Origin of the sequence: Streptomyces sp. NPDC005202 (genome assembly GCF_040608235.1) — a bacterium.
In the GTDB taxonomy this organism is placed as follows: Bacteria; Actinomycetota; Actinomycetes; order Streptomycetales; family Streptomycetaceae; genus Streptomyces.
Window position 1 is genome coordinate 1 of the sequence record NZ_JBEXHW010000018.1, and the last position, 83908, is coordinate 83908.

At 71.6% G+C, this 83908-nt stretch carries 56 protein-coding genes, 2 rRNA genes, 1 other RNA gene and 6 pseudogenes; 33 read left to right on the forward strand and 32 right to left on the reverse strand.

Translation table 11 applies throughout. The features are described 5' to 3' along the window. A 23S ribosomal RNA gene (locus ABZV31_RS23705) occupies positions 1–88 on the forward strand; the annotation flags it as partial. Positions 89–174: 86 nt separating this feature from the next. Next, positions 175–291, forward strand: a 5S ribosomal RNA gene (gene rrf / locus ABZV31_RS23710). 92 nt (positions 292–383) lie between these two features. Here rrf and ABZV31_RS23715 read toward each other — a convergent pair. The 5 genes and pseudogenes from ABZV31_RS23715 to ABZV31_RS23735 all read right to left on the reverse strand — a co-directional run. After that, positions 384–1562: pseudogene (locus tag ABZV31_RS23715) on the reverse strand (DUF58 domain-containing protein); the annotation flags it as partial. A gap of 320 nt (positions 1563–1882) precedes the next feature. Continuing rightward, complete coding sequence (locus ABZV31_RS23720) at positions 1883–2872, reverse strand: MoxR family ATPase (RefSeq protein ID WP_355897215.1); 990 nt, start codon at positions 2870–2872, stop codon at positions 1883–1885. After that, positions 2872–4065, reverse strand: coding sequence for a DUF4350 domain-containing protein (locus ABZV31_RS23725; RefSeq protein ID WP_355897216.1), 1194 nt, complete (start codon positions 4063–4065; stop codon positions 2872–2874). Before ABZV31_RS23725 ends, ABZV31_RS23720 begins: the two co-directional genes overlap by 1 nt. Beyond that, positions 4062–4847, reverse strand: a complete 786-nt coding sequence (locus ABZV31_RS23730) for a DUF4129 domain-containing protein (RefSeq protein ID WP_355897219.1) — start codon at positions 4845–4847, stop codon at positions 4062–4064. The genes ABZV31_RS23725 and ABZV31_RS23730 overlap by 4 nt, the downstream gene beginning before the upstream one ends. A gap of 4 nt (positions 4848–4851) precedes the next feature. Then, positions 4852–6198, reverse strand: a complete 1347-nt coding sequence (locus tag ABZV31_RS23735) for a glycerophosphoryl diester phosphodiesterase membrane domain-containing protein (RefSeq protein WP_355897222.1) — start codon at positions 6196–6198, stop codon at positions 4852–4854. Positions 6199–6338: 140 nt separating this feature from the next. Here ABZV31_RS23735 and mtnA point away from each other — a divergent pair, with 140 nt between their 5' ends. From mtnA to ABZV31_RS23770, 7 genes are all read left to right on the forward strand, one after another. Beyond that, on the forward strand, positions 6339–7481 hold the full coding sequence (mtnA, locus tag ABZV31_RS23740; protein WP_355897225.1) for an S-methyl-5-thioribose-1-phosphate isomerase: 1143 nt from the start codon (positions 6339–6341) through the stop codon (positions 7479–7481). Between the two features lie 156 nt (positions 7482–7637). Then, positions 7638–8327 carry a two-component system response regulator MtrA gene (gene mtrA / locus ABZV31_RS23745; RefSeq protein ID WP_355897228.1) on the forward strand — a complete coding sequence of 230 codons (690 nt, stop codon included), beginning with the start codon at positions 7638–7640 and terminating at the stop codon, positions 8325–8327. 1 nt (position 8328) lies between these two features. After that, positions 8329–10413, forward strand: coding sequence for an MtrAB system histidine kinase MtrB (gene mtrB, locus ABZV31_RS23750; RefSeq protein WP_355897231.1), 2085 nt, complete (start codon positions 8329–8331; stop codon positions 10411–10413). Continuing rightward, positions 10403–12241 (forward strand): LpqB family beta-propeller domain-containing protein, encoded by a 1839-nt coding sequence (locus tag ABZV31_RS23755; protein WP_355897234.1) that lies wholly within the window; start codon positions 10403–10405, stop codon positions 12239–12241. Before mtrB ends, ABZV31_RS23755 begins: the two co-directional genes overlap by 11 nt. Positions 12242–12424: 183 nt before the next feature. Beyond that, entirely contained in the window at positions 12425–13279 is an 855-nt protein-coding gene (locus tag ABZV31_RS23760) for a ComF family protein (RefSeq protein ID WP_355897237.1), read from the forward strand. 315 nt (positions 13280–13594) lie between these two features. After that, positions 13595–14287 carry a ribosome-associated translation inhibitor RaiA gene (gene raiA, locus ABZV31_RS23765; protein WP_355897240.1) on the forward strand — a complete coding sequence of 231 codons (693 nt, stop codon included), beginning with the start codon at positions 13595–13597 and terminating at the stop codon, positions 14285–14287. Positions 14288–14491: 204 nt separating this feature from the next. Continuing rightward, positions 14492–15238, forward strand: coding sequence for a response regulator transcription factor (locus tag ABZV31_RS23770; RefSeq protein WP_355897242.1), 747 nt, complete (start codon positions 14492–14494; stop codon positions 15236–15238). A gap of 27 nt (positions 15239–15265) precedes the next feature. Here ABZV31_RS23770 and ABZV31_RS23775 read toward each other — a convergent pair whose 3' ends face one another. Both ABZV31_RS23775 and ABZV31_RS23780 read right to left on the reverse strand, forming a co-directional pair. Next, complete coding sequence (locus ABZV31_RS23775; protein ID WP_355897244.1) at positions 15266–16441, reverse strand: crosslink repair DNA glycosylase YcaQ family protein; 1176 nt, start codon at positions 16439–16441, stop codon at positions 15266–15268. Positions 16442–16736: 295 nt separating this feature from the next. Further along, on the reverse strand, positions 16737–17306 hold the full coding sequence (locus tag ABZV31_RS23780; RefSeq protein ID WP_355897246.1) for a GNAT family N-acetyltransferase: 570 nt from the start codon (positions 17304–17306) through the stop codon (positions 16737–16739). A 271-nt stretch (positions 17307–17577) separates the two neighbouring features. On the opposite strand from ABZV31_RS23780, the gene secA reads away from it, so the two are divergent. Then, positions 17578–20391, forward strand: a complete 2814-nt coding sequence (gene secA / locus ABZV31_RS23785) for a preprotein translocase subunit SecA (protein WP_355897249.1) — start codon at positions 17578–17580, stop codon at positions 20389–20391. A 92-nt stretch (positions 20392–20483) separates the two neighbouring features. Here the strand turns inward: secA and ABZV31_RS23790 are convergent. Next, positions 20484–22132, reverse strand: a pseudogene (locus ABZV31_RS23790) (IS1182 family transposase). 162 nt (positions 22133–22294) lie between these two features. Further along, positions 22295–22981 (reverse strand): Rv3235 family protein, encoded by a 687-nt coding sequence (locus ABZV31_RS23795; RefSeq protein WP_355897252.1) that lies wholly within the window; start codon positions 22979–22981, stop codon positions 22295–22297. Between the two features lie 331 nt (positions 22982–23312). On the opposite strand from ABZV31_RS23795, the gene ABZV31_RS23800 reads away from it, so the two are divergent. Both ABZV31_RS23800 and ABZV31_RS23805 read left to right on the forward strand, forming a co-directional pair. Then, positions 23313–23831, forward strand: coding sequence for a hypothetical protein (locus tag ABZV31_RS23800; RefSeq protein ID WP_355897254.1), 519 nt, complete (start codon positions 23313–23315; stop codon positions 23829–23831). A 76-nt stretch (positions 23832–23907) separates the two neighbouring features. Continuing rightward, on the forward strand, positions 23908–24576 hold the full coding sequence (locus tag ABZV31_RS23805; RefSeq protein ID WP_355897257.1) for an HAD family hydrolase: 669 nt from the start codon (positions 23908–23910) through the stop codon (positions 24574–24576). Positions 24577–24721: 145 nt separating this feature from the next. Here ABZV31_RS23805 and ABZV31_RS23810 read toward each other — a convergent pair whose 3' ends face one another. Continuing rightward, positions 24722–25288, reverse strand: coding sequence for a DJ-1/PfpI family protein (locus ABZV31_RS23810; protein ID WP_355897258.1), 567 nt, complete (start codon positions 25286–25288; stop codon positions 24722–24724). A 551-nt stretch (positions 25289–25839) separates the two neighbouring features. On the opposite strand from ABZV31_RS23810, the gene ABZV31_RS23815 reads away from it, so the two are divergent. From ABZV31_RS23815 to ABZV31_RS23825, 3 genes are all read left to right on the forward strand, one after another. Continuing rightward, the gene (locus tag ABZV31_RS23815) at positions 25840–30777 is read left to right on the forward strand and encodes an NAD-glutamate dehydrogenase (RefSeq protein ID WP_355897261.1); all 4938 of its coding nucleotides are present in this window, start codon (positions 25840–25842) and stop codon (positions 30775–30777) included. A gap of 208 nt (positions 30778–30985) precedes the next feature. Then, the gene (locus tag ABZV31_RS23820; protein ID WP_355897262.1) at positions 30986–31483 is read left to right on the forward strand and encodes a GtrA family protein; all 498 of its coding nucleotides are present in this window, start codon (positions 30986–30988) and stop codon (positions 31481–31483) included. Continuing rightward, positions 31464–32978, forward strand: a complete 1515-nt coding sequence (locus tag ABZV31_RS23825) for a hypothetical protein (protein ID WP_355897265.1) — start codon at positions 31464–31466, stop codon at positions 32976–32978. The genes ABZV31_RS23820 and ABZV31_RS23825 overlap by 20 nt, the downstream gene beginning before the upstream one ends. Positions 32979–33086: 108 nt before the next feature. Here ABZV31_RS23825 and ABZV31_RS23830 read toward each other — a convergent pair whose 3' ends face one another. The 3 genes from ABZV31_RS23830 to ABZV31_RS23840 form a co-directional block, all read right to left on the reverse strand. Beyond that, on the reverse strand, positions 33087–35285 hold the full coding sequence (locus ABZV31_RS23830; protein WP_355897268.1) for a CDP-glycerol glycerophosphotransferase family protein: 2199 nt from the start codon (positions 35283–35285) through the stop codon (positions 33087–33089). A gap of 382 nt (positions 35286–35667) precedes the next feature. After that, the gene (locus ABZV31_RS23835; protein ID WP_355897271.1) at positions 35668–36477 is read right to left on the reverse strand and encodes an ABC transporter ATP-binding protein; all 810 of its coding nucleotides are present in this window, start codon (positions 36475–36477) and stop codon (positions 35668–35670) included. Then, complete coding sequence (locus tag ABZV31_RS23840; RefSeq protein ID WP_355897274.1) at positions 36470–37384, reverse strand: ABC transporter permease; 915 nt, start codon at positions 37382–37384, stop codon at positions 36470–36472. Before ABZV31_RS23840 ends, ABZV31_RS23835 begins: the two co-directional genes overlap by 8 nt. Positions 37385–37555: 171 nt before the next feature. Between ABZV31_RS23840 and ABZV31_RS23845 the strand changes: the two genes are divergently transcribed. Beyond that, entirely contained in the window at positions 37556–38194 is a 639-nt protein-coding gene (locus tag ABZV31_RS23845) for a TetR/AcrR family transcriptional regulator (RefSeq protein ID WP_355897277.1), read from the forward strand. Here the strand turns inward: ABZV31_RS23845 and ABZV31_RS23850 are convergent. The 5 genes and pseudogenes from ABZV31_RS23850 to ABZV31_RS23870 all read right to left on the reverse strand — a co-directional run bounded on the left by ABZV31_RS23850 (position 38181) and on the right by ABZV31_RS23870 (position 43900). Next, positions 38181–39130 (reverse strand): annotated as a pseudogene (locus ABZV31_RS23850) (ADP-ribosylglycohydrolase family protein). The gene ABZV31_RS23845 and the pseudogene ABZV31_RS23850 sit on opposite strands and share 14 nt — an antisense overlap. A gap of 46 nt (positions 39131–39176) precedes the next feature. Continuing rightward, complete coding sequence (gene galE, locus ABZV31_RS23855; RefSeq protein WP_355897280.1) at positions 39177–40157, reverse strand: UDP-glucose 4-epimerase GalE; 981 nt, start codon at positions 40155–40157, stop codon at positions 39177–39179. Between the two features lie 188 nt (positions 40158–40345). After that, positions 40346–41947: a glycosyltransferase family 2 protein gene (locus ABZV31_RS23860; protein ID WP_355897475.1), complete on the reverse strand. Its 1602-nt coding sequence runs from the start codon at positions 41945–41947 to the stop codon at positions 40346–40348. 45 nt (positions 41948–41992) lie between these two features. Further along, positions 41993–43279, reverse strand: a complete 1287-nt coding sequence (locus ABZV31_RS23865; RefSeq protein ID WP_355897283.1) for a glycosyltransferase 87 family protein — start codon at positions 43277–43279, stop codon at positions 41993–41995. Between the two features lie 132 nt (positions 43280–43411). Beyond that, positions 43412–43900, reverse strand: coding sequence for a MarR family transcriptional regulator (locus tag ABZV31_RS23870; RefSeq protein WP_355897284.1), 489 nt, complete (start codon positions 43898–43900; stop codon positions 43412–43414). Between the two features lie 134 nt (positions 43901–44034). Between ABZV31_RS23870 and ABZV31_RS23875 the strand changes: the two genes are divergently transcribed. After that, entirely contained in the window at positions 44035–44448 is a 414-nt protein-coding gene (locus ABZV31_RS23875) for an organic hydroperoxide resistance protein (protein WP_355897287.1), read from the forward strand. Positions 44449–44531: 83 nt separating this feature from the next. Here ABZV31_RS23875 and ABZV31_RS23880 read toward each other — a convergent pair. The 9 genes and pseudogenes from ABZV31_RS23880 to ABZV31_RS23920 all read right to left on the reverse strand — a co-directional run bounded on the left by ABZV31_RS23880 (position 44532) and on the right by ABZV31_RS23920 (position 62503). Beyond that, positions 44532–46053 (reverse strand): annotated as a pseudogene (locus tag ABZV31_RS23880) (hypothetical protein). A 78-nt stretch (positions 46054–46131) separates the two neighbouring features. After that, on the reverse strand, positions 46132–47412 hold the full coding sequence (locus ABZV31_RS23885) for a hypothetical protein (protein ID WP_355897289.1): 1281 nt from the start codon (positions 47410–47412) through the stop codon (positions 46132–46134). Next, a complete protein-coding gene (locus ABZV31_RS23890; protein ID WP_355897292.1) occupies positions 47409–49661 on the reverse strand; it encodes a CDP-glycerol glycerophosphotransferase family protein in 2253 nt (750 codons plus the stop codon). The genes ABZV31_RS23885 and ABZV31_RS23890 overlap by 4 nt, the downstream gene beginning before the upstream one ends. A gap of 7 nt (positions 49662–49668) precedes the next feature. Then, positions 49669–51873: a bifunctional glycosyltransferase family 2 protein/CDP-glycerol:glycerophosphate glycerophosphotransferase gene (locus ABZV31_RS23895; RefSeq protein WP_355897295.1), complete on the reverse strand. Its 2205-nt coding sequence runs from the start codon at positions 51871–51873 to the stop codon at positions 49669–49671. Between the two features lie 152 nt (positions 51874–52025). Then, positions 52026–54299, reverse strand: coding sequence for a bifunctional glycosyltransferase family 2 protein/CDP-glycerol:glycerophosphate glycerophosphotransferase (locus ABZV31_RS23900; protein ID WP_355897297.1), 2274 nt, complete (start codon positions 54297–54299; stop codon positions 52026–52028). Positions 54300–54518: 219 nt separating this feature from the next. Further along, positions 54519–55427 (reverse strand): carbohydrate ABC transporter permease, encoded by a 909-nt coding sequence (locus ABZV31_RS23905; RefSeq protein WP_355897300.1) that lies wholly within the window; start codon positions 55425–55427, stop codon positions 54519–54521. After that, positions 55424–56776 (reverse strand): sugar ABC transporter permease, encoded by a 1353-nt coding sequence (locus ABZV31_RS23910; RefSeq protein WP_355897303.1) that lies wholly within the window; start codon positions 56774–56776, stop codon positions 55424–55426. The genes ABZV31_RS23905 and ABZV31_RS23910 overlap by 4 nt, the downstream gene beginning before the upstream one ends. A 42-nt stretch (positions 56777–56818) precedes the next feature. Next, positions 56819–58201, reverse strand: a complete 1383-nt coding sequence (locus ABZV31_RS23915) for an extracellular solute-binding protein (protein WP_355897305.1) — start codon at positions 58199–58201, stop codon at positions 56819–56821. 252 nt (positions 58202–58453) lie between these two features. Then, entirely contained in the window at positions 58454–62503 is a 4050-nt protein-coding gene (locus tag ABZV31_RS23920; RefSeq protein ID WP_355897308.1) for an FHA domain-containing protein, read from the reverse strand. Positions 62504–62974: 471 nt separating this feature from the next. Between ABZV31_RS23920 and ABZV31_RS23925 the strand changes: the two genes are divergently transcribed. From ABZV31_RS23925 to ABZV31_RS23940, 4 genes are all read left to right on the forward strand, one after another. Next, the gene (locus ABZV31_RS23925) at positions 62975–64636 is read left to right on the forward strand and encodes a protein kinase (protein WP_355897311.1); all 1662 of its coding nucleotides are present in this window, start codon (positions 62975–62977) and stop codon (positions 64634–64636) included. A 136-nt stretch (positions 64637–64772) separates the two neighbouring features. Further along, positions 64773–66017, forward strand: a complete 1245-nt coding sequence (locus ABZV31_RS23930) for a serine/threonine-protein kinase (protein ID WP_355897314.1) — start codon at positions 64773–64775, stop codon at positions 66015–66017. 175 nt (positions 66018–66192) lie between these two features. After that, the gene (gene prfB, locus ABZV31_RS23935) at positions 66193–67308 is read left to right on the forward strand and encodes a peptide chain release factor 2 (RefSeq protein WP_355897316.1); all 1116 of its coding nucleotides are present in this window, start codon (positions 66193–66195) and stop codon (positions 67306–67308) included. Between the two features lie 323 nt (positions 67309–67631). Beyond that, entirely contained in the window at positions 67632–68258 is a 627-nt protein-coding gene (locus ABZV31_RS23940; protein WP_355897319.1) for a hypothetical protein, read from the forward strand. Between the two features lie 170 nt (positions 68259–68428). Here ABZV31_RS23940 and ABZV31_RS23945 read toward each other — a convergent pair whose 3' ends face one another. Next, on the reverse strand, positions 68429–68620 hold the full coding sequence (locus tag ABZV31_RS23945; protein ID WP_016438128.1) for a hypothetical protein: 192 nt from the start codon (positions 68618–68620) through the stop codon (positions 68429–68431). A gap of 313 nt (positions 68621–68933) precedes the next feature. Between ABZV31_RS23945 and ftsE the strand changes: the two genes are divergently transcribed. The 7 genes from ftsE (at position 68934) to ABZV31_RS23980 (ending at position 74916) form a co-directional block, all read left to right on the forward strand. Next, positions 68934–69623, forward strand: a complete 690-nt coding sequence (ftsE, locus tag ABZV31_RS23950; protein ID WP_355897322.1) for a cell division ATP-binding protein FtsE — start codon at positions 68934–68936, stop codon at positions 69621–69623. A gap of 29 nt (positions 69624–69652) precedes the next feature. Then, positions 69653–70570: a permease-like cell division protein FtsX gene (ftsX, locus tag ABZV31_RS23955; RefSeq protein ID WP_355897325.1), complete on the forward strand. Its 918-nt coding sequence runs from the start codon at positions 69653–69655 to the stop codon at positions 70568–70570. 68 nt (positions 70571–70638) lie between these two features. Then, positions 70639–71817, forward strand: coding sequence for a S41 family peptidase (locus ABZV31_RS23960; RefSeq protein WP_355897327.1), 1179 nt, complete (start codon positions 70639–70641; stop codon positions 71815–71817). A 65-nt stretch (positions 71818–71882) separates the two neighbouring features. Continuing rightward, positions 71883–72362 carry an SsrA-binding protein SmpB gene (gene smpB, locus ABZV31_RS23965; protein ID WP_355897330.1) on the forward strand — a complete coding sequence of 160 codons (480 nt, stop codon included), beginning with the start codon at positions 71883–71885 and terminating at the stop codon, positions 72360–72362. A 206-nt stretch (positions 72363–72568) separates the two neighbouring features. Continuing rightward, positions 72569–72967: a transfer-messenger RNA gene (gene ssrA / locus ABZV31_RS23970) on the forward strand. 87 nt (positions 72968–73054) lie between these two features. Beyond that, the gene (locus ABZV31_RS23975; RefSeq protein ID WP_355897332.1) at positions 73055–73804 is read left to right on the forward strand and encodes a hypothetical protein; all 750 of its coding nucleotides are present in this window, start codon (positions 73055–73057) and stop codon (positions 73802–73804) included. Between the two features lie 278 nt (positions 73805–74082). Beyond that, entirely contained in the window at positions 74083–74916 is an 834-nt protein-coding gene (locus ABZV31_RS23980) for a PHB depolymerase family esterase (protein WP_355897335.1), read from the forward strand. A 17-nt stretch (positions 74917–74933) separates the two neighbouring features. Here ABZV31_RS23980 and ABZV31_RS23985 read toward each other — a convergent pair whose 3' ends face one another. After that, positions 74934–75383 carry an ATP-binding protein gene (locus ABZV31_RS23985; protein WP_355897338.1) on the reverse strand — a complete coding sequence of 150 codons (450 nt, stop codon included), beginning with the start codon at positions 75381–75383 and terminating at the stop codon, positions 74934–74936. 330 nt (positions 75384–75713) lie between these two features. Next, positions 75714–76988, reverse strand: coding sequence for an MFS transporter (locus ABZV31_RS23990; protein ID WP_355897340.1), 1275 nt, complete (start codon positions 76986–76988; stop codon positions 75714–75716). A gap of 100 nt (positions 76989–77088) precedes the next feature. Here ABZV31_RS23990 and ABZV31_RS23995 point away from each other — a divergent pair, with 100 nt between their 5' ends. After that, positions 77089–78054, forward strand: coding sequence for a LysR family transcriptional regulator (locus tag ABZV31_RS23995; RefSeq protein WP_355897343.1), 966 nt, complete (start codon positions 77089–77091; stop codon positions 78052–78054). Positions 78055–78307: 253 nt separating this feature from the next. Beyond that, positions 78308–79594: pseudogene (locus ABZV31_RS24000) on the forward strand (acyltransferase). Here ABZV31_RS24000 and ABZV31_RS24005 read toward each other — a convergent pair. Continuing rightward, positions 79561–79806, reverse strand: a pseudogene (locus tag ABZV31_RS24005) (contact-dependent growth inhibition system immunity protein); the annotation flags it as partial. The pseudogenes ABZV31_RS24000 and ABZV31_RS24005 sit on opposite strands and share 34 nt — an antisense overlap. 195 nt (positions 79807–80001) lie before the next feature. Between ABZV31_RS24005 and ABZV31_RS24010 the strand changes: the two are divergent. Together ABZV31_RS24010 and ABZV31_RS24015 are read left to right on the forward strand one after the other, a co-directional pair. Continuing rightward, positions 80002–81384 (forward strand): nitrate/nitrite transporter, encoded by a 1383-nt coding sequence (locus tag ABZV31_RS24010; protein ID WP_355897346.1) that lies wholly within the window; start codon positions 80002–80004, stop codon positions 81382–81384. A 128-nt stretch (positions 81385–81512) separates the two neighbouring features. Further along, positions 81513–82664 (forward strand): uroporphyrinogen-III synthase, encoded by a 1152-nt coding sequence (locus ABZV31_RS24015; RefSeq protein WP_355897349.1) that lies wholly within the window; start codon positions 81513–81515, stop codon positions 82662–82664. A 6-nt stretch (positions 82665–82670) separates the two neighbouring features. Here ABZV31_RS24015 and ABZV31_RS24020 read toward each other — a convergent pair whose 3' ends face one another. Beyond that, the gene (locus tag ABZV31_RS24020) at positions 82671–83183 is read right to left on the reverse strand and encodes a DUF1772 domain-containing protein (protein WP_355897352.1); all 513 of its coding nucleotides are present in this window, start codon (positions 83181–83183) and stop codon (positions 82671–82673) included. A gap of 198 nt (positions 83184–83381) precedes the next feature. On the opposite strand from ABZV31_RS24020, the gene ABZV31_RS24025 reads away from it, so the two are divergent. Then, the coding region (locus ABZV31_RS24025; protein ID WP_355897354.1) for an ABATE domain-containing protein at positions 83382–83908 on the forward strand (527 nt) is incomplete at its 3' end.

Consider the following 83908-nt stretch of genomic DNA (forward strand, 5'->3'; position numbering starts at 1 on the left):
CCAGTAGACGACTGGGTTGATAGGCCGGATCTGGAAGCACGGTAACGTGTGGAGGTGACCGGTACTAATAGGCCGAGGGCTTGTCCATAGATGCTCGCGTCCACTGTGTTGGTTCTGAAACCACGAACAACCCCATGCAGGTCACGCATGGTCCGGTTGAGAGTTTCATAGTGTTTCGGTGGTCATAGCGTGAGGGAAACGCCCGGTTACATTCCGAACCCGGAAGCTAAGCCTTACAGCGCCGATGGTACTGCAGGGGGGACTCTGTGGGAGAGTAGGACGCCGCCGAACAAATCTTGAGAAAACCCCCGTGCCATTGGGCACGGGGGTTTTCTGCGTTTACAGGGGCTCACGCCGTCCCTCATCGGCGCAAGCCCGCAGATTCAGAGCCGCCCCGCCGCCTTCAGCGCCAAATACGCGTCCGCCAGCGCCGGCGCCAGATCGTCCGGCGTCGCGTCGACGACCGTGACGCCGTGCCGGCGGAGTTGCCCCGCAGTGCGATGGCGTTCGGCCTGCGACTGGGCTGCTGCGGCAGCCTCGTACACGGCCTCGACGTTTCCGCGGGCGGTGGCCATCTGTGCGATGTGCGGATCCGCCACCGAGGCCACAAGAACCGTGTGGCGCTGGGTGAGCTGAGGGAGCACGGGCATCAGGCCCTCTTCGACGGGCGCCGCGTCCAGGCTGGTCAGCAGCACGATCAAGGATCGGCGCGGGGCCGTGCGGAGTGCCGTGGCCGTAAGGCCTCGGGCGTCCGTCTCGAGGAGCTCCGGTTCCAGTGTTGCCATTGCGTTGACCAGAGAGGGGAGGACGTCGCCTGCCGCGCGGCCCTGGACGAGGGCGCGGACCCGGCGGTCGTAGGCGAGCAGGTCGACGCGGTCGCCGGCGCGGGAGGCGAGGGCCGCAAGGAGGAGGGCCGCGTCCATGGAGGCGTCCAGGCGCGGTGCGTCGCCCACGCGGCCTGCGGAGGTGCGGCCGGTGTCGAGGACGACGAGGATGTGGCGGTCGCGTTCGGGACGCCAGGTGCGTACGGCGACCGTGGACTGGCGGGCCGTGGCACGCCAGTCGATGGAGCGGGTGTCGTCACCGGGGACGTACTCGCGCAGGCTGTCGAATTCCGTGCCCTCGCCGCGCGTCAGCACGCTGGTGCGGCCGTCGAGTTCCCGTAGCCGGGCGAGCTTCGAGGGGAGATGCTTGCGGCTGGTGAACGGGGGCAGCACGCGCACGGTCCAGGGGACCTTGTGGGTGCCCTGGCGGGAGAAGAGCCCGAGGGGGCCGTAGGAGCGGATCGTCACGCGGTCCGCCTGGCGGTCCCCGCGGCGGGTGGGGCGCAGGCGGGTCGTGACGCGGCGGCGTTCGCCGACCGGCACGGTGAGGCGGTGGCGGGATGCCGCTGCTTCCGTGCCGGGCTGCCAGCTGCTCGGGGGCCAGGCGTCGCGGAGCTGCGCGCGCAGCGGGCGGCGGGACGGGTTGGTGACCGTGAGGGTCACGTCGGCGGTCTCGCCCAGGCGTACGGAGGTGTCGCCGGAGCGGGTCAGACCGAGGCGGCGTACCGGCGCGGCGAGGCGGTGGCGGGATGCCGCTGCTTCCGTGCCGGGCTGCCAGCTGCTCGGGGGCCAGGCGTCGCGGAGCTGCGCGCGCAGCGGGCGGCGGGACGGGTTGGTGACCGTGAGGGTCACGTCGGCGGTCTCGCCCAGGCGTACGGAGGTGTCGCCGGAGCGGGTCAGACCGAGGCGGCGTACCGGCGCGGCGAGGGCGAAGTCGCAGGCGCAGGCCACTGCCAGGGGTGCGTTCACGGCGAGGATGCCCGTCCAACCGGGGTCCCAGATGCCGACGGGGAGGGAGCCCAGTGCCGCGAGGAGCGCGGCGCGTCCGGTGAGTGCCATCAGCGGGGGACGGGGACGTGGGCGAGGATCGCGTTGATCACCGAGTCGGCGGTCACGCCTTCCATCTCTGCCTCCGGGCGGAGCTGTACGCGGTGACGGAGGGTGGGCAGGGCCAGTGCCTTCACGTCGTCGGGAATGACGTAGTCGCGGCCCGTGAGCCAGGCCCACGCGCGGGATGTCGACAGCAGGGCCGTGGCCCCGCGCGGGGAGACGCCGAGGGTGAGGGACGGCGATTCCCGGGTCGCCCGGCAGATGTCCACCACGTAGGCCATGATCTCGGGGGAGACCGTCGTCTTGGCGATCGAGGCGCGGGCCGCTTCCAGGTCGGCGGGGCTCGCCACGGGGCGTACGCCGGCGGCGCGCAGGTCGCGCGGGTTGAAGCCCGCGGCGTGCCGGGTGAGGACGTCGATCTCGTCCTGGCGGGAGGGCAGAGGGATCGTCAGTTTCAGTAGGAAACGGTCCAGTTGGGCCTCGGGGAGGGGGTAGGTGCCCTCGTACTCGACCGGGTTCTGGGTGGCGACGACCAGGAAGGGTTCGGGGAGCAGGCGCGGGGTGCCGTCGACCGTGACCTGGCGCTCCTCCATGGCCTCCAGCAGCGACGACTGGGTCTTCGGAGGGGTGCGGTTGATCTCGTCGGCGAGGAGGAGGTTGGTGAAGACCGGGCCGGGCTGGAAGGAGAACTCCGCGGTGCGGGCGTCGTAGACCAGCGAGCCGGTCACGTCGCTCGGCATGAGGTCGGGGGTGAACTGGACACGCTTGGTGTCGAGTTCGAGTGCGGCTGCCAGGGTGCGGACGAGCAGCGTCTTGGCGACTCCCGGGACTCCTTCGAGGAGGACGTGTCCGCGGCACAGCAGGGCGACGACGAGGCCGGTCACGGCGGGATCCTGGCCGACCACGGCCTTGGCGATCTCGGCGCGCAGGGCCTCCAGGGAGGACCGGGCGCTGCCCGGATCCCCGGCGTGCCCGGCGTTGTCAGTGGTCGGGTCCATCATGAACGGCGTACCTCTCTTTCGAGGGCGTCGAGTTGGTCGGCGAGGGAGACGAGGGCCGCGTCGTCGCCGGGCGGCGGGCCGAAGAGGAGGGAGTCCAGGGACGGTCCGTCGCCGTGGAGGTGGGCGGACAGCGCGGGGAGCAGGGCCTCGGGCGTGTGCGCCTGGGCGACGGGGACGCCTACGAGGGGGGCGAGGCGGGTGCGTGTGGTGGAGCGAAGAGCGGCGGCCGCGCGGTCGCGGGCGGTGGCTTTGCGGTAGAGGCGGGCGCGGCCTTCGACGGTTTCGGAGGCGCGGATCGCGACGGGGAGTTTTTCGGGCACCAGGGGGCCGAGCCGGCGTGCCCGCCACAGGGCGGCCAGGGCCGCGGCGATGAAGAGCTGCAGGGTGCCCCACAGCCAGCCCGAGGGGAGCAGGTCGAAGAAGCTGCGGTTGCCCGTGTCGGGGGCCGAGTCGTCGGAGAGCGAGGGGAGGTACCAGACCAGATGGGGGCGGGAGCCGAGGAGTTGGAGGGCGAGCGAGGCATTGCCCTGCTTGTCGAGACGGGCGTTGTAGAGAACGTCGGGCGCGCCCAGGACGACGGTGTCGCCGCCGCCACGACTCTGCGGGAGGCGCAGCAGGGTGGGCAGGCCGTCGCTGGGGTAGCAGGAGTCGGCGTCGCGGGCGGTGGTGGAGTAGCGGATACCGCCGGTGTCCGCAGCGCCTGCGCGCCGGGCGGCCGGGAGCGAGCAGCCTGGGGAGAGCGTCGTTCCGAAGCTGAGTGCGGGGTCGGCGGTGACGCCGGGGGCCAGCCTGCCGACGGACGGGGTGTCGGGGGCGATGAGGACGGTGCGTCCGCCGGAGGCGGCGGTCGCCGCGTGCAGCTGGGACTGTTGATGATCCGTCAGCAGGTCGGGGACGGTGACCAGCAGGGTGGTGCCGGGCCCGGCTGCGGTGCGCGCCTCGTCCAGGGTGGTGACTACACGCGTGGACACGCCGTGGTCGGCGAGGAGTGCGGCGACGGCGTGGCTGCCGTAGGGGTCGGCGGAGCGCGGGTCGAGACGGCCGTGCTGGGCGCCCGAGCGGAGCACGGCGATCGCCACGGCCGCCGCCAGGAGGAGCACGAGGGCGAGCAGGACACCCCGCGCGCGGGTCCACACCTGGCGGGCGGTGGGCGAGGCCGAGGTGGGCGGGAGCGTGGCCTCGGTGGTCATCCGGCGGCTCCCTGGCGGGTGTTCGGGGCCGTGCTCTGGCTGCTGCTTGCGAGTTGCGGCCTGGTGCGCTCCAGTTCGCGGTCGAGATCGGCGATGCGGTGGTACGACCGCTCGGTCGCCCTGCGCCCGCCGTATATGACGTCGTCGAAGTCCCGTGCGGCGGCGCGCAGCCGGTCCGTGTGGGCGGGCAGGGCGCGGCAGGCCTCGGCGGCCGCTTCGTCGGCGGTGCGGCCGGGACGGACGTCGAGGAGGGCGCGTTCCTCCAGGGAGCGGACGATGGCGCGCATCCGTTCCTGGACGGCTTGGCTCCAGTGGCCCTGGGCGGCGTGCGCCTCGGCGGCCGCGCGGTGTTCGGCGGCGCTGCGGGGGCGGTCGTCGAGCAGGGCGGCCGAGGAGGTGGGCTCGCGGCGCGGCGTGCCGAGGCGCCACCACAGGGCGCCCAGCACGGCGAGGACGGTCACGATGATGACGACGAGGCCGACGGTTCCGCCCGGTGTCGCGGCCGAGGCGGAGTTGAAGAGCTTGTCGAGCCAGACCCAGAAGGCGTTGAGGGCGCGTTGCAGCAGGCCGGGGTCGTTCTCGTGGTACATGCGCTTGGACAGCTCGCGCCGTGCCTCCTCCCGCGCGGGATCACGCGGGATCGTCACCGGCGGTTCGTCGCCGGAGCGAGGCCGCGCCAGGACGGCCGTGCCGCCGCGGGCGCGCATCAGGGTCCGTACGGCCCCCTCCGCCGCGCCCGTGAGCGCCGGCAGTGTTGTGAGAACTCCCCCCGACAGGCTCACCGCATCAGCTCCCCGAGGTGGAGGCGCCGGAGCCGTAGCCCTGGACACCGGCGGCGCGGGCCAGTTCGAGGTCGAGGGCCTCGCGGCGGATGCGCTGGTCGATGTAGAGGAGCACGGTGACGCCCGCCGTGATCGGGAACGTGATCATGGAGCCGATCACCGATCCGACGCCGCTGACGATGAGGTACGTCCAGCCGAGGCCGCCGCTGCCGTTGAGGAATCCGCTGACCCCGTCGCCGCTGAACGCGGAGGCGATAAGGGTGAAGGGGATGACAACGATCGCCGAGACGATGCTGGCGATGATCACGGCCAGCAGCTGGATGCCGAAGACCCGCCACCAGGAGCCGCGGACCAGCTTGGCGGAACGGCTCATCGCCTTCACGATGCCCTGCTTCTCCAGCATGAGTGCGGGCGACGCCAGGGAGAAGCGGACCGCCAGCCACAGCGCGACCACGCCGGTGCCCAGGCTGCCCAGGATGGCGAGCGCGGCTCCCCCGGCAGGCGCTCCCGCGAGGGCCACGATGATGCCGGGCAGCGCGCCGACGCCGACCACGACGACGCCGATGAGCAGCAGCAGGAAGATCAGGCCGAACAGCTTGACCACCTGGGGGCGGGCGTCCCGCCAGGCCTCACCGGCGGTGACCGACTTGCCGAGCACCGCGCGGCTGGTGACGGCCGTGAGCAGTGCGGTGGCCACGACGGTGCCGACCATGGAGACCAGGAAGACGAGGCCGGAGGAGAGCAGGGCGTCGCCCATGGCGCGGCTCAGTTCGCCCGGGTCGGCGTTCGGGTCGTTGAGGACTTGCGTGCTGGCGCTGTCGTCGAGTGCGAAGCCCTGCAGCAGGATGACGACGATCTCGGTGACGACCGCGACGACCAGCGAGATGCCCAGGACCGTACGCCAGTAGGTGCGCATGGTGGACACCGCCCCGTCGAGGATCTCGCCCACGCCCAGCGGGCGCAGCGGGATCACGCCGGGCTTGGCCGCGGGCGGCGGACCGCCCCAGCCGCCGCCCCAGGCGCCGTATCCGCCGGGGCCGCCGTAGCCGTAGCCGTAGCCCGCCGGACCGCCGCCCGGGCCGGTGGGGGGCCGGCCGCCCCAGCCGGGGCCGGGGGGAGGAGGCGGTGGCGTCTGGCCGGGGGCCGGGGCGCCCGTGGGCGCGGACCACTGGCCGGGTGGCGGCTGCTCCTGGGACCACTTCGCACCGGGGCCCTGCGGCTGCGTGCCCGGCTGGTCCGCGGGCTGCGCGGGGCCGGGGCGGCCGGTGGCGTCGGCAGGACCGGACGCACCGGGTTCCTGCCCGTCGGACGGGGCAGATCCGGGCGAGGCCCAGCCCGGAGTGTCTTTCATCGTCGCTCCTTCACGGTGCCCGTCCGCGGTCGCGGCGGCAGGTTGGCAGCCATCGTGCCATGGGGTGGTCCTCGACGGACCAGCCGCGGTAGGGCCTGTACACCTTCAATTGTCCGCCGGATACGGGGCAGACTGACCGCATGGCTGATCAGTACGCGCAGACCCGCGAGGACACCCGGCCGGCCGGGACACCGGTGATCCGATGGGAGGAGCCGCCAGAGGGCCCGGTCCTGGTCGTCCTCGACCAGACGAGGCTGCCGGCCGAGGAGGTCGAGCTGGTGTGCACGGACGCGCCCGCGCTGGTGGAGGCGATCCGTTCGCTTGCCGTGCGCGGGGCGCCGCTGCTCGGTATCGCGGGGGCGTACGGCGTCGCGCTCGCCGCCGCGCGGGGCTTCGACGTGGACGACGCCGCGACCGGCCTGGCGGGTGCCCGGCCCACCGCGGTGAACCTGTCCGTCGGCGTGCGCCGGGCGCAGTCCGCCTACCAGGCCGCGCTCGCCAGGACCGGCGACCCCCGGCAGGCCGCCCCGGCGGCGCTGGCCGCGGCGCGGCAGCTGCACCAGGAGGACGCCCAGGCCAGCGCGCGGATGGCCGAGCACGGGCTGGCGCTGGTGGATGAGCTGCTGCCCGCGGGAGGGCACCGCATCCTGACCCACTGCAACACCGGGTCGCTGGTGTCGGGCGGGGAGGGCACGGCGTTCGCGGTGGCGCTCGCGGCGCACCGCGAGGGGCGGCTCAGGCGCCTGTGGGTGGACGAGACCCGGCCGCTGCTGCAGGGCGCCCGCCTGACGGCGTACGAGGCGGCCCGCCACGGCATGGCGTACACCCTGCTCACCGACAACGCGGCGGGTTCACTGTTCGCGGCCGGTGAGGTGGACGCGGTGCTGATCGGTGCGGACCGCATCGCGGCCGACGGTTCGGTGGCGAACAAGGTGGGCAGCTACCCGCTCGCGGTGCTGGCGCGGTACCACCACGTGCCGTTCGTCGTGGTGGCGCCGTTGACGACGGTGGACCTGGAGACCCCGGACGGGGCGTCCATCGAGGTCGAGCAGCGCCCCGGGTACGAGGTGACCGAGATCATGGCCCCGCAGGTCCCGGTGACGGGAGCCGGCGGCGGCATCCCGGTCGCACCTCTGGGGACCCAGGCGTACAACCCGGCGTTCGACGTGACCCCGCCGGAGCTGGTGACGGCGATCGTCACCGAGGAGGGCGCCGTCTCGCCGGTGACCGCCAAGGCCCTCGCCGAGCTGTGCGCGAGGTCGCGGCACCCGACGACCGGCTAGTTCAGCCGTCGGACGTACTACCCCTTACCGACGTCCCCAGTCTCTTACCGACATCCCGGCCCGGAACCGAGGGCAGACAGTAGCGACTCCATACGACTATCGTCACAGGCCAGTGACGTGCCTCACCTGTACCTTCGCCACTGTTACGAGAATGGGATGATGTCGTTTATGAAGGGACGAGTCCTTGTCGTCGACGACGACACCGCACTGGCCGAGATGCTTGGCATCGTTCTGCGTGGTGAAGGTTTCGAGCCGTCTTTCGTAGCCGACGGCGACAAGGCGCTGGCCGCTTTCCGTGAGACCAAGCCCGACCTCGTGCTGCTCGACCTGATGCTGCCCGGCCGGGACGGCATCGAGGTGTGCCGCCTGATCAGGGCGGAGTCCGGTGTACCGATCGTGATGCTGACGGCCAAGAGCGACACCGTCGACGTCGTCGTGGGCCTGGAGTCCGGCGCCGATGACTACATCGTCAAGCCGTTCAAGCCGAAGGAGCTCGTCGCCCGTATCCGGGCGCGGCTGCGGAGGTCGGAGGAGCCCGCGCCCGAGCAGCTCACCATCGGGGACCTCGTCATCGACGTGGCGGGTCACTCTGTGAAGCGCGACGGGCAGTCGATCGCGCTGACGCCGCTGGAGTTCGACCTTCTGGTCGCCCTCGCCCGCAAGCCGTGGCAGGTGTTCACGCGCGAGGTGCTCCTCGAGCAGGTCTGGGGTTATCGCCACGCGGCCGACACCCGCCTGGTCAACGTGCACGTCCAGCGGCTGCGCTCCAAGGTCGAGAAGGACCCGGAGAAGCCGGAGATCGTGGTGACCGTCCGTGGCGTCGGTTACAAGGCCGGGCCGAGCTGACATGTCCGGGGACAGTGCTGCTTCGGCGCCCGGGCGGACCGGGGCCCGCGCGGGGCGGCCTGTCGGCCGGAAGACCGCAGGTTCCCGCTGGGGGCGTCTCCTGGAGGGCGGGCTGCTGCACGGCGGAGTCCAGGGCAGCCCGGTGCTCCGCCTCTTCATGCGCTGGGTGCGCCGGCCGCTGCTGCCCGTGATGCGGCTGTGGCGGCGCAACATCCAGCTCAAGGTCGTCGCGACCACACTGCTGATGTCACTGGGCGTGGTCCTGCTGCTGGGCTTCGTCGTCATCGGCCAGGTGCGTAACGGGCTGCTGGACGCCAAGGTCAGGGCGTCGCAGAGCCAGGCCACCGGCGGGTTCGCCGTGGCCAAGCAGAAGGCCGACGAGGCGGCGAGCGGCACCGGCGACGACGGCACCCCCGCGGACGGCCACTCCTCCCAGAACGTCATCCAGTGGATGAGCGACCTCGTGTCGTCGCTGTCCAGCGGTGGCCAGGGCGCCTTCGACGTCGTCACGCTCCCCGCGGGCGACGACAGCGGCGGCGGGCGCGGTCCGCGCGCCTCCGGCGGCGTGGACCCGACGGCGAGCGTGCCCGAGGACCTGCGTGCGCGGATCAACGGCAGCATGGTCGCCGCGCAGAGCTACACCCGCATCGTCTACAAGGACGGCGACAAGGAGTCGCAGCCCGCCCTCGTCATCGGCAAGCAGGTCAACGACCCCAACGGCGACCCGTATCAGCTGTACTACCTCTTCCCGCTCACCCAGGAGGAGAAGTCGCTGAGCCTGGTCAAGGGCACCCTCGCGACGGCCGGCCTCTTCGTCGTCGTACTCCTCGGGGCCATCGCCTGGCTCGTGGTGCGGCAGGTCGTCACGCCCGTGCGGATGGCCGCCGGGATCGCCGAGAGGCTCTCGGCCGGGCGGCTGCAGGAGCGGATGAAGGTCACCGGCGAGGACGACATCGCGCGGCTCGGCGAGGCCTTCAACAAGATGGCGCAGAACCTCCAGGTGAAGATCCAGCAGCTGGAGGACCTGTCGCGGATGCAGCGCCGGTTCGTCTCCGACGTCTCGCACGAGCTGCGGACGCCGCTGACGACCGTGCGGATGGCCGCCGACGTCATCCACGAGGCGCGCGAGGATTTCGACCCGGTGACCGCGCGCTCGGCGGAGCTGCTCGCCGACCAGCTCGACCGGTTCGAGTCACTGCTCGCCGACCTGCTGGAGATCAGCCGCTTCGACGCGGGCGCGGCGGCGCTGGAGGCCGAGCCGATCGACCTGCGGGAGGTCGTCCGCCGGGTCGTCAGCGGCGCCGAGCCGCTCGCCGAGCGCAAGGGGACCCGGATACGGGTCGTCGGCGACCAGCAGCCCATCGTGGCGGAGGCCGATGCGCGACGTGTGGAGCGCATCCTGCGCAACCTCGTCGTCAACGCCGTGGAGCACGGCGAGGGCAAGGACGTCATCGTCAAGCTCGCCGCGGCCGGCGGCGCGGTCGCGATCGCGGTGCGCGACTACGGCGTCGGGCTCAAGCCGGGCGAGGCGACCCGCGTCTTCAACCGCTTCTGGCGGGCCGACCCGGCACGCGCGCGTACCACCGGCGGTACGGGCCTGGGTCTGTCCATCGCCCTGGAGGACGCACGGCTGCACGGCGGCTGGCTGCAGGCGTGGGGCGAGCCGGGCGGCGGCTCGCAGTTCCGGCTGACGCTGCCCAGGACCGCGGACGAGCCGCTGCGGGGCTCGCCGATACCGCTCGAGCCCAAGGACTCGCGGCGCAACCGTGGACTCGACGACGCCGGTCTGCCGCGCGGCGGCGACAAGCGCGCGACCGTGCCCGTGCAGTCGGCCGGCGACCAGGCGACGATCCCGCCGCGCGACCCGATAGCACCCCGGCCGGCCACGGTGACCCCCACGGCCGACCCGACGGCGCTGCCCGGCAACGGCGCACGCGTGGTGCCCCGGCCCGCCTCGGGCGCACGGCGACTGGACGCCACGCCCGCCGCGGACACGGCGGGGAACGAGGGCGCGAGCCGTACGCGCTTGGAGGGAGCCGGGCCGGAGGATGCGAGGAAACAAGGGGAGGCATTCCGTGGGCGTTGACCGCGAGGGGGGCGCGCGGCGGCGGCCGGTGCGCGCGGTGGCGTACGCCGCCTGCGGGGTCGTACTGCTGGCGGGATGCGCCTCGATGCCCGACAGCGGGGACCTGCAGGACGTCGAGTCCACCCCGCGCCAGGACACCCAGGTGCGCGTGTTCGCCATGCCGCCCCGGGACGACGCCCCGCCGTCGGAGATCGTGCAGGGTTTCCTGGAGGCGCTGACCAGCGACGATCCGCACTATGCGACGGCGCGCCAGTATCTGACGGCCGCGGCCTCGCAACGGTGGAAGCCGGAGCTGTCCACGACGGTGCTCGCCAACGGGCCGGACGTCCAGGCCGATCACACGGGGGGACGCGACGACACCGACGACTACGCGTTCACGCTGACCGGCAGCAGGGTCGCCCGGGTGGACGCGCAGCAGTCGTACACGCCCCTCAGCGGCCCCTACAGCCAGCCCGTCCACCTCACACGGGACCGGAAGACCGGGCAGTGGCGCATCGACGGGCTGCCGCAGGGCGTCGTCATGGGCCAGTCGGACTTCCAGCGCAACTACATGTCCGTCAACAAGTACTACTTCGCCTCGAACACCAAGGCCGGGTCCGGCACACAGCCGACCGCCGTAGCCGATCCCGTCTACGTGCGCCGACGCGTGGACGCGATGACGCAGATGGTGCGCTCCCTCCTCAACGGGCCCACGCGCTGGCTCGGGCCCGTGGTCCGGTCCAGCTTCCCGACCGGTACGGCGCTGAAGAAGGGCGTCACCTCGCTGACGCCCGACGACCAGAACAAGCTGACGGTCCCGCTGAACGAGAAGGCGTCCCGGGTCGGGCGCGAGAAGTGCTACGAGATGGCGACGCAGCTGCTGTTCACCCTACAGAACCTGACTCCCACCGTGGACACGGTCGCGGTGCAGCGCGCCGACGGGACGTCGCTGTGCACGCTCGGCGAGGACCGGGCCGAGGCCGTCGCCTCGCGCGGCTCGGTGAAGCGCCCCGAGTACCTGTACTTCGTCGACGACAAACGCCGGCTGGTGCGGATCGCGGGCGGCAGCGCGGGCACGAGCGCCGCCCCGGTGCCGGGCGCGTTCGGCGAGGGCGCCCAGCAGCTGCGGTCGGCGGCGGTGTCGTGGGACGAGCGCACCGCGGCCGGGGTCGGCTTCGACGGGAAGTCGCTGTACGTCGGGTCGCTGGTGTCGGGCGGTTCGCTCGGGGAGCCCGTGCTGCGCAGCCGGGGCAAGACCGAGAACGACCGGCTGACCACGCCCAGCTGGGACGCGCACGGTGACCTGTGGGTGGCCGACCGCGACCCCGCCCACCCGCGGCTGCTGGTGCTGGAACAAGGGGCTGGCCAGCCCCTCGACGTGAAGATCCCCGGGCTGAACGGGCGCATCAACGCGGTGCGGGTGGCCGCCGACGGGGTGCGGATCGCGCTCGTCGTGGAAAAGGACGGCAAGCGGTCCCTGCTCATCGGACGGATCGAGCGCGAGGAGAAGAGCGGGGAGCGGCCGGTGGTGTCGGTCCTCGAACTGCGTTCCGCCGCGCCGGAGCTGGAGGACGTCACGGCCATGTCGTGGGCCGGCGACAGCCGGCTCGTGGTGGCCGGGCGCGAGCAGGGGGGCGTGCAGACGATGCTGTACGTCCAGGTCGACGGCTCCACGCCGGAGGGTCCGGCGCCCGCCGCGGTGACGGGGGTGAAGTCGATCGCCGCGTCCGAGGACGACCGGCTGCCGCTGGTGGCGTACTCGGCGGAGGACGGGATCGTTCGGCTGCCGTCCGGGGCGCAGTGGCAGAAGGTGGTCAAGGACGGGTCGGCGCCGGTTTATCCGGGGTGAGGGTCTTCGCGGGTCCGGGTGAGGTGCCGTCGTCTGCTCCAGCCCCGGATGCGGCGCCTCCGAGAGCCCGTGGCCTGGGGCTGACCCGTGTGGGGGAAAGCCTGGTGACCGCGGGCGGAGTTGTCCACAGGGCGTTGTCCACAGGGGTGGCCGGGATGGGTCAGCGTTGGCACAGTGGAAGGCATGCGCGGGTGGTGGCAGGACCTCACCGACCTGGTGCTGCCGGCCGAGTGCGGAGGCTGCGGTAGACCTCGCACGGTGCTCTGCCCGGAGTGCCGTGCCGCCCTGAGCGGATCCGCATCGCGCCGGGTGCGACCGGTGCCGGAGCCGCCCGGCCTGCCGGCCGTGCACGCGGCGGCGCCATACGCGGATGAGGTGAGGGCGATCCTCCTCGCCCACAAGGAACGGGGCGCACTGGCCCTCGCGGGCCCACTGGGCGCGGCTCTGGCGGGCGCCGTGCGGGCGGGCCTGCGTTCCGGGCTGCGGTACGGGCCGTCCGGTCCCGGTGACGCGGTGGCGCGGTCGGCCGGTGGACCTGTGCTGCTCGTTCCCGTGCCGTCCGCGCGGCGGGCCGTCCGGGCTCGGGGGCATGATCCGGCGCGGCGGATCGCGCTCGCGGCAGCGGGTGGGCTGCGGCGGTCGGGGACGCCGACCCGGGTGGTCGCAGTGCTGCGGCAGCGGCGTGCCGTGGCCGACCAGTCGGGGCTGAACTCCCGGCAGCGGCTGGACAATCTCGCCGGTGCGCTGGAGGTGGCCGCCGGTGGTGAGCGACTGCTGCTCGGCGGTGCGGTCGTGCTCGTCGACGATCTGATGACGACCGGCGCCTCCCTCACGGACGCGGCGCGGGCCGTGAGGACGGCTGTGTACGCGGCGGCGCCTCGGGAAGGGATGGGGGAAAGGAACGCTGGATCAAGGCAGAAGGAGAGGAACTCGGTGTATGACGCACCGGAAATGGCGGATGCGTACGGCACCGGCGACGTGGTCTGCGCGGCTGTGGTCGCGGCGTCACCGGATTCCTTCGAAATAAACCGGAACTGACTGCGAACTTGCGTCGTTGCAGGTAATGAGAGGGTCAATTCGCCTGAACGGAGGTACGCCGCAGTAGAGGGTGACGTCATCCGCACGGGCGAGATATCTTCGGTTGTGAAGGGAAAGTCGCAGGCCATCCCTGGCATATCCGAATGCCGTGTCGCGGGTTTTCCGCAATCACCCGCACGGCGGGGTGGAGATCTTGCCCACGGGGGAGGAGGAGGTGGACGTCACCGAGTCCGAGGTTCCGGGGCTGACCGGAACCGGATGCACAAGGGAGATGCTCCGCCGCTGAGCGGAGCGATCCGGGAAACGGAGTTCTGCGTGGACATCGTCGTCAAGGGCCGCAAGACCGAGGTGCCCGAGCGGTTCCGCAAGCACGTGGCCGAGAAGCTGAAGCTGGAGAAGATCCAGAAGCTCGATGGCAAGGTGATCAGCCTCGACGTCGAGGTGTCCAAGGAGCCCAACCCCCGACAGGCCGACCGTTGTGACCGAGTGGAGATCACGCTCCGCTCCCGCGGTCCGGTGATCCGGGCGGAGGCCGCGGCCAGCGATCCGTACGCTGCACTCGACCTGGCGGCGGAGAAGCTGGATGCCCGGCTGCGCAAGCAGCACGACAAGCGTTTCTCGCGCCGCGGCGCGCGCCGAATCTCGGCTGCCGAGGTCCCCGACCACGTCCCGGGCGCGGCGACTCTGAACGGGAACGGCCGCACCGTTTCGGAAGAAGAACCGGGCGAAGTGCCCACCAAGAAGATCGGCTCGCTGGAGGTGCAGGGTGACGGACCCCTCGTCGTCCGCGAGAAGACCCACGTCGCTTCCCCGATGACCCTGGACCAGGCCCTCTACGAGATGGAGCTGGTCGGGCACGACTTCTATCTGTTCGTCGACTCCGAGACGAAGGAACCGAGCGTCGTCTACCGGCGACACGCCTACGACTACGGCGTGATCCACCTGAGGACGGACACGATGGTCACTCAGTCGCACTCTCCCGAGGCGGGCGGCACACTCGGCGGCTGACCCACCCGGCTGACAGCTGAGCGGTGCCCCTGGTGCGCGTGTGCGCCCCCAGGGGCACCGGTGTGCGCCCCCTTCGCGCACTGCTCTGTCACCGCAGTGTCGTCCGGGCATGAAATCATGGCCGCAACGGCTCAACCGATGGGCCGTTGCCTTGGGTTGGCGATGGCACCGGACACCAGGCCACAGCCTTCAGGGGGAGGAACGATGGCGGACAGCTTCGGACCGCTGCAGGACGGGGATGCCGACGGCGGTGTCGTCGGCATGGGCCCGGACGCGGGCACTCCACGCAAGGAGCCGATCAGAGTCCTTGTCGTGGACGACCACGCCCTCTTCCGCCGCGGCCTGGAGATCGTGCTGGCCGCCGAGGAGGACATCCAGGTGGTCGGCGAGGCGGGCGACGGCGCCGAGGCTGTCGACAAGGCCGCCGATCTGCTGCCCGACATCGTGCTGATGGACGTACGGATGCCGAAGCGGGGCGGGATCGAGGCGTGCACCTCCATCAAGGAGGTGGCCCCCAGCGCCAAGATCATCATGCTGACGATCAGCGACGAGGAGGCCGACCTCTACGACGCCATCAAGGCGGGCGCGACCGGCTACCTCCTCAAGGAGATCTCCACGGACGAGGTGGCCACCGCCATCCGCGCGGTGGCCGACGGCCAGTCGCAGATCAGCCCCTCCATGGCGTCGAAGCTGCTCACCGAGTTCAAGTCGATGATCCAGCGCACCGACGAGCGCCGACTCGTCCCCGCGCCTCGGCTGACCGACCGTGAGCTGGAGGTCCTCAAACTCGTCGCCACCGGGATGAACAACCGGGACATTGCCAAGGAGTTGTTCATCTCCGAGAACACCGTGAAGAACCATGTCCGCAACATCCTGGAGAAGCTGCAGCTGCACTCCAGGATGGAGGCGGTGGTGTACGCGATGCGGGAGAAGATCCTCGAGATCCGGTAGCCGCCCCGGGGCTTCGGGCCTCCCGGGCTACGCGAGGGCGCGGGCGAGCTCTCGGACGAGGGGCTCGCGGAGGTCGGGGGCGTCCACACGTTCGGCGCGTACGTTCGTGCAGTCCACCCAGCTCGCCGCCTCGATGAGCGCCTGCGCGACGGCCGGTACGGCCTTGGCGTCGTTTAGGGTGACCTGCTTGGCCACGAGGGTGCGGCCCTCGCGGGCGGGGTCCACGCGGCCGACGAGGCGGCTACCGGCGAGCACCGGCATCGCGAAGTAGCCGTACACCCGCTTCGGCTTGGGGACGTAGGCCTCCAGGCGGTGGGTGAAGCCGAAGATCCGCTCGGTGCGGGCCCGTTCCCAGATCAGGGAGTCGAAGGGGGACAAAAGAGTGGTGCGGTGACGGCCGCGCGGGGGTGTCTCCAGCGCCTCCGGGTCCGCCCAGGCGGGCCTGCCCCAGCCCTCGACCGTGACCGGAACCAGGCCCGAGTCCGCTATCACCGCGTCGACCTGCTCGCCCTTGAGGCGGTGGTAGTCGGCGATGTCCGCGCGTGTGCCGACGCCCAGGGACTGGCCGGCGAGGCGGACCAGGCGGCGCAGGCACTCGGTGTCGTCCAGCTCGTCGTGCAGCAGTTCCTCCGGCACCGCGCGCTCGGCGAGGTCGTACACCCGCTTCCAGCCGCGGCGCTCGACGCAGACCACCTCGCCGTACATCAGGGCGCGTTCCACGGCGACCTTGGAGCCGGACCAGTCCCACCACTCGCTGGTCCTCTTGGCGCCGCCCAACTCCGTGGCCGTGAGCGGGCCTTCGGTGCGGAGCTGCTTGATGACCTGGTCGTAGGCGCCGTCGGGGAGTTCGTGGTTCCAGTGCGGGCGGTTGCGGTAGGCGCGGCGGCGGAAGGCGAAGTGGGGCCACTCCTCGATGGGGAGGATGCAGGCGGCGTGCGACCAGTACTCGAAGGCGTGCGTGCCCTTCCAGTAGGCGTTCTCGACCGTTTTGCGGCCGACGGCGCCGAGGCGGGCGTAGGGGACGAGTTCGTGGGTGCGGGCGAGGACCGAGATGGTGTCGAGCTGGACCGCGCCGAGGTGGCGGAGGACGCCGCGGACGCCTGCGCGGCGGGCGGGGGCGCCGAGGAAGCCTTGTGCCCGGAGGGCGATGCGGCGGGCGTCGTCTGCCGAGAGGTCGATGGCGGGGCGCGGGTGGGTTGTCATGGGGCGCACGATAAGGGGTGGGACTGACAACGCGGGGTGAGCTGCGGGTTGGTGATGGAGTGCCCGGTGTGGGTGCTGGGGCACGTGGGCCGCGCAGGCCGGCGCTTGCGGGGGGCCGCCGCCCCTGCTTGCGCGGTCCCCAAGCTCGTCGAGGGGGTACTCCGTCGGCGCCCATCCGTGCCGCCCCTGGGGGTGCTCCAGGCCGTCAAGGCACGGAGGGGAGACTGCCGCGGCGGCGCGGCGGGAGGTGTCATGAACCCGCAGGGGCGACCGTTCTCATCAACGTGTAGGCAAGTCATGAACGTGTCGGCAAGTACGGTGCCGTCGACGGCAGGCCCAAGTCCGACGGCAGCAGAGAGCCCACCCAGCAGTCACGGCGTACGCCCTTGTTGTTGATCGCGGAGCGCAGTGTGCCCTCCATCCTGAAACCGGCGCGTTCCGCCACCGCGCGGGAGGCCTTGTTACCGGCCTCCGCGCGCCATTCCACGCGGTCGACGCACAGGTGGGTGAAGGCCCAGCGGGAGGCGGCGAGGGCGGCCTCGGTGATGTAGCCATTGCCCCGGTGTTCCTTAGTGGCCCAGAAGCCGACCTCGGCCTCGCCCAGGGAGCGCATCGTGAGACCGAGCATGCCCACCAGGTCCCCTTCGGGGAGGAACACGCCGAAGGTGAGCATCGAGCCGTTCGCCCAGCCCTCGGGGACCATCTGCTCCGTGAAACTCTGCGCGTGCTCCGGCAGATAGGGGGAGGGGATCGGGGTCCAGCGCTGGATGTCGGGGTCCTGCGCAGCGGCGTACACGGCGTCGGTGTCCTGGGGGCCCACGGTGCGCAGCAGGAGGCGGTCGGTGGTCAGCGTGACGGGTTCCATCGGCTGATTCTGCTCGGGGGTTCCCAGAAGGCGCCATCTTTTTGCCCTGCGTGAGCGAGCGATCACAATTCGCGCAATTCGTTGGGGGGACGCGGCACCATCCGCGACGCCCGGCCGTTGTCCTCATTGAAGGCGACGCAAAGCAGTGGAAGCCCGCCGTCTCGGCAGGCCCTCCCGGCTTGGCCGGGTCCTCGCATACGATGGCCGTTGCTCAGTCACGAAAATGGAAAACTGACCGTCCCAGGCCCGACCGGCAAGGAGACCAACCCCCGTGTCCGTCCTCTCGAAGATCATGCGTGCAGGCGAAGGCAAGATCCTGCGCAAGCTGCACCGCATCGCGGACCAGGTCAACTCCATCGAAGAGGACTTCGTCGACCTCTCCGACGCCGAGCTGCGGGCCCTCACCGATGAGTACAAGCAGCGGTACGCCGACGGCGAGAGCCTGGACGACCTGCTGCCCGAGGCGTTCGCCACCGTGCGCGAGGCGGCCAAGCGTGTCCTCGGACAGCGGCACTACGACGTCCAGCTGATGGGCGGCGCCGCCCTGCACATTGGCTACGTCGCCGAGATGAAGACCGGCGAGGGCAAGACCCTGGTCGGCACCCTGCCCGCGTATCTCAACGCCCTCTCGGGTGACGGAGTCCACATCGTCACGGTCAACGACTACCTGGCCGAGCGCGACTCCGAGATGATGGGCCGTGTCCACAGGTTCCTCGGCCTGTCCGTGGGCTGCATCCTCGCCAACCAGACGCCGGCCCAGCGCCGCGAACAGTACGCCTGCGACATCACCTACGGCACGAACAACGAGTTCGGCTTCGACTACCTGCGCGACAACATGGCGTGGTCGAAGGAGGAACTCGTCCAGCGCGGGCACAACTTCGCCATCGTCGACGAGGTCGACTCCATCCTCATCGACGAGGCCCGTACGCCGCTGATCATCTCCGGCCCGGCCGACCAGGCCACCAAGTGGTACGGCGACTTCGCCAAGCTCGTGACGCGCCTCAAGCGCGGCGAGGCGGGCAACCCGCTGAAGGGCATCGAGGAGACCGGCGACTACGACGTCGACGAGAAGAAGCGGACGGTCGCTATCCACGAGTCCGGTGTCAGCAAGGTCGAGGACTGGCTGGGCATCGACAACCTCTACGAGTCGGTGAACACCCCGCTGGTGGGCTACCTGAACAACGCCATCAAGGCCAAGGAGCTCTTCAAGAAGGACAAGGACTACGTCGTCATCGACGGCGAGGTCATGATCGTCGACGAGCACACCGGCCGCATCCTCGCCGGCCGCCGCTACAACGAGGGCATGCACCAGGCGATCGAGGCGAAGGAAGGGGTGGAGATCAAGGACGAGAACCAGACACTCGCCACGATCACCCTGCAGAACTTCTTCCGCCTCTACAAGAAGCTCTCCGGCATGACCGGTACGGCGATGACCGAGGCCGCCGAGTTCCACCAGATCTACAAGCTCGGCGTGGTCCCGATCCCGACCAACAAGCCGATGATCCGCAAGGACCAGTCGGACCTCATCTACCGCACCGAGGTCGCCAAGTTCGAGGCGGTCGTCGACGACATCGCCGAGAAGCACGCGAAGGGCCAGCCGATCCTGGTCGGCACCACCTCGGTCGAGAAGTCCGAGTACCTCTCGCATCTGCTCAGCAAGCGCGGCATCCAGCACGAGGTGCTCAACGCCAAGCACCATGAGCGCGAGGCCCAGATCGTCGCCCAGGCCGGCCGCAAGGGCGCCGTCACGGTCGCGACGAACATGGCCGGTCGTGGTACGGACATCAAGCTGGGCGGCAACCCCGAGGACCTCGCCGAGGCGGAGCTGCGCCAGCGCGGCCTCGACCCCGAGGAGCACATCGAGGAGTGGGCCGCAGCCCTGCCCGAGGCGCTCAAGCGGGCCGAGGAGGCGGTCAAGGCCGAGAAGGAGGAGGTCGAAAAGCTCGGCGGCCTCTACGTGCTGGGCACCGAGCGGCACGAGTCGCGCCGTATCGACAACCAGCTGCGCGGTCGTTCCGGCCGTCAGGGCGACCCGGGCGAGTCCCGCTTCTACCTCTCGCTCGGCGACGACCTGATGCGGCTGTTCAAGGCCCAGATGGTCGAGCGCGTGATGTCGATGGCGAACGTCCCGGACGACGTGCCGATCGAGAACAAGATGGTCACGCGCGCGATCGCGTCCGCCCAGTCGCAGGTCGAGCAGCAGAACTTCGAGACCCGTAAGAACGTTCTGAAGTACGACGAGGTCCTCAACCGCCAGCGCGAGGTCATCTACGGCGAGCGGCGCCGCGTCCTGGAGGGCGAGGACCTGCACGAGCAGGTCCAGCACTTCATGGACGACACGATCGACGCGTACGTCCAGGCCGAGACCGCCGAGGGCTTCCCGGAGGACTGGGACCTCGACCGGCTGTGGGGCGCCTTCAAGCAGCTCTACCCGTGCAAGGTCACCATCGAGGAGCTGGAGGAGGCGGCCGGCGACCGCGCGGGTCTGACGGCCGAGTTCATCGCCGAGTCCATCAAGGACGACATCCGCGAGCAGTACGCGGCGCGCGAGGCGCAGCTCGGCTCCGAGATCATGCGTGAGCTGGAGCGCCGGGTCGTGCTGTCGGTCCTGGACCGCAAGTGGCGCGAGCACCTCTACGAGATGGACTACCTCCAGGAGGGCATCGGCCTGCGCGCGATGGCGCAGAAGGACCCGCTGGTCGAGTACCAGCGCGAGGGCTTCGACATGTTCCAGGCCATGATGGACGGCATCAAGGAGGAGTCCGTCGGCTACCTGTTCAACCTGGAGGTCCAGGTCGAGCAGCAGGTCGAGGAGGTCCCGGTCGAGGACGTCCAGCCGGTGGCGGAGGGTGTTCAGGACGCGGTGCCGGCGCAGGCGGGCGCGCGTCCGGAGATCCGTGCGAAGGGGCTGGACGCGCCGCAGCGTCGGGACCTGCACTTCTCCGCGCCGACCGTGGACGGCGAGGGCGGCATCGTCGAGGGCGAGTTCACCGCCGACGGCGAGCCCGTCCGCTCCGAGTCCGACGGGCTCACACGCGCCGAGCGCCGCAAGCAGGCCAAGGCCGGCCGTCGCCGCAAGAAGTGACGACCGCTCCGCGAGGAGCAGCACGCCGTGAAGGGCCGGGCACCCGAGGGGATGCTGTTGGTTAATTCGGGCCTGGTTGCTTCGCCCCGTCGCTATGCGGCGGGGCGGAGTGCTGTCAGGGGGCTGGTGCGGGTGCGGGCTCGGGGTGTGTGGGTGAGCCAGGCGTTGATGCGGATGAGGTTGACGGCGGCGCTGGTGAGCTGGTGCTGGAGGCTGGTCTTCGCCAGGCCGCGGTAGCGGGATCGGCGCAGGCCGCAGACGTGGACGGCCTGGGAGATGGTGCCTTCGATGCCGGCACGGATCTTGTAGCGGTTCTTCCAGGCGTCGGTTGCCTGGAGCGTTCGCGCCTGCTGGAGTGCTTCGTATTCGTCGCGGGGCCTGAGGTTGATCTCCCGCAGCCGGGGCTTGGGGGAGTTGACGCACTCGGTCAGCTGGGGGCAGGGCCGGCAGTCGGCCGGAGAGAACCGGACCCGGATGGTCGGCAGGCCCTCTTCAGAGCTGCGCTGGGCCCATTGGGTGCTGACGGCGCCGTTGGGGCAGGTCACGTGCTGGTTGTCCCAGTCGATGGTGAACGCGTTCTGGCCGAAGGCGGCATCGCCGCGGGCGTGTGGGACGGTCACCGCTTTCAGCGCAGATCGACCCCGTGGTCACGGCAGGCGGCGGCCAGTGCACCGCCGTTGGCATAACCGGTGTCCACCCAGTGCTCGCCCGGCAGCAGATCCCGCCGGGCGAGTTCGGCATGGACCGGGGCGGTCATCCGGTCGTCGGAGACGCTCCCGAGAGTCGTCACCACACTCGTGACCAGATGCGGAGTGTCCGCATCGCAGGTCTCTGTGAGGTGGACCTTGTAGCCGTCCCAGTTGATGTCACGTTTTCCGCCGGTGCGGGCTTCCAGGTCATAGCAGGTCACCAGGCGCATCACACCTGGTGGCCGGTCTTTTGGGCCTCGGCGGACCACCTCCCCGTCGACCAGGTGGAAGTACTGCACCCACACCTGCCGCAGCACCTCTGCCTCCGGCAGCCGCCGCAAACCCGGTGGCGCGTCGGCGGCCCAGATCATCCCAAGCAGGTGCATGCCGTCGTCACCGATCCGCTGATACGTCTGATCACGCCGGGACCGGTCCTTGGGAAAGCGGGAGTCCTCAGCCCGGGTGGCATAGTGCTTGAACCACTCCGGCCGGGCATGCCCGCTCAGCCAGTCCGGTTCGGCCAGGGCCACGGCGTTCAGTGCACAGCGCAGGGTTTCCGCAACCAGCTCCAGCTGGTTCACATCACGCACCGCGGACAGCACGTGAGTGGAGTCGGTCCGCGCGCGGCCCCGGACGGTGATCAGGTCCCGCCGCCGGGCGGCTGCCAGCACGGCGTCCAGGATCTCCCGGCCTCCGTCCGCTGCGACGAGCCGGTCACGGAACTCCGACAGCACCGAGTAGTCGAACCCCGCGTCAGCCAATTCCAGCGCGAGTGCGTACTTCCAGTCGATACGGGCCCGCACCGCCTGAGCGGCCTGCCGGTCGGTCAGCCCCTCCACGAACTGCAACACCAACACTAATGCCAGCCGTCCCGGCGACCAGGCCGGCTTCCCCCGAACCGGGAACAGACCCGCGAACTGCTCGTCACCGAACAACGGCCCCAACTCGTCCCGCACCCGGATCGCCAGACTGCCCTTCGGGAAGGCCGCCCGCGCCACCCGCACCGTATCCGCTGGAATCTCACCCGAGCCCTCAGGCCGCGACATCGACACCCTCCCCAAACGACGTCTGCTCCCAAGACCACAACCGGGTCTTGAGAGCAGACGTCACGCGAGGGCCCGAATTAACCAACAGCATCCCCGAGGGTGTCCGGCCCTTCGGCTTACGTCAGGGCCGTCGGAGGAGACCGGGATGGCGGTCTCCTGGCGGTGTCCTCAGTTGTCGTCCGTGCGGGGCATGCGCGGGCCGCCCAGTTCCACCGCGGTGCAGCGCCAGCGCAGGTCGCGGCCCTGTTCCAGGCGGAAGGCCATCGCGCGGAGCTGGTCGCCGGCGCTGATGCGGGCGAAGGCCTCGATGGCGCCGGGGCGGGGCTCGAAGTAGCCGATGTCGCGGACAACCGGGCGGGTGCCGCGGGCGCGCAAAGGGCCGCGTTGCGCGAGCCAGGCCAGTTCGTCGTAGGCGCGGCCGGCGGTGTGGCGGAGCATCCAGTGGACGGGCCGCTGCCCGCTGAGGACGGCGAGGAGACGGTCGGCGAAGAGGTCGGTGGTGACCGGGTGCGGGGCGGGTCGGGGAGCGGTCTGCGCGGCTACCACCGGAGCGGCGGCGGTGACGGTGGTGGCGGCGGTGGCCGTCGGACGGGGTGCGGTGCGTGGCTGCGCGGGAGTGCCGCGCCGGCCGGGGGCGGTGGCGCGGCCCGGGGCGGCCGGTGGGCGGCCGTCGGTGGGCCTCGTGCGTGCGGGGGTTCCGCCGCTCGGTGGGCCCGGTGGACGGCCGCCGCCCGTCGTGCGGGTCAGACCCCCGCCCGGTGTGCGGGGCGGAGTGCCGCCGGGGCGGCGTGCGTCGTGGCGGCCCGGCGGGCGCGTGCCGGGACGGCGCTGGTTCCTGGTCATGACCTTGTTCATGGAGTCCCCGTTCGGTCTCGCCCGGGTGGTACCGGGCGGTAACTTGCTGGTGGGGATCTTGTACGGGGCCCAGGACGGCGGCGGCAAGGAAGGCGCGGCCCGGGTCGGGGCGGCGGAGATGTTCACCTATCCGGGTGATCGCGGGGCCGGAAAGTCCGAGGGAACAGGGACGCACCGGGTGAGGTGCGAGGCGTGAGGTGGACGCGTCCGAGGGTGTGGGCAGGGACCCGAAAGGGGACTCCCGCACGTATCCTGAAGGCCGTCCGGGAGGCGGGGGATCGCCGTTGCCCGGAGCCCTTGCGGAGCCCTCCGACCACGAAAGCGGCCAGCCATGCGCGTCTACGTCCCCCTGACCCTCCCCGGTCTCGCCGAGGCGTACAAGACGGGTGAGCTGGGCGCGGGGGGACCGCTCGTGGCGTACGCCGTCACGCCCGCCCTGCGCGAGTGGTACCTGTCGGACGACATCGAGGAACTCGAGTACGCCGCGCTGAGCCGGGCCGCGCTGGCCTCGCTGCGGCTGCTGGCGGCGGACCCGGGTGCGCCGCGGCGCCGGGTCGTGGTCGCCGTGGACGTACCCGATGGCGCGGCGACGGCCGACCCCGACCGCGGGCTCGACCCGGCGGCGCTCGGCGAGGTGCGGGTGGCGGGGACCGTGTCGCTGGCCAAGGCGGCCGCGGTGCACGTCGACGCGGGTGACGCGGAGGCGGACGTGGCCGCCGCGGCGGAGGCTCTGGAGGCGGCGGACGCGGGGGACGACGACGCGCAGTTCGTGGTGGACGGGGCCGAGGACCACGAGCTGCTGTGGTACGCCACGCAGGAGATCCCGAACCTGGTGGGGCTCCGGGACTGACCCTCCCCAGCGCGCCGAGCACCGCCTCGACCTGCGGTTCTCTTGACTGTCAGTGGCAGCGGGTACGTTTTTTGGCATGGGGAAGCAGTCAGGGGCGCACATCGTCTGGGACTGGAACGGGACGCTGTTCCACGACAATGACGCGATCATCGGGGCGACGAACGCGGCGTTCGCCGAGCTGGGGCTGGAGCCGATCACGCTGGAGCGGTATCGCGCGCTGTACTGCGTGCCGGTGCCGAAGTTCTACGAGCGGCTGATGGGGCGGCTGCCCACCGAGGCGGAGTGGGCGGTCATGGACGAGGTCTTCCACCGCTACTACGCCGAGCACCGGGTGCGGTGCGGGCTCACCGAGGGGGCGGCGGAGCTGCTCGCGGGATGGCGGTCGGCGGGGCACAGCCAGTCGATCCTCAGCATGTACGGGCACGAGGAACTCGTCCCGCTGGTACAGCGATTCGGGATCGAGGCCCACTTCCTGCGCGTCGACGGGCGGACCGGGCCGTCCGGCGGCAGCAAGGCCGAGCACATGGTGCGCCACCTGGGTGCGCTGGCCGGGGTGGTGAATCCGGCGCGCACGGTGGTGATCGGGGACGCAGCGGACGACGCGGTGGCCGCGCGGCACGTGGGGGCGCGGGCGGTGCTGTACACCGGCGGATCGCACAGCCGGGCCAGCCTCGAGGGGGCGGGGGTGCCGGTGGTGGACACGCTGGAGGAGGCCGTGACGGAGGCGCAGCGGCTGGCGGCGTGAACGGGCAGTCGGCTCGGGCGGGACCGGCTCGGGCAGGCCGGCTCGGGCGGGACCGGCTCGGGCGGGCCTGCGAGGATGCCCGGGCGCCGGGGCCGGCGCCCGCCGGGGGGAGGCACGACTGCCCGCGGCTACGTCGGCTGTCCGGTCACGTCACTGGTGCCTTGGCGCGCAGCACCGTCAGGAACTCGCGCATCCACCGGGGGTGGTCCGGCCAGGCGCGGGCGGAGACCAGGGTGCCGTCGACCACCGTCTCGGCGTCCTGGAAGGTGGCGCCGGCGGCCTGCATGTCCAGCTCCAGCGCCGGGTAGGCCGTGACGCGGCGACCGCGCAGGCCGTCCACGGCTGCGGTGAGCAGGGGACCGTGACAGATCTGGGCGACCGGCTTGTCGGTGTCGAAGAACGACTTGAGGATCTTGCGGACTTCGGGGTCGTTGCGGAGGTATTCCGGGGCTCGGCCGCCGGGGATGACCAGGGCGGCGTACTGGCCGGGGTCGACCTCGGAGAAGGCGAGGTCGGCGGGCCAGGTGTAGCCGGGCTTTTCGGTGTAGGTGTCGAAGCCGGGTTCGAAATCGTGGACGACGAACCGGAGTGTCTTGCGTTCGGGGGCCGCGATGTGGACCTCATAGCCCTCTTCGCGCAGGCGTTGGTAGGGGTACAGGACCTCCAGTGACTCTGCTGCGTCGCCGGTGACGATGAGGATCTTGGCTGTCATGTCGTGCGCTCCCCTCGGGGTGGGCGTGCGTTGTCCTGGGCAAGGGGACGCGTCTCTTTCAGGGTGCCTTGCGCCGGGGTGACCGTCATGCGGGGTCGCCTACGCCGGCCGAGGCGGCCATGCCGCTGTACAGACTGTAAAAGTTCCACCCCCAGTTTTGTACACATACGGCTCATGACGGTCTCCCCGTGAGGAGCGATAGCCTTGTGGCGTGATCAGCGCGATATTTCGCGGGGGCACCGTCGCCTTCGCTCTGCGCCCGGTGTGCACGGACGACATCCGTGACCGGGCGGCGGTCGCTGGTCCTCGCGGGCGGGACAGGGTCTCGATGATCCCCAGGACGCCGAATCAACCCCGGGAACTGGCGTCGCCGAGAGCAGCGTCACACCCGTCGGGCGTGTCGAAAATGGCTGACAATCCCCCGCTCCTCTCACCTTGCGGCATAGCGTCGGAGCAGACCGGACACCCCGGGTCGTGGCGTTACGTCGAAAGGGAAGAGACCGTACTTCCTTCTACGTCACGCAACGGCGCGCGACAGGAGCCAGAGGACAATGCAGACCAAGCTGGACGAAGCCAAGGCCGAGTTGCTCGAGAGGGCCGCCCGGGTAGCTGAGAACAGCCCGGTCGGGGGGCACCTACCGACCGGGTCGACGGGCGAGGACACCCCGGACCGGGACTCCGTGCTCACGTTCCTCCAGCGCTACTACCTGCACACCGCCCCGGAGGACCTCACCGACCGCGACCCGGTCGACATCTTCGGAGCCGCACTTTCGCACTACCGCCTGGCCGAGAACCGCCCCCAGGGCACGGCCAACGTTCGGGTCCACACCCCGACCGTCGAGGAGAACGGCTGGACCTGCAGCCACTCCGTCGTCGAGGTCGTCACCGACGACATGCCCTTCCTGGTCGACTCCGTCACCAACGAGCTGACGCGCCAGGGACGGGGCATCCACGTCGTCATCCACCCGCAGTTCGTCGTCCGCCGCGACCTGACCGGCAAGCTCATCGAGGTGCTGCCCGTCCAGCCCACCGGCGAGCCGCTGCCGCACGACGCGCACATCGAGTCGTGGATCCACGTCGAGATCGACCGCGAGACCGACCGCGCCGACCTGAAGCAGATCACCGACGACCTGCTGCGCGTCCTGTCCGACGTCCGCGAGGCCGTCGAGGACTGGGAGAAGATGCGCGACGCCGCGATCCGCATCGCCGAGGGGCTGCCCAGCGAGTCCTTGCCCGGCGACCTGGCCGAGCCCGAGGTCGAGGAGGCCCGCGAGTTGCTGCGCTGGCTGGCCGACGACCACTTCACCTTCCTCGGCTTCCGCGAGTACCGGTTGCGCGGTGACGACTCGCTGGCCGCCGTGCCCGGCACCGGGCTCGGCATACTGCGCGCGGACCCGCACCACGCCGACGACGACAGCCACCCCGTCAGCCCGTCCTTCGAGCGGCTGCCCGCCGACGCCCGCGCCAAGGCCCGCGAGCACAAGCTGCTCGTCCTGACCAAGGCCAACAGCCGGGCCACCGTCCACCGGCCCTCGTACCTGGACTACATCGGCGTCAAGAAATTCGACGAGAACGGCGAGGTCGTCGGCGAGCGCCGCTTCCTCGGCCTGTTCTCGTCCGCCGCGTACACCGAGTCGGTGCGGCGCGTTCCGGTCATCCGGCGCAAAGTCGAAGAGGTCCTCGAGCGCGCCGGGTTCTCGCCCAACAGCCACGACGGGCGCGACCTGCTGCAGATCCTCGAGACGTACCCGCGCGACGAGCTGTTCCAGACCCCGGTCGACGAGCTGCAGTCGATCGTCACCTCGGTCCTCTACCTGCAGGAGCGCCGGCGGCTGCGCCTGTACCTGCGCCAGGACGAGTACGGGCGCTACTACTCGGCCCTCGTCTACCTCCCCCGCGACCGCTACACCACGGGCGTGCGGCTGCGGATCATCGACATCCTGAAGGAGGAACTCGGCGGCACCAGTGTCGACTTCACGGCCTGGAACACCGAGTCGATCCTCTCCCGGCTGCATTTCGTCGTCCGCGTCCCGCAGGGCACCGAGCTGCCGCAGCTGTCCGACGCCGACAAGGAGCGCATCGAGGCCCGTCTGGCGGAGGCCGCCCGCTCCTGGGTCGACGGTTTCACCGAGGCGCTGAACGCCGAGTGCGGCGAGGAGCGCGCGGCCGAGCTGCTGCGCCGCTACCACAACGCCTTCCCCGAGGGCTACAAGGCCGACCACACTCCGCGCGCCGCGGTCGCGGACCTGGTCCACCTCGAGCAGTTGGGGGAGGACAAGCCGTTCGCGGTGAGCCTGTACGAGCCGGTGGGTGCCGCGCCCGAGGAGCGCCGCTTCAAGATCTACCAGAAGGGCGGCTCGGTCTCCCTGTCCGCCGTGCTGCCGGTGCTGAGCCGGCTCGGCGTCGAGGTCACCGACGAGCGGCCCTACGAGCTGCGCTGCGCGGACCGCACGACAGCGTGGATCTACGACTTCGGCCTGCGCATGCCCAAGTCGGTGAGCGGCGGCAACGGGGACTACCGCGGCGACGACGCCCGTGAGCGGTTCCAGGAGGCGTTCGCCGCCGCCTGGACCGGCAAGGCGGAGAACGACGGCTTCAACTCCCTCGTGCTGAGCGCCGGACTGACCTGGCGGCAGGCGATGGTGCTGCGCGCCTACGCCAAGTACCTGCGGCAGGCCGGCTCCACCTTCAGCCAGGACTACATGGAGGACACCCTCCGCAACAATGTCCACACCACCCGCCTCCTGGTCTCCCTGTTCGAGGCGCGGATGTCCCCGGACCGGCAGCGCGCCGGCCACGAGCTGGTGGACGCCCTGCTGGAGGAGGTCGACGCGGCCCTCGACCAGGTGGCCTCGCTCGACGAGGACCGCATCCTGCGGTCCTTCCTGACCGTCATCAAGGCGACCCTGCGCACCAACTTCTTCCAGGAGTCCCTGTGCGGCCAGCCGCACGAGTACGTCTCCATGAAGTTCGACCCGCAGGCCATCCCGGACCTGCCGGCGCCGCGCCCGGCGTACGAGATCTGGGTGTACTCGCCGCGCGTGGAGGGCGTGCACCTGCGCTTCGGCAAGGTCGCCCGAGGCGGCCTGCGCTGGTCCGACCGGCGTGAGGACTTCCGCACCGAGATCCTCGGCCTGGTCAAGGCGCAGATGGTGAAGAACACCGTCATCGTGCCGGTCGGCGCCAAGGGCGGCTTCGTCGCCAAGCAGCTGCCCGACCCGAGCGTGGACCGGGACGCGTGGATGGCGGAGGGCATCGCCTGCTACAAGACCTTCATCTCGGCGCTGCTCGACATCACCGACAACATGGTCGCGGGCGAGGTCGTGCCACCGCAGGACGTCGTCCGGCACGACGGCGACGACACCTACCTCGTGGTCGCGGCCGACAAGGGCACGGCGACGTTCTCGGACATCGCCAACGAGGTCGCGCAGTCGTACAACTTCTGGCTCGGCGACGCGTTCGCCTCGGGCGGCAGCGCGGGCTACGACCACAAGGGCATGGGCATCACCGCCCGCGGCGCCTGGGAGTCGGTCAAGCGGCACTTCCGGGAGCTGGGCGTGGACACCCAGACCCAGGACTTCACAGTCGTCGGCATCGGCGACATGTCCGGTGACGTGTTCGGCAACGGCATGCTGCTCTCCGAGCACATCCGCCTGGTCGCCGCCTTCGACCACCGGCACATCTTCATCGACCCGAACCCGGACCCGGCCACCTCCTACGCCGAGCGCCGCCGCCTGTTCGAGCTGCCGCGCTCGAGCTGGGCCGACTACAACACCGAGCTGCTTTCGGCGGGCGGCGGTGTGTTCTCGCGTACGGCCAAGGCCATTCCGGTCAACGCGCACATCCGTGAGGCCCTCGGCATCGAGTCGGGCGTCACCAAGCTGACCCCGGCCGACCTGATGAAGGCGATCCTGAAGGCGCCGGTGGACCTGCTGTGGAACGGCGGCATCGGCACGTACGTCAAGGCGTCCACCGAGTCCAACGCCGACGTCGGTGACAAGGCCAACGACGCCATTCGCGTCGACGGCCGCGACCTGCGCGTCAGGGTCGTCGCAGAGGGCGGCAACCTGGGCCTGACCCAGCTCGGCCGGATCGAGTTCGCGCTGCACGGCGGCCGGATCAACACCGACGCCATCGACAACAGCGCGGGCGTGGACACCTCCGACCACGAGGTGAACATCAAGATCCTGCTCAACGGCCTGGTCGCGGACGGCGACATGACCGTGAAGCAGCGCAACAAGCTGCTGGCCCAGATGACCGACGAGGTCGGCTGGCTGGTGCTGCGCAACAACTACGCGCAGAACACGGCTATCGCCAACGCGCTCGCCCAGTCCAAGGACATGCTCCACGCGCAGCAGCGCTACATGCGCCACCTGGTCAGGGAAGGTCACCTGGACCGGGCGCTGGAGTTCCTGCCCACCGACCGCCAGATCCGCGAGCGGCTCAGCTCCGGGCAGGGCCTGACCGGCCCGGAGACGGCCGTCCTGCTGGCGTACACGAAGATCACGGTCGCCGAGGAGCTGCTGCACACCTCGCTCCCGGACGACCCGTACCTGCGCGGCCTGCTGCACGCGTACTTCCCGACGGCGCTGCGCGAGCAGTTCCCCGAGCGCATCGACAGGCACCCGCTGCGCCGTGAGATCACCACGACCGTCCTGGTCAACGACACGGTCAACACGGGCGGTACGACCTACCTGCACCGGCTGCGCGAGGAGACCGGCGCCTCGCTGGAGGAGATCGTCCGCGCCCAGACCGCGGCGCGCGCGATCTTCCGCTCCGCGCCGGTGTGGGACGCGGTCGAGGCGCTCGACAACAAGGTCGACGCCGCCGTGCAGACCCGCATCCGGCTGCACTCGCGCCGCCTGGTCGAGCGCGGCACGCGCTGGCTGCTCAACAACCGGCCGCAGCCGCTGGAGCTCTCCGAGACCGTCGCGTTCTTCGCCGACCGCGTCGAGCAGGTGTGGTCCGAGCTGCCCAAGCTGCTGCGCGGCGCGGACCTGGAGTGGTACCAGCAGGTCTACGACGAGCTGTCCGACGCCGGCGTCCCGGACGAGCTCGCCACGCGCGTGGCCGGGTTCTCCTCCGCCTTCCCGACGCTCGACATCGTCTCGGTGGCCGACCGCATGGGCAGGGACCCGATGGACGTCGCCGAGGTCTACTACGACCTTGCCGACCGCCTCCACATCACCCAGCTGATGGACCGCATCATCGAGCTGCCGCGCGCCGACCGCTGGCAGTCCATGGCCCGCGCGGCGATCCGCGAGGACCTGTACGCGGCGCACGCGGCCCTGACCGCGGACGTCCTGGCCGTCGGCAACGGCACCTCCACGCCGGAGCAGCGCTTCAAGGTGTGGGAGCAGAAGAACGCGCCGATCCTCGCCCGGGCCCGCGCGACCCTGGAGGAGATCCGCAGCTCGGAGGCGTTCGACCTGGCCAACCTGTCGGTGGCGATGCGGACGATGCGCACGCTGCTGCGGGCGCATTCGTAAGCGGACGCATTCGTAAGAGGTACGACACCGGGGGCGCCCCGAGCCATGACGGCTCGGGGCGCCCTCGTGTCGTATGCGGCCTCGGCAGAGGCGTATCGCGCTTGCGCTCTTGCTCCGATCGGATTCTTTTCTTGACGAGCGTTGAGGTAAATCGAGCGACGAATTTACTTTTTCCTGCTAATCGGGGCGTTTCGGATAAAGTTGCCGCGTGACTGTGAACCTCTCCGAGAGCCGTCCGGCCGTGGCCGCAACCGTCCGCATCCCCGCCAGCCCGCCTTCTCCGGCCCGGCCGGTCACACGAGTCGTCCTCGAAGTCGTGAAATTCGCCGTCGTCGGCGGCAGTGGTGTACTCGTCAATTTCTTGGTCTTCAATCTGCTGCTGCACGGTCTCGGCCGGCCGGCGATGGCGGCCACCGTGCTGGCCAGCTGTGTCGCCATGGGCACCAATTACCTCGGCTTCCGCTATTTCGCTTATCGGGACCGGGCCTCGCGCACCCCACGGCAGATGGCGCTGTTCTTCGTCTTCAGCGGACTCGGCGTCGTCATGGAAAGCGCCTTGTTCTACGTCGGCTATCACGGCCTGGGAATGCACGGCCCGGTCGGCGCGAATGTCGTGAAAGCCCTGTCGATCGTCCTGGCCTCCGCATTCCGCTTCCTCGTCTACCGCACCTGGGTGTTCCAGCACGATGCGCGCCGCGCTGCCTGAGGCGCCCCCCGCGGGCAGAGCCGCCCCCCGGTCGGCGGCCACCCGGGGAAGAGCCGCCGCGCCGCGGGTGGCCGCCGCGCTCGTCGTCGTCCTGCTGCTCCTGGTGATCGTGCGGCTGCCCTGGGCCGGCGACCTCGGTATGCACGCGGCGACCGTCGAACGCCTGCGCCACAGCCTCCTGCATCCCGGCAACCCGCTCGTCGACGCCGACACCCCGAGCCCGTACTACTCGCCGTGGATACTGCTGCTCGGCTGCGTCGCCAAGGTGACCGGCCTGTCCGTCTTCGTCGTCCTGCGCCTTGCCGCGCTGGCCGGGCTCGGGCTGCTGGTGACGGGCGTGTGGCGCTACGTCCGGACGCTGAGCGCCCACCCGGCCGCGCCCGCGCTGGCGGCCCTGTGCCTCGTCCTGCTGTGGGGGACGGCCCTGATCAACTGGAGCGGCTTCCTCTCCCTCAACTCCCTCGCGCTGACGGTGTCGTACCCGAGCGTCCTCGCCCTCGGCCTCGCCTTCCACTTCTGGGCATGGCTCACGCGGACGCTGCGCGCACCGGCCGGGTGGGGCGCGTGGCTCGGGCTCGGGGCGCTGTGGGCGGTGCTCCTGCTCTGCCACCAGTTCACCGGGGTGGTCGCCACGCTGGGCGCGCTCGCCGCCGTGCTCGCGGCACGGCCCGCGCGGGTGCCGTGGCCGCGGCTCGGCGCCGGAGCGGCGCTGGGTCTGCTGATGCTGTGGCTCTGGCCGTACTACGACTTCTTCGCCCTGTTCTCGGCCGGCGGCGACCTGGAGGAGGTGCACCGGGCGCTCTACACGCACTTCCTCGGACGGTACTGGCTGGTGCTGGTCGGGGTGGCCGCCCTGGCCCTGCGGTGGCGGCGGAACCGGTGGGATCCGCTGGCGGTCTTCTTCCTGCTCGGCGCGCTGGTGTGCGCGGCGGGCTGGGTGAGCGGCCACTACTCCTGGGGGCGCGCCCTGCCCGCCGCACTGATCCCGGCCCAGCTGGCGGCCGCCCTGGAGGTGTTCGAGGGCGGGCGGCGGGCCGTGCGGATCCGGTGGGCCTGGGTGCTCGCCGGGGCGCTGGCCGCGGGGGCGTGGGCCCAGGCCGGGGTGGTCGGATACGTCGTGGGGCGCGCCGCGCTGCCCAAGGCGCTCGACATCACCTACACGGCGCCGTGGACCGGGTACCACTGGATCACTCCGTACGTGAAGTACGGGGACGTGGTCATGGCCCGCACCTTCCCCTCCCGCCTGATCCCGGCCTACGGGCCCTACACCGTCGCGCCCGGCTACCCCGACTTCTTCCTGCCGGACGAGGCGCGGCGGAAAGCGGCCGTGCAGCGCTACTTCGCGCCGGGGACCCCGCGCGGCGAGCGGCGGGACATCCTGCGCGCGTACGGGGTGCGCTGGGTCGTGGACGGGAGGACGACCGTGCGGGATCCCGGGTTGCGGGCGGTGGCGCACGGGCCGGGCGGCCAGGTGCTGTACGCCGTGCTGCGGTGAGGCGGGGAGGGCTGCCGTCTGCGGGCCGTATGTGCGGTGCGGGGTCGTGGGGAGGGCCGGCGCCTGTGGGACGTATGTGCGGGTGCGGTGGCGGCCGGAGGGGCGCGTCTACCAGCCGTAGGCCTCCTCCGGGCTCGGTGCCGGGGTGCGTGCGTCGAGGGGGAGGACCGGGGGCAGTGACTCCTCGCTCTCGCCGAGGAAGAGCCGGCGTACGACGCGCTCGGCGGCGTGCCCGTCGTCGTACTCGCAGAACCGGCGCCGGAAGACGGCCCGCGCCTTCGCCGCCGCCCCGTCGCGCCACGCGCCGAACGTGAAGATCTCCGCGAGCTCCTCCTGGGTCCGGGCCACCGGGCCCGGCGCCTCGGCGAGCAGGTCGAAGTAGACGCCCCGGGCCGTCGCGTACGTCTCCCAGTCGTCGGCGTGGACAACGATCGGGCGGTCGAGGTTCGCGTAGTCGAACATCAGGGACGAGTAGTCCGTGACCAGCGCGTCGGCGGCCAGGCACAGCTCCTCGACCCGGGCGTGGGACGTGACGTCGACGACCCGGCCACCCGTGCGGGGCAGGTCCGCCAGGGGGGACGCGGAACGGTCGTGGAAGTAGTGGCCGCGCACCAGCAGGACCGTGTCCTTGCCGAGGCGGTCGGCCAGGGCGGCGAGGTCCAGGCGCGGGGCCCAGCCGGTCTGGTAGTCGCGGTGGGTGGGGGCGTAGAGGATCGCCCGCGTACCCGGGCGGATGCCCAGGCGTTCGCGGACGGCTCCGACACCGGCGGCGGTGGCCGTGTAAAAGACGTCGTTGCGCGGATAGCCGTAGTCGAGCGAGACGAAACGGGACGGGTACGCCCGTTCCCACACGCGGGTGGAGTGGCTGTTGGCGGAGAGGCTGTAGTCCCACTTGACGCGGGCCAGCAGCGCGGCGAAGTCCATGCCCCGCGCGGCGGCCGGGTACGGCATCTGGTCGACGCCCATGCGCTTGAGCGGGGTGCCGTGGTGGGTCTGGAGGTGGACCGCGTCCGGGCGTTTCACCACCGTGTCGGGGAAGTTGACGTTGCTGACGAGGTACTTCGCGCTCGCCAGTACCTCCCCGTAGCGACGGGTGCCGGGGACGACGTGGTCGGTGCCGGGCGGGAGCCGGGCCGCCCTGTCCGCCGAGACCACCCACACCGGGTGGACGTGCGGGGCGAGCTCGGCGAGCTTGGCGGCGATCGCGGCCGGGTTGCAGGCGACGCCGCGGTTCCAATAGGCCGAGAAGACGGCCAGGTCGGGGTCGACGGGACGGTCGAGCGCCCTGCGGTAGCAGTGGTCGCGCAGCGTCGCGGCGGCCCGGCGCCTGGCGGTGCCGGTTGCCGACGTGGCCGCACGTCGGGCGCGGTGGGCGGCCTGCAGGGCGCGGTAGCCGACGTAGGCACCCCCTTCGAGCACGGCGTGGCGTACGCCGTCCAGGCCGGCGGGGCGGTGGTGGTCCTCAGGGCGCCACCGGACCGCCGCCCGGGACGCCCGGCGGAAGAACTCCCGCGCCACGGCGTTCGGCAGGCCGGCGCGGACGAAGGTGCGCAGAACGTCACGGACCATGACGTCGTGGAGGACGGTGTGCGGGGCGGGGCGGCCCGCCGCTAGGGCGAGGAGCCGCTCATAGCGGTCGACGAGCGCATACCGGTCCTCGGGGGTGACCGGCCGTGGGCTGTCCGGCCGCGGCCGCCGGTCCTCGTAACCCACGTGGTACAAGCAGGCGACGCGGCCGGCGCGCAGCAGGGCCGCGTACGCCGCGTACGCCTCGTCGTCCGTGTCGAGGTCTGCCGCGTGCGCCCGCCAGAAGTTAGTGCGGAGGGCGCGGTTGCCGAGGAGCGGGGTCAGACGGAGCAGGTGGGCGACGGCGTCGAGGGAGTGTTCGCCGTGGCCCGCGCGGGCGAGGAGGGGGCCGTCGGCGGAGGGTGTCCACGGCGTCTGCCGGGTGGAACGGACATGGTCGAAGAGCAGGATGTCCACCGTGTCCGGCAGGTGGGCGGCGCGCCCCGCGACCGCCCGCGGGGCGCTCGCGGGCAGACCGTCCTGCGCGTGCACGAAGTGCAGCCAGCGGCCGGACGCACGGTCGGCGCCCGCCGCCCGGGCCGCGGCGGCACTCGTGCCCTCCGGCAGGGGCAGCACCACCGCTGCGGGCGCCCGCCGCTCGGCGGTGTCCCGGGCCCGGTCGCCGACCGCGGCCACGACGACCTCGGTGTCCGGGAGGGGATGGGCGGCCAGGGAGTCGAGGAGCCCGGCCAGCTGCCCGTGGGCGTCCGGCCCGTGCACGACGACACTGAGCTCGGGCATCGCTGCGGTGGGCCCCCTTCGCCTTCGTCCGTGCGCAGTGCGCCGGGCACCTCGTCGGGCCGGTGGGCAGGTCGCCTGCCCGGGCTGTCCGGCCAAGTCGTCCAACGTCGGCTGCCCCGGCTGTCCGGCTAAGCCGCCTGCCCGGGCTGTCCGGCCAAGTCGCCTGCCCGGGCTGTCCGGCCAAGTCGCCTGCCCGGGATGTCCAACGTCGGCTGCCCCGGCTGTCCGGCTAAGCCGCCTGCCCGGGCTGTCCGGCCAAGTCGCCTGCCCCGGCTGTCCGGCCAAGCTGCCTGCCCGGGCTGTCCGGCCAAGTCGCCTGCCCGGGATGTCCAACGTCGGCTGCCCCGGCTGTCCGGCCAAGCTGCCTGCCCCGGCCGTCCGGCTAAGCCGCCTTGGCCGCCTTGTCGCCGCCGCCGGTGAACGCCTCGTAAGCCTTGATCACCTCGTCGGTCGGCCCGTCCATGCGCAGCTCGCCGCGCTCCAGCCACAGCACCCGGTCGCAGGTGTCGCGGATCGACTTGTTGTTGTGGCTGACCAGGAACACCGTGCCCGCGCGCTGGCGCAGCTCGCGGATCCGCTCCTCGGAACGCTTCTGGAAGGAGCGGTCGCCGGTCGCCAGCGCCTCGTCGATCAGCAGCACGTCGTGGTCCTTGGCGGCGGCGATGGAGAAGCGCAGGCGGGCCGCCATGCCCGAGGAGTACGTCCGCATCGGCAGGGTGATGAAGTCGCCCTTCTCGTTGATGCCGGAGAAGTCGACGATGTCCTGGTAGCGCTCCCGGACCTGCTCGCGGGACATGCCCATGGCGAGGCCGCCGAGGTGGACGTTGCGCTCGCCGGTCAGGTCGTTCATCAGGGCCGCGTTGACGCCGAGCAGGGAGGGCTGGCCGTCGGTGTAGATGTGGCCGCTCTCCACCGGGAGGAGCCCTGCGACCGCCTTGAGCAGCGTGGACTTGCCGGAGCCGTTGGTGCCGATCAGGCCGATCGCCTCGCCCTTGTACGCGACGAAGGAGACCTTCTTCACCGCGTGCACCCGGCGCACGCCCGCCGCCTTCTCGGCCTGCTTGCGGCGCAGGATGCGGTTGAGGGCGGCGGTCGCGGAGCCGCGGCCGGCGCCGGTGCCGTTGACCCGGTAGACGATGTCGACGCGGTCGGCGATGACGGTGGGGACCTTGTCGGTGCTCTGCTCAGCCACGGCCGTACGTCTCCTCAGCCTTCCAGAAGTAGATGAAGCCGCCGACGCCGGCGAGCAGCGCCCAGCCCAGCGCGTACGCCCACACGTGGTGCGGGAGCTGGCTCGCGTGGAAGCTGTCGATCAGGGCGAAGCGCATCAGGTCGATGTAGACGGCGGCGGGGTTGGACTCCAGCAGCACCTTCACGATGTGCGGCAGGTGGGTGTTGGCCAGCGTCTTGTCGATGCTCCACATGACGCCCGAGACGTACATCCAGGTGCGCAGGATGAACGGCATCAGCTGCGCGATGTCCGGCGTCTTGGCGCCCATCCGGGCCATGATCATCGATACGCCGGCGTTGAACATGAACTGCAGGACCAGGATCGGCACGGCCAGCACCCAGGAGATGTTCAGCGGCACGCCGAAGCAGAGCAGGATCACCACGAGGGCGGCCATCGAGAACAGCAGCTGCTGGAGCTGTTGCAGCGCGAAGGAGATGGGCAGCGCGGCCCGCGGGAAGTGCAGCGCCCGCACCAGGCCGAGGTTGCCGGAGATGGCCCGGGTGCCCGCCATGATCGAGCTCTGCGTGAACGTCCAGATGAACACGCCTGTGACCAGGAACGGGATGTAGTCGGCGACTCCGCGCTTGGTGCCGAGCAGGACGCCGAAGATGAAGTAGTACACCGCCGCGTTCAGCAGGGGGGTCATCACCTGCCAGATCTGGCCGAGCTTGGCCTGGCTGTACTGGGCGGTGAGCTTGGCGGTGGCGAAGGCGGTGATGAAGTGGCGCCGCGCCCACAGCTGGCGGACGTACTCGGGCAGGGAGGGGCGGGCGCCGCTGACGGACAGGCCGTGGCGGGCGGCGAGTGCCGCGAGGTCGTCCTCGGCCGGAGCCGGGGTGTGGGGCGGTGTGTGGAGGACCTGACTCACATCCGCTGCTTTCGCTCGGGGGGAGGGGATGCGGGCGTCCGGTTCCGTGTCCGTCGTCCGTTTCCTTACGTTTCTCTTCACGTTTTCTTACGTCGGGACGGGACCGTATCGTCGCAACGCGAGCGTAGGCCGAAGTGACGTCGGAACGCAACCGTTTCGTCGTAACGCCCTATGCTGGACCGCATGACGACGAACGCCGACGAGCCCCCGACGCGTCCGCGGCGCCGTGTCCCCGCCGGGGCGGCCGTACTGCGAAAGGACGTGACGGAAGCCATCCGGGCGGCCGTCTTCGAGGAGCTCGCGGCCGTCGGCTACGCGCGGATGTCCATCGAGGGGATCGCGCGGCGCGCGGGCGTCGGCAAGACCGCGGTGTACCGCCGGTGGCGCTCGAAGCTGCACCTGGTCCTCGACATCGTCTCGGCGCTCGCGGTGCAGGGCCTGCCCGCGCCGGACACGGGGGTCCTGGAGGCCGACCTACGGCTGCTGTACGAGGTGACGTCCCGGGCCCTGCGCCACCCCGTGGCCTCGCAGATCATCCCCGACCTCCAGGCCGAGGCCGCCCGCAACCCCGACATCGCCGAGGCCATGCAGAAGGCCCTACGGCACGGCCAGGAGAGCGTCGCCAGCAGCATCCTGGCGGCAGCCGAACGCCGCGGCGAAATCCGTCCCGGCCTGGACCAGGACCTGGCCCTCGACCTGATCTCGGGCCCCCTCTACTGGCGCGCCGTCGTCATCCGCACCCCCAAGCTCCCCAAGGGCTACCTGGACGCACTGGCCCGAGCGACGGCGGAGGCCATCAAGGCGCTGTGACGACGCCCAACCGCCGTGCAAGCTCGGCCAGTTCGGGCGTCCGCAGCACCCGCTCGCCGAATCCGGGCAGCGGCACGTGCAGGGCGTCGGTCCACCGTGCCGGAACGGCATCGATGCCGTGGACGGCTCCGGCGAGCCCGCCGGTGACGGCCGCCACGGTGTCCGTGTCGCCGCCGAGGTCGATCGCGGCGCGTACGGCCTCCTCGTAGGAGGTGGTGGTGCGCAGGGCCCAGACGGCGGATCCGAGGCAGGGCCAGACGGCGCCGTTGAACTCGGTCGCGTCGTCGGGGTGCCAGTCGCGGGCGAGGACGACGGCGTAGCGCTCCCGGTGCTCGCGGTGGACCGCCGCGAGTGTGTTCTGGACGGCGTCGATCGGGTCGCCCCCGCCCAGGGCCACTCGCACCAATTCGTGGAAGACCGCGGTGCCCTCCCAGGCCGCCCGGTCCCCGTGGGTGAGCGCGGCGAGGCTGCGGCCAGCGTCCATGGTCGCGTCCCGGCCGCGGGCCGCGAAGTACACCGCCGAGGTGGCCGCCCGCATCAACGCGCCGTTTCCCGCCGCCCGTTGGTTCACCTGGAAGTGCAGCGCGGCAGCCATGTCCCAGGGATCATCGCTGCCCAGGACGGCCTCGGTCTGCAGCCCGATGTCCTTTGGCCCGGCGGCCGCCCACCTGCGGAACCGCGCGAAGACGTCCGGCAGGTCGAGCCCGCCGCGCTCCAGCAGCGACTCGCCGACGAGCACCGCCATCTACGTGTCGTCGTCGCCTCGCCGGGATCCCAGCCACCGCCTCCGCACATCTCGCCGCCCCGGCCGGGAAGCGGGAAGCGCTCGGAGAAGGCGCCCCCTGGGCCGAACTCGAAAGGGGCACCCAGGGCGTCGCCGACGGCGGAGCCGACGACAGCGCCCAGGGCTCGTTCTGTGCGTGGGACAGCGGTCATCCGGCCAGGCTACGGGGGCAGGCCAGGCTACGGGGCCGGGGCCCGGTCAGCTGCGCGCCGCCTCCGGGTGGAGGCGTACCCAGCCCTCCCAGGCCGAGGTGATCATGTCCTGGACGTCGTGCTTGGCCTTCCAGCCGAGTTCCGTGGCGATGCGGTCGGCGGAGGCGACGACGCGGGCCGGGTCGCCGGGGCGGCGGGGGGTGACCGTCGGGGGGTGGTCGTAGCCGGTGATGGCGTTGATCGTGTCGATCATCTCGCGGACCGACACGCCCTCCCCGCGGCCGATGTTCAGGGTCAGGTCGCTGCCCGGGGAGGCCTGGAGGGCGCGGGCCGTGGCCACGTGGGCCTCCGCCAGGTCCACCACGTGGATGTAGTCGCGGATGCAGGTGCCGTCGGGCGTGGGGTAGTCGTCGCCGAAGATGCGCGGGGGCGCGTTCTCCGTCAGCCTCTCGAAGACCATGGGGATCAGGTTGAAGACGCCGACGTCCGCGAGCTCCGGGCTCGCCGCGCCCGCCACGTTGAAGTAGCGCAGCGACGCCGTGGACAGGCCGGTCGCCCGGCCCGTCGCGCGGACCAGCCATTCGCCCGCGAGTTTCGTCTCGCCGTACGGCGACATGGGCACGCAGGGCGTCTCCTCCGTGACCAGGTCCACATCCGGCATGCCGTACACGGCCGCCGAGGAGGAGAACACGAAGGACGGCACCTCGGCCGCCGTCACCGCCTCCAGCAGGACGCGCAGGCCCTCGACGTTCTCCCGGTAGTAGTGCAGGGGCCGGTCCACCGATTCGCCCACCTGCTTCTTCGCCGCCAGGTGGACGACACCGGTGACGTCGTGGTCGGCGAGGGCACGCGCCACCCGGTCCCCGTCCAGTGTGGAGCCCACCACCAGCGGGACCCCGTCCGGGACGCGCTCGGCGATGCCGGTGGACAGGTCGTCGTACACCACCGCCTTCTCGCCCGCTTCGGTCATCGCGCGTACGACGTGCGCTCCGATGTAGCCGGCGCCGCCGGTGATCAACCAAGTCATGTGCGGGCGTCTCCTCGTCAGTTGGCCCAGGGTGGTGGTGTTTGGTGTGCGGTCGGGACCGGGGGGGGTCGTGGTCCGGTCGGTGGGTCTCCGTCGGTGGATCTCCGCCGGTGGATCTCCGTCGATGGATCTCCCTCGGTGGATCCCGGTCGCCGGATTCCCCGCCGTCGGCTTCGAGCCCACTGCTTTCAGTGAAGCAGGCGCCGGAGTCTGCCGCGGAGGACGGACGCGACCCCGCGCAGCCCGGTGGCCACGCGCAGAGCCAGTGAGCCGGAGTGCGTGGCATAGGGCTGCACCAGCAGGACGCCGTGCCGGAGGCTGGGGACGGCGCTGCGGCGCAGCCGGCCGGCGCCCTCCCAGGCGTGCGCCGCCATCTCCTGGGTCACGCCGTCGGCGAAGCGCAATTGCAGGCGCAGGTCCCAGGTGCCGGCGCCCAGTGCGGCGAGGTCCACGGCCGTCTCGGCCGACCAGGTGTCGTCCGCGGACGGCGTGAGCGCGACCGTGGTGCGCTGAGCCGCGCGTCCTTCCTCCCGGTGCCGCCACTCCACCTCCAGTGTTTCGGGGCTCGCCTCCGCCACCCGGCCGTACATCTCGTGCAGGCGCAGCCGCAGGCGGGTGGCACCCGCGCGGGGGCGCAGCTCCGCGTCCACGGCGAGGGGCAGCCGGTGGACCGGGCGGGTCAGGTAGGGCTCCAGGGTGAGCTGGGGCAGGTCGTCCGACCAGACCGGGGTGCCGTCCTCGGCCCGCGCGTAGGGCGGGCACAGGCGGGCCGGGCGGGCGGCGAGCTCCTTCAGCCGGGGCAGGTCGCGCGGCTCGGGCGACGCCAGGACGACGCGCCCGAGGATACGGCCGGGCGCGGTCGGGTTGAGCGACCAGTCGGCCGCGTCGTACTCCGAGAGGTACTCCCGCGTGTGCGCCCACCATGCGCGCTGGTAGTCCGCGTCGCGCAACCCCAGCTCCCGTGCGTACATGCGCAGTTCGTGGTCGAGGAACTTGGCGCGCGCCGCCCGCGCGAGCTCCTTCTGCCCGGCACCCAGCAGGATCTCGTACGCCAGCCGGCTCGCCTCCGTGCGGGCCCGCCAGTTGTCGATGCCCGCGCGGTCCAGCGAGATCGACAGCCGCTCGGCGGACCGGCGCACGTGCCACACGTACACCTGGTCCGGGATGAGGGCCATGCGCGGCCCGGCGGCCAGTACGCGCGCGGTGAAAACGAAGTCCTCGTAGGGGAAGTGGCCTTCGGGGAAGCGGATGCCGTGCTCGCGCAGGAAGTCGGTGCGGTAGAGCTTGTTGACGCACAGGGTGTCGTGCACCAGGCGCGGGAGTTGCGCGGGGCGCGCGAGCACGGCGTTCTTGGTGTACAGGCGCTCCTGCCACAGCACTTCGCGCCCCGAGGGCAGCTCACGGCGCACGCACAGGCCGCTGACAACCTCCGCGTGCTCCTCCGTGGCGGCCGTGAGCAGCGCGTCCACCGCGCCCGGTGGCAGGATGTCGTCGCTGTCGAGGAACATCACGTACGGAGAGGTCACCGCGTCGATGCCGGTGTTGCGCGGGCTGCCGCAGCCGCCACTGTTGACTTCGCGCCGGATCACCCGCATCCTCGGCTCCGTCCCGGCGAGGCGGGTGAGCAGCTCGAAGGTGCCGTCCGTCGAACAGTCGTCGACGGCGACGACCTCCCGGACGGCGGCGCCCTGGGCGAGCGCCGAGCGCACCGCGTCGGAGATGTGGGCGACGTCGTTGTAGCCGATGACGACGACGCTGACGTGGGGGGCCTGTTGGGGGTGCGGGTGCATGGAGTCCACGGACGCGAATCGTAGTTTCTGTTCGGTTCTCTCCCGTTAAGAGGGGCTTAGTGTCCCGTGCGGAAGACGTTGAGAATCCGGCTCGGGTTCCCTCGCCGGCGGCACCAGTTTCGCCGAGCGCCACAGTCGCGCGAAAGAGAGCACGGCGGCAGCGGCCAGCAGGCCGTTGCGGACGAGCATCAGCACGCAGCCGGTCCACGTGCAGGTCGCGACCTGGTGGTACAGCGTGGGGTAGGCGATCACGCTGGCCGCGCTCGCCATCGCGATCAGCGCGGCCACCGGGCGCTGCACGGTCTCCCGCGAGGTAAGACAGACCGCTGACAGCCCCAGCAGCCAGATCATGTACTGCGGGCTGATCACCCGGCTGGTGGCGGTGAACAGCAGCACGGCGCTCAGCGCGGCGTCGTACGGCGTCGCCTGCGTCCAGTGCCGGGCCCGGATCCGCCACAGCAGCATCAGCCCGAAGGCGGCGGCCGTCAGGGCCAGGGAGACGTGGGCGACGGTGGAGACGTGCGGGCCGGTGAACTCCAGCGCCCCGTACTGGTACCGGACCTTCCCCGGCCAGCCGGCGTGCGTCGCGAAGGCCAGCGCCGTGCCGCCGAACGACTCGATCTGCACGCCCCGGCCGCCCTGCTGACGGGCGAAGGCCAGCGGATTCCGGAACAAGGCGACGAGGACCACGAGGGAGGCGGCCCCGGTGACGGCCGCCCACGTCCACGCGGACCGTGTCGCACGCCCCCGCGGTGTGCCCAGCAGCACCAGGAGGGGCCACACCTTCACCAGGGCGCCCAGCGCGGCGAGCGCGCCGCACGCGCGCGGGGAGCGTGACAACGCCAGCAGGGCGAGGATGGCGAGAGCCGTGACCTGCACGTCGTAGCGGGCGAGCGGGACGTGCAGGAGGAGGGGCAGGCCCAGCGTCCAGTAGGCGGCCCCGCGCAGGCTGCGGCCGGGGCGCGTCCCCGCGCGGGCCAGCGCCAGCGCGATCACGCCGTCGACGGCGAGGGTGAGCGCCACGAACGCCTGGAAGTACGTCAGGCCCGGCAGCAGTGAGGGCGACACCAGCACCACCCCGGCGCCCGGCGGGTACTGCCACAGCGTGTCGTGCGCCGGGAAGGCACCATGCGACAGTACGACGTACCAGTGGTGGTAGAGCTTCCACACCTCACGCGCCACCGCGCCCCGGCCCAGCAGGGGCAGGGTGTCATGGGCGAGCAGCGACAGCATCAGGGCGCGGCTGACGAGCCAGGCGGCCGTCAGGGCCGGCAGGCGGTGTCTCGTCGACGCACGCGTGAAGGCACTCGTCGCGCTCTTGAAGGCACTCATCACGGCGGATCGTAATCCGAGTGAATGCCTCGTTAGCGGTAATACACCGCTAATCGTGAGTAAGAGCTTATTAAGTGCACAAAATCCGACGAAGCCGGAAGCGCGTCGGCAGGCGCGTCGGCAGCCCGTCGGCTAGTGGCACCCCGGCGCCTCCTCCAGCGCCGCCGCGTCGAGCGCGGTGGTGAGCGCGTCGAGGCGGGACCGCAGGTCGCGCATCTCGTCGAGGGTGAAGCCGGTAGCGGACATGATCCGGCGCGGCACCTGGGCCGCCCGCTCGCGCAGCGCGGCGCCCTCCTCGGTCAGCCGCACCTCCACCGACCGCTCGTCCCGTGTGCTGCGCTCCCGGTGTACCAGACCGGCCGCCTCCAGGCGCTTGAGCAGCGGGGACAGGGTGCCGGAGTCGAGGCGCAGGTGCTCGCCCAGCTTCTTCACGGGCGTCTCGCCGTGTTCCCACAGCACCAGCATCACCAGGTACTGCGGATAGGTCAGCCCGAGCTCCTTGAGGATCACGCGGTAGACGCCGTTGAAGGCGCGCGAGGCGGCGTGCAGGGAGAAGCAGATCTGGCGGTCGAGACGGAGCCAGTCCTCGCCGGGCGCGGTCTGTGGAACCTGGGTAGTCATGCCTCCAGGGTAGCTCTGGTGCGCCATTTAGTTGTGCGCAACTTAATTGTGTGCTCTACTTGTGGTCGTGAGGCGGCCGGACGCAGAACCAGGGACTGGCCGCCCGGACACGACTTCAAGAGGGATGGTTTTCCATGGACGCGCTCTACACCGCCGTCGCCACCGCCACCCACGGCCGCGAGGGCCGCGCCTTCACCTCCGACGGCAAGCTGGACGTGCAGCTGGCCCCTCCGGTGGAGCTCGGCGGCAACGGGCAGGGCACCAACCCCGAGCAGCTCTTCGCCGCCGGCTACGCCGCCTGCTTCGCCAGCGCCCTCGGCCTGGTCGGCCGCCAGGCAAAGGTGGACGTGAGCGACGCAGCGGTCACCGGCGAGGTCGGCATCGGCAAGCAGGGCCAGGGCTTCGGGCTCGCCGTCACCCTCCGCATCGAGCTGCCCGGCTCCGTGGACGAGGCCACCGGCCGCAAGCTGGTCGAGCAGGCCCACCAGGTCTGCCCGTACTCCAACGCCACCCGCGGCAACATCCCGGTCGAGCTCGTCATCGAGTAACTCGTCATCGAGCCAATCGAGTAATTCGTATCGAGTAAATCAAGTAACTCGTCATCGAGTGAATCGAGCAACCAGGAAACGGCTCACCCCCCGACCCACGCCAGCACCTCCCCGGTCCGCCGGCTCCACGCCACCACCACCGCCTCCTCGGGCACCCTGCGCCGGCGCGTCAGCAGCAGCCAGCGCACGTGGTAACGGCGGGCGATGGCGGTGCGCTCGGCGCGGGTCGTGCCCCGGGCGAGGTAGGTGCGGATGTCGTCGGTCCGCCGCTGCCGCTCCCGTTCGTCGAGGGCGGTGTCCGGCCAGGTGGGCGCGACGAGGTCGGGGCCGTACCCCGCGATCGCGTGGCGGGCGTAGTAGCCGTCGGTGATCACGACCTCGTGCGGCCGCATGTGCCGCGCCGCCCAGTCGTACGTCGGCCAGCGCGGCGGCTGGTCGAAGCCGACCGGGTCCAGCGAGCGCGGCAGGACCGCCCCGGCCTGGACGGTGAGAAACCCCAGGCAGGCCCCCGCGGCCGCGAGCACCCCGAGCAGGCGGCGCCATGGCATCCAGGGCCGCGGCGCCGCCAGCTCCACGGCGAGCGCGAGCTGCGGCCCCACCAGGGTCAGGCCGAGGATCCGGCCGTAGGTGTAGCGGCCGCTGAGCCACCCGTACGCCACGACGAGACAGTCCAGCAGGAACATCAGCACCAGCGGGTCCCGCCAGGACGACCTGCGCGCCCGCAGCCACAGCGCAGGCAGTCCGAGCAGCGCCAGCCAGAAGTGGCCGCCGAGGCCCTGGTACAGCACCTGGTGCAGGTCGTCGAGCCTGCTGTCCCCGGCCAGCGCGAACACGTCGAAGTAGGGCCAGCTCGCGCCGACGCCCAGGGCGGCGACGCCCGTCAGCAGCCACCGGCCCGCCACCGGTCCCCGCCGGCCCTGCTGCCACCCGGCCACACAGGCGACCGCCCCCACCGCCGCCGCCACCGACGTGATCGGGTGCACCAGCAGGATCACTCCGTACAGCGCGCCGAGCCCCGCGTACGCGGGGAAGCCGCGCAGCCCGCTCGGCCCCACGAAGCGCACCGGCCCCGCGTCGCGCGCCTGCGTCCCCGTCAGCGCCCAGGCCCAGAAAGTGAGGCCGATCGTGAACGTCGACGGGTAGCCGAGGTTGCCCGTCATCGACATCAGCCCCAGGTAGCCGCTCCACCAGGCCCGTTCGGTGCCCCACAGCAGCGTCATGGAGGCCAGCGCCAGCACCGGCGCCCATGCCCGCGGGGTCAGCACGCGTACGAAGCGGCCGAGGCCGGTCAGCAGCACCAGCAGGTTCGGCGGCCCGGCGAGCTGCACCACCTCCCAGCCGGACAAGTCCCGTCAGCCGGGCGAACACGCCCTGGGTGACCGCATACGGCGAGTAGTACGGGCTGCCCGCCCCCGGCAGGTCCGCCATCGGGTGGCGCGGGTGGAGGAGGTCCGCCCTGAGGCGTTCGATCACCCGCCAGTACGCCAGCGACATCACCAGCCAGAACAGGAAGCCGAAGACCTGGTACGGGCTCGGGCGCCAGGTGCGGCCGCCGCGCAGTGCGGCGCCGCGCACGGTCCGCCGGACGAGGACGCTGGCGCTCACCGGATCGCGGCAGAAGGGGATCTACGGGGCATTGGTCGTATATTCCCGCCAAGATCAACACCCCTGCCCCGTATCACCTCATCGAGTGAGCCGGCTGTGCTCGCTCGCCGGGCGCGGAATGGGTGCACCGGTCGCGGGCCGGGGCACCACCCGGTCCAGCAGCAGCGGCACCCCCACGACCGGCAGCAGCCAGGCCATCACGATCAGCCGCTCGCCCCACACGCTGATGTCGGGGTGCGCCGCCTGGGTGAGGATCCCGGTGAACGCGGCCGCGACCACGAAGGCGCCGAACGCCCGGCGCCGCCGCAGCGCACCCCACGCACCCGCGGCGAGCAGGGCGGCGAACAGCGGCTGCCACAGCTGCCGCCGCAGCCACTCCAGCCAGAAGTTGCCCTCCAGGCGCAGCAACTCCTGCCACGGGTGGGCGCGGTCGGGCAGGGCGTAGTGGTTCGTGAGCAGGTCCTGGAGGCTGTCGGTGTCGCCCGGGTAGTGCAGGGCCCGCGCCGTCAGCAGCGTGCCGACGACGGCGCAGCAGGCCACCGCCGTGATCGCCAGGACCCCGCGCTCCGGCGGCCGCCGGAGCGCCCACCGCCGTACGGCGATCACCGTGCCCGCGGCGGCCAGGCTCAGCCCGAGGAACAGCGCCTGGGAGTGCTTGACCGTGAACAGCGCGAGCAGCGCCCCGCCGACCAGGGCGACCCCGCACCGCCGGTGCCCGTCCAGCACCAGGGCGCAGCCCCACACCGCCGCCAGGGTCAGCGCCAGCAGCAGGCCCTCGGTCATCGGCCGCATGGCGGTCGTGCCGCACGGCAGGACGCAGTAGAGGGCCTGACCGGTCAGCGCAATGGGCACCGGCACCCGCTGGGTGCGCAGAATCAGGAAGACGAGGACGCCCCCCGCGACCGTGACGACGACGCCCGCCGCCCACATGCCCCACGGCACGCCGAACACCGTGAGGAACGGGATCAGCAACACCGGGTAGCCCGGCCGCACCTCGAAGATCCGCATGAACCGCTCCGACATGAACGGCAGGGTGTGCCCGCCGGTCTGCCCGGCCCGCAGCCGCGCCTCCACCTCGCGCCACGTGGCCGCCCGGCACTCCGTGGTCACCCGCGCGGCCGGGCTCGGCCCGCGGAAGCGCAGCACGTCCACGCTCTGGTAGCGGCTCGCTCGCGTCGCCTCTCCCGCACACGCGTAGTCGATCGTGGTGGCGGCCGCCTCCCGCTTGGTCTCGCCGCGCAGGCTCAGGGCGTACGACAGGTAGTTCTTGGTGTCGGGAGTGTCCCGGCCGGTGACGTTGGCGAGCTGGAGCAGCGCGAAGACGGCGGCGAGGAGCAGGACCCAGGCGCGGGGCTTCACGACGGCGCGAGCAGGTCGTGCCCGGAGGCCTGCGCGGGGACCTGGGCGGCGGGAGTGTCCGAGGCGGCCTGGGCGGGGACCGCCGGCCGGGGCGTCCAGCCCTCCTCACCGAGCAGCAGCGTCCGTACCACCCGTTCGGCGGCCCGCCCGTCGTCGAACTCGCAGAACCGCGCCCGGAAGGAGGCCCGCAGCCGCGCCGACTCCGCGTCCCGCCAGCTGCCGGAGGCGAACAGCCACGCCAGTTCCCGGTAGGAGCGCGACACGTGGCCCGGCGGCTCGGCGGTGATGTCGAAGTAGGCGCCGCGGCTCGCCGCGTACGCGCCCCAGTCGTCGGCGTGGACCACGATCGGGCGGTCCAGACCGGCGTAGTCGAACATCAGGGCCGAGTAGTCGGTGACCAGTACGTCGGAGGCGAGCATGACCTCCTCGACGTGCGGCTCGTCGGTTGCGTCGACGACCACCCCGCGCCGGTGCAGCTCGGCCAGCCCCAGCCCGCGCGCTGGGCCGGTCGCCAGCGAGGGGTGCAGCCGGACGACGAGGGTGTGGCCCTCGCCGAGGTCGTCGGCGAACCGCGCCAGGTCGATGCGGTCGACGTGGCCGCCGCGCCGGTACTCGCGCCGGGTCGGCGCGTACAGCACCACCGTGTGGTCCGCCGGGAGGCCGAGCCGGGCGCGCACCGCGTCGCCGTCGCCCGGCTGCGCGTTGACCAGCACGTCGTTGCGCGGGCTGCCGGTGCGCACGGAGGTGAAGTGGCAGGGGTAGGCCCGCTCCCACACCAGCTCGGAGTGGCGGTTGGCGACCAGGCTGTAGTCCCAGCGGTCGGCGCGGCGCAGCATCTGCGGCACGTCGACGCCGTGCCGGGCGCCGGGCTTGGTCAGCAGGTCGGCCGCCATGTACTTCAGCGGGGTGCCCTGGTGGGTGTGGATGTGGACGCTGCCGGGGCGCTTGAGCAGCGTGCCGGGCCAGTTGACGTTGTTGACGAAGTACGTGGCGCGCGCGGTGAGCTGCCGGTAGCGCAGGGAGCCGAGCAGGATGTACTCGACGTCCGGCGGCAGCAGTGGCGCCTGCTGCTCGTCCTGGACCACCCACACTCCACGCAGGTGCGGGGCGATCTCCCGCGCCTTGTGGTAGATCGCCGCCGGGTCGCCGAGCACTCCGCGGTGCGAGAACGCCGAGTAGATCGCCAGGTCGGGGTCCAGTGCCCGGCGGGCGTGCAGCGCGGCCCAGCCGCCCTTCCCCCGCCCGGCCGCGGCCCTGCGGACCTGGAGCGCCCGGCGCCCGAGCTCCCGGCCGGCCCGCCCGGCCCGCCGCCTGACCTGGTACGCCGCGTAACTTCCCGCCAGTACGCGGACTTCGCCGTCCACGGACGCACCGGCAGGCCGGTGTCTGCGGAACATCTCGGCCGTACGGCGGAAGAACTCGGCCTTGTCCGACGGGGGGAGCCGGTCCGGCTTGGCGAGGATGTCCAGACAGTGCTCGCCCAACTTGCGGTGCAGGTACGGCCGCCAACTCGCCAGCTCGGGGCGGGAGTCGACGACCGCGAAGACCCGCGCGTACTGGTCGTGGACGTCGAAGTGCTTGCGGCTGGTGGTGGACAGGATGTTGCCCTGCCGCCGCTGGCGGTAGTTCAGGCAGATCCGGTCGAGCGTGGCGATCCGCTCGGCGCTGAACATGACCGGGAAGGTCCAGGGCGTGTCCTCGTAGTAGCCGGGCGGGAACGCGAAGCCGTTCTCCTCGACGAAGTCCCGCCGGTAGACCTTGTTCCACACCACCATCAACAGATCGAGGATCTCCGGGTGTTCGGCGGCCGTGAAGGTCCCGGCGCCGACCTCCGCCAGCACGTGCGCGAGGGCGTTCCGCCGGGTTCCGCCCCACCAGTAGGTGCGCGCGTAGTCGAAGACCAGCACGTCCGGGTCGGCGGTCTCGTCGAGGCAATCGGCCATGGCGCGCAGCGCGCCCGGGGTGAGGGTGTCGTCACTGTCGAGGAAGAAGAGGAAGTCGCCGGTGGCGTGCGGCATTCCCGCGTTGCGGGCGCGGCCGAGGCCAACGTTCTCCGGCAGGTGCAGCACCCGCACGCGCGTGTCGCGGGCCGCGTACTCGTCGAGGATCGCGCCGCAGCCGTCGGGGGAGCGGTCGTCGACGGCGATCACCTCGATGTCCCGGTACGACTGCCCCAGGACCGAGTCGAGGCACTCGCGCAAAAAGCCCTGCACCTTGAAACAGGGGACGATGATGCTGAAGCGAAGCACTTCTCGGTCAGCTCCTTACGAGGAGGGCGGCGGCGGGGGCCGGGACGCGCTCGGCGAGCGGGATCACGGGCGGCACCCCCTCCGGCGGTTCGCCGAGGAACACCCGGCGCACGACGCGCTCGGCGGCCCGCCCGTCGTCGAACTGGCAGAACCGCTCCCGGAACGCCGCCCGCAGTGCCGCCGACCCGGCCCCCGCGTACGAGCCGTCGCGGAAGATCCGCGCCAGCTCCTGCGGTGTACGGGCCACCGGGCCCGGCGGCGCCTCGATGAGGTCGAAGTAGACGCCCCGCGTCTCCCGGTAGATCTCCCAGTCGTCGGCGTACACGACGATCGGGCGGTCGAGGTTGGCGTAGTCGAACATGATCGACGAGTAGTCGGTGACCAGCGCGTCGGCGGCCAGGCACACCTCCTCCGAGGAGCGGTGCGCGGTCACGTCGATGATCCGGCCGCTGCTTCGCCGACCGCCCCGGTCGTAGAAGTAGTGGGCGCGCAGGAGCACGACGACGTCCTCGCCGGCCGCCTCGCAGAACGCCTCCAGGTCCAGGTCCGTCGCGAAGCCGGTGTGGTGGTCGCGGTGGGTGGGCGCGTACAGGACGGCGGTGCTTCCCTCCGGAACGCCCAGTTCCCTTCGGATGCGGGCGACGTCGTCGGCGCGGGCCGTGCAGTAGACGTCGTTGCGCGGATAGCCGTACTCGAGGGCCTCGTACGCGCCGGGGAAGGCCCGCTCCCACATTTCCGTGGAGTGGCGGTTGGAGCACAGGTTGTAGTCCCAGCGGTCCACGCGGTTCAGCAGTTTGGTGAAGCTGCCGGTCGCGGCCGCGACCACCGGGTACGTCGACTGGTCGCAGCCCATCGTCTTCAGCGGGGTGCCGTGCTGGGTCTGCAGGTGCACGCTGCCGGGGCGTTTGACGACGCCCTCGGCGAAGTTGGCGTTGTTCACCAGGTACTTGGCGCGGGCCAGCACCTTCCAGTACCGGCGGCTGCCGATCACCGCGTAGTCGATGCCCTCGGGCATGGCGTGCGCCTGGCCGGGCTCGACCAGGAACACCGCGCGCAGGTGCGGGGCGAGTTCCCGGGCCTTGGCGTGGAGGGCGGCCGGGTTGCAGGCGTAGCCGCGGCCCCAGTACGCGCAGTACACGACGAGGTTCTCGTCGAGGGGGCGGCGCAGATGCCACTGGTAGGCCAGACGTGTGCGCAGCCCCTGGGCGCGCGGGAGGCTCCGGGCGGCCCTCACGGCCGCCTGGTTGGCGCCCCGCAGCGTGCGGAACGCCGTGTACGCCCCGGTCGCCAGCAGCCGGTGCTGGACACCGAGGCTGCCGCCGGGGGCCCGGAAGCCGTCCGGGCGGTGGCGGCGGTACAGGCGGCCCGCCCGGCGGAAGAACGCCCTGCGCCGCCGCGCGGGCACCCGTTCCGGATGGGCGGCCGTCTTCAGGACGGTGCCGAAGAGCTGCTCGAACAGCGGCGCCGACCGCTCGGCCGACAGCCCCTGTTCGGCGGCCCGGACGAGCACCCGCTCGGTCTGGTCGAGGAGGTCGAGCTGGTGCTCGCCCGGGAGATTGAGCCGGCTGCCCTGCCGGCGCAGCAGATGCCGTACGACGACCCGGCGCAGCACCGCGATCCGCTCGGCGGCGACGGTGACCAGGCCGCCCCAGCCGAGGGCGGTGTAGTGGCCGTCGGGGAAGGCGAGGCCGCGCCCGGTGACGAAGGAACGGCGGTAGGTCGCGCTCCACGCCGGGAGCCGGACGCCCGTGAGGTGCGGGGCCTCGGCGGGGGAGAAGGCGTGCGCCGGGGACTTCGCCAGCAGCGGCCCGGCCGGGTTGGTCGGCTCGCCCTCCCACCAGGGCGTCCGCTCGTGCTCGAAGTACAGCACGTCGACGTCGCCGGTCTCGTCGAGGCGGGCGGCCAGCGCCGTCAGCGCACCCGGCACGAGGACGTCGTCGCCGTCGAGGAACAGCAGATACGCGCCGGTCGCCACCCGCATCCCGGCGTTGCGCGCCCCGCCCGGACCGGCGGACGGCGGCGAGTGCACCGGAGCCACCCTGGAGTCCCGCCCGGCGTGGTCGGCGGCGACGTCCGCGGCCGGGGCGTCGGGCGCGTCGCACACCGCGATCAGCTCGAAGTCGCCGAAGGACTGGGCGAGGACCGAGTCCAGCGCCTGGGACAGCCGGCCCGCGACCCCATGGGACGGGACGATGATGCTGAAGCGGGGCATTCTGCTCTCTCTGTTGTTGACCGGGTCCGGTGGACGGTGGTCGTCCTGGGGCCGCGGCCCCGCCGCCCGGACGGCCGCCAGGTCGACGGCCGCGTCGGGGTGGGCCGCGACGTACTGGGGTGCCTACCGACTCCCGGAAGAGCAAACGGCGTTCAGCGGCTCTCGGTGACGGCCTGGTGACCGGTAGGTTGCGGCACGGTGGCGAGCAGGGAGCGCGCGAGGGTCGCGGCCGGTGACGGCACCGGGCGGCGCTCGGCGAGCGGGACGACCGACGGCAGCCCGGCCGCCACGTCCGTCTGTCCGAGCACGACGTGGCGCACGACCCGCTCGGCGGCGCGTCCGTCGTCGTACGGACAGAAGCGCTCGCGGAACGCGGCCCGCAGCTGGGCGGAGCGGGAGCCGCGCCAGTGGCCGGTGACGAAGATGTCGATCAGCTCGTCCTCGCTGCGCGCGACCGCGCCCGGCGAGCAGGAGCGCACGTCGAAGTAGGTGCCGCGGGCCGCGTCGTACGCCTCCCAGTCGTCGGCCAGGATCACGATGGGGCGGTCCAGGTTGGCGTAGTCGAACATGATCGACGAGTAGTCGGTGACCAGCGCGTCCGAGGCGAGGCAGAGGGACTCGACGCTCGGGTGGTCGCTGACGTCGACGACCCGGCCCGAGGTGCCGGTGAGCGGGCCGTCCTGCCCGTAGTGGGCGCGGGCCAGCACCACGAAGCGAGGGCCGAGGCGGCACAGGACGCGCTCCAGGTCCAGGGCGGGGCGCTGGGTGCGGCGGTAGTCGCGGTGGGTGGGCGCGTACAGGAGCGCGACCGAGCCCTCCGGGATGCCGAGCGACTCGCGCAGCCGGGCCACGTCCTCCGGCGTCGCCCTGAGGAAGGCGTCGTTGCGCGGGTAGCCGTACTCCAGTGTGGTGTAGCCGCCGGGGTAGACCCGCTCCCAGGTCAGCGTGGTGTGACGGTTGGCGGACAGGACGTAGTCCCACTTGTCGACGTTCTTCAGCAGCTTCGCGAAGTCCATGCCGCGGGCGGCCGCCGGGCGCTCCTGGAGGTCGAGGCCCATGTGCTTGAGCGGGGTGCCGTGCTGGGTCTGGACGAAGACCTGGCCCGGGCGCTTGACCAAGCGGCGGTCGAAGTTGACGTTGTTGACCAGGTACTTGGAGCGGGCCAGCGCCGTCCAGTACGCCGTCGTGTTCGGGCTGAGGCGGCGGGTGGCGGCCGGGAGCGTGTGGTGGTGCTCGGGGCGGGCGATCCACGCCGTGCGGACGTGCGGCGCGAACTCGCGGAACGCGGTCTCCAGCGCGCCCGGGTTGCAGCCGTGCCCCCGGCCCCAGTAGGCGGCGAAGACCGCGCGGTCGGCGCGCAGGGGGAGGCGCAGCTGGATGCGGTAGTGCAGCTGGAGGACGGCGGCCCGCAGCGCGCGCAGGGACTTGGCGGTGACCTTGACCGTGCTGCGGCGCAGGGCCATCGCCAGCTGCAGGCCACGGAACGTGCGGTGCAGGCCCAGGCGGACCAGGGTGTGGCGCAGGCGGGAGCGCAGCGGCACCGGGGCGCCGGGGGTGCGGTAATGGCGGTAGTAGGTACGGGCCCTGCGCAGGAACTCGGCGCGGCAGCCCCGCGGCAGCCGGTCGGGCCTGCTGAACACCGTCGAGAAGTGGTCGACCATGCGGCGGAACAACACCGGCCGCCACCACGTCAGTTCGGGGCGCCGGTCGACGAACGCGAAGACCCGGTCGTACTGCTCGAAGATGTCGAAGTGCCTGCGGCTGGTGGTGCCGAGGATGCTGCCCCGCCGGCGCTGCCGGTAGTGCACGCACACCCGGTCCAGGGTCGCGATCGACTCCGCCGCCATCAGGACCGGGTAGGTCCACGGCGTGTCCTCGTAGTAGCCGGTCGGGAAGGTGAAGCCCTCGCGCTCCACGAACTCCCGCCGGTAGGCCTTGTTCCAGGCCACCATCAGCACCCTGAGCAGGCCCGGGCGGTCCGCCAGGCGGAAGGGGGCCGGTCCGTCCTCGGTGAGCGGGCCTGCGACCGGGTTGCGGACGGCCCTGCCCGTCCAGTCCGTGTGCGCATAGTCGTAGACCAGGACGTCCGGCTCGCCGGTCTCCTTGATGCGGTCGGCGATCGAGCACAGCGCGTCGGGGGCGAGGGTGTCGTCGCTGTCCAGGAAGACCAGGTAGTCGCCCGTGGCCTCGGCCATGCCCGCGTTGCGGGCGCGGCCGAGCCCCTGGTTCTCCGGCAGGTGGACGGGCCGTACGCGCGGGTCGCGGGCCGCGAACTCGTCGATGATCGCTCCGCTGGCGTCCGGCGAGCAGTCGTCGACGGCGATCAGTTCGAGATCCGGATACGACTGGGAGAGCACCGATTCCAGGCACTCGTGCAGGTACGCCTGAACCTGGTGCGCGGGGACGATGACACTGAACCTGGGCAAGGGGACATCCAAGGGTCGGCGCGGGCGTTCTGCCCGGGAACGGCCGATGGAGTGAATTGGTTACGGTTCGTGCGGCATGTGGGGGACGCCTGGGTGAACGGCAAGGGGCGGACCGGTGACGGCCCGCCCCCTCTATATGCCCTTTCTATATGTCCTTTTGATTGGGACTCTTCCGGTTGATGATGGTGGCTCTTTCGGTTGACTGACCCCGCCCGCTCTCTACTTGACCGCGCCCGCCATCACGCCGGACACGAACTGCCGCTGGAACGCGAAGAACACGGCCAGCGGGATCACCATCGAGATGAACGCGCCGGGTGCCAGGACGTCGATGTTGTTGCCGAACTGGCGCACCTGGGTCTGCAGGGCGACCGTGATCGGCTGCGTACCGGACTTGGTGAACACCAGCGCCACCAGCATGTCGTTCCACACCCACAGGAACTGGAAGATGCCCAGGCTCGCAATCGCGGGCCCGCCGAGCGGCATCACGACCCGGGCGAACAGGCGCAGTTCACCGGCACCGTCGAGGCGGGCCGCCTCCAGCAGCTCCCTGGGGATCTCCGCGAAGAAGTTCCGCAGCAGGAACACCGCGAAGGGCAGACCGAAGCCCGTGTGGAACAGGATCACTCCGAGGATCGTCCCGAACAGGCCGAGCTTGCCGAACAGTTCGGCGATCGGGATCAGCGCCACCTGCACCGGCACGACCAGCAGACCGACCACGGCCAGGAACCACCAGTCGCGGCCCGGGAACTCCATCCACGCGAACGCGTAGCCCGCGAGCGAGCCCACCACGACCACCAGGATGGTCGCCGGGACGGTGATCAGGACGGTGTTCACCAGGGAGTTGGTGATATCGCTGTTCTCGAGCAGCTTCTGATAGCTGTCGAAGGTGAGCTGCGAGGGCTTGCTGAAGACGTTCCACCAGCCGTTCGCGCTCATGTCCTCCGGCGAACGCAGCGACGACAGCAGCAGGCCGATCGTCGGGACCAGCCAGAACAGGCCCACGACGATCAGGAACACGCGGACCAGGCTGCCGCTGACGGTTTCCGCGAGCCGTGAGCCCAGCGACTGCTTCGCCTTCACGGTCTCGACGGGGGGCACCTCGGTGAGACTGCCGGCCTGCGTCGTCATCGCCGCACCTCCCGCCTGAGCCTGCGCATGTTGAACAGCATCACCGGGATCACCAGCAGCAGCAGGAACACCGCGATGGCGCTGGCGATGCCCGGCTGGCCCTCCGAGAAGCCCTTCCGGTACAGCTCCAGGGCCAGGACGTTGGCGTCGTCCTGGGAGGAGCCCGGGGCGATGATGAAGACCAGGTCGAAGATCTTCAGCACGTTGATCATCAGCGTGACGGTGACGACCGCGAGCACCGGCGCCAGCAGCGGCACGGTGACCCGGCGGAACACCTGCCACTCGTTCGCGCCGTCCACCCGGGCCGCCTCCAGCAGTTCACGGGGCACACCCGCGAGCCCGGCCGCGATCAGCACCATCGCGAAACCGGCCCACATCCACACGTACGACCCGATGATGGCCGGCGTGACCAGCGACGGGCCCAGCCAGTCCATGCCGTTGTACGGTGCCTTGAAGTTGCTCGCCGGGAGCCGGAGTTGGGCTCCGTCGGCCTTGGCGGGCAGCGTGAACGTGCCGTCGTCGGCGGCCTTCGTCGACGCCATCACCTTGCCGTCCTTGACCGCCTCGATCCTCATCCCGGCATAGCCCAGCTCGGACGGGTCGACCGCGCCGAGTTTCCCGACGCCCTTGCCGCGCGTGAAGTCCTGCCAGGTGGTGCCGGTGATCCTGCCCGGCTCCGGCCTGGCCTGTACGGCCTTCTTCGCGCTGCTCGGCATCTGGTCGGGGGCGACGCCGACGAGGGGCAGGGTGACCGACTGGCCCGTGTGGACGGTGGTCGAGGTGATGAAGCCGCCCTGGTCGGGCCTGAGGGGCGACTGGCGGCCCGGGTGCGCCTTCGGGAACGCCGACGACTGGGCGAAGGTGTCGTGGATGCCGACCCACACCGCGTTGGCCACGCCCTTGTCCGGGTCCTGGTCGTACACCAGTCGAAAGATGATCCCGGCCGCCAGCATCGAGATCGCCATCGGCATGAAGACGACCAGCTTGAACGCCGTGCCCCAGCGCACCCGTTCGGTCAGCACCGCGAAGATCAGACCGAGCGCGGTGGAGACCGCCGGCGCGAACACCACCCAGATGATGTTGTTCTTCAGCGCGGTGCGGATGCCGTCGTCGGTGAACAGGGCCTTGTAGTTGTCGAACCCGGCGAAACCGTCGCCGGAGGCGTTGTAGAAGCTGCGGACGATCGAGTACCCGATCGGGTAGACCACGAGCGCGCCGAGCAGCACCAGGGCGGGCAGCAGGAAGAGGGCCGCCACGATCCTGCGGGTGCCGGTCACGCTCTTGCGCCGACGGGGGGCGGAGGGCGTCGCAGGGGTTTTGGCAACGCCCCCCGTGGCTGCCGACGTCATCGGCGGATCCGCCTGTGTACGTGGTGTCCGGTCATCGTGGGATCAGCCTCCGTACGCCGCCGCCGCGTCCTTCTCCAGCTTCGCCTGCGTGCCCGCGACGTCCGTCGGGTTCTTCAGGAAGTCCTGGAGGTCCTTCCACTCGCCCTTGCCGGGCGTGCCGCCGAAGGCCTGCGGGGCCTGGTCGGACATGTCGAAGCGGAAGTTGTCGCCGGCCGCGACGAGTGCCTTGGCGATCTTCTGCTGCACCGCGTTCGGGTACGCGGAGTCCGGCACGCTCTTGTTCGGGGAGAGGTAGCCGCCGAGCTTCGCCTGGATCGTGGCCGCGTCCGGCGAGGCCAGGAAGGTGACCAGCGCCTGCGCCGCCTTGGAGTCCTTCAGGACGACGGCCGCGTCACCGCCGGAGACCACGGGCGCGGAGCCGCCCACGGCCGGGAAGGGGAACACCTTCGCGTCCGTGCCCACCGTGGCCTTGGTCTCCGCGATGTTGACCTGCGCGAAGTCGCCCTCGAAGACCATGCCGGCCTTCGGCTGGTCGCCGCCGGTGAAGGTCTGGGTGACGGAGGCCGGGAACTCGGTCTGCAGCGCGCCGTCCGGGCCGCCCGCGATGTAGTCCTTCTTGCCCCAGATCTGCGCCAGCGTGGTCAGCGCGTCCTTCACGGACGGGTCCGTCCACTTGATCTTGTGCTGGGCGAGCTGGTCGTACTTCTCCGGCCCCGCCTGGGAGAGGTAGACGTTCTCGAACCAGTCGGTGAGGGTCCAGCCGTCGGCACCGCCGACGGAGAACGGGGTGACGCCGGAGTCGTAGACCTTCTGCGCGGTGGTGAGCAGGTCCTTCCAGGTCTTGGGTTCCTGCGCGCCCGCGTTCTCGAAGACCTTGGCGTTGTACCAGATCAGCGACTTGTTGGCGGCCTTGTAGTAGACGCCGTACTCCTTGCCGTCGACCTTGCCGATGTCCTGCCAGCCCTGCGAGTAGTTCTTGCTCAGCTGCGCCTGGGCCTCGGCGCCGAGGGGCTTGGCCCACTTGTTCTGAACGGCCTGCTTGATGGCGCCGGGCTGCGGCAGGAGCGCGACGTCCGGCGGCTGGCCGCCCGCGATCTTCGAACCGAGGAAGTTGATGATCGGATCCTGGGCGGGGACGAAGGTGACCTTGGCGCCCGTGCGCTTCTCGAACTCCCCGAGAACCTTCTTGAAGTTTTTCTGCTCGGCGCCGGTCCAGACGGCGGCGACCTCGAGGGTCGCGCCGTTCAGTTTCGGGAGGGTGACCGTGGTGCCGGTCTCCGTGTCTTTGCTGCTGTGTTCGCTGCTGCTCTTCTTGTCGTTGCTTCCACCGCAGGCGGTGAGTGAAAGCGCCAGTGCTCCCGCGGCGACGGCTGCTGCGGTTCTGGCGGCCCTGTGTGTCCGGATGGTGCTGCTCGTGCTGCGCATCACTGCCCCGTTCTTCGTCCTCGTCGAACGTCCGAGCGCTGTCCCGTGCGCTCTGTCTACGCCGGGGTCCGGACGGCGGCAAGAGCGCCCACACTGTCAACCGGGCGATCGTGACCACGTCGTGACTGTACGTGCAACCGCTCGAACAGCGCAGGCGCCTGGATCGGAGGAGAGGCCGGGATCAGAGCCGGGACTCGGATCAGGGGGAAGGGCCGGATCGACCCGGGACTCGGGCCAGAGGAGCGGCCGGGATCAGAGCAGGGAGGGCACCTCCGCCGCCGAGACCTCCCTCGCCGCCCTCTCCAACGCGCTGGCCAGCAGGGCCAGGTCGGTCGGCCCGTTGCCCAGTTCCCGTACGGAGCGGCGGGCGGGCGGGTCTCCCATGCGGCGCCACTCCAGGGTCACGACCGTGGGGCGCTGGGTCGCCGTCCGGGGGATACGGCCCGTGACGCGGCCGCCCTGGAACGGGGTCACCCGGCCGTCCGCACAGGTCAGACGTCCGCGCCCCGGGGCCGGTTCGTCCGGGCCGGAGGACGGTGCGTCCAGCGTGACGCGCAGGGTGGCCCGGCGTGCAGGTTCCGTCTCCGCCGTACGGCCCCCGGGCCCGGCGGCCGTCACCAGGTGGACGCCGAGCCGCTCGCCCTCCCGGGCCACCGCCTCCAGCGCGCGTATCACGGACCCGGCCGCGGGCCGGCCGGGCGAGCCGAGCGCGGGGGAGACCAGGGCGTCGAGGTCGTCGACGACCACGACGAGCCGGGGCAGCGGCGGTGCCGCCTCCGTCCGCGAACCGGCCGCCGCGGGCCGCAGCCGCAGGGTGGAGCTGGGCGGGGTGTCCACATCGCCCGTCCGCGCGCCGGATGCGGTCCGGCCCGACGCCGTCCGCTGGGCGACGATACGGCCCGACACCTCGCGCCGGGTGTGCCACTCGGCGAAGTCGGCCCGCCCGAGCAACTCGGCCCGCCGCTTCAGCTCGGCGCTCAGGGACTGGGCGAACTCCCGCATGCGGACGGGGTCGTTGGCGGTGAGGTGGGTCGTGACGTGCGGCACGTCCGTACAGGCCCGCAGGCCGTCGCCGTGGCCGCTCCCCGCGCCGACGCCGTCCCGGCCGTCCATCAGGACGATGCCGAGGCGGTCGGGGCGCTCGGCGGCGGCGAGCGAGGCGACGACGGACCGCAGTAGCTCCGTACGGCCACTGCCGGCCGGGCCCTCGATCAGCAGGTGCGGGCCGTCGGCCACGAGGTCCGCGCAGACCGGTCCGCGTGGGCCGGCCCCCAGCACGGCCCAGGCCCGGCCGCCGAGCGCCGCCGTGTCGTCGGCCGCGTCCGCCCAGCGCGCCAGCAGCGAGGCCGGGGTGGCCCGGGCCAGCCCCAACTCGTCCAGCAACCGCGCCGACAGCGGCAGCGGCGCCGACACCCGCGTCCTCCGGTCTCCGGCGGCCCCGTCCGTCCGCAACGGCGCCAGCGCCCGCGCGAACCGCTCGGCCCACGCGAGGGACACGGCGTCGACGACGGCGAGGGTGCCGGGGGCGACCGGGGAGGGGCGCGGGTCGGGCGCCGTGTGGGGGTGTCCGGCGGTGGGAGCCGTCGGGTGTCCGGTCCCGGCCGCGGCGGGGTGCGTGTTTGCGGCTGTGGTGCTGGTGGTGGTGGCGTGCGTGTTTTCGGCTGTGCTGGTGGTGGCCTGTGTGCTTGCCGCTGTGCTGGTGGTGGCGTGCGCGGTTCCGGCCGCGCTGGTGGTGGGGTGCGCGTCCTGTGCGGTACCCCGATGCGTGAGGGGAGCGTCCGAGCGCCGGGCGGCGGCGGGCCCGGGATGCGGGTGTGCCGCCGTGCCCCGGGGCGCGTACGGGCCTTCCGCTGCGCCGGGAGCCGCCCCGGAGGGCGCGACGCGCATCAGCCGCAGCGCCGTCGCCACGTCGCCGCTGAGCAGCGCGACCGCCCCGCACTCCCGGAACACCGGCGACCCCGCGCACGCCGCCTCGTAGGTGTCCGTCACCGGGGACGCGGGCGGGGCGGGTGCCGTCTCGGCGAGACACAGGACGTGTATCCCGGCCCGGGGCCCCTCGTGCGCCAGCCGGGCCACCGCCTCCCGCACGGCGGCGCCTCCCGGGTCGCCGTCCACGACGACCACGGTGTAGGGCCCCGCGAAGCCCAGCTCCCCAGCCCCGTCGTTGTCCCGCGCCCAGGAGGGACGCCGGACCGCGCCTCGGGTCGGCTGGGCCCCGTCGGCAGCGGAAGGGGGCGTCCGGTGCTCCGCCCCGGGCCGGCCCGGTTCGCCGAGGGCGCTCTCCGCCTCGGGCGCACGAGAGACGACGACGGTCCCGCTGCCGTACGTCGTCGCGCCCATGCGGCCTCCCCGCGGTGCCGGCCCCGTCGCGCCGCGCGTCTCCGCCAGGTGGTCCTCCAGACGTCGGAGGAGTTCCTCCGTGCGGGCCGTGGCCTGTTCGCGGTCGTAGGCGAGCAGGAGGCGGCAGTCCTGGCCGTGGCCGGGGCGCAGGTGGGGGAGCCAGCCGAGCCAGGACCACTCGGCGGTGCGCTCCTCCAGGGGGCGGGTGTGGTCCGCACTGAGCAGGACGATCTCGAGGGTGTCGGGGGAGTGCAGCGCGGCGAGCTGGGCCAGCACCGCGCGTGCCACTCCGGACAGGCGGGCGCGCGGTCCGGCCAGGCCCAGCGCCCCCACCTCGCGCAGATCGGTGGTCACCGGCACCGCGGGCAGCAGCCCCGAGCCGTCGAGGGCCGCCCGGTCGGCCGTGCCGAGCCGGACGGTGAGCGCCTCCGGATGCCCCGGTCCGCGCTCCCACAGCCGCGGCCCCGGGCCCAGTGCCGTCAGCAGCAGCGCCGCCGGGTCCGGCCAGGTCTCCGGCAGCTGCGGTCCGGCGTACGCCGGGGACAGGCCCTGCGCCGTCACGCCGGCCGGCCCGTCGTCGTACGTCCGGCGTCGGGTCGTCGCCTGTTCGCCGCGTCCCCCGGCCAGCCGCCGCGCCCATGCCCCGAGCCCGCCGCGCCTGCGCACGCCCTGCAGGACGTCGGTGCCCCGGAGGGGCGTTTTCTTGCGGCCGCTTCCGCCGGCGGCGGCACCGTCCGAGCGCCCGGCCCGAGCCGCCGTGCCAGACGGTGAGCCGTCCGTGTTCTCGGCGTTCTCGGCGGTGAATGCTCCGGTGTGCCCGCCCACTGCGAACCGTCCGCCGTAGGTGTCCCCGCCGCCGTCCGGTGCGGAGGACGCGCCGTCGCGGGGCGCCGTACCGCGCGCGCTGCCGTGGCTCTCGATCCGCGGCGCGTGGCCCTGCGCCGGCACCACCGGAAATTCGACCGGCCCGTGTTCCTGAGCTCCCGGGGCGTCCCCCGAGGCGCCCCAGCTCGCCGAGCCGTGCGGGAGGGGGGCACGTGTCCCACCGGCGTCCGCCGGGGGTGCCGACGGGGCCGATCCCGCCGTACCCGCTCCGCTGACCGTACCGTCTGCGGAACCTCTCACGCGTGCGTGGACGGTCGTAGCCACGCCCGCGCCGCCGCTGCCCGCCGCGGCGCCGCTTCCCGTGCCGCCGCTCCCCGCTCCTGCGGCGCTGCCCGGTCCGCGCTCGCCCCCGGAGGGAACGCGCACATGCCCCTCGCCGTCCGGTGCCGTCTCCACCCGCGCCCCCGGCCCCCCGGCCGGCGTCAGCCGCAGGGCGGACTCGCCGATGCGCAGGAGGGCGCCCGGGGTGAAGCGGACCGGGCGTATGCCCACGCGTGTGCCGTCCAGCACCGTGCCGTTCGTGGAGCCGAGGTCCGCGACCGAGACGCGGCCGTCGGGGGCGACCGTCACCGCGCAGTGCAGGCGGGAGACGTCGGGGTCGTCGAGCGGGACGTCGGCGTCGGCGGAGCGGCCGACGGTGATCTGCCCGCCGTGCAGCAGATGGACCCCGCCCGCGTCCGGGCCCGCGACCACGTGCAGCTGGGTCGGGGCGTCGTCGAGTTCGGGGTGCGGCTCGGGCTCGGCGGGGGCGCCCAGGGACAGCACCGCGCCGTCGAGCAGCGGGGGCTCGCCGAGCGTGCAGCGCTGGGGGTCGAGGCGCTCCGCGCCCGCGTACAGCACCACCGGGCCCGCCCCGGGCTCCCGGCTCCGCTCGGACGCACCCGCCTCGCCGGCGACCGCGGCGGCGAGCGCCGACGCCACCGCGGCCAGGGCCGTGCCCGCGGGCGCCGTGACCAGCACGTCGCAGCTCGCGGCGCGGCCCTGTGCCGATGGGCGGGGTCCCCCCTGCTCGAGCGGAGCCGAGAGCCTGGGGGAGTGCGGGCCCAGCGGGTCTACGACGGTCAGCCGGATCTGCATCGCCGTCAGCGGTCCCTTCTGCGCGGGCGCCCGCGAACGGGGACGAAGCCGTCCCGCGGTCCCCTACCGCGGACTTCCCCCACCGCCGCACGAGCACGTCGGCCAGTACTGGAGGCATCCTCGCACCTGCCACTGACAACTTGCCCGCCGCCCACGGGCAAGTGATCTTGATTGGTCGGCTCTGCCCGCAAAAGTGCCTGACCAGTGCTCTGCGAATGTCCGCTTGAGATCGGTCACGTCCGCGCGCGGCAACCAACCGACCCGAGCCGAGCGTCTTTCCATCGAACATGTACGGCACTCCGTGCGTAAGTGGCCTCGGGGGACCCCGGCGCCCCGCACGGAACGACCGCCGGGAGCAGGACGACGACAACTCGCCGTCGCGCACGGCGGCATTACAGTGGGTCGGGACACCCGCGGCCCGCCGGAATCGGCGCGGGGGACCAGGCAAGCAAGCAGCAGGGAGCGCATGACGTGCGGCCGGTAGGCAGCAAGTACCTGCTCGAGGAGCCGCTCGGACGCGGCGCCACGGGCACCGTCTGGCGAGCCCGCCAGCGGGAGACCGCGGGCGCCGAGGCGGCCGTGCCCGGCCAGCCCGGCGAGACCGTCGCGATCAAGGTCCTCAAGGAAGAGCTGGCGAACGACGCGGACGTCGTGATGCGGTTCCTGCGGGAGCGGTCCGTGCTGCTCCGCCTGACTCACCCGAACATCGTCCGGGTCCGCGACCTGGTGGTCGAGGGCGACCTGCTGGCCCTGGTCATGGACCTGGTCGACGGCCCCGACCTGCACCGCTACCTGCGCGAGAGCGGGCCCTTCACGCCCGTCGCCGCCGCGCTGCTCACCGCCCAGATCGCCGACGCACTCGCCGCGAGCCACGCCGACGGGGTCGTCCACCGCGACCTGAAGCCCGCGAACGTCCTGCTCAAGCAGGACGGCGGGCAGTTGCACCCGATGCTGACCGACTTCGGCATCGCGCGCCTTGCCGACTCGCCCGGCCTCACCCGCACCCACGAATTCGTCGGCACGCCCGCGTACGTCGCGCCCGAGTCGGCCGAGGGCCGTCCGCAGACGTCCGCCGTCGACATCTACGGCGCCGGAATCCTGCTGTACGAGCTGGTCACCGGCCGTCCGCCGTTCTCCGGCGGCTCGGCTCTGGAGGTCCTGCACCAGCATCTGAGCGCCGAGCCGCGCCGCCCGTCCACGGTCCCCGACCCGCTGTGGACGGTCATAGAGCGCTGCCTGCGCAAGAACCCCGACGAGCGGCCCAGCGCCGAGAACCTCGCGCGCGGCCTGCGCGTCGTCGCCGAGGGCATCGGGGTGCACGCGAACGCCGCGCAGATCGCCGCCGCGGAGGGCGTCGGCGCCCTGCTGGCCCCGGATCCGGCGCCCGCGACCGTGCCGGGCGTGCCCGGAGCCGCCGACCCGACGCAGGTGCTGCCGCAGGACGCGGCGTCGTACGACCCGAACGCCGCGACCAGCGTCCTGCCGCACACCGGCGGCCCGCCCGGCGCCGCCGACCCGACCACCGTGCTGCCGAACCGCGGCGCGGCCGACCCGACGCGCATGATGCCGCCGGTGCCGCAGAACCAGCCCGGCGACGACCAGCAGGGGCAGCAGCCCGAGCAGCCGCACCCCTGGCAGACCCAGCTGCGTGCCGCCCGCGACCGCAACGAGCAGACGCAGATCCAGTACCTGGACCCCAGCGAGGACCCGCTGCGCCGCCGCCCGCAGCGGCAGGTCGCCCGCCCGCAGCAGCAGCGGCCGGCCCAGCAGCGTCCGCAGCCCGGACCCGGGTACGGCTACCAGCAGCAGCCGCAGCAGTACGCCCCGCCGCAGCACCAGCAGCCCCAGCGCTACGCGCCGCCCGCGCAACCGGAGCCCCGGCGGCCGGCGCGCGAGCCGCGGCCGCCGCGGCAGCGCAGTGCAAACCGCATGAAGATCCCCGGCCTCGGCTGCCTGAAGGGATGCCTGTTCACGATCGTCATCCTGTTCGTCGCGGGGTGGCTGGTCTGGGAGTTCAGCCCGCTGCAGCACTGGATCGGGTCGGGCAAGAGCTACTGGGCGCAGCTGAGCGACTGGTTCGGCAACGTGACCGGCTGGATCAAGGACCTGAACGGCAGCTCGAAGGGCAACTGACGGCCCGGGCGACCGACGGACACGCCTGCGAGTTTGGGAATTTGTCGACATCTGGCGGGTGATTTCCGTCTCCGCGGTGAAGGTTGGCTCGTCGGACGCGTAGTTTTAGCGGCAACACGCGTCTGTAGGAGCAGTCTTGGCACGGAAGATCGGCAGCCGGTACACCGCGAACCAGATCCTGGGACGGGGCAGCGCCGGCACGGTGTGGCTGGGCGAGGGGCCGGACGGGCCCGTCGCGATCAAGCTGCTGCGTGAGGATCTCGCCTCCGACCAGGAACTCGTGGGCCGCTTCGTGCAGGAGCGGACGGCGCTGCTGGGCCTCGACCACCCGAACGTGGTCTCCGTACGGGACCTGGTGGTCGACGGCAACGACCTGGCCCTCGTCATGGACCTCGTCCGCGGTACGGACCTGCGCACCCGCCTGGAGCGGGACCGGCGGCTCGCGCCCGAGGCGGCGGTGGCCATCGTGGCGGACGTGGCCGACGGGCTCGCCGCGGCACATGCGGCGGGGGTCGTGCACCGGGACGTCAAGCCGGAGAACGTGCTGCTGGACATGCAGGGCCCACTGGGCCCGGGCGGGGCGCATCCGGCCCTGCTGACGGACTTCGGTGTGGCCAAGCTCATCGACTCGCCGAAGCGGACGCGCGCTACGAAGATCATCGGCACGCCGGACTATCTGGCGCCGGAGATCGTGGAGGGCCTGCCTCCGCGGGCGGCGGTGGACATCTACGCGCTGGCCACGGTGCTGTACGAGCTGCTGGCGGGCTTCACGCCGTTCGGCGGCGGGCACCCGGGGGCGGTGCTGCGCCGTCACGTCACGGAGACCGTGGTCCCGCTCCCCGGCATCCCGGACGAGCTGTGGCAGCTGCTCGTGCAATGCCTGGCGAAGGCGCCGGCGTCGCGGCTGCGGGCGTCGGAGCTGGCGGCGCGGCTCAGGGAACTGCTGCCGATGCTCGCGGGGATGCCGCCGCTGGACGTGGACGAGCCGGATGTGGATCCGGCGGAGGAGCCGCAGGAGGAGGCGTCCGCGGTGGCGTCCGCGCCGGCCGGGGAGCGGACACGGCGGCGGGGCGCGGTGCCGCTGGTGCCGGGCGCGAAGCCGGACTCGAACCGGGACACGCACACGTCGATGCGGGTACCGGCGCCGGACGAGCTGGCCGGCGGGGCGCGGGGCACGGCCCGTGCGCCCAGGGCCGCGGGCGCCCCGCGACCCGGCTCGGCCCGGCACCGGGCGGCTGCGCGGCGGCGCCGGATCACGCTGGGCGTGGCCGGAGTGGCGCTGGCGGCGGTGGTCGGGGTGGGCGCGTGGCTGGCGACGTCGGGGGACGACGGGGACACGGCGCCGCAGGACACGAAGCGCTCGGCACCGGCGGCCCCGTAACCTCGCCTCCCTCCTGACCCGGCAGGGGGAGGTGCCCCACCCGGAGCTCCGCCCCGGACCCGAGAGGGGGCTGTGCCCTGCTCCCCCGCACCCCGGCGACGCCCGCACAGCGCCGGGGGCCGCTGGGGACGCTGCAGGACAGAGGTCGGTTGCCACAGCCGTTAGGCTTGAGGGCGTGGCAGTCGTCGATGTATCCGAAGAGCTGAAGTCCCTCTCCTCGACCATGGAGTCGATCGAGGCCGTACTGGACCTCGACAGGATGAGGGCAGACATCGCCGTGCTCGAGGAGCAGGCGGCCGCGCCGTCCCTGTGGGACAACCCGGACGAGGCGCAGAAGATCACCAGCAAGCTGTCCCACCTCCAGGCGGAGGTGAGGAAGGCCGAGACCCTGCGTGGCAGGATCGACGACCTCGCTGTGCTCTTCGAGCTCGCCGAGTCCGAGGACGACCCGGACGCCCGCGCCGAGGCCGAGGCCGAGCTCGTCGAGGTCAAGAAGGCACTCGACGAGATGGAAGTCCGGACGCTGCTCTCCGGCGAGTACGACGCCCGCGAGGCGCTCGTCAACATCCGCGCCGAGGCCGGTGGCGTCGACGCCGCCGACTTCGCCGAGCGGCTGCAGCGCATGTACCTGCGGTGGGCCGAGCAGCACGGTTACAAGACGGAGATCTACGAGACCTCGTACGCCGAGGAAGCCGGGATCAAGTCCACCACCTTCGCCGTGCAGGTGCCGTACGCCTACGGCACCCTCTCCGTCGAGCAGGGCACCCACCGGCTCGTCCGCATCTCCCCCTTCGACAACCAGGGGCGCCGCCAGACCTCCTTCGCCGGCGTCGAGGTCCTCCCCGTCGTCGAGCAGTCCGACCACGTCGACATCGACGAGTCCGACCTCCGGATCGACGTCTACCGGTCCTCCGGTCCCGGCGGCCAGGGCGTCAACACGACCGACTCCGCGGTGCGCATCACCCACCTGCCCACCGGCATCGTCGTCTCCTGCCAGAACGAGCGCTCCCAGATCCAGAACAAGGCCACCGCCATGGCCGTGCTCCAGGCCAAGCTGCTCGAGCGGCGGCGCCAGGAGGAGCGGGCCAAGATGGACGCCCTCAAGGGCGACGGCGGCAACTCCTGGGGCAACCAGATGCGTTCGTACGTCCTGCACCCGTACCAGATGGTCAAGGACCTGCGCACGGAGTACGAAGTCGGCAATCCCGAGGCCGTGTTCAACGGCGAGATCGACGGGTTCCTCGAGGCCGGGATTCGCTGGCGCAAGCAGCAGGAACAGCAGTCGAAGTAAAGCCGCCGCTGCCGCGAGGCGATATAGACGCTTTGTCGACTTGGCAACTGCCGCCGTCCCGGCGGCAGTTGCCATTTCTGTCTGCGGATGTCTGGGTTTTACATCACACTCACAGGCTTCAACGTCCCGCAAACGAGGCGCAAGTGGACATTGCGTACGCAATGGCCTTGACGGTGCTTTGAAAAATCGGAAGGGTGAAGCGTGGCATGCGCATTTCTGGGGCGCATGTGAACCGGGGGGACTTGCACTGCGCCAGCTGCCTCCGTTGATCACGGCCCCACGCGCCGCTCATTGACAATCCAGCTACTGGGGGTAGCAACCATATGACGAAGAAGACGCGGATCCGTGTCGCGCGGATAGCGGCCGGTGCCGTGATCGCGGCCGGTGCCTCGCTGACCGCCGCGGGTGCCGCCTCGGCCCTCGACATCGGCGTGAACGTCAGCGCCGACGACAACGGGATCAACGCCGGTGTGAACGTCGGCACGGACGACCCGACCATCTCGGCCCCGACGCCGTCCGACACCGGCCTGCCGACCGACCCGATTCCCACCTCTGAGCCTCCGACGTCGGAGCCTCCGACCTCGCAGCCTCCGACCACCCAGCCCGGTCCGACCGAGTCCGGCCCCGCCGAGCCCACGGGCAATCCCACCGAGCCCACCGAGGACCCCTCGGACGGCGGCTCCGGCAACGGGAACGGCAACGGCCAGGGCGGCAACAGCAACACCGACCCCGACGGCGGCTCCGGCACCTCCGCCCAGGAGGAGGGCACCTCCGCCCTCACCGACACCGGCTCGGACACCTCGGCCCAGGGCGGCGGCAAGCAGCTCGCCGAGACGGGTGCCGCACAGACCACGTTCCTGCTGGTCGGCGCAGCCACGATGATCGCCGGCGGCATCGGCTTCCGCGTCCTGCCGCGCCTGATGGGCGGTCGCGGCGGCGCTGCTGCCTGACGGTAGCGGCGGCCGTACGGAGAGTACGCGCACTGCACTACATGCTGAAGGGCCCGGAGCCTGCCGCTCCGGGCCCTTCACATGGTCTTTAAGCCTGCACCTTGAAGTCTGAGCCGTGAAGTCTGCACCGTGAAGTCTGCGCCCCGCAGTCTGCGCTACGCGGTCTGCGGCTACGCGGTCTGGTGCGCCAGCAGCGCCACCGCCGCGATCAGCACCGCCAGCAGCGCGATCAGCGCCATCGGGTTCAGCCCCGCGAAGAAGTTCTCCTGCTGCAGCCGCTCGCGGTTCGCGCGGCACACGGGGCACCGGCCCTCGCTCACGGGCGCCGCGCAGTTCGCGCACACCAGCCGGTCGTACGTCATGCGCTCGCCCTCCTTGCACCGGTTCCATGTACACAACGCTCGCGGACACGCGAACGTTCCCCTCCCCACTGTGCCAGGTTCGGCGAGTTTCAGCGCGGGTTCCCTGCGGGGCCGGGGCCGGGCGCTCTCGGAGGGGTGGCCCGGGTCGTTTCGCGGCTGCGGGGCGTCTGTGACCGGTCGCGCAGTTGTCCGCGCCCTTTTGAGGCATGGACAAAACGCACAACTACCACTCAACCCCGACTGCCGACTGCAGTTGCACACCTGGTTCGCGTATGGTCACGCTCATCTACCCCCGGCTAACCGTGGTGCATCCGTGATCCGATTCGACAACGTCTCCAAGGTCTACCCCAAGCAGACCCGCCCCGCCCTCAGGGATGTCTCCCTCGAGGTGGAGAAGGGCGAGTTCGTGTTCCTCGTGGGGTCCTCCGGCTCCGGAAAGTCCACCTTCCTGCGGCTGATCCTCCGCGAGGAGCGGTGCAGCCAGGGTCAGGTGCACGTCCTGGGCAAGGACCTCGCGCGCCTCTCCAACTGGAAGGTGCCGCAGATGCGCCGCCAGCTGGGGACGGTGTTCCAGGACTTCCGCCTCCTGCCGAACAAGACGGTCGCCGAGAACGTCGCCTTCGCGCAGGAGGTCATCGGCAAGTCGCGCGGCGAGATCCGCAAGTCCGTGCCGCAGGTGCTCGACCTCGTCGGGCTCGGCGGCAAGGAGGACCGGATGCCGGGTGAGCTGTCCGGTGGTGAGCAGCAGCGCGTCGCCATCGCGCGGGCCTTCGTCAACCGGCCCAAGCTGCTGATCGCCGACGAGCCCACCGGCAACCTCGACCCGCAGACCTCCGTCGGCATCATGAAGCTGCTCGACCGGATCAACCGGACGGGCACGACCGTGGTGATGGCGACCCACGACCAGAACATCGTGGACCAGATGCGCAAGCGCGTCATCGAGCTGGAGAAGGGCCGTCTCGTCCGCGACCAGGCGCGCGGCGTCTACGGCTACCAGCACTGACGAGGAACGGAAAGGCTTAACCAGACGCCATGCGCGCCCAGTTCGTCCTGTCGGAGATCGGTGTCGGTCTCCGCCGCAACCTGACGATGACCTTCGCGGTCATCGTCTCCGTCGCCCTGTCCCTGGCCCTGTTCGGTGGTTCGCTGCTGATGAGTGACCAGGTCAACACGATGAAGGGCTACTGGTACGACAAGGTCAACGTCTCGATCTTCCTCTGCAACAAGAGCGACGCCGAGAACGACCCCAACTGCGCCAAGGGCGCGGTCACCGAGGACCAGAAGAAGGCGATCCTCGCCGACCTGCACAAGATGTCGGTGGTCGACAAGGTCACGTACGAGTCGCAGGACGAGGCGTACAAGCACTACAAGGAGCAGTTCGGCGACTCCCCGCTGGCCAGCTCCCTCACGCCGGACCAGATGCAGGAGTCGTACCGGATCAAGCTGAAGAACCCGGAGCAGTACCGGGTCATCGCCAGCGCCTTCAACGGGCGCGACGGCGTGCAGTCCGTGCAGGACCAGAAAGGCATCCTGGACAACCTCTTCGGCCTGCTCAACGGCATGAACTGGGCCGCCCGCGCGATCATGGCGCTGATGCTGGTCGTCGCGCTGATGCTGATCGTCAACACCGTGCGCGTCTCGGCGTTCAGCCGACGGCGTGAGACCGGGATCATGCGCCTGGTGGGCGCCTCCGGCTTCTACATCCAGGCGCCGTTCATCATGGAGGCCGCGGTCGCCGGGCTGATCGGCGGCACGGTCGCGTGCGGATTCCTGGTGATCGCGCGGTACTTCATCATCGACCACGGCCTCGCCCTGTCGCACAAGCTGAACCTGATCAACTTCATCGGCTGGGACGCCGTGCTGGCGAAGCTGCCGCTGATCCTCGCGACGAGTCTGCTGATGCCCGCGCTGGCCGCGTTCTTCGCGCTGCGCAAGTACCTGAAGGTGTGACGCATGCCAGGAGGGCCGTGCGGTCAACCGGCCGTACGGCCCTCTTGCGTTGTCCTAGACTCACCGCCATGTCAGGTCGTGACCTGTTCTGCCAGCCCCGCCGCATCCGCCGCGGGGCCGCCCTGACATTGGTCTTCGCGAGCGTGCTCGTGGCCGGTGCGGCGACGGATTCCTTCCCCGGCCCCGACCGGAAACCCCCCGCGGACGCAGCCCGTTCGGCCGGTTCCGCGAGCCGCCACGACAACGGGGCGGCCGTGGCGAAGGCGGCCGCCGAGGCGATGGCCGACGGCAAGTCGCCCATGGAGGCCGCCGAACGCGCCGTCAGCCGCAGCGGGGACCGCTGGGGTGCCGTCTACTCCCAGGGCGAGTACGAGGAGTTCCAGGAGGCCCTGGACGGCCAGTACACCGGCGTCGGCCTGTGGGCGCGGCGCGAGCGCGACGGACGCATCGAGGTGACCCGGGTGCAGACCGGCTCACCCGCGGCCGCCGCCGGGATCCGCAAGGGCGACCGGCTGCTCAGCGTCGACGGGAAGAAGGTCGACGGGCTGCCCGTCACCGAGGTCGTCTCCTTACTGCGCGGCGACGCCGACGACGCGCCCGCCGGCACCGCGGTCACCCTCGGCCTCCAGCGCGGCGCGCGCGCGTGGACCGAGACGCTGCGCCGGGCCCGCCTGTCCACCGACTCGGTCACCGTCCACCGGCGCGCCGACGGCGTCACCGTCATCAGGATCGCCGCCTTCACCAGGGGCTCTGGCGAGACGGTCCGTACCGCCGTACGGAACGCCCCGGACGGCGCCGGGATCGTCCTCGACCTGCGCGGCAACTCCGGAGGCCTGGTCACCGAGGCCGTCACCGCCGCCTCCGCCTTCCTCGACGGCGGCCTGGTCGCCACCTACGACGTCGACGGCGAGCAGCGCGCCCTGCACGCCGGCCGCGGCGGCGACACCGCAAGACCCCTGGTCGCGCTCGTCGACGGCGGCACGATGAGCGCGGCCGAGCTGGTCACCGGCGCCCTCCAGGACCGCGGCCGCGCGGTCGTCGTGGGCTCCCGCACCTTCGGCAAGGGCTCGGTGCAGATGCCGAGCCGGCTGCCCGACGGCTCCGTCGCCGAGCTCACCGTCGGGCACTACCACACCCCCTCCGGCCACAGCGTCGACGGCCGGGGCATCACCCCCGACCTGGACGCCGGCCGGGACGCGATGCGGCGTGCGGAGACCGTCCTGAGCGGCCTCGGCGACCCCTCGTAGCCGATCGGCGACCCGATAATCGGCTTCCCCCGAACCCCCTCCGTAGTGCGAAAATGGTGGGCACTATGGCTAAGGAAAAAGGGCGCAAGCTGATCGCGCAGAACAAGAAGGCGCGGCACGACTACCACATCCTCGACACCTACGAGGCCGGCCTGGTGCTCATGGGGACCGAGGTGAAGTCGTTGCGCCAGGGGCGAGCCTCGCTGGTCGACGGGTTCGTCCAGCTCGACGGGCACGAGGCGTGGCTGCACAACGTGCACGTCCCCGAGTACAGCCAGGGCACCTGGACCAACCACAGCGCCCGCCGCAAGCGCAAGCTGCTGCTGCACCGGGAGGAGATCGACAAGCTGGAGTCCAAGTCCCAGGAGTCGGGGCACACGATCGTGCCCCTCGCGCTGTACTTCAAGGACGGCCGCGCCAAGGTCGAGATCGCGCTGGCGAAGGGCAAGAAGGAGTACGACAAGCGGCAGACGCTCCGCGAGAAGCAGGACCGGCGCGAGGCGGACCGCGCGATGGCCGCCGCCCGGCGGCGACAGCGGGCGTAGGCCTGGCGGCGGCAGCGAGCCCAGGCCCAGACCGCCGGCCAACCGGGAATGCCCCGGCGCCCGACGGTGTTGAACCCGATACCACGGCCGGGTGACCGTGGGGAATACGCTGGCATCGACGTGCGTTGGTCACGTACAATGTCACCCGCACCGCGTAGCCGGTGCGAGCCCCTCCTAGCGAGGGACGCGGATTGAAAAATAAACATGGGGATGATCGGTTTCGACAGCGGCTGTCGAAGCAGGGGAAGCGTGTCGAGGAAGCGGCCATGATCTCGTAAACCACAGGCCGAAAAAAAATAATCGCCAACATCAAGCGCGATTCCTCCCAGCAGGCCTTCGCCCTCGCTGCCTGATAAGCAGCTAGAGCGAGCCTCCTAACAAGGGAGTGTCAGCCCGGGGCTGTTCCCGACCCGGATCCTGGCATCAGCTAGGGAACTAAACCTCGATCCCGGTCACGGGGTGAAGAGGGAAACCAAACAGTGACTGGGCCCGTCGGAGACTTGTCCGCGTGATCTCCGGGGCCGAGAAAAGCGAAGCGGACTGCACACGGAGAAGCCCTGCTTCTGCACCGTTGGACGCGGGTTCGATTCCCGCCATCTCCACTTACCCCATGTGGGCAAGGCCCCGTCGCTTCCGAGCGGCGGGGCCTTTGTCGTGAGCGGCAACGGTTTCCTGATCGGAGCAAACCCCGCATGACCACAGAAGATCCGCGTTACATACTCGTGCGCGCCGGGAGCGACCTGTCCCCATTGTCTGAGCCGCGTGAGGACGGGACGTACGAGGTCATCGATACGTTCACCTGCACCGTTCCGCTGGACGACTCAAGGCTGGCTCTCCCGGAGAGTCTGGCGGACACACTGCGTTCGTGGTCGCTGTCCCGCCCGGCGGATGGGTTCCCGTCCCGCCCGGACCTGCGTAAGCACGTCAAACAGGGTCTGGAGGCTGCCAAGAGTTTGGCCAGGCATCTCGGGCCGTCATGGGCGGTGCGCTACTGGGACGAGCGCCACGAGACAGCGAAGTGGGTGTGCTGGGGGTGCGGCCGCCTGCACTGGGAACGCGACAGCCACGGCACACCACCGCACCCGGTCCATATCACTGTCGAAGGCGAACACAAACACGGTCCGCTGCGCTCCGACGGATTCGGGGACTTCTTCCCCGACGATCCCGCCGCTGCCCTGGCCTTGTCCGACGGCCTTGTCTCCGGCCTGTACGCGTGGGCAGACGGCATCGACACCACATTGGACCTGGACCTGGACCTGCGGGACCGGGAGGACGGCACATACGACGCCGAGTGGGAGCGGCTGTTCCGCGAAGGGACGGAGCTGGCGAAACGAGTCGCACACGAGCTCGGCCCTGCCCGGACAGTGACCTACAAAGGCCCGGCACATGGTGGTCTGGCTGCGCTGACGTCGGTCACCTGGCAAGGCGACCGGCAGTTGTAGACACCATGGCCGGTGGAGCGGGGAGAAGAAGCATGCACCTCCGCTCCATGTCATGTCCCACAGACGGGGTTCCTGTTGTGGTGCCGCACCCCATATCGGCGGGCTGAGGCCGCTCCTACAGTCCCTCCGCATGACACACACCAGAGCCGCAAGCCGCCTCACCGCCCTCGCGACCCTGCTGGTCGCCCTCCTCGCCGTCCTCCTCACTCCGGGCAGATCCGCAGCCGCCTCCCTCCAGGAGGTCACCCGGGTTCGGGTCCAACCCCGGTGCCCTGCGCATGTTCCGGTACGTCCCGGACGGACTGCCCGCCGGGCGACCCGTCGTCGTCGCGCTGCACGGGTGCACGCAGGACGCCGCCGGGTACGGCACCGGCAGCGGGTGGATCCAGCTCGCCAACCGCTGGGGCTTCTCCGTCGTGCTGCCCCAGCAGCAGTCCGCCAACAACCTGTCGAACTGCTTCGACTGGTTCCAGAGCGGCGACATCGAGCGCGGCCAGGGCGAGGCCGCCAGCATCGCGCAGATGGTCGACCGGCAGCTCGCCGACGTCTCCGGTGACCCCGCCCGCGTGTACGTCACCGGGCTGTCGGCGGGCGGCGGGATGACCGCCGTGATGATGGCGACGTACCCGGAGAAGTTCGCCGCGGGCGGGATCGCCGCCGGGCTGCCCTACGGGTGCGCGCAGGCCGCCGGGTCGCCGTACGTGTGTATGTACGTCGGCGCCACCCAGACCCCGAAGCAGTGGGGCGACCGGGTGCGGGCCGCCCGGCCCGGGTACGGCGGTCCCTGGCCCGCCCTCACCGTCTTCCAGGGCACGGCCGACTACACCGTCAAGCCCGTCAACATGACCGACCTGATGAAGCAGTGGACCGACGTGCACGGGGCCGATCAGGTCGCCGACGTCACTGACACGGTCGATGGGTATCCCCACCAGGTCTTCCGGGACGCGGCCGGGAACCCCGTCGTGGAGACGTACTCCATCACCGGAATGGGACACGGGCAGCCCGTCGACCCGGGGAGCGGGAGCGAGCAGTGCGGGACCGCCGGCTCCTACTTCCTCGACGTGAACATGTGCGCCGCGTACCGGCTCGGGCGGGCCTGGGGGCTCGGCTGAGCGGTCCCTGCCAGGGTCTACGGCGTGGGAGTCCGGAGCTCGAACCAGACCGGCTTGCCGATGCCGGCGGGGCGAGGTTCGGCGCCCCACTCCCGCGCCAGCGCGGCCACCAGGGTCAGGCCCCGGCCGGACTCGTCGTCGGGTGACGCCTGGCGGGGCATGGGCAGCGTGTCGTTCGCGTCTGTCACCGAGATGCGGAGGCGGTCGGCCTCCAGCACGCAGCAAGCCCGGATCTCGCGGCCGGGGGAGACCTTCGCGTGGCGGTAGGCGTTCGTCATCAGCTCGCTGATCAGAAGGACCGCCGTCTCCGTGACCTCGTCCGGGAGTTTCCAGGAGGTGGCCTGTTCGCGGAGGAGGGTGCGGGCCCGGCCCGCGCTGCGGGCGTGGCGGGGGAGGCGCCACTCGATGTCCTGAGGGAGCGCGGAGGGGGAAGGGCGGGAAGCGGGGCCTGCGGGCGGCGTCGGCATGCGAGCTTGGTTCCTTGCGTGTGATTCTCCGTCGTTTGCCGTGATCAGGCTGGTGGTCGCCGCCTAGCCTCGATGAGTAGCGGAACGGTACACAGCGTGCTTGTACACGGCTCGGCGGCGGGAGGCGGGTGGGTGCGCGTGGCTTCCGGGGAGTCCCAGCAGGCGCAGCAGAACTGGCGCTACTGCGGAGGGCAGATCAAGCTGTGGCGGGAGGAGGCGGGGGTCAGCCGCCAGGCCCTGGCCGACGAGGCTGGTTACGACTACGAGTACGTCAAGCGGGTCTGCCGGGCGAGCAGGGTCGGGCGTCGGGGGTCTGCTGCGCGAGCAGGGTCAGGCGTCGCGGGTCTGCTGCGCGAGCGAGATCAGCAGCGCCACCGCCGCGGCCGTCACCGGCACTCCGTAACCGGCCGTCGGCGACAGGCGCTCGACCACCCATCCGCCCGTCGCGCTGCCGCAGGCGATGCCGCCGAGCAGGCCGGTCACCGCGAGGGTCATGCCCTCGTTGAGGCGGCCCTCGGGGGCGCGCTGCTGGACCAGGGTCATGTTCGTGACCATGGTCGGGGCCGTCGCCGTGCCGGCCACGAGCAGCGCCGCGGACAGCACCGGCAGGGAGCCGGTCAGGGCGGCGGCCAGCAGCGGCAGGGTCAGCAGCGCCGTCATCGCGGCGACGCACCACGGCAGCCGCCGGTCGGCCCGGCCCGTAGGCCGCACCGCCCCGTACACCAGCCCGGCCAGGCAGGAACCGGCCGCCTGCAGACCGAGGGCCACACCCGCCGCCGACCGGTGTCCCTGTGCGTCCGCGAAGGCGACGGTGACGACCTCCAGTGCGCCGAACACCGCGCCCATGGCGAGGCACACGGCGAGTTGCGTCGGCATGCCGGGGGCCCGGAGGGGTGCCTTCGCGGGGCTGCGGCGCCGGGGCGGCGGCTCGGTCGAACGCTGGGCGGCGAACAGCAGCACGCCCGTGGGCAGCAGCACCGCACCGACCAGCGTGCCCGCCTCCGGGAAGAACGTCCCGCACAGGAAGGCGGCGAGGACCGGGCCCAGCATGTAGCACAGCTCGTCCGCGGCCTGCTCGAAGGAGTTAGCGGTGTGCAGCGCCTTCGCGTCGCCGTGCAGCAGATGGGCCCAGCGGGCGCGGGACATGCCGCCGGTGTTGGGGGTGGTCGCCGTCGCGGCGTAGGCGGCGAAGAGGGTCCAGTCGGGGGCGCCGTAGTGCACGCACAGCAGCAGCGCCAGGCTGCCAAGCACCGCGCAGGCCGCGGCGGGTACGGCGACCCGGGCCTGGCCGTACCGGTCCACCAGCCGTGCGATCCAGGGGGCGGTCACCGCGGTCGCCGCGAGCCCGGTGGCGGTGACGGCGCCGGCGAGCGCGTACGAGCCGCGCGCACCGGCGATCATGACGACCGCGCTGATGCCGAATATGCCCATGGGCAGGCGGGCGATCAGGTTCCCGGCGGTGAAGGCCCGGGCGCCGGGGAGGGTGAACAGGCGGCGGTACGGGCCGGGTGGGCGAGTGCGGCGACGCGGCCCGAAGTCGACGGCGACGAGGGTGTCGGCGGTGACGGTGAACAGGGGGGCTTTCCCGGGAGTCGGTTGCGGCATGGATCCACCGTCCTCCCGCATGGATCAAGGGGTCCAACACCTGGTGCGCGCCGATTCACGCACCTGTGGTGTGAGTGCACTGGCGCTGTAGGTTCACCGCATGCCCGCCCACCTGGACCCCCGTCTGCTGCGCGCCTTCGTCGCCGTCGCCGAGGAACTGCACTTCACCCGGGCCGCGGCCCGGGTGTACGTCGCCCAACAGGCGCTCAGCCGCGACGTACGGCGACTGGAGCGGGAGTTGGGCGTCGAGCTGTTCGTCCGGACGACCCGGCAGGTGACGCTGACCGCGGACGGCGAGCGGCTGCTGCCCCATGCGCGGCGGGCCCTGGAGGCCCAGGACGAGCTGCTGGCCGCCTTCGGGCAGGCCCGGCCGCTGCTGGTCGACCTGAACTCCCCGGGCCTGGAAACCGGACGCCGCGTGCTGCACCGGGCCCGGGAACTCGCCCCCGAGCACGAGCTCATGGCCCGCTTCGAGAGCGGGCTGACGGGCGCGGCGGCCGAGCTGCTCGCGGGCCGCCTGGACGTGTCGTTCGGCCGTTTCGCGGGCCTGGACCCGGCGCTGAGGGCCCGGCTGGACCACCAATTCGTGCGGTACGAGCCGATGGCGCTCGTGCTGCCGGAGGACCACCGCCTGGCGTCGCTGGAGGCGGTGCCGCTGGCCGTGCTGGCGGGCGAGACCGTGTACGCCGGTGCGGGAAACCCGCGCACGCCGGAGTGGACCGACCTCGCGCACCTCCTCTTCGAAGGGCGCGGCATCGAGGTCGCGCCACCGGCTCCACTGGCCGTGGGCGTGGAGGAGTTCGAGCGGCTCATGGCCAAGACGGGGCACCCGGTTCTCGCGGTGATCGGCTTTCCGGCCCTTCCGCGGACCGTGGTACGGCCGCTCGTCGACCCCGTCCCGCTGTCACCGGTGTCGCTGGTGTGGCGCAAAGGGCTGGCGCACCCCGCGTTCGACGCGGTTCGACGCGCTGTTGCGGAACTCGCCGCGGCGGAGGGCTGGTTGCGGCGACCCGAAAGGGGATGGATTCCAGCCGTCGATGAAACGGTCAATCCCGTTCACCATTGATATTTCGGAAACGGTCACCTCCCGCGGGCGCTACGTTCGTGGCGCCGAGCACGGTGTGACAAGGGGGGCGCTCGGGCCGGTGGGGGCCGTGCCCGGCGACGCGGGCTCGGAGTTGTCTGCGCACCCGGACGGCACTCACCGGCGGCCGCCTGCGCTGGCAGAAACTGCGGCGCACGGGTGTCGTCGAAGCCCCGGGCGGGCCGGTGCCTCGTCAGCGCACGCGCGGCAGCAGCAATGACCGGAGGCCGGTGGCATGACCCACGGACACCCGACCGGGACGGGCGCGAGCCCCGAGTCGCTGCCGTCGTACGGGATTCGGCAGCAGCGGAGTGCCGAAGCCGAACCGGCGCCCGCGCCCGCCGCCCGCACACCCGGCCGCGACCGCTACCTGGACCTGCTGCGCTCCCTCGCCCTGGTCCGCGTCGTGGTCTACCACCTCTTCGGCTGGGGCTGGCTGACGGTGCTGTTCCCGTCGATGGGCGTGATGTTCGCGCTGGCGGGCTTGCTGATGACGCGCTCGCTGAACCGCCCGGCGCCCAGTGTGATCAGGAGCCGGGTGAGGAGACTCCTGCCCCCTCTCTGGGCGTTCAGCGCGGTGGTCCTGGCGCTGATGTTCGCGGGCGGCTGGCATCCCGTGAAGGACCCCGACAACGGCGGCACCTGGGGCCTGGTCAGGCTGATCGACTACGTGATCCCGGTCGGCGCCCCGCCCTTCCCCTAGCACCTCGGCTCCCCGTCGGGCCTGCTGGAGGACACCTGGGCCCAGGAGGCGGCGGGCCCGCTGTGGTACCTGCGCGCCTACCTGTGGTTCGTGGTGGCCTCGCCGCTGCTGCTGCGGGCGTTCCGCCGGGCGCCGTGGGCGACGCTGCTCGCCCCGCTGGGCCTGACGGCGCTGCTGGGCACCGGCCTGGTGACGATCCCCGGCGAGACGGGCAACGCGGTGACGGACTTCGTGGTCTACGGCGGCTGCTGGGTCCTGGGCTTCGCCCACCACGAGGGGTTCCTGGCGAGGATCCCGCGCTATGCGGCCGTCTCCTGCTCGGTTCCGCTGATGGCCTTCGGCCTGTGGTGGGCGTCCGGCCACCCCGGCCCCGACGGCTGGGACCTCAACGACATCCCGCTCGCGCAGGCGACCTGGTCCTTCGGCTTCGTGGTGATCCTCCTCCAATACTCCCCGTCCTGGCAGGAACTACCGGGCCGCCTGCGCCGGTGGGACAAGCTGGTCACGCTCTCCAACAACCGCGCGGTCACGATCTACCACTGGCACAACATGCTGATCACCGCCACGGTCCCGCTCATCGACCAGGCCTACAACCTCCCGTTCCTGCAGAGCGACCGCGCGGCAGCCGCGCTGGATGCGACGTACCCGCTCTGGATGTTCGTCCTGGTGTGGCCACTGACCGGCCTGGCCGTCCTGGCGTTCGGCTGGATCGAGGACCTCGCGGCGAAGCGCAGCCCGAGGCTGTGGCCGAACAACAGAGCCGACAACGCATCGGCGGGAGGGAGTCACTTCGCTTCACCCCGCGGTGGGGGCCCGTAGTCGGCGCGCGGTCCGCTGAGCCGGTCGGCGATGAGCGCGAGCCGGCCGCTGGGCGCGTACGGCGCCGGCGGGTCGACCTCCATGCCCAACTCTGCGGCTGCCGGGGCGTAATCGGACTCGTCGAGGTCGAGCGCGAGCAGTTCGTGAAGCTCTCCGACGAGCCGGGCGACGAGCTGCGGGTCGGTCGAGTTCCGGTAGTCGTCGACGGCTGCAAGGATCTTACGCCCAAGCGAAAACACGGCTCCCGTTCCCTCACCGACGACCTTCCGCCCGCGTGAGAGCAACGTTCCCTTCCGGTCACCCACAGCCACAGGCCGGAAACGCGCCCTCCCTACCTTCGGGACTCATCACCGCTCGTTGCCTGCCCCAACGAGAACCGCCGAGCACCGGAGCACCGTGGAGGCGTCATGACAGCCCCTGGTACAGCCCCCGCACCGAGCAGGGGAGGCCGCTGGATCGAGCACTGGGATCCGGAGGACGAGGCCTTCTGGCAGGCGACCGGAGAGAAGGTCGCCCGGCGGAACCTGCTCTTCTCCGTCCTCTCCGAGCACATCGGGTTCTCGATCTGGACCCTGTGGTCCGTGCTGGTGCTCTTCATGGGGCCGGAGTACGGGCTGACGCCGGCCGACAAGTTCCTGCTGACGTCCATGGTCACCCTCGTCGGCGCGGTCGTACGGGTGCCCTATACCTTCGCCGTCGCCGTCTTCGGCGGGCGGAACTGGACGATCATCTCCGCGGGCCTGCTGCTCATCCCGACCATCGCCGCCTTCGTCGTGATGGAGCCGGGGACCTCCTTCTCCACCTTCCTGGGGATCGGGCTGCTCGCCGGTATCGGCGGCGGCAACTTCGCCTCCTCCATGACCAACATCAACGCCTTCTTCCCGCTCCGGAAGAAGGGGTGGGCCCTCGGCCTCAACGCCGGCGGCGGCAACATCGGTGTGCCCGTCATCCAGCTGGTCGCCCTCGCCATCATCGGCGGGAGCGGCGGGCCGCGCGTGCTGCTCGGGATCTACATCCCGCTCATCGTTGTCGCCGCGGTCCTCGCCGCCCTCTTCATGGACAACATCGCCTCCGTGAAGAACGACACCGGCGCCGCCGTGGACGCCGCGAAGGACGCCCACACCTGGATCATGTCCTTCCTCTACATCGGGACCTTCGGGTCGTTCATCGGGTACGGCTTCGCCTTCGGGCAGGTGCTGCAGAACCAGTTCGGCCGGACCCCGCTGCAGGCCGCGTACGTCACCTTCATCGGCCCGCTGCTCGGCTCCCTGATCCGGCCGGTGGGCGGCTGGCTCGCCGACCGGTACGGCGGTTCGAGGATCACCCTGTGGAACTTCGTCGCCATGGGCGCGGCCACCGCCGTCCTGCTCGCCGCCGGCATGCAGAAGTCGCTGGTTTTGTTCACGGTCGCGTTCGTCGTGCTGTTCGTGCTCAGCGGGCTCGGCAACGGGTCGACGTACAAGATGATCCCCGGCATCTTCCAGGCCAAGGCCGTGGCCAAGGGACTCCAGGGTGAGGAGGCCGCGGCGTACGGGCGTCGGCTCTCGGGTGCCTCCATGGGGCTCATCGGGGCCGTTGGCGCGCTCGGCGGCGTCGGCATCAACCTCGCCTTCCGGCAGTCCTTCCTCTCCTACGGCTCCGGCACCGGCGCGTTCGTCGCCTTCCTCGCCTTCTACGGCGCGGCCTTCGTGGTCACCTGGGCCGTATACCTTCGTCGTCCGGCCGGTCAGGTTCAGGCCAAGGCGTCCGCTTCGGAGACGAAGCCCCAGCTCAGCTACGCCGAGGTGTGACGTAACACCGGCGACACGAAGCCGAACCGAGCCTGTCACGCGCCGTTGACAGGCTCGATCGGCACGCCGGTACGGCATCCCACGCGGCCTGCGTGCGGGTACGACGACTCGAATGCGGGACGAGAGCCATGTACGACGAACAGCAGCGACCGGAACACGGGCCCCTGGCCGGGTTCACCGTGGGTGTGACGGCCGCGCGCCGGGCCGACGAGCTGGGCGCGCTGCTCCAGCGCCGCGGTGCTTCCGTCGTGCACGCGCCCGCCCTGCGCATCGTGCCGCTCGCCGACGACGGCGAACTCCTCGCCGCCACCAAGGAGATCATCGACGTGGCGCCCGACGTCGTGGTGGCCACCACCGCGATCGGGTTCCGGGGGTGGGTCGAGGCGGCGGACGGGTGGGGGCTCGGCGAGGCGCTGCTCGCCCGGCTGCGCGAGGTCGAGCTGCTGGCGCGGGGGCCCAAGGTCAAGGGCGCGATACGCGCCGCCGGGCTGACCGAGGAGTGGTCGCCGTCGTCGGAGTCCATGGCCGAGGTGCTCGACCGGCTGCTGGACGAGGGTGTCGACGGGCGCCGTGTGGCCGTACAGCTGCACGGTGAACCGCTGCCCGGGTTCGTGGAGGCGCTGCGGGCCGGGGGAGCGGAGGTCGTTCCCGTCCCCGTCTACCGGTGGATGCCTCCGGAGGACATCAGCCCCCTCGACCGGCTGCTCGACGCCGCCGTCTCCCACGGTCTGGACGCGCTCACCTTCACCAGCGCGCCCGCCGCCGCGTCCCTGCTGTCCCGGGCCGAGGAGCGCGGGCTGCTGCCGGAGCTGTTGTCCGCCCTCCACCATGACGTGCTGCCCGCCTGTGTCGGGCCGGTCACCGCGCTGCCGCTCCAGGCCTGCGGGGTCGACACGGTCCAGCCCGAACGCTTCCGGCTCGGCCCCCTCGTGCAGCTGCTGTGCCAGGAACTGCCGGGCCGCGCACGGGCGTTGCCCGTCGCGGGGCACCGGGTGGAGATCCGCGGGCACGCGGTGCTGGTGGACGGTGAGCTCAAGCCCGTACCGCCCGCCGGGATGGCACTGCTGCGGGCGCTGTCGCGGCGGCCCGGGTGGGTGGTGGCGCGGGCCGAGCTGCTGCGGGCGTTGCCGGGCGCCGGCCAGGACGAGCACGCGGTGGAGACGGCGATGGCCCGGCTGCGTACGGCGTTGGGTGCGCCGAAGCTGATCCAGACGGTGGTCAAGCGGGGGTACCGGCTGGCGCTGGACCCGGCGGCGGACGCGAAGTACGCGGACGCGTAGCCGCAGCTACGCGGGCAGCGAGACCCGACGGCTCCTGCCGTACAGCACCAGCGCCCTGGCCAGGCAGGCCAGTGCCAGCGTGGACAGCACAGCCCGTACGACGTTCCACGTCACCCACGCGTTCTCGAAGTGCTCCCGTGCCGTGGCCGGGTCGCCGGCCTTGGCGAGGTCGTTGTTGAGCGGGATGTTGACGGCGACGGTGACGAGGAAGGCCAGGGCGTATGCCCCCAGCGCTGTCCACACCCACCACCTGAGCCCTTGTGCCGCGCGCAGATGCCACGCCGACACCGCCGTGAGCAGAAGCGCGCCGAGGAAGCCGAGGAAGAACACCGGGTTCTGGATCACGTCGTTGATGTTCCGCATGACCTCGACGTAGACGCGGTCGTCGCTGCGGGCCAGCGCCGGCATCACCGCGCAGGCGAAGATGTAGAAGACCCCGGCGATCAGGCCCATCGCGACCGTGGCCGCTCCCAGTACTCCTCCGGCGGTGCCGCGCCGCCCCGTGTCGTTGTCTGCCATGCCTCCAGTCAAGGGATCCGGTGAGGCCACGGACATGGTCCGGACGCGCAGCCCCATACGCGGTCGTCCAGGAGCGGGCGGTACGAGGGGTTCCGGCCGCGGAAGCGGGCAGGCACTGTGGGAGGGAACGGTTCCCAGCCCCTGACGAGCACCTCACCGACCCCTGCTGACGGGGTGACCCTAGGTGGTGACAGGCACATGGCACTGGGTACGGCCACGGACCCGTACGAGCTGCGGTTCGACGCCGGGCGGATCTGCCTGGATCTCCTCTCCACCACCCACCCCGAGGAACGGCTGGACTCGGTCGAGCCGTTGCGCGCCTGGATCACCGGCTCCGGCCTGGTCCCGGCGGGCACACCGCTGACGCACGCCGACGCCTCCTGGCTCGTCGCCTTCCGTGAACTGCGCGGCCACGTCGGCCAGTTGGTGCACGACTACGTCGGCCAGTCGGTGCACGACCCCGTCGGCCAGTCGGTGCACGACCCCGTCGGCCAGTCGGTGCGCGGCTGCGTCGCTCCGGACGCCCGGCCGTACGATCTCGCGCCCGCCCGCGTCGCTCCGGACGCCCGGCCGTACGATCTCGCGCCCGCCCGCGTCGCTCCGGACGCCCGGCCGTACGATCTCGCGTCCGCCCGCGTCGCTCCGGACGCCCGGCCGTACGATCTCGCGCCCGCCCGCGTCGCTCCGGACGCCCGGCCGTACGATCTCGCGTCCGCCCGCGTCGC

Bases quoted from the DNA above. Each gene is read 5' to 3' on its own strand.
- ABZV31_RS23720 (WP_355897215.1), bottom strand. From the start codon at position 2,872: ATGGACCCGACCACTGACAACGCCGGGCACGCCGGGGATCCGGGCAGC.
- ABZV31_RS23725 (WP_355897216.1), bottom strand. From the start codon at position 4,065: ATGACCACCGAGGCCACGCTCCCGCCCACCTCGGCCTCGCCCACCGCC.
- ABZV31_RS23735 (WP_355897222.1), bottom strand. From the start codon at position 6,198: ATGAAAGACACTCCGGGCTGGGCCTCGCCCGGATCTGCCCCGTCCGAC.
- mtnA (WP_355897225.1), top strand. From the start codon at position 6,339: ATGGCTGATCAGTACGCGCAGACCCGCGAGGACACCCGGCCGGCCGGG.
- mtrA (WP_355897228.1), top strand. From the start codon at position 7,638: ATGATGTCGTTTATGAAGGGACGAGTCCTTGTCGTCGACGACGACACC.
- mtrB (WP_355897231.1), top strand. From the start codon at position 8,329: ATGTCCGGGGACAGTGCTGCTTCGGCGCCCGGGCGGACCGGGGCCCGC.
- ABZV31_RS23760 (WP_355897237.1), top strand. From the start codon at position 12,425: ATGCGCGGGTGGTGGCAGGACCTCACCGACCTGGTGCTGCCGGCCGAG.
- ABZV31_RS23770 (WP_355897242.1), top strand. From the start codon at position 14,492: ATGGCGGACAGCTTCGGACCGCTGCAGGACGGGGATGCCGACGGCGGT.
- ABZV31_RS23775 (WP_355897244.1), bottom strand. From the start codon at position 16,441: ATGACAACCCACCCGCGCCCCGCCATCGACCTCTCGGCAGACGACGCC.
- ABZV31_RS23780 (WP_355897246.1), bottom strand. From the start codon at position 17,306: ATGGAACCCGTCACGCTGACCACCGACCGCCTCCTGCTGCGCACCGTG.
- ABZV31_RS23795 (WP_355897252.1), bottom strand. From the start codon at position 22,981: ATGAACAAGGTCATGACCAGGAACCAGCGCCGTCCCGGCACGCGCCCG.
- ABZV31_RS23800 (WP_355897254.1), top strand. From the start codon at position 23,313: ATGCGCGTCTACGTCCCCCTGACCCTCCCCGGTCTCGCCGAGGCGTAC.
- ABZV31_RS23805 (WP_355897257.1), top strand. From the start codon at position 23,908: ATGGGGAAGCAGTCAGGGGCGCACATCGTCTGGGACTGGAACGGGACG.
- ABZV31_RS23810 (WP_355897258.1), bottom strand. From the start codon at position 25,288: ATGACAGCCAAGATCCTCATCGTCACCGGCGACGCAGCAGAGTCACTG.
- ABZV31_RS23815 (WP_355897261.1), top strand. From the start codon at position 25,840: ATGCAGACCAAGCTGGACGAAGCCAAGGCCGAGTTGCTCGAGAGGGCC.
- ABZV31_RS23825 (WP_355897265.1), top strand. From the start codon at position 31,464: ATGCGCGCCGCGCTGCCTGAGGCGCCCCCCGCGGGCAGAGCCGCCCCC.
- ABZV31_RS23830 (WP_355897268.1), bottom strand. From the start codon at position 35,285: ATGCCCGAGCTCAGTGTCGTCGTGCACGGGCCGGACGCCCACGGGCAG.
- ABZV31_RS23845 (WP_355897277.1), top strand. From the start codon at position 37,556: ATGCTGGACCGCATGACGACGAACGCCGACGAGCCCCCGACGCGTCCG.
- galE (WP_355897280.1), bottom strand. From the start codon at position 40,157: ATGACTTGGTTGATCACCGGCGGCGCCGGCTACATCGGAGCGCACGTC.
- ABZV31_RS23860 (WP_355897475.1), bottom strand. From the start codon at position 41,947: ATGCACCCGCACCCCCAACAGGCCCCCCACGTCAGCGTCGTCGTCATC.
- ABZV31_RS23865 (WP_355897283.1), bottom strand. From the start codon at position 43,279: ATGAGTGCCTTCAAGAGCGCGACGAGTGCCTTCACGCGTGCGTCGACG.
- ABZV31_RS23870 (WP_355897284.1), bottom strand. From the start codon at position 43,900: ATGACTACCCAGGTTCCACAGACCGCGCCCGGCGAGGACTGGCTCCGT.
- ABZV31_RS23875 (WP_355897287.1), top strand. From the start codon at position 44,035: ATGGACGCGCTCTACACCGCCGTCGCCACCGCCACCCACGGCCGCGAG.
- ABZV31_RS23895 (WP_355897295.1), bottom strand. From the start codon at position 51,873: ATGCCCCGCTTCAGCATCATCGTCCCGTCCCATGGGGTCGCGGGCCGG.
- ABZV31_RS23905 (WP_355897300.1), bottom strand. From the start codon at position 55,427: ATGACGACGCAGGCCGGCAGTCTCACCGAGGTGCCCCCCGTCGAGACC.
- ABZV31_RS23910 (WP_355897303.1), bottom strand. From the start codon at position 56,776: ATGACGTCGGCAGCCACGGGGGGCGTTGCCAAAACCCCTGCGACGCCC.
- ABZV31_RS23915 (WP_355897305.1), bottom strand. From the start codon at position 58,201: ATGCGCAGCACGAGCAGCACCATCCGGACACACAGGGCCGCCAGAACC.
- ABZV31_RS23920 (WP_355897308.1), bottom strand. From the start codon at position 62,503: ATGCAGATCCGGCTGACCGTCGTAGACCCGCTGGGCCCGCACTCCCCC.
- ABZV31_RS23940 (WP_355897319.1), top strand. From the start codon at position 67,632: ATGACGAAGAAGACGCGGATCCGTGTCGCGCGGATAGCGGCCGGTGCC.
- ABZV31_RS23945 (WP_016438128.1), bottom strand. From the start codon at position 68,620: ATGACGTACGACCGGCTGGTGTGCGCGAACTGCGCGGCGCCCGTGAGC.
- ftsX (WP_355897325.1), top strand. From the start codon at position 69,653: ATGCGCGCCCAGTTCGTCCTGTCGGAGATCGGTGTCGGTCTCCGCCGC.
- ABZV31_RS23960 (WP_355897327.1), top strand. From the start codon at position 70,639: ATGTCAGGTCGTGACCTGTTCTGCCAGCCCCGCCGCATCCGCCGCGGG.
- smpB (WP_355897330.1), top strand. From the start codon at position 71,883: ATGGCTAAGGAAAAAGGGCGCAAGCTGATCGCGCAGAACAAGAAGGCG.
- ABZV31_RS23975 (WP_355897332.1), top strand. From the start codon at position 73,055: ATGACCACAGAAGATCCGCGTTACATACTCGTGCGCGCCGGGAGCGAC.
- ABZV31_RS23980 (WP_355897335.1), top strand. From the start codon at position 74,083: ATGTTCCGGTACGTCCCGGACGGACTGCCCGCCGGGCGACCCGTCGTC.
- ABZV31_RS23985 (WP_355897338.1), bottom strand. From the start codon at position 75,383: ATGCCGACGCCGCCCGCAGGCCCCGCTTCCCGCCCTTCCCCCTCCGCG.
- ABZV31_RS23990 (WP_355897340.1), bottom strand. From the start codon at position 76,988: ATGCCGCAACCGACTCCCGGGAAAGCCCCCCTGTTCACCGTCACCGCC.
- ABZV31_RS23995 (WP_355897343.1), top strand. From the start codon at position 77,089: ATGCCCGCCCACCTGGACCCCCGTCTGCTGCGCGCCTTCGTCGCCGTC.
- ABZV31_RS24010 (WP_355897346.1), top strand. From the start codon at position 80,002: ATGACAGCCCCTGGTACAGCCCCCGCACCGAGCAGGGGAGGCCGCTGG.
- ABZV31_RS24015 (WP_355897349.1), top strand. From the start codon at position 81,513: ATGTACGACGAACAGCAGCGACCGGAACACGGGCCCCTGGCCGGGTTC.
- ABZV31_RS24020 (WP_355897352.1), bottom strand. From the start codon at position 83,183: ATGGCAGACAACGACACGGGGCGGCGCGGCACCGCCGGAGGAGTACTG.